This is a genomic window from Thalassobaculum fulvum (assembly GCF_014652915.1).
GTDB classification, from domain to species: domain Bacteria; phylum Pseudomonadota; class Alphaproteobacteria; order Thalassobaculales; family Thalassobaculaceae; genus Thalassobaculum_A; species Thalassobaculum_A fulvum.
Genome location: NZ_BMZS01000010.1, coordinates 225,152 through 334,437, shown reverse-complemented (window position 1 = coordinate 334,437; position 109,286 = coordinate 225,152). Strand labels below are relative to the sequence as shown.

The 109,286-nt window shown below is 69.5% G+C and carries 118 protein-coding genes, 4 tRNA genes and 1 pseudogene (1 of these 123 cut by a window edge); 25 read left to right on the top strand and 98 right to left on the bottom strand.

All coding sequences use genetic code 11. The annotated features are described in order from the left end of the window. Positions 1 to 428: 428 nt before the first annotated feature. Positions 429 to 1,007: a hypothetical protein gene (locus IE246_RS21385; RefSeq protein WP_189993461.1), complete on the top strand. Its 579-nt coding sequence runs from the start codon at positions 429 to 431 to the stop codon at positions 1,005 to 1,007. Positions 1,008 to 1,044: 37 nt separating this feature from the next. On the opposite strand, the gene IE246_RS21380 is transcribed toward IE246_RS21385, so the two are convergent. The 10 genes from IE246_RS21380 to IE246_RS21335 form a co-directional block, all read right to left on the bottom strand. Next, positions 1,045 to 1,488, bottom strand: coding sequence for a DUF1489 family protein (locus IE246_RS21380; protein WP_189993459.1), 444 nt, complete (start codon positions 1,486 to 1,488; stop codon positions 1,045 to 1,047). Between the two features lie 16 nt (positions 1,489 to 1,504). Then, a complete protein-coding gene (locus IE246_RS21375; RefSeq protein ID WP_189993457.1) occupies positions 1,505 to 2,896 on the bottom strand; it encodes an SLC13 family permease in 1,392 nt (463 codons plus the stop codon). Then, positions 2,893 to 4,908: an acetyl/propionyl/methylcrotonyl-CoA carboxylase subunit alpha gene (locus IE246_RS21370; RefSeq protein WP_189993455.1), complete on the bottom strand. Its 2,016-nt coding sequence runs from the start codon at positions 4,906 to 4,908 to the stop codon at positions 2,893 to 2,895. The genes IE246_RS21375 and IE246_RS21370 overlap by 4 nt, the downstream gene beginning before the upstream one ends. Next, a complete protein-coding gene (locus tag IE246_RS21365) occupies positions 4,905 to 5,708 on the bottom strand; it encodes an enoyl-CoA hydratase/isomerase family protein (RefSeq protein ID WP_189993453.1) in 804 nt (267 codons plus the stop codon). The genes IE246_RS21370 and IE246_RS21365 overlap by 4 nt, the downstream gene beginning before the upstream one ends. A 16-nt stretch (positions 5,709 to 5,724) precedes the next feature. Then, positions 5,725 to 7,332 carry a carboxyl transferase domain-containing protein gene (locus IE246_RS21360; protein WP_189993452.1) on the bottom strand — a complete coding sequence of 536 codons (1,608 nt, stop codon included), beginning with the start codon at positions 7,330 to 7,332 and terminating at the stop codon, positions 5,725 to 5,727. A 7-nt stretch (positions 7,333 to 7,339) separates the two neighbouring features. Then, positions 7,340 to 7,990, bottom strand: coding sequence for a 2-hydroxychromene-2-carboxylate isomerase (locus tag IE246_RS21355; protein ID WP_189993450.1), 651 nt, complete (start codon positions 7,988 to 7,990; stop codon positions 7,340 to 7,342). Between the two features lie 34 nt (positions 7,991 to 8,024). Beyond that, positions 8,025 to 8,702: an SDR family oxidoreductase gene (locus tag IE246_RS21350; protein WP_189993447.1), complete on the bottom strand. Its 678-nt coding sequence runs from the start codon at positions 8,700 to 8,702 to the stop codon at positions 8,025 to 8,027. 16 nt (positions 8,703 to 8,718) lie between these two features. Beyond that, positions 8,719 to 9,333 (bottom strand): DUF1989 domain-containing protein, encoded by a 615-nt coding sequence (locus IE246_RS21345; protein ID WP_189993445.1) that lies wholly within the window; start codon positions 9,331 to 9,333, stop codon positions 8,719 to 8,721. 144 nt (positions 9,334 to 9,477) lie between these two features. Beyond that, positions 9,478 to 9,879 carry a RidA family protein gene (locus IE246_RS21340; RefSeq protein WP_189993442.1) on the bottom strand — a complete coding sequence of 134 codons (402 nt, stop codon included), beginning with the start codon at positions 9,877 to 9,879 and terminating at the stop codon, positions 9,478 to 9,480. A gap of 13 nt (positions 9,880 to 9,892) precedes the next feature. Further along, complete coding sequence (locus IE246_RS21335) at positions 9,893 to 10,534, bottom strand: DNA-3-methyladenine glycosylase I (protein ID WP_189993440.1); 642 nt, start codon at positions 10,532 to 10,534, stop codon at positions 9,893 to 9,895. Positions 10,535 to 10,614: 80 nt separating this feature from the next. Here IE246_RS21335 and IE246_RS21330 point away from each other — a divergent pair, with 80 nt between their 5' ends. Both IE246_RS21330 and IE246_RS21325 read left to right on the top strand, forming a co-directional pair. Continuing rightward, a complete protein-coding gene (locus tag IE246_RS21330; RefSeq protein WP_189993438.1) occupies positions 10,615 to 11,139 on the top strand; it encodes a nuclear transport factor 2 family protein in 525 nt (174 codons plus the stop codon). 129 nt (positions 11,140 to 11,268) lie between these two features. After that, positions 11,269 to 13,305: a multicopper oxidase family protein gene (locus IE246_RS21325; protein ID WP_189993436.1), complete on the top strand. Its 2,037-nt coding sequence runs from the start codon at positions 11,269 to 11,271 to the stop codon at positions 13,303 to 13,305. Positions 13,306 to 13,423: 118 nt separating this feature from the next. Here IE246_RS21325 and IE246_RS21320 read toward each other — a convergent pair whose 3' ends face one another. The 6 genes from IE246_RS21320 to IE246_RS21295 form a co-directional block, all read right to left on the bottom strand. Continuing rightward, entirely contained in the window at positions 13,424 to 14,596 is a 1,173-nt protein-coding gene (locus tag IE246_RS21320; protein ID WP_189993434.1) for an isovaleryl-CoA dehydrogenase, read from the bottom strand. After that, entirely contained in the window at positions 14,593 to 15,099 is a 507-nt protein-coding gene (locus tag IE246_RS21315) for a PaaI family thioesterase (protein ID WP_189993432.1), read from the bottom strand. Before IE246_RS21315 ends, IE246_RS21320 begins: the two co-directional genes overlap by 4 nt. After that, the gene (locus IE246_RS21310; protein WP_189993430.1) at positions 15,092 to 15,484 is read right to left on the bottom strand and encodes a MerR family transcriptional regulator; all 393 of its coding nucleotides are present in this window, start codon (positions 15,482 to 15,484) and stop codon (positions 15,092 to 15,094) included. Before IE246_RS21310 ends, IE246_RS21315 begins: the two co-directional genes overlap by 8 nt. 388 nt (positions 15,485 to 15,872) lie before the next feature. Continuing rightward, a complete protein-coding gene (gene mgtE / locus IE246_RS21305; protein WP_189993428.1) occupies positions 15,873 to 17,459 on the bottom strand; it encodes a magnesium transporter in 1,587 nt (528 codons plus the stop codon). 3 nt (positions 17,460 to 17,462) lie between these two features. Beyond that, on the bottom strand, positions 17,463 to 19,751 hold the full coding sequence (locus tag IE246_RS21300) for an NADP-dependent malic enzyme (RefSeq protein WP_189993426.1): 2,289 nt from the start codon (positions 19,749 to 19,751) through the stop codon (positions 17,463 to 17,465). 323 nt (positions 19,752 to 20,074) lie between these two features. After that, positions 20,075 to 20,161: transfer RNA gene (locus IE246_RS21295), tRNA-Leu, on the bottom strand. A gap of 112 nt (positions 20,162 to 20,273) precedes the next feature. Between IE246_RS21295 and lipB the strand changes: the two genes are divergently transcribed. Further along, entirely contained in the window at positions 20,274 to 21,005 is a 732-nt protein-coding gene (gene lipB, locus IE246_RS21290; protein WP_189993423.1) for a lipoyl(octanoyl) transferase LipB, read from the top strand. 10 nt (positions 21,006 to 21,015) lie between these two features. Here the strand turns inward: lipB and IE246_RS21285 are convergent, their stop codons facing one another. The 12 genes from IE246_RS21285 to IE246_RS21230 all read right to left on the bottom strand — a co-directional run bounded on the left by IE246_RS21285 (position 21,016) and on the right by IE246_RS21230 (position 33,890). Next, complete coding sequence (locus tag IE246_RS21285; protein ID WP_189993421.1) at positions 21,016 to 21,447, bottom strand: hypothetical protein; 432 nt, start codon at positions 21,445 to 21,447, stop codon at positions 21,016 to 21,018. 320 nt (positions 21,448 to 21,767) lie between these two features. Beyond that, the gene (locus tag IE246_RS21280; protein WP_189993419.1) at positions 21,768 to 22,061 is read right to left on the bottom strand and encodes an acylphosphatase; all 294 of its coding nucleotides are present in this window, start codon (positions 22,059 to 22,061) and stop codon (positions 21,768 to 21,770) included. Then, the gene (locus IE246_RS21275) at positions 22,058 to 24,046 is read right to left on the bottom strand and encodes an acetyl-CoA carboxylase biotin carboxylase subunit (RefSeq protein ID WP_189993417.1); all 1,989 of its coding nucleotides are present in this window, start codon (positions 24,044 to 24,046) and stop codon (positions 22,058 to 22,060) included. The genes IE246_RS21280 and IE246_RS21275 overlap by 4 nt, the downstream gene beginning before the upstream one ends. Positions 24,047 to 24,072: 26 nt before the next feature. Continuing rightward, entirely contained in the window at positions 24,073 to 25,605 is a 1,533-nt protein-coding gene (locus IE246_RS21270) for an acyl-CoA carboxylase subunit beta (protein WP_189993415.1), read from the bottom strand. Positions 25,606 to 25,640: 35 nt separating this feature from the next. Continuing rightward, a complete protein-coding gene (locus IE246_RS21265; protein WP_229837426.1) occupies positions 25,641 to 26,345 on the bottom strand; it encodes an ATP12 family chaperone protein in 705 nt (234 codons plus the stop codon). Between the two features lie 2 nt (positions 26,346 to 26,347). Further along, entirely contained in the window at positions 26,348 to 28,201 is a 1,854-nt protein-coding gene (locus IE246_RS21260; protein ID WP_189993413.1) for an AsmA family protein, read from the bottom strand. Positions 28,202 to 28,221: 20 nt separating this feature from the next. After that, on the bottom strand, positions 28,222 to 28,893 hold the full coding sequence (locus IE246_RS21255) for an HAD-IA family hydrolase (protein ID WP_189993410.1): 672 nt from the start codon (positions 28,891 to 28,893) through the stop codon (positions 28,222 to 28,224). 4 nt (positions 28,894 to 28,897) lie between these two features. Then, positions 28,898 to 29,905 (bottom strand): RluA family pseudouridine synthase, encoded by a 1,008-nt coding sequence (locus IE246_RS21250; RefSeq protein ID WP_189993408.1) that lies wholly within the window; start codon positions 29,903 to 29,905, stop codon positions 28,898 to 28,900. Continuing rightward, complete coding sequence (gene crcB, locus IE246_RS21245) at positions 29,902 to 30,282, bottom strand: fluoride efflux transporter CrcB (protein ID WP_189993406.1); 381 nt, start codon at positions 30,280 to 30,282, stop codon at positions 29,902 to 29,904. The genes IE246_RS21250 and crcB overlap by 4 nt, the downstream gene beginning before the upstream one ends. After that, positions 30,279 to 31,166, bottom strand: a complete 888-nt coding sequence (locus IE246_RS21240) for a hypothetical protein (protein ID WP_189993404.1) — start codon at positions 31,164 to 31,166, stop codon at positions 30,279 to 30,281. The genes crcB and IE246_RS21240 overlap by 4 nt, the downstream gene beginning before the upstream one ends. Then, positions 31,163 to 32,455: a replication-associated recombination protein A gene (locus IE246_RS21235; protein WP_189993402.1), complete on the bottom strand. Its 1,293-nt coding sequence runs from the start codon at positions 32,453 to 32,455 to the stop codon at positions 31,163 to 31,165. Before IE246_RS21235 ends, IE246_RS21240 begins: the two co-directional genes overlap by 4 nt. Before the next feature lie 10 nt (positions 32,456 to 32,465). Continuing rightward, positions 32,466 to 33,890, bottom strand: coding sequence for a DegQ family serine endoprotease (locus IE246_RS21230; protein WP_189993400.1), 1,425 nt, complete (start codon positions 33,888 to 33,890; stop codon positions 32,466 to 32,468). A gap of 143 nt (positions 33,891 to 34,033) precedes the next feature. Between IE246_RS21230 and IE246_RS21225 the strand changes: the two genes are divergently transcribed. Continuing rightward, positions 34,034 to 35,152, top strand: a complete 1,119-nt coding sequence (locus IE246_RS21225; protein WP_189993398.1) for a hypothetical protein — start codon at positions 34,034 to 34,036, stop codon at positions 35,150 to 35,152. A 133-nt stretch (positions 35,153 to 35,285) separates the two neighbouring features. Here the strand turns inward: IE246_RS21225 and rplQ are convergent, their stop codons facing one another. From rplQ to IE246_RS21015, 42 genes and pseudogenes are all read right to left on the bottom strand, one after another. Next, positions 35,286 to 35,726 carry a 50S ribosomal protein L17 gene (rplQ, locus tag IE246_RS21220; protein ID WP_189993396.1) on the bottom strand — a complete coding sequence of 147 codons (441 nt, stop codon included), beginning with the start codon at positions 35,724 to 35,726 and terminating at the stop codon, positions 35,286 to 35,288. A gap of 31 nt (positions 35,727 to 35,757) precedes the next feature. After that, positions 35,758 to 36,774, bottom strand: a complete 1,017-nt coding sequence (locus tag IE246_RS21215; protein WP_189993394.1) for a DNA-directed RNA polymerase subunit alpha — start codon at positions 36,772 to 36,774, stop codon at positions 35,758 to 35,760. A 102-nt stretch (positions 36,775 to 36,876) separates the two neighbouring features. Then, positions 36,877 to 37,272, bottom strand: a complete 396-nt coding sequence (gene rpsK, locus IE246_RS21210; protein WP_189993392.1) for a 30S ribosomal protein S11 — start codon at positions 37,270 to 37,272, stop codon at positions 36,877 to 36,879. A gap of 97 nt (positions 37,273 to 37,369) precedes the next feature. After that, positions 37,370 to 37,738: a 30S ribosomal protein S13 gene (rpsM, locus tag IE246_RS21205; RefSeq protein ID WP_189993389.1), complete on the bottom strand. Its 369-nt coding sequence runs from the start codon at positions 37,736 to 37,738 to the stop codon at positions 37,370 to 37,372. A gap of 174 nt (positions 37,739 to 37,912) precedes the next feature. Further along, on the bottom strand, positions 37,913 to 38,473 hold the full coding sequence (locus tag IE246_RS21200; protein WP_189993387.1) for an adenylate kinase: 561 nt from the start codon (positions 38,471 to 38,473) through the stop codon (positions 37,913 to 37,915). After that, the gene (secY, locus tag IE246_RS21195; RefSeq protein ID WP_189993384.1) at positions 38,470 to 39,813 is read right to left on the bottom strand and encodes a preprotein translocase subunit SecY; all 1,344 of its coding nucleotides are present in this window, start codon (positions 39,811 to 39,813) and stop codon (positions 38,470 to 38,472) included. Before secY ends, IE246_RS21200 begins: the two co-directional genes overlap by 4 nt. A 52-nt stretch (positions 39,814 to 39,865) precedes the next feature. Beyond that, positions 39,866 to 40,342: a 50S ribosomal protein L15 gene (rplO, locus tag IE246_RS21190; protein ID WP_189993382.1), complete on the bottom strand. Its 477-nt coding sequence runs from the start codon at positions 40,340 to 40,342 to the stop codon at positions 39,866 to 39,868. 55 nt (positions 40,343 to 40,397) lie between these two features. After that, on the bottom strand, positions 40,398 to 40,592 hold the full coding sequence (gene rpmD / locus IE246_RS21185; RefSeq protein WP_189993380.1) for a 50S ribosomal protein L30: 195 nt from the start codon (positions 40,590 to 40,592) through the stop codon (positions 40,398 to 40,400). A gap of 27 nt (positions 40,593 to 40,619) precedes the next feature. Then, entirely contained in the window at positions 40,620 to 41,192 is a 573-nt protein-coding gene (gene rpsE, locus IE246_RS21180) for a 30S ribosomal protein S5 (RefSeq protein ID WP_189993378.1), read from the bottom strand. Positions 41,193 to 41,203: 11 nt separating this feature from the next. After that, positions 41,204 to 41,566, bottom strand: coding sequence for a 50S ribosomal protein L18 (gene rplR / locus IE246_RS21175; RefSeq protein WP_189993376.1), 363 nt, complete (start codon positions 41,564 to 41,566; stop codon positions 41,204 to 41,206). A gap of 12 nt (positions 41,567 to 41,578) precedes the next feature. Next, complete coding sequence (gene rplF / locus IE246_RS21170; protein ID WP_189993374.1) at positions 41,579 to 42,112, bottom strand: 50S ribosomal protein L6; 534 nt, start codon at positions 42,110 to 42,112, stop codon at positions 41,579 to 41,581. 12 nt (positions 42,113 to 42,124) lie between these two features. Beyond that, complete coding sequence (rpsH, locus tag IE246_RS21165) at positions 42,125 to 42,523, bottom strand: 30S ribosomal protein S8 (RefSeq protein ID WP_189993372.1); 399 nt, start codon at positions 42,521 to 42,523, stop codon at positions 42,125 to 42,127. Positions 42,524 to 42,539: 16 nt separating this feature from the next. Then, positions 42,540 to 42,845: a 30S ribosomal protein S14 gene (gene rpsN, locus IE246_RS21160; RefSeq protein ID WP_189993370.1), complete on the bottom strand. Its 306-nt coding sequence runs from the start codon at positions 42,843 to 42,845 to the stop codon at positions 42,540 to 42,542. Between the two features lie 17 nt (positions 42,846 to 42,862). Continuing rightward, entirely contained in the window at positions 42,863 to 43,402 is a 540-nt protein-coding gene (gene rplE, locus IE246_RS21155; RefSeq protein ID WP_189993368.1) for a 50S ribosomal protein L5, read from the bottom strand. A 22-nt stretch (positions 43,403 to 43,424) separates the two neighbouring features. Further along, the gene (rplX, locus tag IE246_RS21150; RefSeq protein WP_189993366.1) at positions 43,425 to 43,742 is read right to left on the bottom strand and encodes a 50S ribosomal protein L24; all 318 of its coding nucleotides are present in this window, start codon (positions 43,740 to 43,742) and stop codon (positions 43,425 to 43,427) included. Further along, positions 43,742 to 44,110: a 50S ribosomal protein L14 gene (rplN, locus tag IE246_RS21145; protein WP_007678316.1), complete on the bottom strand. Its 369-nt coding sequence runs from the start codon at positions 44,108 to 44,110 to the stop codon at positions 43,742 to 43,744. The genes rplX and rplN overlap by 1 nt, the downstream gene beginning before the upstream one ends. Positions 44,111 to 44,133: 23 nt before the next feature. Then, positions 44,134 to 44,388 carry a 30S ribosomal protein S17 gene (gene rpsQ, locus IE246_RS21140; RefSeq protein WP_189993364.1) on the bottom strand — a complete coding sequence of 85 codons (255 nt, stop codon included), beginning with the start codon at positions 44,386 to 44,388 and terminating at the stop codon, positions 44,134 to 44,136. A gap of 29 nt (positions 44,389 to 44,417) precedes the next feature. Then, complete coding sequence (rpmC, locus tag IE246_RS21135) at positions 44,418 to 44,630, bottom strand: 50S ribosomal protein L29 (protein ID WP_189993362.1); 213 nt, start codon at positions 44,628 to 44,630, stop codon at positions 44,418 to 44,420. 20 nt (positions 44,631 to 44,650) lie between these two features. After that, on the bottom strand, positions 44,651 to 45,064 hold the full coding sequence (rplP, locus tag IE246_RS21130; RefSeq protein ID WP_189993360.1) for a 50S ribosomal protein L16: 414 nt from the start codon (positions 45,062 to 45,064) through the stop codon (positions 44,651 to 44,653). 26 nt (positions 45,065 to 45,090) lie between these two features. Beyond that, positions 45,091 to 45,792 (bottom strand): 30S ribosomal protein S3, encoded by a 702-nt coding sequence (gene rpsC, locus IE246_RS21125; protein ID WP_189993358.1) that lies wholly within the window; start codon positions 45,790 to 45,792, stop codon positions 45,091 to 45,093. Next, positions 45,792 to 46,172, bottom strand: a complete 381-nt coding sequence (rplV, locus tag IE246_RS21120; protein WP_189993356.1) for a 50S ribosomal protein L22 — start codon at positions 46,170 to 46,172, stop codon at positions 45,792 to 45,794. Before rplV ends, rpsC begins: the two co-directional genes overlap by 1 nt. Positions 46,173 to 46,191: 19 nt before the next feature. Next, positions 46,192 to 46,467, bottom strand: a complete 276-nt coding sequence (gene rpsS, locus IE246_RS21115) for a 30S ribosomal protein S19 (RefSeq protein ID WP_189993354.1) — start codon at positions 46,465 to 46,467, stop codon at positions 46,192 to 46,194. 11 nt (positions 46,468 to 46,478) lie between these two features. Continuing rightward, positions 46,479 to 47,303 (bottom strand): 50S ribosomal protein L2, encoded by an 825-nt coding sequence (gene rplB, locus IE246_RS21110; RefSeq protein WP_189993352.1) that lies wholly within the window; start codon positions 47,301 to 47,303, stop codon positions 46,479 to 46,481. Positions 47,304 to 47,307: 4 nt separating this feature from the next. After that, on the bottom strand, positions 47,308 to 47,637 hold the full coding sequence (locus IE246_RS21105; protein ID WP_189993350.1) for a 50S ribosomal protein L23: 330 nt from the start codon (positions 47,635 to 47,637) through the stop codon (positions 47,308 to 47,310). Continuing rightward, positions 47,634 to 48,254, bottom strand: coding sequence for a 50S ribosomal protein L4 (rplD, locus tag IE246_RS21100; RefSeq protein WP_189993348.1), 621 nt, complete (start codon positions 48,252 to 48,254; stop codon positions 47,634 to 47,636). The genes IE246_RS21105 and rplD overlap by 4 nt, the downstream gene beginning before the upstream one ends. Before the next feature lie 4 nt (positions 48,255 to 48,258). Next, positions 48,259 to 49,002: a 50S ribosomal protein L3 gene (gene rplC / locus IE246_RS21095; protein WP_189993346.1), complete on the bottom strand. Its 744-nt coding sequence runs from the start codon at positions 49,000 to 49,002 to the stop codon at positions 48,259 to 48,261. 11 nt (positions 49,003 to 49,013) lie between these two features. Further along, positions 49,014 to 49,322: a 30S ribosomal protein S10 gene (gene rpsJ, locus IE246_RS21090; RefSeq protein WP_189993343.1), complete on the bottom strand. Its 309-nt coding sequence runs from the start codon at positions 49,320 to 49,322 to the stop codon at positions 49,014 to 49,016. A 76-nt stretch (positions 49,323 to 49,398) separates the two neighbouring features. Continuing rightward, positions 49,399 to 50,591 (bottom strand): annotated as a pseudogene (tuf, locus tag IE246_RS21085) (elongation factor Tu). A 70-nt stretch (positions 50,592 to 50,661) separates the two neighbouring features. Continuing rightward, positions 50,662 to 52,737 (bottom strand): elongation factor G, encoded by a 2,076-nt coding sequence (gene fusA / locus IE246_RS21080; RefSeq protein ID WP_189993341.1) that lies wholly within the window; start codon positions 52,735 to 52,737, stop codon positions 50,662 to 50,664. A 30-nt stretch (positions 52,738 to 52,767) separates the two neighbouring features. Further along, positions 52,768 to 53,238 carry a 30S ribosomal protein S7 gene (rpsG, locus tag IE246_RS21075; protein ID WP_189993339.1) on the bottom strand — a complete coding sequence of 157 codons (471 nt, stop codon included), beginning with the start codon at positions 53,236 to 53,238 and terminating at the stop codon, positions 52,768 to 52,770. 12 nt (positions 53,239 to 53,250) lie between these two features. Then, on the bottom strand, positions 53,251 to 53,622 hold the full coding sequence (rpsL, locus tag IE246_RS21070) for a 30S ribosomal protein S12 (RefSeq protein WP_007678359.1): 372 nt from the start codon (positions 53,620 to 53,622) through the stop codon (positions 53,251 to 53,253). Positions 53,623 to 54,060: 438 nt separating this feature from the next. Next, positions 54,061 to 58,236 (bottom strand): DNA-directed RNA polymerase subunit beta', encoded by a 4,176-nt coding sequence (rpoC, locus tag IE246_RS21065; RefSeq protein WP_189993337.1) that lies wholly within the window; start codon positions 58,234 to 58,236, stop codon positions 54,061 to 54,063. A 118-nt stretch (positions 58,237 to 58,354) separates the two neighbouring features. Beyond that, complete coding sequence (rpoB, locus tag IE246_RS21060) at positions 58,355 to 62,536, bottom strand: DNA-directed RNA polymerase subunit beta (protein ID WP_189993335.1); 4,182 nt, start codon at positions 62,534 to 62,536, stop codon at positions 58,355 to 58,357. Positions 62,537 to 62,742: 206 nt separating this feature from the next. Next, entirely contained in the window at positions 62,743 to 63,120 is a 378-nt protein-coding gene (gene rplL / locus IE246_RS21055) for a 50S ribosomal protein L7/L12 (RefSeq protein ID WP_189993333.1), read from the bottom strand. A 54-nt stretch (positions 63,121 to 63,174) separates the two neighbouring features. After that, on the bottom strand, positions 63,175 to 63,687 hold the full coding sequence (rplJ, locus tag IE246_RS21050) for a 50S ribosomal protein L10 (protein WP_189993331.1): 513 nt from the start codon (positions 63,685 to 63,687) through the stop codon (positions 63,175 to 63,177). Positions 63,688 to 63,980: 293 nt separating this feature from the next. Then, positions 63,981 to 64,688, bottom strand: a complete 708-nt coding sequence (gene rplA / locus IE246_RS21045; protein WP_189993328.1) for a 50S ribosomal protein L1 — start codon at positions 64,686 to 64,688, stop codon at positions 63,981 to 63,983. A gap of 5 nt (positions 64,689 to 64,693) precedes the next feature. After that, positions 64,694 to 65,122, bottom strand: coding sequence for a 50S ribosomal protein L11 (gene rplK, locus IE246_RS21040; protein ID WP_189993326.1), 429 nt, complete (start codon positions 65,120 to 65,122; stop codon positions 64,694 to 64,696). A 92-nt stretch (positions 65,123 to 65,214) separates the two neighbouring features. Continuing rightward, complete coding sequence (gene nusG, locus IE246_RS21035) at positions 65,215 to 65,745, bottom strand: transcription termination/antitermination protein NusG (RefSeq protein WP_189993324.1); 531 nt, start codon at positions 65,743 to 65,745, stop codon at positions 65,215 to 65,217. Between the two features lie 2 nt (positions 65,746 to 65,747). After that, positions 65,748 to 65,945, bottom strand: coding sequence for a preprotein translocase subunit SecE (gene secE, locus IE246_RS21030; protein ID WP_189993322.1), 198 nt, complete (start codon positions 65,943 to 65,945; stop codon positions 65,748 to 65,750). Positions 65,946 to 66,024: 79 nt separating this feature from the next. Continuing rightward, positions 66,025 to 66,100 (bottom strand) — tRNA-Trp (locus tag IE246_RS21025). A gap of 54 nt (positions 66,101 to 66,154) precedes the next feature. Beyond that, positions 66,155 to 67,345 (bottom strand): elongation factor Tu, encoded by a 1,191-nt coding sequence (gene tuf, locus IE246_RS21020; protein WP_189993320.1) that lies wholly within the window; start codon positions 67,343 to 67,345, stop codon positions 66,155 to 66,157. Between the two features lie 116 nt (positions 67,346 to 67,461). Next, positions 67,462 to 67,547, bottom strand: a tRNA-Tyr gene (locus IE246_RS21015). Between the two features lie 162 nt (positions 67,548 to 67,709). Between IE246_RS21015 and rlmB the strand changes: the two genes are divergently transcribed. The 3 genes from rlmB to IE246_RS21000 all read left to right on the top strand — a co-directional run bounded on the left by rlmB (position 67,710) and on the right by IE246_RS21000 (position 70,224). Beyond that, complete coding sequence (gene rlmB, locus IE246_RS21010) at positions 67,710 to 68,573, top strand: 23S rRNA (guanosine(2251)-2'-O)-methyltransferase RlmB (RefSeq protein ID WP_189993318.1); 864 nt, start codon at positions 67,710 to 67,712, stop codon at positions 68,571 to 68,573. Positions 68,574 to 68,611: 38 nt separating this feature from the next. Beyond that, positions 68,612 to 70,084, top strand: a complete 1,473-nt coding sequence (locus IE246_RS21005) for a hypothetical protein (RefSeq protein ID WP_189993316.1) — start codon at positions 68,612 to 68,614, stop codon at positions 70,082 to 70,084. 64 nt (positions 70,085 to 70,148) lie between these two features. Further along, positions 70,149 to 70,224, top strand: a tRNA-Thr gene (locus IE246_RS21000). Positions 70,225 to 70,251: 27 nt separating this feature from the next. Here IE246_RS21000 and IE246_RS20995 read toward each other — a convergent pair. From IE246_RS20995 to IE246_RS20975, 5 genes are read right to left on the bottom strand one after another with little or no spacing between them, the layout of a single operon-like run. Beyond that, positions 70,252 to 70,470: a hypothetical protein gene (locus IE246_RS20995; protein ID WP_189993314.1), complete on the bottom strand. Its 219-nt coding sequence runs from the start codon at positions 70,468 to 70,470 to the stop codon at positions 70,252 to 70,254. Next, entirely contained in the window at positions 70,467 to 71,231 is a 765-nt protein-coding gene (locus IE246_RS20990; RefSeq protein ID WP_189993312.1) for a hypothetical protein, read from the bottom strand. The genes IE246_RS20995 and IE246_RS20990 overlap by 4 nt, the downstream gene beginning before the upstream one ends. Continuing rightward, positions 71,228 to 72,277 carry a Rieske 2Fe-2S domain-containing protein gene (locus IE246_RS20985; protein ID WP_189993310.1) on the bottom strand — a complete coding sequence of 350 codons (1,050 nt, stop codon included), beginning with the start codon at positions 72,275 to 72,277 and terminating at the stop codon, positions 71,228 to 71,230. Before IE246_RS20985 ends, IE246_RS20990 begins: the two co-directional genes overlap by 4 nt. Next, the gene (locus IE246_RS20980) at positions 72,274 to 72,417 is read right to left on the bottom strand and encodes a hypothetical protein (protein ID WP_189993308.1); all 144 of its coding nucleotides are present in this window, start codon (positions 72,415 to 72,417) and stop codon (positions 72,274 to 72,276) included. Before IE246_RS20980 ends, IE246_RS20985 begins: the two co-directional genes overlap by 4 nt. Next, positions 72,407 to 72,643 carry a hypothetical protein gene (locus IE246_RS20975; protein ID WP_189993306.1) on the bottom strand — a complete coding sequence of 79 codons (237 nt, stop codon included), beginning with the start codon at positions 72,641 to 72,643 and terminating at the stop codon, positions 72,407 to 72,409. Before IE246_RS20975 ends, IE246_RS20980 begins: the two co-directional genes overlap by 11 nt. A 103-nt stretch (positions 72,644 to 72,746) precedes the next feature. Between IE246_RS20975 and IE246_RS20970 the strand changes: the two genes are divergently transcribed. The 3 genes from IE246_RS20970 to IE246_RS20960 all read left to right on the top strand — a co-directional run bounded on the left by IE246_RS20970 (position 72,747) and on the right by IE246_RS20960 (position 75,178). Next, complete coding sequence (locus tag IE246_RS20970) at positions 72,747 to 73,889, top strand: mandelate racemase/muconate lactonizing enzyme family protein (protein ID WP_189993304.1); 1,143 nt, start codon at positions 72,747 to 72,749, stop codon at positions 73,887 to 73,889. 93 nt (positions 73,890 to 73,982) lie between these two features. Beyond that, positions 73,983 to 74,507, top strand: a complete 525-nt coding sequence (locus IE246_RS20965) for a PAS domain-containing protein (protein WP_189993302.1) — start codon at positions 73,983 to 73,985, stop codon at positions 74,505 to 74,507. A 116-nt stretch (positions 74,508 to 74,623) separates the two neighbouring features. Beyond that, positions 74,624 to 75,178: a hypothetical protein gene (locus IE246_RS20960; protein ID WP_189993300.1), complete on the top strand. Its 555-nt coding sequence runs from the start codon at positions 74,624 to 74,626 to the stop codon at positions 75,176 to 75,178. A 7-nt stretch (positions 75,179 to 75,185) separates the two neighbouring features. Here the strand turns inward: IE246_RS20960 and mnmC are convergent, their stop codons facing one another. Further along, positions 75,186 to 77,072: a bifunctional tRNA (5-methylaminomethyl-2-thiouridine)(34)-methyltransferase MnmC2/FAD-dependent 5-carboxymethylaminomethyl-2-thiouridine(34) oxidoreductase MnmC1 gene (gene mnmC / locus IE246_RS20955; RefSeq protein ID WP_189993298.1), complete on the bottom strand. Its 1,887-nt coding sequence runs from the start codon at positions 77,070 to 77,072 to the stop codon at positions 75,186 to 75,188. A gap of 6 nt (positions 77,073 to 77,078) precedes the next feature. Continuing rightward, on the bottom strand, positions 77,079 to 77,474 hold the full coding sequence (locus IE246_RS20950; RefSeq protein ID WP_189993296.1) for a cupin domain-containing protein: 396 nt from the start codon (positions 77,472 to 77,474) through the stop codon (positions 77,079 to 77,081). 158 nt (positions 77,475 to 77,632) lie between these two features. On the opposite strand from IE246_RS20950, the gene IE246_RS20945 reads away from it, so the two are divergent. Together IE246_RS20945 and IE246_RS20940 are read left to right on the top strand one after the other, a co-directional pair. Further along, positions 77,633 to 77,884 (top strand): hypothetical protein, encoded by a 252-nt coding sequence (locus IE246_RS20945; protein WP_189993294.1) that lies wholly within the window; start codon positions 77,633 to 77,635, stop codon positions 77,882 to 77,884. A gap of 16 nt (positions 77,885 to 77,900) precedes the next feature. Further along, on the top strand, positions 77,901 to 78,653 hold the full coding sequence (locus IE246_RS20940) for an SDR family NAD(P)-dependent oxidoreductase (protein WP_189993292.1): 753 nt from the start codon (positions 77,901 to 77,903) through the stop codon (positions 78,651 to 78,653). Positions 78,654 to 78,665: 12 nt separating this feature from the next. On the opposite strand, the gene IE246_RS20935 is transcribed toward IE246_RS20940, so the two are convergent. The 3 genes from IE246_RS20935 to IE246_RS20925 are packed head-to-tail and all read right to left on the bottom strand — an operon-like array spanning position 78,666 to position 81,226. Then, on the bottom strand, positions 78,666 to 79,580 hold the full coding sequence (locus IE246_RS20935) for a nickel/cobalt transporter (protein ID WP_189993290.1): 915 nt from the start codon (positions 79,578 to 79,580) through the stop codon (positions 78,666 to 78,668). Further along, complete coding sequence (locus IE246_RS20930) at positions 79,577 to 80,227, bottom strand: DUF1007 family protein (RefSeq protein WP_189993288.1); 651 nt, start codon at positions 80,225 to 80,227, stop codon at positions 79,577 to 79,579. The genes IE246_RS20935 and IE246_RS20930 overlap by 4 nt, the downstream gene beginning before the upstream one ends. A 6-nt stretch (positions 80,228 to 80,233) precedes the next feature. After that, positions 80,234 to 81,226, bottom strand: coding sequence for an aldo/keto reductase (locus IE246_RS20925; protein WP_189993286.1), 993 nt, complete (start codon positions 81,224 to 81,226; stop codon positions 80,234 to 80,236). A 122-nt stretch (positions 81,227 to 81,348) separates the two neighbouring features. On the opposite strand from IE246_RS20925, the gene IE246_RS20920 reads away from it, so the two are divergent. From IE246_RS20920 to IE246_RS20895, 6 genes are all read left to right on the top strand, one after another. Beyond that, positions 81,349 to 82,599 (top strand): SAM-dependent methyltransferase, encoded by a 1,251-nt coding sequence (locus tag IE246_RS20920; RefSeq protein WP_189993284.1) that lies wholly within the window; start codon positions 81,349 to 81,351, stop codon positions 82,597 to 82,599. A 92-nt stretch (positions 82,600 to 82,691) separates the two neighbouring features. Beyond that, positions 82,692 to 83,360 carry a hypothetical protein gene (locus IE246_RS20915; RefSeq protein ID WP_189993283.1) on the top strand — a complete coding sequence of 223 codons (669 nt, stop codon included), beginning with the start codon at positions 82,692 to 82,694 and terminating at the stop codon, positions 83,358 to 83,360. A gap of 215 nt (positions 83,361 to 83,575) precedes the next feature. Next, positions 83,576 to 83,965, top strand: coding sequence for a hypothetical protein (locus tag IE246_RS20910; RefSeq protein ID WP_189993281.1), 390 nt, complete (start codon positions 83,576 to 83,578; stop codon positions 83,963 to 83,965). Positions 83,966 to 83,968: 3 nt separating this feature from the next. Then, entirely contained in the window at positions 83,969 to 84,820 is an 852-nt protein-coding gene (locus tag IE246_RS20905) for an alpha/beta fold hydrolase (protein ID WP_189993279.1), read from the top strand. A gap of 20 nt (positions 84,821 to 84,840) precedes the next feature. Further along, positions 84,841 to 85,629: a class II aldolase/adducin family protein gene (locus IE246_RS20900; protein WP_189993277.1), complete on the top strand. Its 789-nt coding sequence runs from the start codon at positions 84,841 to 84,843 to the stop codon at positions 85,627 to 85,629. 7 nt (positions 85,630 to 85,636) lie between these two features. Beyond that, the gene (locus tag IE246_RS20895; RefSeq protein WP_189993275.1) at positions 85,637 to 86,080 is read left to right on the top strand and encodes a YcgN family cysteine cluster protein; all 444 of its coding nucleotides are present in this window, start codon (positions 85,637 to 85,639) and stop codon (positions 86,078 to 86,080) included. A 20-nt stretch (positions 86,081 to 86,100) separates the two neighbouring features. Here the strand turns inward: IE246_RS20895 and IE246_RS20890 are convergent, their stop codons facing one another. Then, the gene (locus tag IE246_RS20890; protein WP_189993273.1) at positions 86,101 to 86,658 is read right to left on the bottom strand and encodes a PAS domain-containing protein; all 558 of its coding nucleotides are present in this window, start codon (positions 86,656 to 86,658) and stop codon (positions 86,101 to 86,103) included. Between the two features lie 196 nt (positions 86,659 to 86,854). Here IE246_RS20890 and IE246_RS20885 point away from each other — a divergent pair, with 196 nt between their 5' ends. Next, positions 86,855 to 87,124, top strand: coding sequence for a hypothetical protein (locus IE246_RS20885; protein ID WP_189993504.1), 270 nt, complete (start codon positions 86,855 to 86,857; stop codon positions 87,122 to 87,124). Here IE246_RS20885 and IE246_RS20880 read toward each other — a convergent pair whose 3' ends face one another. Continuing rightward, positions 87,125 to 87,601 (bottom strand): PAS domain-containing protein, encoded by a 477-nt coding sequence (locus tag IE246_RS20880; RefSeq protein WP_189993271.1) that lies wholly within the window; start codon positions 87,599 to 87,601, stop codon positions 87,125 to 87,127. 107 nt (positions 87,602 to 87,708) lie between these two features. On the opposite strand from IE246_RS20880, the gene IE246_RS20875 reads away from it, so the two are divergent. Further along, a complete protein-coding gene (locus IE246_RS20875) occupies positions 87,709 to 88,107 on the top strand; it encodes a VOC family protein (RefSeq protein ID WP_189993269.1) in 399 nt (132 codons plus the stop codon). A gap of 34 nt (positions 88,108 to 88,141) precedes the next feature. Beyond that, a complete protein-coding gene (locus tag IE246_RS20870) occupies positions 88,142 to 89,539 on the top strand; it encodes an amidase (protein ID WP_189993267.1) in 1,398 nt (465 codons plus the stop codon). Here the strand turns inward: IE246_RS20870 and IE246_RS20865 are convergent. From IE246_RS20865 to IE246_RS20830, 8 genes are all read right to left on the bottom strand, one after another. Then, positions 89,525 to 90,163, bottom strand: a complete 639-nt coding sequence (locus tag IE246_RS20865) for a DUF2459 domain-containing protein (protein WP_189993265.1) — start codon at positions 90,161 to 90,163, stop codon at positions 89,525 to 89,527. The two genes, IE246_RS20870 and IE246_RS20865, sit on opposite strands and share 15 nt — an antisense overlap. Positions 90,164 to 90,319: 156 nt before the next feature. After that, positions 90,320 to 91,768 carry an N-acyl-D-amino-acid deacylase family protein gene (locus IE246_RS20860; RefSeq protein ID WP_189993263.1) on the bottom strand — a complete coding sequence of 483 codons (1,449 nt, stop codon included), beginning with the start codon at positions 91,766 to 91,768 and terminating at the stop codon, positions 90,320 to 90,322. Positions 91,769 to 91,839: 71 nt separating this feature from the next. After that, positions 91,840 to 92,706 (bottom strand): N-formylglutamate amidohydrolase, encoded by an 867-nt coding sequence (locus IE246_RS20855; protein ID WP_229837425.1) that lies wholly within the window; start codon positions 92,704 to 92,706, stop codon positions 91,840 to 91,842. Positions 92,707 to 92,709: 3 nt separating this feature from the next. Beyond that, positions 92,710 to 93,741, bottom strand: a complete 1,032-nt coding sequence (locus IE246_RS20850; protein ID WP_189993260.1) for an ABC transporter ATP-binding protein — start codon at positions 93,739 to 93,741, stop codon at positions 92,710 to 92,712. After that, positions 93,738 to 94,736: an ABC transporter ATP-binding protein gene (locus IE246_RS20845; RefSeq protein WP_189993258.1), complete on the bottom strand. Its 999-nt coding sequence runs from the start codon at positions 94,734 to 94,736 to the stop codon at positions 93,738 to 93,740. The genes IE246_RS20850 and IE246_RS20845 overlap by 4 nt, the downstream gene beginning before the upstream one ends. 12 nt (positions 94,737 to 94,748) lie before the next feature. Then, positions 94,749 to 95,678: an ABC transporter permease gene (locus tag IE246_RS20840; protein ID WP_189993256.1), complete on the bottom strand. Its 930-nt coding sequence runs from the start codon at positions 95,676 to 95,678 to the stop codon at positions 94,749 to 94,751. Continuing rightward, complete coding sequence (locus tag IE246_RS20835) at positions 95,675 to 96,655, bottom strand: ABC transporter permease (RefSeq protein ID WP_189993254.1); 981 nt, start codon at positions 96,653 to 96,655, stop codon at positions 95,675 to 95,677. Before IE246_RS20835 ends, IE246_RS20840 begins: the two co-directional genes overlap by 4 nt. Before the next feature lie 98 nt (positions 96,656 to 96,753). Next, positions 96,754 to 98,370, bottom strand: coding sequence for an ABC transporter substrate-binding protein (locus tag IE246_RS20830; RefSeq protein WP_189993252.1), 1,617 nt, complete (start codon positions 98,368 to 98,370; stop codon positions 96,754 to 96,756). 311 nt (positions 98,371 to 98,681) lie between these two features. Between IE246_RS20830 and IE246_RS20825 the strand changes: the two genes are divergently transcribed. Further along, the gene (locus IE246_RS20825) at positions 98,682 to 99,650 is read left to right on the top strand and encodes a M14 family metallopeptidase (RefSeq protein WP_189993249.1); all 969 of its coding nucleotides are present in this window, start codon (positions 98,682 to 98,684) and stop codon (positions 99,648 to 99,650) included. Next, positions 99,643 to 100,761 carry an AbrB family transcriptional regulator gene (locus IE246_RS20820; RefSeq protein WP_189993247.1) on the top strand — a complete coding sequence of 373 codons (1,119 nt, stop codon included), beginning with the start codon at positions 99,643 to 99,645 and terminating at the stop codon, positions 100,759 to 100,761. Before IE246_RS20825 ends, IE246_RS20820 begins: the two co-directional genes overlap by 8 nt. 22 nt (positions 100,762 to 100,783) lie before the next feature. Here IE246_RS20820 and IE246_RS20815 read toward each other — a convergent pair whose 3' ends face one another. Then, entirely contained in the window at positions 100,784 to 101,827 is a 1,044-nt protein-coding gene (locus IE246_RS20815) for a hypothetical protein (RefSeq protein WP_189993245.1), read from the bottom strand. A 59-nt stretch (positions 101,828 to 101,886) separates the two neighbouring features. Then, the gene (locus IE246_RS20810) at positions 101,887 to 102,687 is read right to left on the bottom strand and encodes an SDR family NAD(P)-dependent oxidoreductase (protein WP_189993243.1); all 801 of its coding nucleotides are present in this window, start codon (positions 102,685 to 102,687) and stop codon (positions 101,887 to 101,889) included. Between the two features lie 151 nt (positions 102,688 to 102,838). On the opposite strand from IE246_RS20810, the gene chrA reads away from it, so the two are divergent. Next, a complete protein-coding gene (gene chrA / locus IE246_RS20805; RefSeq protein ID WP_189993241.1) occupies positions 102,839 to 104,074 on the top strand; it encodes a chromate efflux transporter in 1,236 nt (411 codons plus the stop codon). Positions 104,075 to 104,096: 22 nt separating this feature from the next. On the opposite strand, the gene IE246_RS20800 is transcribed toward chrA, so the two are convergent. The 6 genes from IE246_RS20800 to IE246_RS20775 form a co-directional block, all read right to left on the bottom strand. Continuing rightward, the gene (locus tag IE246_RS20800) at positions 104,097 to 104,267 is read right to left on the bottom strand and encodes a hypothetical protein (protein ID WP_189993239.1); all 171 of its coding nucleotides are present in this window, start codon (positions 104,265 to 104,267) and stop codon (positions 104,097 to 104,099) included. A 73-nt stretch (positions 104,268 to 104,340) separates the two neighbouring features. Next, the gene (locus IE246_RS20795) at positions 104,341 to 105,324 is read right to left on the bottom strand and encodes an alpha/beta fold hydrolase (protein ID WP_189993237.1); all 984 of its coding nucleotides are present in this window, start codon (positions 105,322 to 105,324) and stop codon (positions 104,341 to 104,343) included. Further along, entirely contained in the window at positions 105,321 to 106,454 is a 1,134-nt protein-coding gene (locus tag IE246_RS20790; protein ID WP_189993235.1) for an ABC transporter ATP-binding protein, read from the bottom strand. The genes IE246_RS20795 and IE246_RS20790 overlap by 4 nt, the downstream gene beginning before the upstream one ends. Beyond that, positions 106,451 to 107,290 carry an ABC transporter permease gene (locus IE246_RS20785; RefSeq protein WP_189993233.1) on the bottom strand — a complete coding sequence of 280 codons (840 nt, stop codon included), beginning with the start codon at positions 107,288 to 107,290 and terminating at the stop codon, positions 106,451 to 106,453. Before IE246_RS20785 ends, IE246_RS20790 begins: the two co-directional genes overlap by 4 nt. Then, a complete protein-coding gene (locus tag IE246_RS20780) occupies positions 107,290 to 108,210 on the bottom strand; it encodes an ABC transporter permease (protein WP_189993231.1) in 921 nt (306 codons plus the stop codon). Before IE246_RS20780 ends, IE246_RS20785 begins: the two co-directional genes overlap by 1 nt. Before the next feature lie 30 nt (positions 108,211 to 108,240). Beyond that, positions 108,241 to 109,286 carry the 3' portion of an ABC transporter substrate-binding protein gene (locus IE246_RS20775; protein WP_189993229.1) on the bottom strand. Its footprint extends 31 nt past the window's final position, so the window shows 1,046 of its 1,077 coding nt (coding positions 32-1,077); its start codon lies off the right edge, out of view; the stop codon is at positions 108,241 to 108,243.

Here is a 109,286-nt window from a genome sequence, read left to right as displayed (position 1 = left end):
ACCACAGCCACAGCCGAAACCGCAGCCACAGCGCCCTCAGACGCACAGTCAAGATGCACAGACAAGCTCATAAGCCAGGCCCCGAAAGACCCAGCAATGCCCAGCCAAAACCAAAGCCAGACCGCCGCCTGCGCATCCCTTCCTATTCACTTGTCCAAGAGCCGGGAGCCGGAGCTCCACTCTGCGGCGCGAAAGCGGCCGTGGCAGGTTCACTTTGTCCTGCCCGACCCCGTTCTCTGTCCGAGAGACCGGAGAGGGCGTCGCCCTCAGCGGTGAGGCGGTATATAGCCCCCTCTTTTCGGGCGTGCAAGCCCTCGTTTCATAAAATCGACATCCTCCATATGCTGACTTCGATTTCCCCCCATGGCACAATATCTGGCCGTGGCGGTGCCGACCGTCGACGCTTCCAACGAGGATCCGACGCGCCCATGACGCCGATCTCGCCATCGAGCCGCCGCCGGCCCCGCATTTTCGCCGCCCGACGGACCCTTCGCACCGTTTCCCTGACCCTCGCCCTGCCGGTCGCCCTGGCCCTCGCCGGATGCGACGCCAACCTGATGGACGTGTTCAAGAGCAAGGAGACCGTCGGCGGCAGCGACGGCACCCAGGCGGCCGGCCGCAACCCGGACAAGGGGGCGGCACCGGCCAGCACTTTCACGCAGTTCAACGACATCCCGATCCCGGCGGGTTCGGACCTGGACCTCGAGCAGTCGCTGGTGCTCGGCACCGAGGAAGGCTGGATCGGCCGGCTGTCGCTGACCGTGAAGTACGACATGACCGACATGTACTCGTTCTACGAACGGGAGATGCCGAAGTTCAGCTGGGAGCAGCTGACCACCGTGCGCGCGAAGATCTCGACCATGACCTACCGGCGCGGCGCCCGGGTCGCGACCATCACCCTGCAGCCGAACAGCGGGATCGCCGGAATCGGCAGCGGCACCGCGATCGACTTCACCGTGGCGCCGGCCAACCGCACGGTGCTGGACAGCGGCACCGTGCGCCGCTGACCGTCGCCCGGACGGGCGCCGGCGCCGGCAGCCCGCCTCAGATCAGGCCGAGGGCGCGCAGTTCGCGGCGCATCTCCTCGGGCATGTCCGCCGAGTCGTCGGCCGAATGGGCCGGCAGGTCGGCCGGGGCGTCCGCCGCCTCCAGGTAGCGCCAGCCCTGGAACGGCCGGTGGCTGCGCGGCATCACCCGGATCACCTCCGGCTCGAACACCAGCGCACAGCACGGCCGGCCGTTCTCGTCGACCGCCTCCTCGATGGCGTGGAGGCGCTGGCGCGCCCTGATCTCGCGGCGGATCACCCAGTACAGCGAGCCGCCGCCCTCCAGGATCTCGGCGGCCCGCCGCGGGAAGTTGCGGGTCAGGTGACGGGTATGGGGCGGCAGCCCGGCGGCGGTCAGCTCGGCCTGCCGGCGCTTGCGGTACGCCTCCAGCTGCTCGACGGTGTCGATGCCGACGCACAGCTTGATCAGGTGAAGCGTCACCGCCCCCTCCTTCCGGTCACGGCAGCAGCCCCAGCACGCGCCACCACAGGTAATCCAGCGGCAGCAGCAGGACCACGGTCGCCACCGCGGTCACCAGCGCGGTGCCCAGCGCGGCGCGGATCGGGATGTTGCCGAGCTGCAGCAGGACGATCAGCGGCGGCACCTGGTAGGGGAAGAACACCGTCGAGAACCCGACCACGAAGGTCATCAGCACGGTCTCGATCGGCAGCCCCGAGGCGGCCGCCATGTCGCCGGCGATCGGCGTGAGAATCGCCGGTACGCCGGGCATGGTGGACACCGTGCCGAGCCCGGTTCCGAGCAGCGCCAGCGCGAAGAAGCTGCGCCCCGGCGAGTCCGGGTCCAGGTGGATCGCGCCCAGCATGGCCTCGGCGAGCGCCGCCCCGAGCCCGCTGTCGGCCACCAGCGCACCGACCCCGAGGATCCCGGCCACGTAGATCAGCGGGTTCATCGGCACCTTGTCGCGAAACGCCTGCGGCGGCACCAGACCGACCGCCGGCAGCAGGCAGATCAGCCCGGCCCCGAGGCTGATCCAGGCCGGCGAGACATGGTGCACCGAGTCGGTCGCCCACAGGCCGAGCGCGATCGCCAGCAGCACCGCCAGCAGCCGCTCGTCCTTGCTCCAGTACACCGGGGCGGCTTCGTCGGCGGTTCCCGCCGATTCGCTCGGGGTGTCGCGGAACAGCCACCACACCACCACCACCAGCAGAACCGACTTCAGGAAGCCCAGCACCGGGAAATGGATCAGCAGCCAGTCGAAGTAGCGCAGCTGGACGCCATGGAACACCTGGGCCGCGCCCAGCAGCACGTTGTTCGGCACGTTCGCCGGCAGGATCGCGACCGGCCCGAGATAGGAGCCGAAGCCGGTGGCGATCACCAGGCCGGTCCGCCCGCGCGAGCCCTCGCGGTAGCCGAGCCGGTCCGCCAGCGCCATCACGATCGGCAGCAGCAGCACCAGCCGCCCCATGGTCGACGGCATCAGGAACCCGAGCGCCAGGCACACCGTCACCACCCCGGCGACGGTCGCCATGTAGCCGCCCGTGAAGCGCCCGACCAGCGCCCGGGCGATCCGCCGGCCGAGGCCGGTGCGCTCGACCGCGGCGCCGATCACCAACCCGCCGAACACCAGCCAGAACGCCGGGCTGGCGAAGCCGGAGAAGATCACCAGCGGCTTGCCGACATGCAGCACCATGGCGCCGAGGAAGAATCCCAGCGCCGCCAGGTGCTCGGGCACGATCATGGTGGCCCAGCAGCCGATCGACAGGACCACCAGCGCGGCCGCGTGCATCATCATCGGCGAGGCGCCGGCGGGCGGCGGCGTGAACCACAGCGCCAGCGCCGCGACCGCCAGGATCCCGGCGATCAGGGGCGTGCGGTAGCGGGCGGTCATCCGGCGTTCGCCTCCGGCTCCGCTGCGTCGAGCACCACCAGCTCGGCCCCCTCCTCGACCAGGTCGCCCTCGCCAACCGCCAACCGCGCGACCGTGCCGTCGGCCGGCGCCGCCACGCTGTGCTCCATCTTCATGGCTTCCAGCACCAGCAGCACGGCACCACGGGCGACCCGGTCGCCGACCGCCGCGGCGACCCGGATCACCTTGGCCGGCATCGGCGCGGTCAGGCGGCCCTCGGCCCCCTCCTCGGCCTCGCCGGCGGCGAACGGGTCCTCCAGCGCCAGCGGCCACGAACGGCCGGCGAGGAACACCACCCGGCGGTCGCCGTCGGCGACCACGGTGGCAGCCTGCCGCCGGCCGTCGACCGTCAGGTCGAGCCCGCCGTCGCCGTCCAGCACGCCGCGCAGCCGCAGCCGGGCCTCGCCGACCAGCGCCGTCCAGGCCCCGGCCTCGTGGGTCATCCGCACCGTGACGGTGCGGTCGCCGTCGTGGAACACCAGGTCGTGATGGGCGGTGTCGTTGAGCCGCCAGCCGTCGGCCCGGGCCCAGGGCGAATGCGGGTCGCCGCCGCGCGCCGCGGCGGCCTTGGCGGCGGCGTCGAGCGCCAGCATCTCGGCGAGGCCGGCGACCGCCAGCACCGACTCGGGCGCCGATTCGCCGGCCGGCGCCAGCGCCGCGATCTCGCGGCCGACGAAGCCGGTGTCGATCGGCCCGGCCACCACCTCGGGATGCTCGACCAGCCGCTTCAGGAAGCCGGCGTTGGTGGTCACCCCGACCACCTCGGTGCGGCCGAGCGCGGCCGCCAACCGGGCCAGCGCCTCGCGCCGGTCGCGGCCGTGGGCGATCAGCTTGGCGATCATCGGGTCGTAGTGGACGGTCACCGCGCCGCCCTCCTCGACGCCGGAATCGACCCGCACCCCCTCGCCTTCGGGCAGCCGCAGCCGGGTCAGCGGGCCGGTCTGCGGGAAGAAGTCGCGGGCCGGATCCTCGGCGTACAGCCGGACCTCGACCGCGTGGCCGCCGATCCGCAGGTCCTCCTGCCCGAACGGCAAGGGCTCGCCGGCCGCCACCCGGAGCTGCAGGGCGACCAGGTCGAGGCCGGTGATCAGCTCGGTCACCGGGTGCTCGACCTGCAGGCGGGTGTTCATCTCCATGAAGTGGAACGAGCCGGAGGCGTCGAGGATGAACTCGACGGTGCCGGCGCCGACGTAGCCGACCGCCTCGGCCGCCGCGACCGCCGCCCTGCCCATGGCCTCGCGGGTCGCCGGGTCGAGCTCGGGGGCCGGCGCCTCCTCCAGGATCTTCTGGTGCCGGCGCTGGGCCGAGCAGTCGCGCTCGAACAGGTGGACGGTGTTGCCGTGGCGGTCGGCGAACACCTGGACCTCCACGTGGCGCGGTCGCTCCAGGTACTTCTCGACGATCAGCCGGTCGTCGCCGAACGACGCCTTGCCCTCGCGCTTGGCCGAGTCGATGGCCGCCGTCAGCTCCGCCTCGGCGCGCACCACCCGCATGCCCTTGCCGCCGCCGCCGGCCGAGGCCTTCAGCAGCACCGGGAAGCCGATGCTCCGCGCCGCCTCGGCCAGCCGCTCCGGCGCCTGGTCGTCGCCGTGATAGCCGGGCACCAGCGGCACCCCGGCCTTCTCCATCAGCGCCTTGGCGCCGGCCTTCGAGCCCATGGCGTCGATCGCCGAGGCCGGCGGCCCGACGAACACGATGCCGGCGGCCTCGCAGGCCCGCGCGAAGCCGGCGTTCTCCGACAGGAAGCCGTAGCCCGGGTGCACGGCGTCGGCCCCGGCCCGGCGGGCGACGTCGAGGATCACGTCGGCCTTCAGGTAGGACTCGGCGGCGGCCGCCGGCCCGATCGGCCAGGCCTCGTCGCAGGCCCGGACGTGCGGCGCGCCGGCGTCGGCCTCGGAGAACACCGCGACGGTGCGGATACCCATGGCCCGCGCGGTGCGCGCGACCCGGCAGGCGATCTCGCCGCGATTGGCGATCAGAAGAGTGCGAATCACGCGATCCACCCCGGTTTGCGCTTTTCCAAGAATGCCCCCAATCCGTCCTTGGCCTCGTCGCCGGCCCGCTGGCCGGCGATCCGCTGGGCGGTGTCGCGGATCAGCAGGTCGTCGATCTCCCGGAACGCCACGTGGGCGATCAGGTCCTTGGCGGCCCGCACCGCCTTCGGTCCGGCCGCCAGCAGCTCGTCGACCAGGTCGTCGACCGCGGCGTCCAGGCGGCCGGCCGGCACCACCTCGTGCACCAGCCCGATGTCCCGGGCGGCGGCGGCGTCGAACCGCTCGCCGGTCAGGAAATAGCGCCGGGCGTTGCGCGGCCCGATGGCCCGCAGTACGTAGGGGCTGATCGCCCCGGGGATGATCCCGAGCTTGACCTCGCTGAGCGCGAACACCGCCGCCTCCGAGGCGATCGCCATGTCGCAGCAGGCGGTCAGCCCGACCCCGCCGCCCATGGCGGCGCCGTTGACCCGGGCGATCGTCGGCATCGGCATGTCGTCGAGCCGCTTCATCAGCCCGGCGAGCCGCAGGGCGTCCTGGAAGTTCTCGTGGTCGCCCTGCTCGGCCGAGGCCCGCATCCACCCGAGTTCGGCGCCGGCCGAGAACGCCGCCCCGGCGCCGGTCAGCACCAGCGCGCGGATGCCGTCGTCGGCCGCCAACCCCTCGAGCGTGGCGGTCAGGTCGCCGATCAGCGTGCCGTCGAAGGCATTGCGGATCTCCGGCCGGTTGATCGTCAGCCGGACCACGCCGCGGCCGTCCCTGTCGACCGTCAGGGTCTCGGGCCGCTGGATCGCATGCTTCATCGGCATCCCCGCCCCCTCACATCCGGAACACGCCGAACCGGGTCTCGGCGACCGGACGGTTCAGCGCCGCCGACAGCGACAGGGCCAGCACGGTCCGCGTGTCGGCCGGGTCGACGATGCCGTCGTCCCACAGCCGGGCGGTCGCGTAGTACGGGTGGCCCTGGGTCTCGTACTGCTCACGGATCGGCGCCTTGAAAGCCTCCTCCTCGTCGGCCGGCCAGGACTCGCCGCGGGCCTCGATGTTGTCGCGCCGGACCTGGGCCAGGACGTTGGCGGCCTGCTCGCCGCCCATCACCGAGATCCGCGCGGTCGGCCACGTGTACAGCATGCGCGGGCCGTAGGCGCGGCCGCACATGCCGTAGTTGCCGGCCCCGAATGAGCCGCCGACGATCACCGTGAACTTCGGCACCTCGGCGGTCGCCACCGCGGTCACCAGCTTGGCGCCGTCCTTGGCGATGCCGCCGGATTCGTACTTCCGGCCGACCATGAAGCCGGTGATGTTCTGCAGGAACAGCAGCGGGATCCCGCGCTGGGCGCACAGCTCGATGAAATGCGCGCCCTTCAGGGCCGATTCCGAGAACAGGATGCCGTTGTTGGCGACGATCCCGATCGGGTAGCCGTGGATGTGCGCGAAGCCGGTTACCAGCGACGGGCCGTACAGCGGCTTGAACTCGTCGAGCCGGGAATCGTCGACGATCCGGGCGATCACCTCGCGGATCTCGATCGGCTGCCGCAGGTCCGGCGGCATCAACCCGTAGATCTCTTCCGGGTCGTAGCGCGGGGGCGCGGGATCGCGCAGTTCGACGTTCGGGCGCTTCGGCCGGTTCAGATTGCCGACGATGCCGCGCGCCAGGGACAGTGCATGGTGATCGTTCTGGGCCATGTGGTCGGTCACGCCGGAGGTCCGGGAATGCACCTCGGCGCCGCCCAGATCCTCGGCCGACACCACCTCGCCGGTGGCCGCCTTCACCAGCGGCGGGCCGCCCAGGAAGATCGTGCCCTGGCCCTTCACGATGATGCTCTCGTCGGCCATCGCCGGAACGTAGGCGCCGCCGGCCGTGCAGCTGCCCATCACCACGGCGATCTGGGGGATCCGCTCCGACGACATGCGCGCCTGGTTGAAGAAGATCCGGCCGAAATGGTCGCGGTCGGGAAACACCTCGTCCTGGTTCGGCAGGTTGGCGCCGCCGGAATCGACCAGGTAGACGCAGGGCAGGTTGTTCTCGCGGGCGATGTCCTGGGCCCGCAGGTGCTTCTTCACGGTCAGCGGAAAATAGGTACCGCCCTTCACGGTGGCGTCGTTGCAAACCACCACGCACTCGCGGCCGGCGATCCGGCCGATGCCGGTGATGACCCCGGCCGACGGCACCTCGCCGCCATACATGCCGTGGGCCGCGAGCTGGCTGAACTCAAGGAACGGCGCGCCGGGGTCGAGCAGCGTGCGGACCCGGTCGCGCGGCAGCAGCTTGCCGCGCGCCAGATGCCGCTCGCGCGCCCGCTCGCCGCCGCCGTCCTTCACGGCCCGGACCTTGTCGCGCAGGTCGTCGACCACGCCTCGGGTGCGCTCGGCGTTCGCGCGGAAGACGTCCGACCGGGTGTCCAGCCGGGAATCGATGACGCTCATGCCTGTCTCACCAGCCGCCGGTCGCGAGCCAACGCTCGACGTGATCAAGTCGGTCGGCGCCCCAGAACGGCTCGCCGTCGACGACGAAGAACGGCGAGCCGCAGACGCCGGCCGCCATCGCCGCTTCGTTCTCGGACTTCAGGCGTTCCTTGACCGCCGGGTCCTGCAGGGCGGCCGCCAGTTCGTCCGCGTCGATCCCGACCTCGGCCGCGCATTCCAGCACGGCCGCCGGCTCGCGGATGTCGCCGCCCCGGGCGAACGCCCGGTCGTACAGGGCGAGGCACAGGTCGCGGGCCTGCTGCGGGTCCCGGTCCTGCACCCAGTAGACCGCGCGGGCCGCGGCGATCGACGGGAACGGCATGACCTGCGGGAACACCAGCGGCATGCCCAGGAACCGGGCCGTGCGCTCCATGTCGCGGCGGGCGTAGGCCCCCTTGATCGGCACGTCGAGCAGCGGCACCGCGCCGGTGGTCTTGAAGATCACGCCCAGCAGGATCGGCCGCCAGTTCATCGCCCGGCCGTACAGGCGGGCGATCGAGTCGATCTTGTGGGCCGCGAGATAGCCGTAGGGCGACGAGAAGTCGAAGTAGAAGTCGATCGGGGCACCGCCCGGCTCGGACGCCGGCGCCTCGTCGGTGTCGGAAGCACTCTCGGTCATGACCAGTTCCTCCCTCGGTCGTTCGCGCCGCGCCTCACCACGGCAGCGGCGTGCCGTCGAAATTCCGGAACGCCCCGTTGTCCTGCGGGGTCAGCCCGGCGATCACCCTGCGCATCCCGGCGGCACTGTCCGGCGCGGTCACCGGCGCCGACGGACCGCCCATGTCGGTGCGGACGTGGCCCGGATGGAACAACACCGCGATCGCGCCCCGGCCGGCCAGTTCCTTGGCCAGGCAGCTGACCGCCATGTTCAGCGCCGACTTGGACGACCGGTACATGATGCTGCCGCCGGTGTTCTCGGCGACCGACCCCATCTTGGAGCTGACGAAGGCCATGACCTTGCTGTCCGAGGCCAGAACATTGTCGCGCAGCGCCCAGGCCACCCGGATCGGGCCGAAGACGTTGGTCGTCATGGTCTCGGCCCAGGCGGCGTAGTCGATGTCGGCGATCGACGGCGCGCGCCGGTTGATGCCGGCGTTGTTGAACAGCACGTCGATCGGCCGTCCCTCCATCCGGGCGGCCAGGGCCTCCACACCCGCCGGGTCGTCGACGTCGAGGCGGTGCACCGCCACGTCGCCGGCGACGGCCTTCAGCTCCGCCGCCTTGCCGGGGTCGCGGCAGGTCGCCAGGACGTTCCAGCCGTCCGCGGCGTACTGGCGGGCCAGTTCGAGGCCGATACCGCGGTTGGCGCCGGTGATCAGGACGGTCGGCATGCGGACGCTCCTCCGTCTAGAACGCCGCGCCGTCGAGGACGACGAAGTGCGCCGCCTGCGGCGTGCAGCCGACGCCGTTGATCGGGATGATGTCCTGCGGGCAGGACGAGAACGCCACGATGCAGTCGCGCTCGGCCCGCAGGAGGATGTAAGAGCCCGGCTCGGACACCGGCGGCTTCCAGTCGATCCGCCCCGCCAGGTCCCAGGGGATGTTCATGAACAGGTTGAGCGGGCTCGGCGTCTCGGTCGCCGCCAGGCCCAGTTCCGCCAGTCCGGCGTGCAGGTTGTCCTGGCAGTTGTCGTGGTACCCGGTCACGCCGAGGCCCTCGTAGCGCCAGCGGTCGCAGGCGGCGATGAAGGTGTCGTGCACCTCGCCCGAGGTATCGTCGACCACCGTCAGGATCGGCCGCCGGCGGTTGGTCACCAGGGTGTCGCCGATCTTCGGCGTCAGCCGGTTCATGGCGGCCCGGCTGTGCTCCATCGACATGAACTCGGTCATGTCGCCGTCGACGAACGCCCAGGTGTCCACCACCTGGGTCCCCGGGGTGTTGATCACCTTGATCACATGGCCGGCGGGCAGGCGGGTCGCCTTGCCCTTGCGGGCCGGGATCGTGACGGTCTGTTCGGTCATCGTGCTTCCCCTGGCATCGGCCGCCTTGGCATCCGCGACCGGGCGGGCGCGTGGGAGCCGCGCCGCGATGTCGGTCGGACGATAGCAAGCGGCCGGGCGGGCATGCGAGTCCCCATGCTGCAACGCACCCTCACGAATGCACCCTCATGGCCGCCCCTGCTCGCTCGCGGTCAGGCGGGCGGTCGCCTCGACCTCGACCCGCATGTACGGCTCGACCAGTTCCGCCAGCACCGTGGTGTTGGCCGGCCGGGCCTGGTCGCAGTACCTCTTGATGATCGGCTTGATGCGCTCGAACTCCTCGCGGCTGGCCACGAACACCCGTACCCGCACCAGGTCGTTGAGGCTGGCGCCGGCCTGCGCCAGGGCCCGCGCGATGTTGGCGAAGCAGTTCTCGCACTGGCTCTCGACGTCGTCCGGGAACTGCAGGGTCTCCGGATCGAACCCAGTGGTGCCGGACACGAACACGTAGGGCGGATCGACCACCGCCCGGGCGTAGCCGGCCATCGCCTCGAACGGGGCGCCGGAATAGATGCGTCTGCCGGTCATGTCTTCCTCCCCCTCACCCCTCAGTGCCTCCCGGCCGCCGGAACGCCGCCCGCGCCTCCTCGCACAAGGTCCGGCTGTGACAGTCCGCGAAGTGGTCGTTGACGATCCCGACCGATTGCATGAAGGCGTACATCGTGGTCGGGCCGACGAAGCTCCAGCCTCGCTTCTTCAGCGCCTTGGACAGCGCGGTCGAGGCGTCCGACCTGGTGATCTTCATCAGGGTCTCGCGGTCGAAGCGGTCCGGCCGATCCGCCGGCTTCGGTTCGAACGACCAGATGAACGCCGCCAGCGAGCCGGCCTCCTCGACCAGCTCGATCGCCCGCCGGGCGTTGTTGATCGCCGACTCGATCTTGCCGCGGTGCCGGACGATCCCGGCATCGGCCAGCAGCCGCTGCACGTCGTCCTCGCCGAAGCCGGCGACCTTGCGGAAGTCGAACCCCGCGAATGCGGCCCGGAAGTTCTCGCGCTTGCGCAGGATGGTCAGCCAGGACAACCCGGACTGGAAACCCTCGAGGCAGATCTTCTCGTACAGCCGGACGTCGTCGGCGACCGGCCGGCCCCACTCGTCGTCGTGATAGGCGATGTAGTCGTCGTTTCCCGCGCACCAGGAACAGCGGGTCGGCTCGTCGCCCGCGACCGTTAAGGCTTCGTTCATTTCGCTCGACCTAGCGTTGTCTTCCGTGGGCAATCTGTATTGCCGAAGTATCCAGAACGCGATGGGGGGCGTGCAGGAAGATGTCTGATCTGGACGAACGACAACAGGCGCTCGTCGACCTGTTCCAGGAGCATGTGCAGGCCGAGCTCAGGGGCGACCTCGAGACGACGATGGCCACCATGACCGACAACCCGCATCTCACCAACGTCCCGTCGATGGTCGGTGGATACGGTCGCGACGGCGTCCGGGCGTTCTACGCCAACCATCTGGTCGGCAAGTTCTTTCCGCCCGACGTCGAGATGATTCCGGTGTCCAGCACCGTCGGGACCGACCAGATCGTCGACGAGCTGGTGATCAAGTTCACCCACACCGCGGAGATCGAGTGGATGCTGCCGGGCGTGCAGCCCACCGGCAAGCCGGTCGAGGCGGCCTTCTGCGTCGTCGTCGGCGTCAAGGACGGCAAGATCTCGCACGAGCATATCTACTGGGACCAGGCCAGCGTGCTGGTGCAGCTCGGCCTGCTCGACCCGACCGGCCTTCCGGTGTGCGGGCCGGAAGGCGCCCGCCGGATCCTTGACCCGACGCAGCCGTCGCGGGCGATGTGAGGCAACCGGCAGTGTCCGGCCCGGAATCGGCGGAGTATCGCGATACACAATCGCTGTTTGCATAGACCGTTCATAAAAACGCGTCGATAGTGCGCTCTCCTTGCCATCCTGACGAAGGGGAGAGTCGTCATGACGCACACAATTCGCGGAACCGCGCTGACCCGCCGCTCCGCCCTCAAGGGCATCGGCGCGATCGCGGGCTCCGCGGCCGCCGTTTCCGTCCTGCCGGTCGCCGCGCGAGCGGCGATCCCCGCCATCTCCAGCACCAGCCTGGCCGCCACCGACCCGCTGGCGAGCCCGCCGCTGGCGTCCGCGGTCGCCCGATCCAGCCAGCTCGCGGCCGACTATCTCTCGCAGCTCCAGGGGCTGCCCGGGCTGTCGTCCGCGCCCCTCCCGGACACGCTGTACGCGCTGAACTGCAGCACCCGCACCGACATCACGCTCGGCACCGTCACCCTGACGGCGACCTCCTACGTCGACGCCGCCAACCAGCCGCCCGCCGGCGCCGTGCAGGTCGGTCCGACCATGGTGTTCGAGCGCGGCCAGACCACCGGCGTGTGGTTCAACAACGCGATGAGCGTCTGCGGCCCGATCAACAACGTCTCGATGATGGCGCCCGATTCCGGCTGGCGGCCGCACGGCTTCACGATGACCAACCTGCACACCCACGGCCTGCACGTGACGCCGCAGACCCCCTCGGACAACGTGCTGTTGATGATCCGCTCGACCACCGACAGCGACCCGCACGTCATCGACCAGCCGACCAGCTTCCCGTACTTCTACACGGTGCCGGTCGACCACCCGGTCGGGACCTTCTGGTACCACCCGCACAAGCACGGCGCCGTCGCCAGCCAGGTCGGCCCGGGCATGTCGGGCGCGCTGATCGTCCGCGGCAAGGCCGGCGACGGCGACATCGACGACCTGCTGGCCAGCCAGTGCAACATCACGGCGGCCGACGAGATCGTCGCGGTGATGCAGACCATCGGCTACTACTATACGAACCCGACAAAGACCCAGGCGGTGTTCTACCCGGCCGGCTACTACATCGGCGGCGAGCCGGCGCCGAGCACCTGTCTCGACCAGACCCTGACCCCGGGCCCGTCGCACACCCCGACCTCGATCAACGGCCAGCTCAACCCGACCGTGTCGATGGACCTCGGGCAGATCGTGCGGCTGCGGCTGGTCAATGCCAGCAACGGCCAGACCTACATTCCCAAGTTCAAGTACACGGGGAGCGGCACGGCGCCCGCCCTGCCCGGCGTCTACGCCATCGCGGTCGACGGCATCGCCCTGCTGCCGCGCGACCCGGCCGGCACCGGCGCCTACTACGAGATCGACTACAGCCTGACCGCCAAGGACAGCGCCTACTACACCACCGCCGAGCTGATCACCCTGGCGCCGGGCCAGCGGGTCGACCTGCTGATCCAGGCCAACGCGGCCGGCACCTTCGAGCTGTACGGCGCCGGCCTCGGCGAGGCGCCGACCGTGGTCGAGAACAACACCCCGAACACCTCCAGCCTGATGACCTTCGTGGTGTCGTCCAACAAATCCACGAAGAACCAGAGCCTGCCGACCGAGGCGCTGTTCGCGACCGCCACCATCCAGCGTCCGGCGGTCCCGGACAGCCTGCCGGCCTCCGGCTCGACGCCCACCGTGCCGAGCACGATGCCGGTGGCGACCCAGACCCTGGAGTTCAAGACCGTCGACGCTGCGTTCAACGCCTCCGGCGTGCCGGTCGCGCCGGCGTTCCTGATCAACGACCAGCACTTCGACGGCGACCCGGGGGCCTCGCCGCAACTGCAGCTCTACCAGGGGGATTCCGACGTCTGGAACCTCTACAGCTCCAACGACGCCCACATCTTCCACATCCACATCAACTCGTTCGCGGCGTTCGCCCGCGTGCCCTACGACACCACCAACCGCGGCTACGAGGCGCCGGTCTGGTACCAGATGCCGATCTGGCGGGACACGATCTACTTCGACGCCGGCACGCCCGACGACAAGCCCAACTTCGTGCCCGGCACCATGGTGGTGGCGGCCAGCAAGCAGGTCGACTTCACCGGCGAGTTCGTCCTGCACTGCCACAACCTGTTCCACGAGGACAACGGCATGATGCTGTCGGTCGCGATCCTCGACCCCGAGACCGGCGGCTACGACAAGACCTGAGGCCGGGCGGCGTCGCACCGGCCACGGGCGGGCGGCCCCCTGCGGGCCGCCCGCTTCGTGTCCGGATCGCCAGCCGATCATCCCGCCGCCCCGATGCCGCCACCCCGAGGCCGCCGCCTCAGGCGGTCTCCTTGAACAGCTCGCGGCCGATCAGCATGCGCCGGATCTCGCTGGTGCCGGCGCCGATCTCGTAGAGCTTGGCGTCGCGCAGCAGGCGACCGGTCGCGTAGTCGTTGATGTAGCCGTTGCCGCCCAGGCACTGGATCGCCTCGAGCGCCATCCAGGTCGCCTTCTCGGCGGCGTACAGGATCGCGCCGGCGGCGTCCTTGCGGGTGACCTCGCCGCGGTCGCAGGCCTTGGCCACCGTGTACACGTAGGACTTCGCGGCGTTCATGATCACGTACATGTCGGCCAGCTTGGCCTGCATGATCTGGAACTCGCCGATCGCCTGGCCGAACTGCTTGCGCTCGTGGACGTAGGGGATCACCACGTCCATGCAGGCCTGCATGATGCCGGTCGGCCCGGCGGCCAGTACCGCACGCTCGTAGTCGAGCCCGCTCATCAGCACGTTGACGCCCTTGTTGACGGTGCCGAGCACGTTCTCCGCGGGGATCTCGACGTCCTCGAACACCAGCTCGCCGGTGTCGGAGCCGCGCATGCCCAGCTTGTCGAGCTTCTGGGCGATCGAGAATCCCTTCATGCCCTTCTCGACCAGGAACGCGGTGATTCCGCGCTGGTGGGCGTCGGGATCGGTCTTGGCGTAGACCACGATCACGTCGGCGGTCGGGCCGTTGGTGATCCACATCTTGCCGCCGTTCAGGATGTAGCGGTCGCCCTTCTTCTCGGCCCGGGTGCGCATCGACACCACGTCGGAGCCGGCCCCCGGCTCGCTCATCGCCAGCGCGCCGACGAACTCGCCGGAGATCAGCTTCGGCAGGAAACGCCGCTTCTGCTCGTCGTTGCCGTTCAGGCGGATCTGGTTGACGCAGAGATTGGAGTGGGCGCCGTAGCTCAAGCCGACCGCGGCCGACGCCCGGCTGATCTCCTCCATCGCCACGCAGTGCTCGAGATAGCCCATGCCGGCGCCGCCGTACTCCTCGCCGACGGTGACGCCGAGCACGCCCAGGTCGCCGAGCTTGCGCCACAGGTCGTGCGGGAAGGTGTTGTCGCGGTCGATGTCGGATGCCCGCGGCGCGATCTCGGTGGCGCAGAAGCTGCGCACGCTGTCGCGCATCATGTCGGCGGTCTCGCCGAGGTCGAAGTTCAGGGTCGGATACTCGTTGGGGATCATGACGTCGCGTCTCCCTTACCCGCAATGGCCGACGGTTCGTCCGCCATGCCCGCCATCAGCATGAGGGTGGCGAGCGCGGTCGCCACCGGTTTCTCGGATCCGTCGCCGCGCCGGACCGACACATCGGCCTGCGCCACGATCAGAGTACGCCCCGGGCGGATCACCCGGCCGCGGGCGACCAGGACACTGCCGGCCGCCGGCGCCATCAGGTTCAGCTTGTACTCGACCGTCAGGATCGAGGAATCGGCCGGGGCCAGGGTGAAGCTGGCATAGCCGCAGGCGTTGTCGGCCAGGGTGCCGACCACGCCGCCATGGAAGAAGCCGTGCTGCTGCGACAGCTCCGGGCGGAACGGCAGCTCGATCGTGCAGGCGCCCGGCTCGACCGCCGCCAGCCGGGCGTCGAGGAGCCCCATGAACGCCTGCCGGGCGAAGCTCCCGGCCACCCGCTCCGCGAAGGTCGGGTTCGGGGCGTTCAAGACCGCATTGACGCTTACGTCAACCATTTGCCGACCTCGCCACGGCCTCGAGCTGATCCAGGCAGGCCGCCTCCACCCGGTCGAGTTCCTCCAGGATCGCGTCGATGTCGCGTCGCTGGACCTCCAGGCTGGCACGCCGTTCGCGGATCTTGCGGATGAAGTGGGCGAGTTGCCCGCGCTCCCCGTCCCGGCTGTCGTACAGGTCCAGGATCTCCCGGATTTCCGCGATCGAGAACCCGAGCCGGCGCCCGCGATTGATCAGCCGGAGCCGGGTGCGGTCGCGCAGCGAGAACACCCGGGTACGGCCACGGCGCGAGGGCGCGATCAGCCCTTCCTGCTCATAGTAGCGGATCGCCCGGCTGGTCAGGTCGAACTCGCGGGCCAGCTGGGTCATGGAGAACGTGTCGGCCATGACTGGAACGCTACGCCTCGAATGACGTGCGCGTCAATACTGATCGATGCTCGTCGGGCCATGGATTCCGGCTCGACCGCACCGAGGACGGCGCGGCCGTCCGGAATGACGACAAAGGATTTCGGTGGGATTTCGGTGACAGTGCACTTATCTCGCGGATTTCGGTGACAGTGCACTTATCTCGATTTCGGTGACAGTGCACTTATCTCAACGTGACAACAGCGGCCCATGCCGCTGCCACCGGGCGGCACGGCGGAATTAAGTGCACTGTCACCGAAATAAAGGGGTAGTGGACGGTTCCCTCTCTCCTCGTCATTCCGGAGAAGGCGCGCAAGCGCCTGGCTCCGGAACCCACGGGGCGACGGGCATCAGCGACGGCAGGAAAGCCCTACAGCAGGACCAGGGTCGCCAGGCCGAGGAACACGAAGAACCCGACCACGTCGGTCACGGTGGTCAGGAACACGCCGGACGCCACCGCCGGGTCGACCTTGACGCGCTGCAGGCCGAGCGGGATCAGGGTGCCGACCAGGCCGGCGACCAGCAGGTTCAGGACCATCGCCACCGCGATGATCCAGGCGATCCGGGTGTCGCCGAACCACAGCACCGACGCCCCGGCCATCACCACCGCGAAGGCCAGGCCGTTGAGCGAGCCGGCCAGGGTCTCCTTGGCGATGAAGCGCATGGCGTTGCGGGTGTCGATGTCGCGCATCGCCAGCGCCCGCACCGCCACCGTCAGGGTCTGGGTGCCGGCGTTGCCGCCCATCGAGGCGACGATCGGCATCAGCACCGCCAGCGCCACCACCTTCTGGATGGTCGCCTCGAACAGCCCGATCACCAGCGAGGCGGCGATCGCGGTGCCGAGGTTGACCATCAGCCAGGGAAACCGGGACCGGGTGGTGTCCCAGAGCGTGCCGTACAGGTCGATCTCGGACACACCGCCCAATCGCATCAGGTCTTCCTCGGCCTCCTCGTCGATCACGTCGACCACGTCGTCGACGGTGATCACGCCGAGCAGCCGCTCGTCATCGGCCACCACCGGCGCCGCCACCAGCCCGTACTGGCGGAACAGCAGCGCCACCTCCTCCTGGTCCATCGCCGCCGGCACCCGCCGGAAATCCTTGCGCATGATGTCCGAGACCCGGACCGGCCGCTTGGAGCGCAGCAGGTGCGACAGCACCAGCTCGCCGACCGGCCGGTGCGCCGGGTCGACGACGTAGATGGCGTAGAAATCGTCCGGCAGGTCGCGGACCGTGCGCAGGAAGTCGATGGTCTGGCCGACCGTCCAGTGCGCCGGGACCACCACCATCTCGCGCTGCATCAGGCGGCCGGCGGAGGATTCCGGGAAGGTCAGGCCCTGCTCCAGGATCACCCGGTCCTTGGCCGGCACCGCCTGCAGGATTCGCGCCTGCTCGTCCTCGTCGAGCTCGCCGATCAGGTCGACCGCGTCGTCGGAGTCCAGCACCGACAGGAAGCGGGCGATCTGGGCCTCGTCGAGATGGGCGAGGATCTCCTCGCGCACGGTGTCGTCGAGATAGACCAGGACTTCCGGGTCGAAGGCCGCGCCCATGGCGCCGATCAGCACCTCGCGGTCGTCGCCGTCCAACCGCTCGATCAGGTCGGCCTGGTCGGCCGGGTGCAGCGGCCGCAGCAGCCGCGGGACCACCGGGAGCCGCTCCTGCTCCAGCGCCCGGATCACAGCGGCCTCGAGCTTCGGCGTCATGCCGTACAGCGGCTCGTCGAGGACCTGGTTGCGGGTCTCCTCGATCTCGGCCTCGAGCTGGCGGATCTTGGCCTTCAGGTCCTTCTTCTTGACCTTGCGCTTCTTGGCCGCCGCCTCGGCAGCGGCGACCGCCACCGCCTCCACGGTGTCGGCGCCGAGCCCGTCCGCGCCGGGGCCGCCGGGGCCGGTCGAGTCGCCCCCGCCCGCGGGACCCGTCCGGGCGTCCGGTCCCTCGATCGAGTCGTCGCCGGCCATCGGCTACCTCGGTTGCCTGCGCGCGCGCGCGTGTTCCTGGGCGTCGACCACCGCGACCGCGGTCATGTTGATGATGCCGCGGACCGTCACCGACTGGGTCAGGATGTGCATCGGCTTGGCCGTCCCGACAAGCATGGGCCCGACCGACAGGCCCTGCTGCGACGTCTTCAGCAGGTTGAAGGCGATGTTGGCGGCGTCGAGCGTCGGCATCACCAGCAGGTTCGCCGCCCCCTTCAGGCGGGAGTTCGGAAAGGTCCGTTCGCGCACGACCTCGGACAGCGCGGAATCGGCGTGCATCTCGCCCTCCACCTCCAGCTCCGGGTGCCGCTCGATCAGGCGCTGCACCGCCTCCCGCATCTTCAGGGCCGACGCCTCGGTTGACGAGCCGAAGTGCGAGTGCGAGACGAACGCGACCTTCGGCTCGAGCCCGAAGGCCCGGACCTCGTTGGCCGCGAGCGCCACGGTCTCGACCAGCTGGTCGGCGCTGGGGTCCGGTTTGACGTGGGTATCGGTGACGAAGAACGAGCCGGTCGGCAGGATCAGCAGGCTGACCGCCGACAGCTCCTTCACCCCGCGCCGCAGGCCGACCACCTCGCGGATGTGCCGCAGGTGGTCCCAGTAGCGGCCGACGGTGCCGCAGACCGCGGCGTCGGCGTCGCCCTGGTGCAGCATCAGCGCGGCAATCACCGTGTCGTTGGTGCGCACCACCTCGCGCGCCCGGTCCGGCGATACGCCGCGCCGCTCCATCAGGGCGTGGTAGCTGCGCCAGTAGCTGTCGTAGCGGGCGTCGTTCTCCGGGTTCACCACCTCGACGTCCCGGTCGATGCGCATGCGCAGGCCGAACCGTTCGATCCGGCGCTCGATCACGTCCGGCCGGCCGACCAGGATCGGTTGCGCCAGACGCTCGTCGAGCACGGTCTGCACGGCGCGCAGTACCCGTTCCTCCTCGCCCTCGGCGAACACCACGCGCTTCGGTTCCTCGCGGGCCCGCGAGAACACCGGCCGCATCACCTGCCCGGAGCGATAGACGAACTGCGAGAGTTTCTGGCGGTAGGCCTCGAAGTCCTCGATCGGATGCGAGGCGACGCCGGAATCCATGGCGGCCTGCGCGACCCGCGGCGCGATCTCCAGGATCAGCCTGGGATCGAACGGCTTCGGGATCACGTATTCCGGCCCGAAAGACAGCTCCTGCCCGCCATAGGCGCTGGCGACGATGTCCGAGGTTTCCTGGGTCGCCAGATCGGCGATCGCCTTGACCGCCGCCACCTTCATCTCCTCGTTGATGGTGGTGGCGCCGACGTCGAGCGCGCCGCGGAAGATGAACGGGAAGCACAGGACATTGTTGACCTGGTTCGGGTAGTCCGACCGGCCGGTTGCGATGATCGCGTCCGGCCGCGCCTCCTTGGCGATCTCCGGCATGATCTCCGGCGTCGGGTTGGCGAGCGCGAGGATCACCGGCCGCTCGGCCATCGCCTGTACCATCTGCGGGGTCAGCACGCCCGGCGCCGACAGGCCGAGGAACACGTCGGCCCCGGCGATTACGTCGGCCAGCCCGCGCGCCTCGGTCTCGACCGCGTAGCGCGCGATCACCGGGTTCATCTGTGGCCGGCCGCGCCACACCACGCCGTCGATGTCGGTGAGGACCACGTTCTCCTTGCGCAGCCCCATGGCGCACAGCAGGTCGACGCAGGCCATCGCCGCCGCCCCGGCGCCGGAGGTGACCAGTTTCACGTCCTCGAACTTCTTGCCGACCAGCCGCAGCGCGTTGAAGATCGCCGCACCGACGATGATCGCGGTGCCGTGCTGGTCGTCGTGGAACACCGGGATCTTCATGCGGGCGCGCAGTTTGCGCTCGATCTCGAAGCACTCCGGCGCCTTGATGTCCTCGAGGTTGATGCCGCCGAAGGTCGGCTCCAGCGCCGCCACGATGTCGACGAACCTGTCGACGTCGGTCTCCGCCACCTCGATGTCGAAAACGTCGATGTCGGCGAACTTCTTGAACAGCGCCGCCTTGCCCTCCATCACCGGCTTCGAGGCGAGCGGCCCGATGTTGCCGAGGCCGAGCACGGCGGTGCCGTTGGTGATCACCGCCACCAGGTTCTGCCGGCTCGTCAGCTGGGCGGCCGTGCCCGGGTCGTCGACGATGGCGTTGCAGGCGTAGGCGACGCCGGGCGAGTAGGCCAGCGCCAGGTCGCGCTGGGTCACCATCGGCTTGGTCGGCACCACCGCCAGCTTCCCGGCGATCGGGGTCCGGTGGTAGTAGAGCGCCGCTTCCTTGAGGTCGTCCGCCATGTGGTCGCCTGTTCCCTGCCCGAGGCCCGGCGCGGCGCCGGGCGGGCGCGGCGCGGGGCTTCCGGACCTTATACGAGCGGCCGGGTGCGCCCAAGACCTATCCCGGAAACGGTGTTTCGGGATCGACGCCGGGTGCGCGCCGAGCTTCCGGGGCGCCGCCCGTCGCCATGTGGGTTCCGGCTCGGCCGCGCCGGGATGGCGCGTCCGTCCGGACCGGAGGACCGCCGGAGGCGGGACGGATCCGGAACCCACGAAGCGACGAGCGCCCCAAAAAGCGAACGCCCCGGCACGAGGGCCGGGGCGTTTCGCATTCCGTTCCGTGATGGTGCGGTCGAGAAGACTCGAACTTCCACCCCATTTCTGGGACAGCGACCTCAACGCTGCGCGTCTACCAATTCCGCCACGACCGCACTATGTTCGCCACGGAGCGCCGGGGTGACCCCCGAGGCAGGCGTGAGGGATTATCAGAACCCTCACCCCCGATCAAGGCCGTTCCACCGCGCCCGAACGCCCGGAGAGCGTATGTCGACCGCCGTCCGCCAGCCCCCTGCCGAGACCAGCCCCGAACCCGACTCCGATACCGCCCCGGGCGGCGTCGAATGGCGGGTCGAGCCGGGGCTGCTCGACTACCAGACCGCGGTCGCGACCATGGAGGCGCGGGCCGAGGCGATCCGCGCCGGCACCGCGCCCGAGCTGGTCTGGCTGGTCGAGCATCCGCCGCTGTACACCGCCGGCACCAGCGCCCGGCCCGCCGACCTGCTGCAACCCGACCGGTTCCCGGTCTACAAGACCGGCCGCGGCGGCGAGTTCACCTATCACGGCCCCGGCCAGCGCGTGGCCTACGCCATGCTGGATCTCAAGCGCCGCAAGCCCGACGTGCGGGCCTATGTCACCGCGCTCGAGGGATGGCTGATCCGGGCGCTGGAACGGCTCGGCGTGACCGGCGAACGGCGCGACGGCCGGGTCGGCATCTGGGTCCGGCGCACCGACACCAACGAGCCGCTGCGCGAGGACAAGATCGCGGCGATCGGCGTGCGGGTGCGGCGCTGGGTGACGTTCCACGGGGTCGCCCTGAACGTCGAGCCGGACCTGTCGCACTTCCAGGGCATCGTGCCCTGCGGCATCAGCCAGCACGGCGTCACCAGCCTGGTCGACCTCGGCCACCCAGCGACCCTGGCGGACGCCGACATAGCGTTGCGCGAAGCGTTCGACGAGGTGTTCGGCCCCGGCGGGCCGATGGGGCCGCAGTGCTAGGGACTGAGGTTCACGCCCTGCCCGCCAGCGCGTCGGCCATCAGCTCGACGGCGCGGCGCGCCTCCTTCTCCAGCCGTGGCTGGTCGAGCGCCAGGTCGCGGGCCGTCACCGCCGGCAGCGGCCCCTCGTTGTGCAGGTAGGCGTTGCGGCGGTCGCGCAGCCAGACGTAGTCGCGCCCGAACCGGACCTCGTTGAGGTACAGCCCGTCGCCGACCGCCTGCTCGACCCGCTCGGACACCTCGCTGTCGATCGCGGTCTGGGCCAGCACCACCGCGGCGACCCAGGCGCCGGCGGCGAACACCCGGCGCAGCTCGGCCAGCACCGCCTCGGTCTGGCTGCCGACATGCAGGGGATTGTCGTCGGCGGCCTTGCGCAGCCGCTCGTCGAACCAGCGGACCCGATCGGTCCAGAGACGCGGTGACGGGGGTTCGATGTAGGTCATCGCCGGCCTCCACGGTCACCCGGACGGCCCAACCCGAACCGCCGGTGTCGCGGACAGTCTATCGCTGCAGCGCAGCAACCGCCACGCCGCGCCCGGTCGCGCACGCAAAGGCGCAGAAGGCCAGGGCGAGCGCGCCCTCGTCCGGATCGATCGACGCTAGCCGGACGCGGGAATCGGCTCCCCCTTAGCCCTCATCCCGGACCGGTTCGCCATCGGCGAAGCGGAGCCGGGACCCACGCCGGGATCGCGCCGATAGGTCTCGGATCACCCCCGGGTCAAGTCCGGGGTCGTCCGGGATGAGGGTCGGTGGACGGTTGCGGCTAAACCGTCGGCGCCTGGCTGAAGCCCGGGCCGCCGGCCTCGGACGGGTCGGCGTCGGATACCTGGACGCTGGTGACGGCGGCCCCGCGCGGGCCGTTGCGGCAGGCCTCGATCAGGTCGTCGACCGCGTCCTCCGAGCCGTGCGCCACCGCCTCGACGGAGCCGTCGGCGCGGTTGCGCACCCAGCCGTCGAGGCCCATATGGCCGGCCTGGCGGACGCACCACCAGCGATAGCCGACGCCCTGGACCCGGCCGGCGATGAGCAGCCGGACGCTGCGTGTCCCGTGACTCATTCGAACTCGACGATGGTCTGGTCGACGGCGAGGCTGTCGCCCGGGCTGGCGTGCAGCTTGGCGACCACGCCGTCGCGCTCGGCGCGCAGCACGTTCTCCATCTTCATGGCCTCGACCACGCACAGTTCCTGCCCGGCCTTGACCGCCTCGCCCTCGGCGACCGCCAGCGAGACCAGCAGTCCCGGCATCGGCGACACCAGCAGCTTGCCGGTGTCGGCGCTCTCCTTCGGCGGCATCTTGTCGAGCGCGCCGGCGATCCGCGGCGGCACCACCAGGGCGTTCAGCTCGCGGCCACCGTAGCTCAGCCGGTAGTAGATGCCGTCGCGGTCGATCTGGGCGGCGAACGGCTCGCCGTTGATCATGCCGTCGAACACCGCGATGGTCGCGTCGAGCGCGCCGCGCACGGCGTAGCGCTGGCCGTCGACAGTGACGTCGTAGCCGTCCTCGGCCTCGCGCACCTCGGCCCGGCGGTTCTCGCGGCCCTCGCGGACCGTCCACAGGGTCGGCAGGTCGGCCTTGCCGCGGTGGGCGATCTGGCCGCTGATCCGAGCCATGCGCTCGGCGTTGGCCCGCTCGAACGCCACCGCCAGCGCGCACAGCGCGCCCTCCTCGTAGCGGTCGAGCACGGCGCCCGAGAATCCGTCCGGAAACTCCTCGGCGATGAAACCGGTGGTCAGGCGTCCCTCGCGGAACCGCTTCATGGCGATGGTCGCGGCGAGGAACGGCAGGTTGTGGCCGAGGCCGCGGATCCGGTAGCGGCCGATCGCGTCGTACAGCCGGTCGGCCGCCTGGTCGCGGGTGTCGCCGTAGGCCACCAGCTTGGCGATCATCGGGTCGTAGAACATCGAGATCTCGGAGCCCTCGTCGACCCCGTCGTCGACCCGGATGCCCTCGGCATCGTGCGGCGGCTCGTAGCGGGTCAGCCGGCCGATCGACGGCAGGAAGCCCCGGTAGGGATCCTCGGCGTACACCCGGGCTTCGATCGCCCAGCCGTTCATCTTGATGTCGTCCTGGCCGAACGGCAGCTTCTCGCCGGCCGCGACCCGGATCATCAGCTCCACCAGGTCGAGGCCCGTGACCATCTCGGTCACCGGATGCTCGACCTGAAGACGCGTATTCATTTCAAGGAAATAGAAGTTTTTGTTCGCGTCGGCGATGAACTCGACCGTGCCGGCCGACCGGTAACCGACCTGCTTGGCCAGCGCGACCGCCTGGGCGCCCATGGCGGCCCGGGTCTCGGCGTCGATGAACGGGCTCGGCGCCTCCTCGATGACCTTCTGGTGGCGGCGCTGGATCGAACACTCGCGCTCGCCGAGATGCACCACGTTGCCGTGGCCGTCGGCCAGCACCTGGATCTCGATGTGGCGCGGCTGGGTGACGAACTTCTCGATGAACACCCGGTCGTCGCCGAACGACGAGCGCGCCTCGCTCATCGCACCGCGCACGCCGTCCTTCAGCTCGGCCTCGGAGTTGGCGATCCGCATGCCCTTGCCGCCGCCGCCGGCCGACGCCTTGATCATCACCGGATAGCCGATCTCGCCGGCGATCCTGGCGGCGTGCTCCGGGCCCTCGATGGTGCCGAGGAAGCCCGGCACCGTGGAGACCCCGGCCTCGTGGGCGATCTTCTTCGAGGTGATCTTGTCGCCCATCGCCTCGATCGCATTCACGCCGGGGCCGATGAACACTATCCCGGCCTTCTCCAGCGCCTCGCAGAACGCCGCCCGCTCGGACAGGAAGCCGAAGCCCGGGTGCACCGCCTGAGCGCCGGTCTGACGGCACGCCTCGACGATGCGGTCGATCTGCAGGTAGCTCTCGGCCGAGGGCGGCGGGCCGATCCGGACCGCCTCGTCGGCCATCCGCACGTGCTTGCCGTCGGCGTCGGCGTCCGAGTACACGGCCACCGTCTTGATGCCCATGCGCCGCGCGGTCTTGATGATCCGGCAGGCGATCTCGCCGCGGTTGGCGATCAGGATCTTGTCGAACATCTCGTCGTAACTCCCTGATCGGCCACTTAAAGCGGGATGTTGTCGTGCTTCTTCCACGGGTTCTCGAGCTGCTTGTCGCGCAGCATGGCGAGGGCCCGGCAGATGCGGCGGCGGGTGTTGCGCGGCTTGATGATGTCGTCGATGTAGCCGCGCGAGGCCGCCACGAACGGGTTGGCGAACTTCTGGCGGTATTCCTCGGTGCGCGCCTCGATCTTGGCCGGGTCGCCGGCGTCGCCGCGGAAGATGATCTCGACCGCGCCCTTCGGCCCCATGACCGCGATCTCGGCGGTCGGCCAGGCGTAGTTCACGTCGCCGCGCAGGTGCTTCGAGCTCATGACGTCGTAGGCGCCGCCATAGGCCTTGCGGGTGATCACCGTGACCTTCGGCACCGTCGCCTCGGCATAGGCGAACAGCAGCTTGGCCCCGTGCTTGATGATGCCGCCGTACTCCTGCTTGGTGCCCGGCAGGAAGCCCGGCACGTCGACGAAGGTGACGATCGGGATGTTGAAGCAGTCGCAGAACCGCACGAACCGGCCGGCCTTCTTGGCGCTCTCGATGTCGAGGCAGCCGGCCAGCACCATCGGCTGGTTGGCGACGATGCCGACGGTCGCGCCCTGCATGCGGGCGAAGCCGGTGATGATGTTGCCGGCGAAGCTGGGCTGGATCTCGAAGAAGTCGCCCTCGTCCACGACCTTCAGGATCAGCTCCTTCATGTCGTAGGGCTTGTTCGGGTTGGCCGGCACCAGGGTGTCGAGTGACGGCTCCGGCCGGTCGGCCTCGTCGGCGGTCGGCCGCACCGGCGGCTGCTCGCGGTTCGACGACGGCAGGAAGTCGATGAACCGGCGAAGCTGCAGCAGCGCCTCGACGTCGTTCTCGAACGCCAGGTCCGCCACCCCCGACTTGGTGGTGTGGGTGACGGCACCGCCGAGCTGCTCGTGGGTGACGGTCTCGTGGGTCACCGTCTTCACCACGTCGGGACCGGTGACGAACATGTAGGAACTGTCCTTCACCATGAAGATGAAGTCGGTCATGGCCGGCGAGTACACCGCACCGCCGGCGCACGGCCCCATGATCATCGAGATCTGCGGCACCACGCCGGAGGCCATCACGTTGCGCTGGAACACCTCCGCATAGCCGCCGAGCGAGGCCACGCCCTCCTGGATGCGGGCACCGCCGCTGTCGTTCAGGCCGATCACCGGGGCCCCGACCTTCATGGCCTGGTCCATGACCTTGCAGATCTTCTCGGCATGGGCCTCGGAGAGCGAGCCGCCGAACACCGTGAAGTCCTGGCTGAACACGAACACCAGCCGGCCGTTGACGGTGCCCCAGCCGATCACCACGCCGTCGCCCGGCACCTTCTGGTCGGCCATGCCGAAATCCGAGGAGCGGTGCTCGACGAACATGTCCCACTCCTCGAAGGAGCCGGCGTCGAGCAGCAGGTCGATGCGCTCGCGCGCCGAGAGCTTGCCCTTCTGATGCTGGGCCTCGATCCGCTTCTGGCCGCCGCCCATGCGGGCGCGGTTGCGCATGTCCTCGAGCCGCTCGACGATGTCCTGCATCAAAGCCCTCCCTGGGAAATCTTGTCGCGGGGATATCACCCCGCCCGCAAAAGCTCTACGAATTTTGCGGCTTCCGCCACCTCCGCGCGGCGCGCCCGGCGACGTTGCTCGGCCTCGCGGTCCATGCCCCACTTCTCGATCTGATAGGCCTCGTCGACCTCCGACGCGGCGTAGGCCGCCGCGGCGTCGAGCCGGCCGTGCAGCACCGCCAGGCCGAGCACCAGCGACCCGGTGACCGTGGTCAGGGTGTGCAGCGACGCCAGTTCCCAGTCGCCGACCGTCTCGACCTCCCGGCGCAGCGCCGCCAAGGCGTCTGCATCCTGGCTGACCGGCATGATGCCGGCGGTCGGCCGCAGGCGCGCCCCGAAGACGGCCTCGGCCCAGTCGCGCAACGGTGCCCAGACCGCCTCCTGCCGGGCCGTCAACTCGGCCGGATCGTCGGCCAGGTAGCACACCAGGTCGGACCCGCCGTAGCCGGCCAGCTCGGTCACCACGAAGTCGCGCTGCGGCGACACCCGGTCGATCACGGTGGCGGCGAAGCCGGTCAGCGGCATCGAGCGGGCGTCGACCTTCTCGACCTGGGCGTCCCACTCGCCAGCGATGGCGTCGGCCAGGGCACGGGCCGGCACGGCCATCGGCCGCTGCCCCGGCGAGCGCACCGGCCGGCCGTCGAGCAACACCGAGAACCCGGCTCCGTCATCGGTCGGGGCGACCGCTACCGTCTTGTAGATCCGCTTCATCTCTATTCGATCGCCTTGCGAATATCGTCGAACAAACCTTTGATACCACCCGGTTTATCCTGTTCTCTCGAACGCTTCCCGGAGGTCTTTCCGAGCCTGCCCTCGGCAGCGGCGATCGCCTCCGGGCATGGCTTGTCGGCACTGCCGGTGGACAGGAACGGGAGCAGCAGGCCGACCGGTCCGAGCGCGGTACCGACGAACATGCTGCCCAGTCCCTTGGCGACCGCCACCGGGTCGGGCGCCGGGCGCGGGTCGGCCAGCGGCCCGGTCAGCAGGATCGGGGTCGCCAGGCTGAACAGGCTCGGGTCCTTCGGGCGCGGCACCAGCCGCATGTCGACGGTCTGCGCCGCCAGGTCGACGGTCCCCTCGCCGGCCACCGTGACCCGCTCGCTGTCGACCATCAGGACGGTGGCGTCGGCGATGCCCTTCTGGATGTCGAACCGGCCGACCAGGCAGTTCAGCCGGCCGCGGTCCTCTTCCTTCACGAACGGCAGGAACCGGGTCGCCACGTCCTCGGCGATCAGCTCCCAGTAGCGGTTCAGGATCACCCCTTCGTGGACGATCAGCCGGGCGACACCCTGGCTGGTGCCGAGCAGCGCCTTCGGCGTGTTGCCGGAGCCGCGCAGGTCGAGCAGCGCGTCGCCGCGACCTTCGACCAGCGCCTCGTCCATCAGCGCGCGATAGACCGTGCCCATGTCCATGCCGCTGGCGGTCCCGGCGATCACCAGCCGGGCCGGGGCCTTGCGGGCGTCGAGTTCCAGCCGGCCGGACAGCGGGCCCTGGGCGACCGTGCCGGCGACCGGATCGGCCGTGAGCACGCCGCCGGCCAGCGTGGCGGTGGCGGCCAGGCCGTCGACCGCCAGGCCGCCGGCGATCAGCCGGTCGACCTTCAGGTCCAGCTTGCCGTCGGCGGCGGTCAGCAGGTCGAACGGCAGCGGCGTGTCGAGCGGGTCGGCGGCACTGCCGCCGCCGCCGGCATCCTTGCCGGCGCCAAGAACGCCCAGGTCGACCACGCCGGCCTGCAGTTCCCCGTCGATACGCGGCCGCTTGCCTCCGAGATCCGCCGACAGCCCGCCGGTCGCCGACAGCTCGCCGAACGACAGCTTGAGCTGTTCGGCAACGACCCGGCCGGGCGCACCGCCGGGGCCGGGCTCCACGCTCATAGCCGCCGCCACCGCGAACGCCCTGCCGCCGAGGGTTCCCTTGACGTCCAGCGGCAGGCCCGCGCCCGCCCGGGTCAGGTCGGCCGGCGACGGCAGAGTCCCGGTCAGTTCCAGCTTCTCGCCGTCCAGCTCGGCCTTGCCGGCGACGGCGAGACCGCCACCCTTGCCTGGCTCGAGCGACAGCCGGTCGAGGCGATAGGTCTTCTCCGGCGCCTTCGGCCCCGGCTTCCAGACCACGACCACCTCGCTGAGCTCGGCCTGCGCGATGTCGGGCGCGCCGCCGCTCCCGCCGGCCGACGATCCGCCGAGCGCCCAGTTCCCGGCGCCCTCGGCGTCACGCTCAAGCAGCACCCGGACGTCGGACAGCGCCAGCCGCCGGATCTCGACGCGGCCGCCGATCAGCGGCAGCAGCGCGACGTTCACCGTCAACTCGCCGACCGTCGCCATGGCGGGCTCGGAGCCCCAGTCGGCGTTGGCCACGGTAACGCCGGATGCGGCCAGGCTGGGGCCCGGCGTCCATTCGAGCGCCAGCGGTCCGGCGATCTCGACCTTGCGGCCGGTCGCCCCCTCCATCGCAGCCTGCACATCGCCCTTGTAGGCGTTCAGGTCCAGCGTTGCGACGAACACGACGGCACCGACGACCAGGACCGCGAGGGCGGCGGCCGCGACCGAGAGCCAGCGTAGACGGCGCATGGCGTCCTCCTTCGTGTCGTTCAGACCGGGACCAGCCGGTCCGCCGCTCCCAGGAGATCCTCGAAGCGGTCGATCACCGCGGCCGGGCGCTCGGTCTCCAGCAGCGCGAGGTCATGATAGCCCCAGGTGACCGCGATGCCCGCAACCCGGGCGCGGCGCGCCATGCCCATGTCGAACACGGTGTCGCCGACCATCACCGCCCGGCCGGGGCTGGACCCGGCCTCGCGGACAGCGTCCAGCAGCAGCGTCGGGTCCGGCTTGCCCGGACCGTCGTCGGCCGACTTCAGCACCACGAAACGCGCCAGCAGGCCGTGCGCGTCGAGCACGTCGTGCAGGCCGCGCCGGCCCTTGCCGGTGACCACCGCCAGCAGCCAGCCGGCCTCCTCCAGCGCGTCGAGCGCGGCCCGGGCGCCGGGCATCAGCGGCTCGGCGGCGCTGTCGGCCTCCTTGGCGTCGAAATAGGCGTCGCGATAGGCCTGCCCGACCCGCTCGAGCTGCAGCCCGCGGACCTGCGGCGCCAGCTGGCGGATCGCCTGGTCGAGCGGTAGGCCGACCACCTCGCGGACCTTCGCCGCACTCGCCGGCGGCAGGCCTTCGGCGCGGAACGCGCTGCTCATCGCCGCCACGATGTGGTGCTGGCTGTCGATCAGCGTCCCGTCCAGGTCCAGGGCGCAGAGCCTGAGGTCGCTCATCGACTCACTCCTCGAACGGCTCGAACGGGTCGCGGCCGGCCGCTTCGTCGAGACCGAAGAACTTCCAGGACCGTTTCATGTGGTCGTCCAGCGGTGCTGTGATCTCCAGCGGTCGGCCGCCCCCGCTGTTGCCATCCATGCCGGGGATCCGGATGGCGCGGGCGTGCAGGTGCAGCTTGCGGCTGACCCCCTCGCCCTGCAGGAACGCGTCCGCCCCGCCGTACTTGCCGTCGCCGAGGATCGGCGTGCCGAGCTCGGCCATGTGGACGCGCAGCTGGTGGGTGCGCCCGGTCACCGGGAACAGCGCCACCCAGGTGACCTTGCCGCCCAGCCGCTCGACGATGGCGTAGCGGGTCACGGCGCGCTTGCCGGTCTCCGGGTCGATCGCCATCTTCTCGCCGGCCCGTCCGGGCAGCTTGGCGATGGCGCCCTCGATGGTGCCGGCCGACGGCCGCGGCTCGCCGACCACCAGCGCCCAGTAGATCTTCATCGCCGACTTGGCGCGGAACGCCTCGGCGAGCCGCCGCGCCGCCTGCTGGCTGCGGCCCAGCAGCAGGACGCCGGAGGTGTCCTTGTCGAGCCGGTGCACCAGCCGCGGCCGCTCCCTGGCGTCGAACTTCAGCCCGTCCAGCGCGCCGTCGACATGGCTGGTAATGCCGGAGCCGCCCTGGGTCGCGAGCCCGGCCGGCTTGTTGATCGCCAGCACGTCGCGGTCGCGGTACAGCACCGCCCGCTTCAGGCGCTCGACCAGTTCGTCGTCGACCTTCGGCGCCGCCCGGGCCGGCCTGACCTCCGGTGCCGGCGCCTCGTCCATCGGCGGGATCCGGACCGACTGACCGGCCTCCAGGCGCTGGTTGGCCTTCGCGCGCTTGCCGTCGACCCGGACCTGGCCGGTGCGCAGCAGCTTGGCCAGGTGTCCGTGACCGACGCCCGGGAAATGCCGCTTGAACCAGCGGTCCAGCCGCTGGTCGGCGTCGTCGGGCTCGACCACCCGGGTCTCGACCGTCTTCATGCCAGCACCTGCCTGACCGCCCAGAGCCCGGCGAACAGCGCCAGGATCGACAACGCCGTGGACGCGGCCACGTAGACCGCCGTGGCCCCCGCCTCACCGCGCTCCCACAGCACTGCGACGTCGAGGGCGAAACTGGAGAAGGTGGTGAAGGCGCCGAGGGTTCCGACCGCCAGGAACGCCCGCATCTCGGGCGTCAGGAACTGCCGCAGCGCCCCGGCCTCGATCAGCGCGCCCATCAGGAACGAGCCACCCACGTTGACGGCCAACGTTCCCCACGGGAAGCCGTGGCCTGCGAGATGGCTGATCCAGCCGATTGACTTGTAGCGGGCAACGGCACCGATGGCACCGCCGAGCGCGACCGCGAGAAGCATCTTCATGGCGCGCCCGGATTAGCCGACTCCACGCCGAATATCCAGCCTTCCCGCCGCGACGCCGGCTCGGATGCCGGTGCCGACCACACGCCGGGCGCGCTCGCGAGATGCCGGAGCGCCGCCGCCGACAGTACGGCGTCGGCCTTGTCCTCGGTATCCAGCGGCGGGCCGGCATAGGCGGCGCTGCCATGGGCGGCGAGCACCGCGTCGACGTCGGCCGGCCGCTCGTACAGGCGGCCCGGGTTCACCCCGGCACGCCGCACGTACAGCCTGGGGAAGATCTCGACGACCGTCAGGGCGGCCGGAGCCTCGAACGGCCAGACCGCGGCCCGCTCGGCGAGACGGTGCAGCAGCCGCATCCCGGCCAGCGACCCGGTCCCGACATTGGCCGCCGAGAAGCACTTGAACACCGGGTGCGGCCAAGTGATCGCACCGCAGGCCAGCTCGGTCCGCCGGCGCCGCTCGACGAAGCCTTCGGGACGCGGCCCGGCCCGCCAGTAGTGGTGCGCCACCGGCGATCCGGCCTCGTACAGCGCGCCGCCGTACAGATCCTCGCGGCCGGCCGCGTGACGCTCGACGAAGGCCCACAGCTCGTCGGCCGTCGCCGGCCCGCCCTCCAGGCCCGGGAAATACGCTCCCGCGTCCTGGTGGGCGTAGGCGAAGGCGAAGTCGAAGCCGGCCAGCAGCCGCTCGCCGGTCCGCCGGCGGTCGAGGATGTGCTCGAGGACGTCGGCGCGGCACCACAGCCCGCCGGGCCGCGGCCCGTCGACCAGCCGCGGCGCCCGGCTCCCCGGCTCGCAACGGGCGACCCGGATCCCCTTCAGCGTGCGGCTCTTCGATCCCGACCAGTCGATCCCGAGAAAGGCGTCGAACCCGGGCGGAACGGTCATTCCTCGCCCCGGCGTTTCGCCCGCAGCCGATCGAAGTAGTCGAGCCGCTTGCGGATCTCGCGCTCGAACCCGCGCTCGACCGGGTTGTAGAACCGCTGCCGTGGCATGCCCTCGGGGAAGTAGTCCTGGCCCGAGAAGCCTTCCTCGGCATCGTGGTCGTAGGCGTAGCCGGCGCCGTAGCCGATGTCCTGCATCAGCCTGGTCGGGGCGTTCAGGATGTGGGCCGGCGGCATCAGCGAGCCGGTCTGGCGGGCCGCCCGCGCCGCCGCCCCGTGCGCCTTGTAGGCGGCGTTCGACTTCGGCGCGGTCGCCAGGAACACCACGAGCTGGCTGATCGCCAGGTCGCCCTCCGGCGAGCCGAGCCGGTCGTAGGTCTCCCAGCAGGCGATCGCCTGGGCCACCGCCTGCGGCTCGGCGAGGCCGACGTCCTCGACCGCGAACCGGGTCAGCCGGCGCAGGATGTAGGCCGGGTCCTCGCCGCCCGCCAGCATGCGGGCCAGCCAGTACAGTCCGGCATCCGGATCGGAGCCGCGCAGCGATTTGTGCAGCGCGCTGATCAGGTTGTAGTGCTCCTCGCGGTCCTTGTCGTAGACCGGTGCCCGGCGATGCACGTTGGCCGCCACCCCGGCGGCGTCGAGCGGCGCCTTCGGCTGCAACGCGAACACCTCTTCCGCCAGGTTCAGCAGGAACCGGCCGTCGCCGTCGGCCATCGCCCGCAGCGCCGCCCTTCCGTCCTCGGTGACCGGCAGCTTGCGACCCTCGGTCGCCTCGGCACGGGCCAGCAGCTTCTCCAGGGCGGCGTCGTCCAGCCGGCGCAGCACGAACACTTGGGCCCGCGACAGCAATGCGGCGTTCAGCTCGAAGGACGGGTTCTCGGTGGTCGCCCCGACCAGGGTGATGGTGCCGTCCTCGACCACCGGCAGGAAGCCGTCCTGCTGGGCCCGGTTGAAGCGGTGCACCTCGTCGACGAACAGCAGGGTGCCGCGGCCGCCGGCCCGCCGCCCGCGCGCCGCCTCGAACTGCTTCTTCAGGTCGGCGACGCCGGAGAACACCGCCGACAGCGGCACGAACTCCAGGTCGGTGTGCTCGGCCAGCAACCGGGCGATGGTGGTCTTGCCGCAGCCCGGCGGTCCCCACAGGATGCACGATGCCAGCCGGCCCTTGGCCAACATCCGGCCGATCGGCCCCTCGGGACCGAGCAGATGGTCCTGCCCGACCACTTCGTCGATGCGGTTGGGGCGAAGCCGGTCGGCGAGCGGCCGCGGCGCCTGGGTCTCGAACAGGCTCATGGACGGCAGTCTAGCCCTGCACGCGGGTCGTGAGCACGCGGTCGTCGCGACGGATCGACAGGGTCCACGAGCCCTGCGCGCTGTTGAGCGCCCGGTCCAGGGTGTTCACCCGGTCGATCGGCCGGTCGTTGACCGAGACCACCAGGTCGCCGCGCCGCAGCCCCAGCCGTTCCGCCGGCGAACCGCGGGCCGTGCCCAGCACCACCACGCCGCGGGCCAGTTCGTCGAAGCCCTCCTCGATCGCGAAGGCCGGCGACATGTTCGCCACCCTGGCCCCGGCCATCGGGCTTCGCCCCGTCAGGTCGCTGACGTTCGGCGACGGCTCCGCCTGCGGCGCCTCCATCGGCAGCCGGGCGGTGAACACCCGGCCGTTGCGCATCGCCTGGAGGGTGATGGTCTCCCCCGGCTTCCGGGTCCCGACCCGATAGCGCAGGGTCCCGGCGTCGCTGACCTCGCGCTCGTCGACCTCGAGGATGACGTCGCCGGTGCGCAGCCCGGCCCGGGCCGCCGGACCGCCCGGATAGACGTCGCCGATCAGCGCCCCGACCGGCCGGTCCAGGCCGAGCCCCTGCGCCAAGTCCGTGGTCACCGTCTGGGTGCGCGCCCCCAGCCACGGCCGCACGATCTTCCCGCTCTTGGCGGCGCGCAGCACCGTCGCCACCATGTTCGACGGGATCGCGAAGCCGATGCCGACCGACCCGGCCGCGCCGCCGCGCTGGTTCGAGAAGATCGCCGTGTTGACCCCGACCAGGCGCCCGTCCATCCCGATCAGCGCGCCGCCCGAGTTGCCCGGGTTGATCGACGCGTCGGTCTGGATGAAGAAGCTGTAGTCGGTGATGCCGACATTGGTGCGTGCCAGCGCAGAGACGATGCCCATGGTCACGGTCTGGCCGACGCCGAACGGGTTGCCGATCGCCAGGACGATGTCGCCCACCTCCAGGTCGTCGGAATCGCGCATGGCGACCGCCGGCAGGTCCTCGTCGCCGGCCTCGATCTTCAGCACCGCCAGGTCGGTCTTCGGGTCGGCGAGCAGCAGCCTGGCCGGGAACTCCCGCCGGTCGGCCAGCACGACGGTGATCTCGTCGGCCTTCTCCACCACGTGGTTGTTGGTCACCACGATGCCCGCGGGGTCAACGAGAACCCCCGAGCCGAGCGAGTTCGCCTCGCGCCGCCGCTCCGGCAGCTTCGGCATCATGTCGCCGAAGAACCGCTTGAAGAACGGATCCTCGAACAAAGGCGACAGGCCCGGCCGCTCGGTGACGGTGGCCCGGCTGTAGACGTTGACCACTGCCGGGCCGACCTTGCGCACCAGCGGCGCGAACGACAGGTCGATCTCGGACCGCGACTGCGGAACCCGGTCCGCCTGGACCGGCGCGGCGCCGGCGACCACCAGAGCGAGCAACAGACCGAACGTCGATAGCGCTCGAACGAGCATTGCCTTCATCCCTGCGAACTGAACGTCGGACGCCGGTTGATGCGGCGCCCCGCTGTGCTACCGTTTCCATCTAGGAAGAACGGTCGACATACCAAGGTGGGGCAGGACGCCTCACCGCGCGAGATCGGGGGGCCCAGGTGACGATGCCGGGGCGACACCACAATGCGATCGACGCGGCTCGCCGCGCCGCCCATATCATAGCGTCTCACGGCGGGCCGGAGGGAGACCTCGCCACGGCACAGGCCGCGTTCGAGACGCTTCGGACCATCACCGCGGAGCACCCGGACGAGCCCGAACTGACCCGCGTCGCGGTGTGCGGAGCCGTGCGGCTGGCAGCGGCCGGCCGTAGTGGAAACGACATCGCGACGGTACGGCGCGCCCACGCCTTCCTCGGCACGCTCGCCGAGTCCCGGCCGGACAACCCGCTGCCCCGGCGCGCTTACGCGGAGGCCTCCGTCGACCTGATCTCGGCCGAGGCGCAACGCCACGGGCTGAGCGCCGCGCTCGACGTCTATCGCCGTGTCACGCTGCTCGGCGAAGCCAACAGCGACGACGCCGAGTTGGCCGCGATCCGCGCCAAGGCGGCGGCCAACCTGGTCGCGCTGGCCCTGGAGGCCGATCGACCGCTCGACGCACGCCGAGCCCTGGCTGACCTCGCCCGCCTGGAAGCCGAGCAGCCGGCCGCCCTGATGGTGCGCCAGCAGCACGCCCGCGGCGTGTTCAACCGGCTGGCCCATGCCGCCCGCCGCGCCCCGCCGGGCGAAGCCCGCGCGGCGCTCGACGCGCTGATCGACGCCGTGCACCGGACACCCGGGCACCTGGAAATCGCCGAGTTCGCCGCCGAAGGCGCCTTCACCCTGGTGACCGGCCTCGGCACCCGCGGCCACCTGGCGGCGGCCCGCGAGGCCTACGATGCGCTCGGCGACCTGTCCCGGCTGCCGGAAAGCGGACGCGGCGCTACCGGCCGCCTGGCCGACGCGGCCTTCAACCTGATTACCGATCTCTGCCAGTCCGGCGATCTGGCCGCGGCCCAGCTGATCTACGACGAGCTCGCCGGCCTCTCGGTCGCCCATGACCAGGACCCTGCCATTCGGCTGGCGCAGGCGAAAGGCGCGGCCAACCTCGCGCTCAGCCACCAGCACGCCGGGGACAGCGCCGCCGCCGGCGTGATCGCCGACGACCTGCGGGCGCTGCTGCTCGCACACCCGGACGACGCCGGCCTGTTCCAGATCGCCGCCTTCCTGGACGAGGCCACCGACTGAACGGCGCACCGCAAGCCCACGCCCCGCAGGCCCACGCCCCGCAAGCCCACAACCTGCCCGCCGACGGTCCCCGAACGCGAAACGGGCGGCCCGAAAGCCGCCCGCCGTACTCTCGCCGGTAGCCACGCCGCGGTCAGATCGCCGCCGGCATCGCCCCCGAAACATCCTCGACCTCGGTCGCCTGGGTCGGCCCCGAGTCCTGGCCGCGCGCATCCTCGTCGCGATCGACCAGCTCGATCACCGCCATGGCCGCGGCGTCGCCGTAGCGGAACCCGGCCTTCAGCACCCGGGTGTAGCCGCCCTGGCGGTCCTTGTAGCGATCGGCCAGGACCTCGAACAGCTTCCTGGTCATCGCCTCGTCGCGCAGCCGGGCATAGGCCAGCCGGCGGGCGTGCAGGTCGCCCCGCTTCGCCAGGGTGATCATCTTCTCCACGATCGGCCGCAGTTCCTTGGCCTTCGGCAGCGTGGTGACGATCTGCTCGTGCTTGATCAGGGCCGCCGCCATGTTCTTGAACATGGCCTGGCGGTGGCTCGACGTGCGGTGCAGCTTGCGGCCGCTGTTGCCGTGACGCATCTCTCAGTCTCCTCGGTCTCGCGCCGCCGCCTCAGTACGGCTCTTCCAAACGCTTGGCCAGCTCTTCGATGTTCTCGGGCGGCCAGTTCGCAATCTCCATGCCCAGCGACAGCCCCATCGAGGCCAGAACCTCCTTGATCTCGTTGAGGCTCTTGCGCCCGAAGTTCGGGGTCCGCAGCATCTCGGGCTCGGTCTTCTGCACCAGATCGCCGATGTACACGATGTTGTCGTTCTTCAGGCAGTTCGCCGAACGGACCGACAGCTCGAGTTCGTCGACCTTGCGCAGCAGGTTCTTGTTGAACGGTAGGTCGTGGGCTTCCTCGGCCTCGGCGCGCTGGGTCGGCTCCTCGAAGTTCACGAACAGCTGCAGCTGGTCCTGCAGGATGCGCGCGGCGTACGCGACCGCATCCTCCGGGGTCAGCGAGCCGTCGGTCTCGACGGTCATCGACAGCTTGTCGTAGTCGGTGACCTGGCCGACGCGGGTGTTCTCGACCTTGTAGGCCACCTGGCGCACCGGGCTGAACACCGCGTCCACCGGGATCAGGCCGATCGGCGCGTCCTCCGGCCGGTTGGCGCTCGCCGGGACGTAGCCCTTGCCGGTCTCGACCGTCAGTTCCATCGACAGGGTCGCGTCCCGGTCCAGCGTGCAGATCACGTGGTTCGGGTTCATGACCTCGATGTCCGACACGGTCTCGATCATGCCGGCGGTCACCTCGCCCGGTCCCTCGGCCCGCAGCCGCATCTTCTTGGGGCCCTCGCCGTGCATCCGGATGGCGACCGACTTGATGTTCAGAACGATGTCGGTCACGTCCTCGCGGACGCCCGCCACGCTCGAGAACTCGTGCAGCACGCCGTCGATCTGGATGGCGGTGATCGCGGCCCCCTGCAGCGACGACAGCAGGATACGGCGCAGCGCGTTGCCAAGGGTCAGGCCGAAACCGCGCTCGAGCGGCTCGGCGACGACGGTCGCCGTCCGCTTCGGGTCGTAGCCCGGCTGGATGTCGAGCTTGCTCGGCTTGATCAGGGCCTGCCAGTTTTTCTGAATCACGGCTGGAACCTCATTCTCGAACGGCGATCCCCGCCGCGGCCAGAAGGCCGGTCGGCGGGGTCGGATACGGGGTCCGGGGATCCGGATCCCCGGAAGACTTCGTCAGACCCGGCGACGCTTGCGCGGGCGGCAGCCGTTGTGCGGGATCGGGGTGACGTCGCGGATCGCCGTGACATGGAAGCCGACGGCCTGCAGCGCCCGAAGCGCCGACTCGCGCCCCGAGCCCGGGCCCGACACCTCGACCTCGAGGGTTTTCATGCCGTGCTCCGCGGCCTTGCGCCCGGCGTCCTCGGCCGCCACCTGCGCGGCGTACGGGGTCGACTTGCGCGAACCCTTGAACCCCATGGTCCCGGCCGACGACCACGAAATGGCATTGCCCTGCGCGTCGGTGATGGTGATCATGGTGTTGTTGAAAGACGCATTCACGTGGGCGACGCCCGACGTGATGTTCTTCTTCTCGCGACGGCGCAGGCGGGCCTGGGTCGGTTGCTTCGCCATGGTCTTCGGTCCTCTTCACACACCCGGCGGCGTGACGCGCCGCGGGCGATATTCCCTGGATGCGCCGGCCCGGCGGGCCGGCTCGGCCTGGGGCCGCTTACTTCTTCTTGCCGGCGATCGCCTTCGCCGGGCCCTTGCGGGTCCGGGCGTTGGTGTGGGTTCGCTGGCCACGAACCGGCAGCCCCTTGCGGTGGCGCAGGCCGCGGTAGCAGCCCAGGTCCATCAGCCGCTTGATGCTCATGGCGGTCTGGCGGCGCAGGTCACCCTCGACCACCAGGTCGGCGTCGATGGTCTCGCGCAGCCGCGCCAACTCGTCCTCGGTCAGCTCGTGCACCCGGCGCTCCGCCGGAATACCGACGGCGCTGCAGATCCGGGCGGCCGTGGTCTGGCCGATGCCGTGAATGTAGGTCAATGCGATCACGACGCGCTTTTGCGTCGGGATGTTCACGCCAGAAATGCGCGCCACACCGTCTCTCCTCGTCCTCTACCGGAACCGCCGCACGCCGAACGCGGACCGTACGACCAGCCTCAGCCCGTCGCAGCAGCCCGCACTCCACACCCGCTTGTCCAGGGGCGCGGATTATAGGCGAGAGCGGTCCCAAGTCAACCGAACCGCAACACTATTTCGACGCCGTCGAACTCAGCCGAGAATGGCCTTCAACTGGCCAGTCACGTCGTCCATCGACGCCATTCCATCGACCGTCTTCAGGGCACCCTTCCCGCTGTAGTACGGGATGATCGGCGCCGTCTGCCGACGGTATACATCCATGCGCTTGCGCAGCGTCTCCTCGTTGTCGTCGCTGCGCCCTTCCTCGGCGGCGCGCTTCAGGATCCGCGCCACCATCGCATCTTCGTCGACCCGGAACTCGATCACGTGCTCGATCGCCAGGCCCTTGTCCGCAAGCATGGCATCGAGCGCCTCGGCCTGTGCCACCGTCCGCGGAAAACCGTCCAGGATGAAGCCGTTCTTGCAGTCCGGCTGGTCGACCCGCTCCGAGATCATCTGCACCATCACCGAATCGGGCACCAACTCGCCCGCATCCATGATGCGCTTCGCCTGCTGCCCCAGCTCGGACCCGGACGACACCGCCTCGCGCAGCATCTCGCCGGTCGACAGCTGGCGAATCCCGTAGGTCTCCTCGAGCCGCTTCGCCTGCGTGCCCTTGCCGGCCCCCGGCGGTCCCAGAAGGATCAGGTTCATCCGCGCCTCCCCCGGATTTTGGACTTCTTGATCAGCCCTTCGTACTGATGCGCGAGGAGGTGCGACTGGATCTGGGTCACGGTGTCCATCGTGACGGTGACCACGATCAGCAGGCTGGTGCCGCCGAAGTAGAACGGCACCGAGTACTGGCTGATCAGGATCTCCGGCAGGATGCACACCCCGGCCAGATACGCGGCACCCACCACCGTCAGTCGGGTCAGCACGAAGTCAAGGTAGTCGGCGGTGTTCTTGCCCGGCCGGATGCCCGGCACGAAGCCCCCGTACTTGCGCAGGTTCTCGGCCGTCTCCTGCGGGTTGAACACGATCGCCGTATAGAAGAAGGCGAAGAACACGATCAGCGCGATATACAGCGCGATGTACAGCGGCTGGCCATGACCGAGCAGCGCCGTGACGGTGCCCAGCCACTCCGGCCCACTGCCGGCCGACATCTGCGCGACCGTGATCGGCATCAGCAGCAGCGAGCTCGCGAAGATCGGCGGGATCACCCCCGACACGTTCAGCTTCAGCGGCAGGTGCGAACTCTCGCCGCCGAACATCCGGTTCCCCACCTGGCGCTTGGGATACTGCACCAGGATCCGGCGCTGCGACCGCTCGATGAAGCAGATGAACGCGATGACGCCGACCGCCATCACCAGCAGCAGCAGGATGAACAGCGTGGACAGCGCCCCGGTGCGCCCCAGCTCAAGGGTGCCGGCAAGCGCCGAGGGCAGATTGGCGACGATGCCCGAGAAGATGATCAGCGAAATCCCGTTGCCGACGCCGCGGGCCGTAATCTGCTCGCCGAGCCACATCAGGAAGATGGTGCCGCCGACCAGGGTAATCACCGTGGTCAGCCGGAAGAACAGCCCCGGGTCGATGACCGCCAGCCCGCGCGGGCCCTGCAGGCTCTCCATGCCGGTGGCGATGCCGTAGGCCTGGACCGCGGCCAGCAGCACCGTCAGGTAGCGGGTGTACTGGTTGATCTTCTTGCGCCCGACCTCGCCCTCCTTCTTGAGGGCCTCCAGGTTCGGACTGACCGCCGTCATCAGCTGCATGATGATGGCCGCCGAGATGTACGGCATGATGTTCAGCGCGAAGATCGACATCCGCCCGAGCGCGCCGCCCGAGAACATGTCGAACATGCCGATGATCCCGCCGGAGTTCTGGCGGAAGATCTCCTGCAGCGCCACCGGGTCGATGCCCGGCAGCGGGATGTAGGTGCCGAGGCGGTACACCACCAGCGCGGCCAGGGTGAACCAGATGCGCTTCTTGAGTTCGGTCGCCTTGCCGAAGGCACCGAGGCTCATCTGCGAGGCGAGCTGTTCGGCACTGGAGGCCATCGCTTGATCCTAGTTCCGGTGGCGCGGTCGCCCGGACGATCCGGGCGCCCGATCAGGACTCGGCCGTCGCTCCCGCCGGCAGCACGACACTGCCGCCCGCCTTCTCGACCGCCGCGACCGCCGCCTTGGAGGCGCCGGCCACATGGATCTCTACCTTGGACGTCAGGTCGCCCTTCGCAAGCAGCCGGACGCCGTCCTTGGCGTCCTTGACCACGCCGGCGGCGACCAGCGCCGCCCCGGTGATCGGCTGGCCGGCATCGACCTTACCCGCCTCGATGGCGGCCTGCAGGCGGCCGAGGTTGATCACCCCGTACTGCTTGCGGAACAGGTTGGTGAACCCGCGCTTCGGCAGGCGGCGGTAGATCGGCATCTGCCCGCCCTCGAAGCCGTTGATCGCCACGCCACGGCGGGCCTTCTGGCCCTTGTGGCCCTTGCCGCTGGTCTTGCCGAGACCGGAACCGGTACCGCGGCCCACGCGCTTGCGCGGGCTGGTCGCGCCCGGATTGTCGGACAGCTCGTTAAGTCGCATCGCTTCAGTCCTCAGCCTGGCACGCCGGCGTTCCGGCGCGCGTCATTCCTGGCGTTCAGCCCTGCTCCACGACCTGGACCAGGTGCTTCACCTTGTCGATCATGCCCCGCACCGCCGGCGTGTCCTCCAGCGTACGGGTACGGTTCAGCTTGCCCAGCCCAAGACCGACCAGGGTCGCCCGCTGGTCCTTCTTGCGGCCCAGGCCGCTGCGGATCTGCTGCACCGTCACGGTGCCCTTGCTCTCAGCCATCGTCCCGTCTCCGTCCGCCCGACGACCTTACTCGGTCGCCGCCGCCTCGGCGGCATCGCCCTGCGGCGCCCGCCCGAAAATCTCAGCGACCTTCTTGCCGCGCTTGCTGGCGATCGCGCGCGGCGACTGCACGTTGGTCAGGGCGTCGAACGTCGCCTTGATCATGTTGTGCGGGTTCGAGGTGCCGAGCGACTTGGCGACGACGTCGTGCACGCCGAGCGCCTCGAAGATCGCGCGCATCGGGCCGCCGGCGATGATGCCGGTACCAGCCGGCGCCGCCCGCAGGGTCACCCGACCGGCACCGAATCGACCGTTGATGTCGTGGTGCAGGGTGCGGCCCTCGCGCAGCGGCACGCGGATCATCGACCGCTTGGCGGCCTCGGTCGCCTTGCGGATCGCCTCAGGCACCTCGCGCGCCTTGCCGGCGCCATGCCCGACCCGGCCACGCTGGTCGCCGACCACGACGATCGCCGCAAAGCCGAACCGGCGCCCGCCCTTCACCACCTTGGCGACGCGGTTGATGCCGACCAGCTTCTCGACCAGCTCCGATTCCTCGCGATCGCGATCGCGGCCCCGGTCCTGCCTGTCGTTACGTGCCATCGTCCGGCCCCTTAAAACTTCAAACCAGCGTCACGCGCGGCGTCGGCCAGAGCCTTCACCCGCCCGTGATAGATGTAGCCGCCGCGGTCGAACACGACCTCGTCGAGACCCGCCGCCTTGGCGCGCTCGGCGACCAGCTTGCCGACCTCCTCCGCCGCCGACTTGTCGGCGCCGGTCTTGATCCGGCCCTTCAGGTCCTTGTCGAGCGAGCTCGCGGCGACCAGCGTGCGGCCCTCGGCGTCGTCGATGACCTGCGCGTAGATGTGCTTCGACGATCGGAACACCGACAGACGCGGCCGGCCGTTCGCCTTGCGACGCAGCTGCGCGCGGTTGCGCATCTGCCGACGCTTGAAGAGTTCTTTCGAGGAGAGCATGTCCCCCACTCCTTACTTCTTCTTGCCTTCCTTGCGCAGGATGGTCTCGGTGGCGTACTTAACGCCCTTGCCCTTGAACGGCTCCGGCGGACGGAAGGCACGGATCTCCGAGGCGATCTGACCGACGCGCTGCTTGTCCGCACCGCTGATCTCGATCGCCGTCGGGCGCTCGCACTTCATGGTGATCCCCTCGGGGATCGGGTAGCGAACCGGGTGGCTGAAGCCGAGCGACAGCACCAGGTCCTTGCCCTCGACGGCGGCACGATAGCCGACGCCGTTGATCTCGAGGTTCACCGTGAAGCCCGTGGAGACGCCGGTCACCAGGTTGTTCACCAGGGCCCGGGTCGTGCCCCACAGCGCACGCGCCTTCTTGGAGTCCTTCGTCGGCTTGACGGTGACGAGGTTGCCCTCGACCGTCACCTCGACGTCGGAGGTGATCGGCGCCGACAGCTGACCCAGCTTGCCCTTCGCCGTCACCGTGTCGTTCGCGATCTCGACGGACACGCCGTCCGGGATCGCGACAGGATACTTGCCTACCCGCGACATCGTCGCCTCCGATCAGAATACCTGGCAGAGGACTTCGCCGCCGACATTGGCCGCACGCGCCTCGTTGTCCGACATCACGCCGCGCGGCGTCGACAGGATCGCGATGCCCAGGCCGTTGTAGACCCGCGGCAGATCCTTGATCTTCGCATACACCCGACGCCCAGGCCGCGACACCCGGCGGATCTCGCGGATCACCGGCTCGCCTTCCTGGTACTTCAGTTCGATGGTCACCTCGGATACGCCCGGACGAACCTCGCCGGTCGAGTAGCCGCGAATGAACCCTTCGCGCTTCAGGACCTCGAGCACATTCGAACGCAGCTTCGAGGCAGGGCTAATCACGACCTGCTTCCGGGCGCTCTGCCCGTTGCGGATCCGAGTCAGCATGTCCCCGAGAGGATCGCTCAACGCCATGGACCGTCCTCCTTCCTCACCAGCTCGACTTGACCACGCCCGGGATCTGTCCGGTCGAGCCGAGGTCGCGCAACGCGATGCGCGAAATCTTGAACTTGCGATAGACGCCGCGCGGGCGGCCGGTCAGCTCGCAGCGATTGCGGACGCGGATCTTGGCACCGTTGCGCGGCAGCTTGGCCAGCTTGACGGTCGCCAGGAACCGCTCTTCGATCGGGACCGACTTGTCCTTGGCAACCGCCTTCAGCCGCTCACGCTTCGCAGCCTGCTGCGCCGCGAGCTTGGCCCGGCGGTTGTTCTTCTCGATCGAGCTCTTCTTCGCCATTCCGTCCTCCGGTCCCGTCAGTTGACGAACGGGAACTGGAAGCGCTTGAGCAGCTCGCGCGCCTCGTCGTCCGTCTTCGCCGTGGTGACCACGATGATGTCCATGCCCCGGATTGTATCGACCTTGTCGTAGTCGATTTCCGGGAACACGATCTGCTCCTTGACGCCCATCGCGTAGTTCCCGCGGCCGTCGAAGCTCTTCGGGTTCAGGCCGCGGAAGTCACGCACCCGCGGCAGGGCGATGTTCACCAGGCGATCCAGGAACTCGAACATCCGGTCCCGACGCAGGGTCACCTTCACGCCGATCGGCATGCCTTCGCGCAGCTTGAAGCCGGCGATCGACTTCTTGGCGCGGGTGACCACCGGCTTCTGGCCGGAAATCCGGGTCAGCTCCTCGACGGCGGCATTGATCCGCTTGGAATCCTGCACCGCCTCGCCGACGCCCATGTTGATGACGATCTTGTCGAGGCGCGGAACCTCGAAAAGATTCGAATATCCGAACTGGGACATCAGTTCCGGCCGGATCTTCGTGTCGTAAATCTCTCGCAACCGAGCCATGGTCCGTTCTCCGTCTCTCGGCTCAGGCGTCAATGACTTCGCCGGAACGCTTGGCGACGCGCACTTTGCGGCCGTCGTCCAGCACCTTGAAGCCGACGCGGGTGGGCTCGCCCGTCTTCGGGTCCGCGAGCATGACGTTGGACAGGTCGAGCGGCGCTTCGCGCTCGATGATGCCCCCCTGCTGGGTCTGCGACGGCCGGGTATGGCGCTTCACCAGGTTCACGCCCTGGACCAGCACGCGGCCCTCCTTCGGCAGAACGCCCAGCACCTCGCCGGACTTGCCCTTGTCGCGGCCGGTGGTCACCACCACACGGTCGCCCTTCTTGACGCGCGCGGCCATTACAGAACCTCCGGTGCGAGCGAGATGATCTTCATGAACTTCTTGGCCCGCAGCTCACGCGTCACCGGGCCGAAGATACGGGTCCCGATCGGCTCGCCCTGCTTGTTGATCAGCACGGCCGCGTTGCGGTCGAAGCGGATCGCCGAGCCGTCCTGACGGCGCAGTTCCTTCGCGGTGCGCACGATCACGGCGCGGTGCACGTCGCCCTTCTTGACGCGGCCCCGCGGGATCGCCTCCTTGACCGACACGACGATGACGTCGCCGATCGACGCGACCTTGCGCTTGGACCCGCCGAGCACCTTGATGCACTGCACCCTCCGTGCGCCGGAATTGTCGGCGACCTCGAGGTTCGTCTGCATCTGGATCATGGTCTTGGTCTCCTAAAACCGGCTCAGGCGTTGTCGGCCGTTGCCGTGTCCTCGTAGAGGACCTCGAAACGCTTCGACTTGGAAATCGGCCGGCACTCGACGATCCGGACCGTATCGCCCTGCTTGAAGCGGTTCTCGGGATCGTGTGCCGAAAACTTCTTCGAACGGGTGATGAACTTCTTGTACAGCGGGTGCATCACCCGCCGCTGGACGGTCACGACCACCGTCTTGTCGCCCTTGTCGCTGACGACGGTGCCCTGCAGAACTCGCCTCGGCATCGCTTTCTCCTAACCCTCGTCCGTCCGCCTCAGGCCGAGGCCGCGGCGCGCGTCTTCTCGCCCATGATGGTCTTCACCTTGGCGATCTCGCGCCGCACCTGCCGCATGCGGTCGGTGTTCTCGAGCTGCCCGTTCGCCCTCTGGAAGCGCAGATTGAAATGCTCCCGGCGCAGCTGCAGCAGCTGCTCCTTGAGCTGGTCCGGCGTCTTGGTACGCAGGTCCTGGGCCACTTTGTTCGCCATAACTCGATCCTCCAGCCCGCTCACTCGCCGAGACGCGTCACGAACCGGGTGTCGACCGGCAGCTTCATGGCGGCGAGGCGGAACGCCTCCTCGGCCAGGTCGCGCGGCACGCCATCCAGCTCGAACATGATCCGGCCCGGCTTCACGCGGCACACCCAGAACTCAGGCGAGCCCTTGCCCTTGCCCATGCGGACCTCGGCCGGCTTGCTCGACACCGGGACGTCCGGGAAGATCCGGATCCACACCCGGCCGACGCGGCGGATGTGACGGGTGATCGCCCGCCGGGCCGCCTCGATCTGCCGAGCGGTCACCCGCGCCGGCGTCGTCGCCTTCAGGCCGTACGCGCCGAAGTTCAGCGCGGTGCCGCCCTTGGCCAGGCCGTGGATGCGGCCCTTGAATGCCTTGCGGTACTTGGTGCGCTTCGGGGACAGCATGTCTCAGTCTCCTCTCGCTCCGACCGTCAGCGCCGGTCGCCGTGGCCGCCGTGGCCGCCCGGCTGCTGCTCGGCGAGCCGCTTGTCCTGCGCCATCGGGTCGTGCGCCATGATCTCGCCCTTGAACACCCAGACCTTGACGCCGCAGGTGCCGTAGGTGGTGAAGGCGGTCGCCTCGCCGTAGTCGATGTCGGCGCGCAGCGTGTGCAGCGGCACGCGACCCTCGCGGTACCACTCGGTCCGGGCGATCTCGGCGCCGCCGAGACGGCCGCCGCAGGTGATCCGGATGCCCTGGGCGCCGAGCCGCATGGCCGACTGCACGGCCCGCTTCATGGCACGGCGGAACGCCACCCGGCGCTCCAGCTGCTGGGCGATGTTCTCGGCCACCAGCTTGGCGTCGATCTCCGGCTTGCGGATCTCGACGATGTTCAGCGCCACGTCGGTGCCGGTCATCTTCGAGAGGTCCTGGCGGAGCTTCTCGATGTCCGAGCCCTTCTTGCCGATCACCACGCCCGGGCGGGCGGTGTAGATGGTGATGCGCGCCCGCTTGGCCGGCCGCTCGATCACGATCCGGCTGACGCCGGCCTGCCGCAGCCGCTTCTGCAGGTACTTCCGCAGCATCAGGTCCTCGTGCAGCAGGGCCGCATAGCCCTTCGCCGCGAACCAGCGCGAGTCCCACGTGCGGTTGATGCCGAGCCGCAGCCCGATCGGATTGACTTTGTGACCCATCAGCTCTGCTCCTCCCGCTCGCGCACCACCACGGTGAGGTGCGAGAACGGCTTCTCGATCCGACCGACACGACCGCGGGCCCGCGGACGGAAGCGCCGCATCCGCATGCTCTTGCCGACGTAGGCCTCCTTCACGTAGAGGCGGTCGACGTCGAGCTGGTGGTTGTTCTCGGCGTTGGCGATCGCCGACTCCAGGGCCTTCTTCACGGCACCGGCGATCCGGCGCTTCGAGAAGGTCAGGGAGGCGATCGCCTTCGACGCGTCCAGACCGCGGATGGTCTGAGCCACCAGGTTCAGCTTCTGAGCGCTGACCCGGAGATTGTGCACGACGGCCTGAGCCTCGTTGTCTCCGAGCCGCCGAGCGGTAGCCTGCTTACCCATAGCCTGTTCCTCTCCGCGCTCAGCGCCGCGACTTCTTGTCGGCGGCGTGCCCGTAGTAGGTGCGGGTCGGCGCGAACTCGCCGAACTTGTGACCGACCATGTTCTCGCTCACCAGCACCGGCACGAACTTCTGGCCGTTGTGCACCCCGAAGGTCAGGCCGACGAACTGCGGCATGATCGTCGAGCGGCGCGCCCAGATCTTGATGACCTCGTTGCGACCGGACGCACGCGCCTTGTCGGCCTTCTTCATGAGGTAACCGTCGACGAACGGTCCCTTCCATACGGATCGAGCCACCGTCGTTCTCCTTACTTCTTCCGACGCCGCACGATCAGGCGGTCGGTCGCCTTGTTGCTGCGCGTCTTCTTGCCCTTGGTCGGCTTGCCCCACGGGGTGACCGGATGACGGCCGCCCGAGGTCCGGCCCTCGCCACCGCCGTGCGGATGGTCGACCGGGTTCATGGCGACGCCGCGGACCGCCGGGCGCTTGCCCAGCCAGCGATTGCGGCCGGCCTTGCCGAGGTTGATGTTCTGCTGGTCCGGGTTCGACACCGCACCGATCGTCGCCATGCACTCGCTGCGAACCATCCGGACCTCGCCGGAAGCGAGGCGCAGCAGAGCGTAGCCCGCGTCGCGGCCGACGATCTGGACGTAGGTGCCGGCGGACCGCGCCATCTGGCCGCCCTTGCCCGGCTTCAGCTCGACGTTGTGCACGATCGTGCCGATCGGAATGCTGCGCAGCGGCATCGCGTTGCCCGGCTTCACGTCGACCCGCTCGCCCGCGACCACCTTGTCGCCGGCGCCGAGACGCTGCGGAGCCAGGATGTAGGCCTGCTCGCCGTCCTCGTAGGTCACCAGCGCGATGAACGCGGTCCGGTTCGGGTCGTACTCGAGCCGCTCGACCGTGCCGACCACGTCGAACTTGCGGCGCTTGAAGTCGACCAGCCGGTAGCTCTGCTTGTGCCCGCCGCCGCGACGGCGCGCGGTGACGCGCCCGGTGTTGTTGCGGCCGGCCTTCTTGGTCAGGCCCTCGGTCAGCTTCTTGACCGGCTTGCCCTTCCAGAGCTCGGACCGGTCGACGATGACCAGCTGACGCTGCGACGGCGTCGTCGGGTTGTAGCTCTTCAACGCCATGGCGTCAGACTCCCGCCACCAGGTCGATCGACTGGCCCTCGGCCAGGGTCACGACGGCCTTCTTGTAGTCCGACCGCTTGCCCGGACGGCCGCGGAAGCGCTTGGTCTTGCCCTTGACCAGGATGGTGTTAACCGCCCGGACCTGGACCTCGAACAGACGCTCGACCGCGAGCTTGATCTCCGGCTTGGTCGCGTTCACCGGGACCTCGAAGGTCACCTGGTTGAACTCCGACCCGCGGGTCGACTTCTCGGTGACGATCGGTGCGCGCAGGACCTCGTAGGCCCGCTCCGCGCTCACCGTCGTCGGCTTCGGCTTGTAGGGTCGGATACTCATTTCAGCCGCGCCTCCAGATGCTCCACGGCACCGCGGGTCAGGACCAGCGTGTCGCGCCGCAGGATGTCGTAGACGTTCGCGCCCTGCTGCGGCAGCACGTCCACCTTGGGGATGTTCCGCGCCGCCCGCGCGAAGCCCTCGTTCAGCTCCGGACCGTCGATCACCAGGACCGACTGCCAGCCGAGCTTCGCGAACTTGGCCGCCAGCGCCTTGGTCTTCGCCTCGTCGGTCGAGGCGCTGTCCAGCACGATCAGCTGACCGGCCTTGGCCTTCGCCGACAGCGCATTCTTCAGGCCGAGCTTGCGGAACTTCTTGGTCAGGTCGTGCGCATGGCTGCGCACCACCGGGCCGTGAACGGTCTGGCCGCCGCGGAACTGGGTCGCCCGCATCGAGCCCTGACGCGCCCGGCCGGTGCCCTTCTGCCGGTACGGCTTCTTGGTGGTCCCGCTGATCTCCGAGATGCCCTTGGTCTTGTGGTTACCGGCGCGCCGCTTGGCGAGCTGCCAGTTCACGACCCGGGCCAGGATGTCGCGGCGCGGATCCAGACCGAAGATCGAGTCATCGAGCTCGATCTCGCCGGTCTTCTCCGCCTCGAGGTTGGTGACCTCCAGCTTCATGGCCTCAGTCCTTCTGCTCCGTCTCGCCGGCCGGCTCGGCCGGGGCGTCCTCGACGGACGCGGTCTTCTCGGCGGCGGCCTTGATCGCGGCCGGGAACGGCACACCGTCCGGCAGCTTCGCCTTGACGGCATCCTGCACCAGCACCCAGCCGCCGTCGGATCCCGGCACCGCGCCGCGGACCAGGATCAGGCCGCGCTCGGCGTCGGTCGACACCACAACCAGGTTCTGGGTCGTGACGCGAACGTCGCCCATGTGCCCGGCCATCTTCTTGCCCTTCCAGACGCGGCCCGGGTCCTGGTTGTTACCGGTCGAGCCGTGGCTGCGGTGCGAGAGCGACACGCCGTGGGTGGCGCGCAGGCCGCCGAAGTTGTGGCGCTTCATGGCGCCGGCGAAGCCCTTGCCGATCGAGGTCCCGGTCACGTCGACCTTCTGGCCCGCGATGAAGTGGTCCACCGACAGCTCGGCACCGACGTCCAGCAGGGCGTCCTCGGACACCCGGAACTCCGCCAGCTTGCGCTTTGGCTCGACGCCCGCCTTGGCGAAGTGCCCGCGCATCGGCTTGGTGGTGTGCTTCGGCTTGCGCGCACCCACGCCGAGCTGAACGGCGGTGTAGCCGTCCCTGTCCTTGGTGCGGACCGAAACGACCTGGCAGCCGTCGACCTTAAGCACCGTGACCGGCACATGGTTCCCCTCGTCGGTGAAGACGCGGGTCATGCCGACCTTCTGAGCGATCAGTCCCGAACGCATCGCCGGTCCCCTTAGAGCTTGATCTCGACGTCGACACCGGCAGCCAAGTCGAGCTTCATCAGCGCGTCGACGGTCTGCGGCGTCGGATCGACGATGTCCAGCACCCGCTTGTGGGTGCGGACCTCGAACTGCTCGCGGCTCTTCTTGTCGATGTGCGGACCCCGCAGCACCGTGAACCGCTCGATCCGGGTCGGCAGCGGAATCGGGCCGCGCACGCGGGCTCCGGTACGCTTGGCCGTATTGACGATCTCCCCGGTCGACTGGTCGAGGACCCGGTGATCGAACGCCTTGAGGCGGATGCGGATATTCTGGCTGTCCATCGTCTTCAATCCCACGCCCTCGGAGGAGCGAAAAAGTGCCCCGGCTTGCCTTGCGACCGCCGGGGCCGTTTCATCCTCACTCGATGATCTTGGAGACGACGCCGGCGCCGACGGTGCGGCCGCCTTCGCGGATCGCGAAGCGCAGGCCCTCGTCCATGGCGATCGGCGCGATCAGCTCCACGTCCATCGCGATGTTGTCGCCCGGCATCACCATCTCGGTGCCCTCGGGCAGAGCAACGGTCCCCGTAACGTCCGTCGTCCGGAAGTAGAACTGCGGACGGTAGTTCGTGAAGAACGGCGTGTGACGGCCGCCCTCCTCCTTCGTCAGAATGTAGGCCTCGGCCTTGAACTTGGTGTGCGGCTTGATCGTCCCCGGCTTCGCCAGGACCTGGCCGCGCTCAACGTCCTCGCGCTTGGTCCCGCGCAGAAGAACGCCCACGTTGTCGCCCGCCTCGCCCTGGTCCAGCAGCTTGCGGAACATCTCGACGCCCGTGCAGGTCGTCTTCGTGGTGTCGCGCAGATTCCGACGATCTCGACTTCCTCGCCGACCTTCACCACACCCCGCTCGACGCGGCCGGTCACCACCGTCCCGCGGCCCGAGATCGAGAACACGTCCTCGATCGGCATCAGGAACGGCTGGTCCTTCGGACGGTCCGGCGTCGGGATGTACTCGTCCACCGCCGCCATCAGCTCGAGGATCGCCTTCTTGCCGATCTCCTCGTTGCTGTCCTCCATCGCGGCCAGCGCAGAGCCCTTCACGATCGGAATGTCGTCGCCCGGGAAGTCGTACGACGACAGAAGCTCGCGGATCTCGAGCTCGACCAGCTCGAGAAGCTCCTCGTCGTCCACCTGGTCGACCTTGTTCATGAAAACCACCAGCGCCGGAACGCCGACCTGGCGCGCCAGCAGGATGTGCTCGCGGGTCTGCGGCATCGGGCCGTCCGCCGCCGAGCACACAAGGATCGCCCCGTCCATCTGCGCCGCACCCGTGATCATGTTCTTCACGTAGTCGGCGTGACCCGGGCAGTCCACGTGCGCATAGTGACGGTTCGACGTCTCGTACTCGACGTGCGCCGTCGAGATCGTGATCCCGCGCGCCTTCTCCTCAGGAGCCTTGTCGATCGCGTCGTACGCCATGAACGTCGCGCCGCCGGTCTCCGCCAGAACCTTCGTGATCGCCGCCGTCAGCGTCGTCTTGCCATGGTCCACGTGACCAATCGTGCCGATGTTGCAGTGCGGCTTTGTACGCTCAAACTTTTCCTTGGCCATCCCGATCCGCTCCGTTCGGTAATTGGGGTGACTTGCGTCGCCTGGTTGGTTGATCCGGTGAAGACGGCCGTCAGGCCATCTTCGCCTTGACCTCGTCGGCGACCGCCTGCGGCACCGGCTCGTAGTGATCGAACTGCATGGTGTACTGCGCCCGGCCCTGGCTCATCGAGCGCAGGGTGTTGACGTAGCCGAACATGTTCGCCAGCGGCACCATCGCGTCCACGACCCGTGCGTTGCCGCGCTGGTCCATGCCGCTGACCTGGCCGCGCCGGCTGTTCAGGTCGCCGATGATGTCGCCCATGTACTCGTCCGGCGTCACCACCTCGACCTTCATCATCGGCTCGAGCAGCACCGGGCCGGCCTTCGCCATGCCCTCCTTGAACGCCGCCCGCGAGGCGATCTCGAACGCCAGAACGCTGGAGTCGACGTCGTGGAACGCGCCGTCGGTCAGGGTCGCCTTGAAGTCGATGACCGGGAAGCCGACCATGATGCCGTTGTCGAGGGCCGACTTCAGGCCCTTCTCGACGCCCGGCACGTACTCCTTCGGCACCGAGCCGCCGACCACGGCATTCTCGAACACGAAGCCCGAACCGCGCTCCAGCGGCTCGAAGGTCAGCTTGACGCGGGCGAACTGGCCCGAACCGCCGGTCTGCTTCTTGTGGGTGTAGTCGATCTCGGCCTTGCGAGTGATCGACTCGCGGTACGCCACCTGCGGCGCGCCCACATTGGCCTCGACCTTGAACTCGCGGCGCATGCGGTCGACGATGATCTCGAGGTGGAGCTCGCCCATCCCCTTGATCACGGTCTGGCCGCTCTCGTTGTCGGTCGACACCCGGAACGACGGGTCCTCGGCCGCGAGGCGGCTGAGCGCGATACCCATCTTCTCCTGGTCGCTCTTGGTCTTCGGCTCGACCGCGACCTCGATGACCGGATCCGGGAACTCCATGCGCTCCAGGATCACCGGCTTAAGCGGGTCGCACAGGGTGTCGCCGGTCGTGGTGTTCTTCAGCCCGGCGATCGCGACGATGTCGCCGGCGCGGGCTTCCTTGACGTCTTCCCGGCTGTTGGCATGCATCAGCAGCATGCGGCCGACGCGCTCGCGCTGGTCCTTCACGGTGTTCATCACCGAGCTGCCGGTCTCCAGCACGCCGGAGTAGACGCGCACGAAGGTCAGCGAGCCGACGAACGGATCGTTCATGATCTTGAACGCCAGCGCCGAGAACGGCTCGGCATCGTCGGTCTTGCGGACCACCGGGGTCTCGCCGTCGGTCAGCACGCCGCGCACGTTTGCGACGTCGGTCGGCGACGGCAGGTAGTCGACGACGGCGTCCAGCAGCGGCTGCACGCCCTTGTTCTTGAACGCCGAGCCCAGCAGCACCGGCACGAACGCCTCGGCGATCGCGCCCTTGCGGATGCACGCCTTGAGGACCTCGACGGACGGCTCCTCGCCCTCCAGGTAGGCCTCCATCGCGGCGTCGTCCTGCTCGACCGCCAGCTCGACCAGGGTCTTGCGGTACTCGGCGGCCTGCTCGGCGAGATCGGCCGGGATGGCCTCGTACTCGAACTGCGCGCCGAGCGACTCGTCGAGCCAGCGGATCGCCCGCATCTCGACCAGGTCCACCAGGCCCACGAAGTCGGCCTCGGTGCCGATCGGCAGCTGGGTGACCAGCGGGGTGGCGCCCAGGCGATCGACCATCATGTCGACGCAGCGGAAGAAGTCGGCGCCGATCCGGTCCATCTTGTTGACGAAGCAGATCCGCGGGACGTGGTACTTGTCGGCCTGCCGCCACACGGTCTCGGACTGCGGCTCGACGCCGGCGACCGAGTCGAACACCGCGACCGCACCGTCGAGCACGCGCAGCGACCGCTCGACCTCGATGGTGAAGTCGACGTGGCCCGGGGTGTCGATGATGTTGATGCGATGGTCGCGCCAGAAGCACGTGGTCGCAGCGGACGTGATCGTGATGCCACGCTCCTGCTCCTGCTCCATCCAGTCCATGGTGGCGTTGCCGTCATGGACCTCGCCGATCTTGTAGGACCGGCCGGTGTAGAACAGAACACGCTCGGTGGTCGTCGTCTTGCCGGCATCGATGTGGGCCATGATGCCGATGTTGCGATACATATCGAGCGGATGAGTGCGGGGCATGGCTCGCGTCCTTGTCGCTTGCGCTTGCGGTTACCAGCGGTAGTGCGAGAACGCCTTGTTGGCGTCCGCCATCCGGTGGGTATCCTCGCGTTTCTTCACGGCGGTGCCGCGGTTGTTGGCGGCGTCGACCAGCTCGCCCGACAGCCGCTCGGTCATAGTCTTCTCCGAGCGCTTGCGCGCGGCGTCGATCAGCCAGCGGATGGCCAGCGCCTGCGCCCGCTCCGGACGAACCTCGACCGGCACCTGGTAGGTCGCGCCGCCGACCCGCCGCGAACGCACCTCGAGGTGCGGCCGCACGTTGCCCAGCGCATCGTGGAACAGCCGGATCGGCTCGCCGCCGGTCCGCTTGGCGATGCGATCGAACGCCCCGTAGACGATGCCCTCGGCGACCGAGCGCTTGCCGTCGTACATGAGGCAGCTCATGAACTTGGAGACGACCTCGTCCCCGAACTTGGCGTCCGGAAGAACCGGGCGCTTCTCCGCACGATGCCGACGCGACATGCGAGGCCCTCCTTACTTCGGCCGCTTGGCGCCGTACTTCGAACGGCGCTGGCGGCGGTCCTTGACGCCCTGGGTGTCGAGGGTGCCGCGAATGATGTGATAGCGAACGCCCGGAAGGTCCTTAACGCGGCCGCCCCGGATCATGACGACCGAGTGCTCCTGCAGGTTATGGCCTTCGCCGGGGATGTAGCTGATGACCTCGAACCCGTTGGTGAGGCGCACGCGCGCCACCTTGCGAAGCGCCGAGTTCGGCTTCTTCGGCGTGGTCGTATAGACGCGGGTGCACACACCCCGCTTCTGCGGACACGCCTGCAGCGCCGGAACCTTGTTGCGCTTCACCGGCACCTTACGGCCGTGGTTGATCAACTGGTTGATCGTCGGCATCCGTCGATCCTTCTCGACCAAAAACGCGCGAACTCGCCACCAGCCGGGTCGTAGACCCGTGGCAAGCCCGCTCACCAGACCGGCCTCCGCGGCGCGAAGGCCCTCGATTTGTTTTCGTACCTTGCTGTCGGTTCTGTGTCTGAATGCCCGGGCGCGCTAGAAAGGGCGCCGCGGGGTTCACCACCAGCCCCGATTTAAGGTTCGCGGATACTATGGAGGCGGACCTGCCGGGTCAAGCGGAGATTCCGGAAAATTTCAGGGTTTCCGCAACACTCGGGAATCGCTCACGAACGACAGTTCGTGTCTGCGCCGGCCGCATGAAGGCAACAATCGGTCGGACCGCGCCTACGCTTCCCCAGAACGGACACGGCCCCCCGCCGCATCGCGCGGTGGGGGGCCGTATGCCCTTCGGTTCGGCCGGCAGCCCGGCCGACTCGCCTACTCGGCGGCCGTGACTTCCGACTCGGCCTCGAGCTGCGGCGTCGACTCGTCTTCCGGCTGCGGCGGGTTGAGCGCCCGATCCCTCTCGGCCGCGATGCGGCGCAGGCGGTTCATCACGCTGCCGGTGCCGGCCGGGATCAGGCGGCCGACGATGACGTTCTCCTTGAGGCCCTCGAGCCCGTCGACCTTGCCGGACACCGCCGCCTCGGTGAGCACGCGGGTGGTCTCCTGGAACGAGGCCGCCGAGATGAACGACTTGGTCTGCAGCGAGGCCTTGGTGATGCCCTGGAGCACCGGCTTGGCCTGGGCCGGACGCAGGTTCTCGGCGAGTGCCTTCTCGTTGGCCTCGTCGAACTCGTCCCGGTCCACCGTCTCGCCGATCAGCAGGGTGGTGTCGCCGGCGTCGATGACCTCCACCTTCTGCAGCATCTGGCGGACGATCACCTCGATGTGCTTGTCGTTGATCTTCACGCCCTGCAGCCGATAGACCTCCTGGATCTCGTAGATCAGGTAGTCGGCCAGCGCCTCGACGCCCATGATGTTCAGGATGTCGTGCGGCACCCGGGCGCCGTCCATCAGAAGGTCGCCCTTCTGGACGTAGTCGCCCTCGTGCACCGCCAGGTGCTTGCCCTTCGGGATCATGTACTCGACCGGCTCGGCACCCTCCTCGGTCGGGTTCACGATCACCCGGCGCTTGGTCTTGTAGTCCTTGCCGAACTCGACCCGGCCCTCGGACTCGCTGATGATCGCGAAGTCCTTCGGGCGCCGGGCCTCGAACAGCTCGGCCACGCGCGGCAGACCGCCGGTGATGTCGCGGGTCTTCGACGACTCGCGCGGGATACGCGCCAGCACGTCGCCCGCCTTCACCACCGCCCCGTTCTCGACCGACAGGATGGCGTCGACCGACATGAAGTAGCGGGCCTCGAGGCCGTTGGCGAGCTGGACGACCTCGCCGGCCGCATCACGCAGGGTGATGCGCGGCTTCAGGTCGTTGCCCCGCGGCTGCTGCTTCCAGTCGACCACGACGCGCGATGCGATACCGGTCGCCTCGTCGGTGACTTCGCGCATCGAGATGCCGTCGACCAGGTCGACGTAGTGCGCGATGCCCTCCTTCTCGGTGAGGATCGGGATGGTGTACGGGTCCCACTCGGCCATGCGCTGGCCGGCCTCGACCTTCGCGCCGTCATCGACCAGCAGCTTGGCGCCGTACGGCACGCGGTGCCGCGCCCGTTCCCGGCCCTGCTCGTCGGCCAACACCAGCTCGGTGTTCCGGCTCATCACCACCATCACGCCGTCGGAGTTCGTGACGACGTTGCGGTTCTGGACCTGGATCGTTGCGCCCAGCGAAGCCTCGATCGAGGACTGCTCGGCACCGCGCTGCGCGGCCCCGCCGATGTGGAAGGTCCGCATGGTCAGCTGGGTGCCGGGCTCGCCGATCGACTGCGCGGCGATGACGCCGACCGCCTCGCCGGCGTTGACCGGCGTGCCGCGAGCGAGGTCACGCCCGTAGCAGGCCGCACACACGCCGTTCTTGGTCTCGCAGGTCAGCACCGAGCGGATGCGCACCGCGTCGATGCCGGCCCGTTCGACCAGCTCGACCATCGCCTCGTCGATGATGTCCCCGGCCGAGACGATCTTCTCGCCCGACAGCGGGTCCAGCACGTCGTCGCACGAGGTCCGACCCAGGATCCGGTCGCCGAGCGGCTCGATCACCTCGCCGCCGTCGACCACCGCCCGCGCCGTCAGGCCACGCTCGGTGCCGCAGTCCCGCTCGTTGATGATGCAGTCCTGCGCCACGTCGACCAGACGGCGGGTCAGGTAGCCGGAGTTCGCGGTCTTCAGGGCGGTGTCGGCCAGGCCCTTACGGGCGCCGTGGGTCGAGTTGAAGTACTCGAGCACGGTCAGGCCTTCCTTGAAGTTCGAGATGATCGGCGTCTCGATGATCTCGCCCGACGGCTTGGCCATCAGGCCGCGCATGCCGGCGAGCTGCTTGATCTGGGCGGCCGAACCACGGGCACCGGAGTGCGCCATCATCCAGACCGAGTTGATCTGCTTGCCGGGCTCGTCCTTGGCGATGACGCCCATCATCTCCTCGGCGACCTGGTCGGTGCAGCGCGACCAGACGTCGACCACCTTGTTGTACTTCTCGCCCTGGGTGATCAGGCCGTCGAGGTACTGCTGCTCGAACTCCTTGACCTGCTCGTTGGCCTCGTCGACCAGGCCCTGCTTGGCCGACGGGATGACCAGGTCGTCCTTGCCGAACGAGATGCCGGCGCGGCAGGCGTGGCCGAAACCCAGCGCCATGACCCGGTCGGCGAAGATCACCGTCTCCTTCTGACCGCAGTGGCGGTAGACGAGATCGATGACGTTCGAGACCTCCTTCTTGGTCATCAGCTTGTTGATGTGCTCGAAGCGCATCAGCGGGTTGTCCGGCAGCAGCTCGAACAGCTTCAGGCGGCCCGGGGTGGTGTCGACCCGCTTGGTGACCTTCTCGCCGTTCTCGTCGTAGGTCGTGATCCGCGCCTTCACCTTGGTGTGCAGGGTGACGGCCTTGGTGGTGATCGCGTGATCGACCTCGGCCGGATCGGCGAACACCATGCCCTCGCCGGGCATGCCGTCACGCTCCATGGTGAGGTAGTACAGGCCCAGAATGATGTCCTGCGACGGCACGATGATCGGCTTGCCGTTGGCCGGGCTCAGGATGTTGTTGGTCGACATCATGAGCACGCGGGCCTCGAGCTGGGCCTCCAGCGACAGCGGCACGTGCACCGCCATCTGGTCGCCGTCGAAGTCGGCGTTGAACGCGGTGCAGACCAGCGGGTGCAGCTGGATCGCCTTGCCCTCGATCAGCTTCGGCTCGAACGCCTGGATGCCGAGGCGGTGCAGGGTCGGGGCGCGGTTCAGCAGGACCGGGTGCTCGCGGATCACCTCCTCGAGGATGTCCCAGACCTCCGGCCGCTCCTTCTCGACCATGCGCTTGGCGGCCTTGATGGTGCTGGCCATGCCGTACAACTCGAGCCGCGAGTAGATGAACGGCTTGAACAGCTCCAGCGCCATCTTCTTCGGCAGGCCGCACTGGTGCAGCTTCAGGTCCGGGCCGACCACGATGACCGACCGGCCGGAATAGTCGACGCGCTTGCCGAGCAGGTTCTGGCGGAACCGGCCCTGCTTGCCCTTCAGCATGTCGCTGAGCGACTTCAGCGGCCGCTTGTTGGCGCCGGTGATGACCCGGCCGCGGCGGCCGTTGTCGAACAGCGCGTCGACCGCCTCCTGCAGCATGCGCTTCTCGTTGCGCACGATGATGTCCGGCGCGCGCAGCTCGATCAGCCGCTTCAGGCGGTTGTTGCGGTTGATGACGCGGCGGTACAGGTCGTTCAGGTCCGAGGTCGCGAACCGGCCGCCGTCCAGCGGCACCAGCGGGCGCAGCTCGGGCGGAATCACCGGCACCACGTCGAGGATCATCCACTCCGGACGCGAGCCGGACTCCTGGAACGCCTCGATGATCTTCAGCCGCTTGACCAGCTTCTTGCGCTTGGCCTCGGAGCCGGTCTCGCGCAGCTCGTCGCGGACCTTGATCTTCTCCTCGTCCAGGTCGAGCTTGCCCAGCATGTCCTTGAGGGCCTCGGCGCCGATCAGCGCGACGAACGCGTCCTCGCCGTACTCGTCCTGGGCGTTGTAGTACTCCTCCTCGCTGAGGAGCTGCTTCTCCTTCAGCGGCGAGAGCAGCGGGTCGGTGACCACGAAGTTCTCGAAGTACAGGACCCGCTCCAGGTCCTTCAGGGTCATGTCGAGCAGCAGGCCGATCCGGCTCGGCAGCGACTTCAGGAACCAGATGTGCGCGACCGGCGACGCCAGCTCGATGTGACCCATGCGCTCGCGCCGGACCTTCGAGAGCGTGACCTCGACGCCGCACTTCTCACAGATGATGCCGCGGTACTTCATGCGCTTGTACTTGCCGCACAAGCACTCGTAATCCTTGATCGGACCGAAGATGCGGGCGCAGAACAGGCCGTCCCGCTCCGGCTTGAAGGTCCGGTAGTTGATGGTCTCCGGCTTCTTGATCTCGCCGTACGACCAGGAGCGGATCCGCTCCGGCGACGCGATCGCGATCTGGATACTGTCGAAGCTCTGAGGCCCGGTCGGCTGGCCGAAGATGTTCACCAACTCGTTCATCGAAGCACTCCTCGCGCCTAGGCGCCGTTGCGGGTCCTGGGATGGCTCCCAGGACCCATATCGGTCGTGGCGACCGACGATTACACCCCGGGGTTCGTCAGACGATCAACCGGGGGCGTCAGTACTCCTCCTGGTTCAGCTCGACGTTGAGGCCGAGCGAACGCAGCTCCTTGACCAGCACGTTGAACGACTCGGGGATGCCGGCCTCGAAGTTGTCGTCGCCGCGGACGATCGCCTCGTAGACCTTGGTCCGGCCGGAAACGTCGTCCGACTTCACCGTCAGCATCTCCTGGAGGGTGTACGCGGCACCGTACGCCTCGAGCGCCCAGACCTCCATCTCGCCGAAGCGCTGACCGCCGAACTGCGCCTTGCCGCCCAGCGGCTGCTGGGTGACCAGGCTGTACGGGCCGATCGACCGGGCGTGGATCTTGTCGTCCACCAAGTGGTGCAGCTTCAGCATGTAGATGTAGCCGACGGTGACCTGGCGGTCGAACTGCTCGCCGGTCCTGCCGTCCCACAGGTCGACCTGGCCCGAGGAGTTCAGGCCGGCCCGCTCCAGCATGCCGACGATGTCCTCCTCGCGGGCGCCGTCGAACACCGGGGTGGCCATCGGCACGCCGCGGGTCAGGTTCTTCGCCAGCTCGACCACCTCGCCGTCGCCGAGCGGCTTGACCCGCTCGTCGTACTGCCGGCCGGCGTAGATGTCCTGCAGCTTGCCGCGCAGGTCGTCGGCCTTCGGCTGGTCGCCCATCGACTCCAGCATGTGGCGGATCTGCCGGCCGAGACCGGCGGCCGCCCAGCCGAGGTGGGTCTCCAGGATCTGGCCGACGTTCATGCGCGACGGCACGCCCAGCGGGTTCAGGACGATGTCCACCGCGGTCCCGTCGTCCAGGTACGGCATGTCCTCGATCGGGTTGATCTTGGAGATGACGCCCTTGTTGCCGTGACGGCCGGCCATCTTGTCGCCCGGCTGCAGCTTGCGCTTCACCGCGACGAACACCTTGACCATCTTCATGACGCCCGGCGGCAGCTCGTCGCCGCGCTGCAGCTTCTCGACCTTGTTCTCGAAGCGGGCCTTGAGCATGTCGATCGAGCGGTCGAAGTGTTCCTTCAGCCCTTCCAGGTAGCTCATCAGCTTGTCGTCATCGACGGCGAACTGGCGCCACTGGCCCGGGGTGAACTGGGCGAACACCTCCGGCGTCAGGGCGGTCCCGGCCTTGAAGCCCTTCGGCCCCGCGGACGCGGTCTTGCCCATCAGCAGTTCCTTGAGGCGGTCGAAGAAGCCGCGCTCGAGGATCGCGCGCTCGTCGTCGCGGTCCTTGGCCAGCCGCTCGATTTCGGCCCGCTCGATCGCCTGGGAGCGCTCGTCCTTGTCGACGCCGCGGCGCGAGAACACCCGCACCTCGACGATCGTGCCGGTCACGCCCGGCGGAACGCGCAGCGAGGTGTCGCGGACGTCCGAGGCCTTCTCGCCGAAGATCGCCCGGAGCAGCTTCTCTTCCGGCGTCATCGGCGACTCGCCCTTCGGCGTCACCTTGCCGACCAGGATGTCGCCCGGGTTGACCTCGGCGCCGATGTAGACGATGCCCGCCTCGTCGAGGTTCTTCAGAGCCTCTTCGCCGACGTTCGGGATGTCGCGGGTGATCTCCTCCTGACCCAGCTTGGTGTCGCGGGCCATGATCTCGAATTCCTCGATGTGGATCGAGGTGAACACGTCGTCGCGGACGATGCGCTCGGAGATCAGGATCGAGTCCTCGAAATTGTAGCCGTTCCACGGCATGAACGCGACCAGCACGTTCCGGCCGAGGGCGAGCTCGCCGAGGTCGGTCGACGGGCCGTCGCCGATGATGTCGCCACGCGCCACCTGGTCGCCCACCTTCACCAGCGGCCGCTGGGTGATGCAGGTGTTCTGGTTGGAGCGCTGGAACTTCAGCAGACGGTAGATGTCGACGTTCGAGCCGGCGCCCTCCAGGTCCTCGTTGGCCCGGATCACGATGCGCTGGGCGTCGACCTGGTCGACCACGCCGGACCGGCGGGCGACGATGGTCACGCCGGAGTCGCGGGCGACCGTACCCTCCATGCCGGTGCCGACGTACGGCGCCTCCGCCTGCAGCAGCGGCACCGCCTGCCGCTGCATGTTCGAGCCCATCAGCGCGCGGTTGGCGTCGTCGTTCTCGAGGAACGGGATCAGCGCCGCGGCGACCGACACCAGCTGCTTCGGCGAGACGTCGATCAGGTCGATGTCCTCCGGGCGCGCCAGACCGAAGTCGCCGCGCTTCCGCACCGGCACCAGCTCCTCGACGAAGCGTCCCTCGGCGTCGACCGGGGCGTTCGCCTGGGCGACCGTGTAGCGGCCCTCCTCCATCGCCGAGATGTAGCGGACGTCGTCGGTCACCTTGCCGTCGGTGACCTTCCGGTACGGCGTCTCGATGAATCCGTACTGGTTGACGCGGGCGTAGGTCGCCAGCGAGTTGATCAGGCCGATGTTCGGGCCTTCGGGGGTCTCGATCGGGCAGATCCGGCCGTAGTGGGTCGGGTGCACGTCGCGGACCTCGAAGCCGGCCCGCTCACGGGTCAGACCGCCCGGGCCGAGGGCCGACAGGCGCCGCTTGTGGGTGATCTCGGACAGCGGGTTGGTCTGGTCCATGAACTGCGAGAGCTGCGACGATCCGAAGAACTCGCGCACCGCCGCCGCCGCCGGCTTGGCGTTGATCAGGTCGTGCGGCATCACGGTGTCGATCTCGACCGAGCTCATGCGCTCGCGGATCGCCCGCTCCATCCGCAGCAGGCCGACGCGGTACTGGTTCTCCATGAGCTCGCCGACCGACCGGACCCGGCGGTTGCCGAGATGGTCGATGTCGTCGATCTCGCCCTTGCCGTCCTTCAGCTCCATCAGGACCTTCAGGATCGCCAGGATGTCGTCCTTGCGCAGGACCCGGAGCTGGTCGTCGGTCTCCAGGCCGAGGCGGGCGTTCATCTTGACCCGGCCGACGGCCGACAGGTCGTAGCGCTCGGAATCGAAGAACAGGCCATCGAACAGCGCCTCGGCGGTCTCCAGGGTCGGCGGCTCGCCCGGGCGCATCACCCGGTAGATGTCGACCAGCGCCTCCTCACGGGTGGCGTTCTTGTCGAGCGCCAGGGTGTTGCGCATGTAGGCGCCGATGTTCATGTGGTCGATCGCCAGGACCGGCATCACGGTGATGCTGGCGCCGCCGATCTTCGCCAGCAGGTCGGGCGTGATCTCCTCGCCGGCGTCGCAGTGCACCAGACCGGTCGACTCGTCGATCAGGTCGGCACCGACATAGGCGCCGATCAGCTCCTCGTCCGGCACCCACATGTCCTTGAGGCCGGCCTCGATCAGCTTGCGCGACGTGCGCGGGGTGATCTTGTCGCCGGCCTTGGCCACGACCTCGCCGGTGTCGGCGTCGATCAGGTCGCGCACCAGCTTGGCGCCGCGCATCCGGTCGGCGTCGAACGGGGTCCGCCAGCCCTCGCCCTCGCGGGTGTAGGTCACGGTGCCGTAGAAGTTCGACAGGATCTCCTCGGCGCTCATGCCGACCACGCGATCGCGCTGCGGCTCCTCGCCGGTGCGGTGGCACTCGCGCAGGTACTCGATCGACGAGTCCGACATCAGGGCCAGCAGCAGCGTGGTCGCCGGCAGCTTACGACGACGGTCGATACGGACGTAGACGTTGTCCTTGGAGTCGAACTCGAAATCCAGCCACGAGCCGCGGTACGGGATGACCCGGGCGGCGAACAGGTACTTGCCCGAGCTGTGGGTCTTGCCCTTGTCGTGGTCGAAGAACACGCCCGGCGAGCGGTGCATCTGCGAGACGATGACGCGCTCGGTGCCGTTGATCACGAAGGTGCCGTGGGCCGTCATGAGCGGCATGTCGCCCATGTAGACGTCCTGCTCCTTGATGTCGCGGATCGACTTGGAGCCGGTCTCCTCGTCGACGTCCCAGACCACCAGGCGCAGGGTGACCTTCAGCGGCGCCGCGAAGGTCAGGCCGCGCTGCTGGCACTCCTCGACGTCGTACTTGGGCTCCTCGAGCTCGTAGCCGACGAACTCCAGCATCGCGCGTTCGGAGAAGTCGCGGATCGGGAACACCGACTTGAAGACCTCCTGGAGGCCCACGTCGGCGCGCTTCTCCGGTGCCACGCCCATCTGCAGGAAGGCGTCGTAGGAGCTCTTCTGAACCTCGATGAGGTTCGGCATCGGCGCCACTTCGGCGATCCGACCGAAGCTCTTGCGGACTCGCTTGCGACCGGTGAAGGACCCGACTGCGGAAACTGCCATGATATGACCTCGTCGACCTCGCGGGTGACCCGTGGAGCCTCAGATGGCTCCGACGGTTTGGTGGGAGACGCCCCTGCGGGCGGCCCCCGCCTCGGCAAGACGCCCGACCTGCGGACCGGCGTCTTGCTGAGACGGGAAAAGGGCGCGGGAGCGGCCGTGCCTCGGCACGCCGCTCCCCGCCCCGATCATCGTGCAGACGGTCAAGCTCACTTGAGCTCGACGGTCGCCCCAGCCTCTTCGAGCTGCTTCTTGATCTTGTCGGCCTCGTCCTTGGAAGCGCCTTCCTTGACCGGCTTCGGCGCGCCCTCGACCAGGTCCTTGGCCTCCTTCAGGCCGAGACCGGTGATCGCACGGACCTCCTTGATCACGTTGATCTTCTTCTCGCCGGCCGACGCCAGGATGACGTCGAACTCGGTCTTCTCCTCGGCCGCCGGAGCAGCCTCGCCGGCCGCCGGCATCGCCGCCATGGCGACCGGAGCGGCCGCGGAGACGCCCCACTTCTCCTCGAGCATCTTGGAGAGCTCGGCGGCCTCCAGGACGGTCAGGTTGGAAAGCTCGTCGACGAGCTTCGCGAGATCAGCCATTTCTACCTACTCCTAAGGGTTGGTACTTCCGAAGACAGAGCGGATCGACCGCCTTCACTCCGCCTGCTCGCCGCGCGCCGCAAAGATCCGGGCGAGACCGCCGGCCGGTGCCGAAAGCACACCGACCATGCGGGACGCCGGAGCCTGCAGCAGGCCGACCAGCTTGGCACGCGATTCGTCCAGCGACGGGGTCTTGGCCAGGGCCTTGACCTCGTCCGGGCTGAGCGCCCGCTCGCCAAGCCCACCACCGACGATGGTGAGCTTGTCGTTGGCATTGGCGAACTCCACGATCACCTTGGCCGCCGCCACCGGATCGACCGACGTCGTCACGGACGTCGGGCCGGTGAAGCGATCGGCCAGGTTCTCGTACGGCGTGCCCTGCAGAGCGAGACGGGCGAGCCGATTCTTGGTGACCTTGTAGCCGGCTCCCGCCTTCCGGACCTTCGAACGCAGGTTCTCCACCTCGGCGACCGTCAGACCCGTCTGATGGGTGATGACGACGACCTCGGAGGCCTGGAAGGTCTGGCGAAGGGAGTCGACGAGGTCGGCCTTCTGAGCTCGGTTCACCTCTGTTCTCCGCCACTTGGACCGGTCGTCTTCGGGCGGTTCGCCCTGGACGCACGGTCCGGTTTGCAGGTGGACCCGTCGGATCGCCCGGCGGGTCCGCTCGTTCGCCTGTCCCAGAAGTCCAACCGCTCCCGGCTTTCGCCGAAATCAGTTGGCGCTCCCGTCTGTACGGGCGGATTTTAAGGCTCGGTGGTCCGTCGACCGTGAGCCGCCCGTAGTCTCGGACAGGTCGACCCGGGCCTCGACCCGGGTCTCACGCCGACGGCCGGTCACCCGGCCGCCGGTGTTCAGCCTCAGGCCGCCGGAGCGGTCCCGAGATTCGCGGTGTCGACCTTGACGCCCGGCCCCATGGTCGAGCTGACCGACACGCGCTTGATGTAGGTGCCCTTGGCGCCGGTCGGCTTCGCCTTCTGGATGGCGTCGACGAACGCCGCGGCGTTCGCGAGCAGCGCCTCCTCGGAGAAGCTGGCCTTGCCGATGCCGGCGTGCACGAGGCCCGCCTTCTCGGCCCGGAACTCGACCTGGCCGGCCTTGCTGGCGGCCACCGCCTCGGCGACGTTGGCGGTCACCGTGCCGAGCTTCGGGTTCGGCATCAGGCCGCGCGGGCCCAGGATCTTACCGAGCCGGCCGACCACGCCCATCATGTCCGGGGTCGCGATCACCCGGTCGAAGTCGATCTGGCCGTTCTGGACCTGCTCCATGAGGTCCTCGGCCCCGACCACGTCGGCCCCGGCGGCGCGCGCCTCCTCGGCCTTCGCGTCCTTCGCGAACACCGCCACCCGGACGGTCTTGCCGGTGCCGTGCGGCAGCGACACGACGCCGCGGACCATCTGGTCGGAGTGCCGCGGATCGACGCCCAGGTTCATGGCGATCTCGACGGTCTCGTCGAACTTCGCCGACGCCTTCGACTTCACCAGCTTGATGGCCTCGGCCATCGCGTAGGTGCTGTTGCGGTCGATGCCGGTGTACGCGCCGGCCAGACGCTTGCCCTTCTTCGCCATCGTCGTCACTCCACCACTTCGATGCCCATGGACCGGGCCGAGCCCTTGATCATCTCCATCGCGCCGGCGAGGTCGACCGCGTTCAGGTCGGGCATCTTCGCCTCGGCGATCTCCTTGACCTGGGCCATGGTGACCTTGCCGACGGTGTTGCGGCTCGGGGTCGCGGTGCCCTTGGCCACGCCGGACGCCTTCTTGAGGAAGTACGCAACCGGCGGGGTCTTGGTGATGAAGGTGAAGGTACGGTCGCCGTAGGCGGTGATCACCACCGGCACCGGCATGCCCTTCTCCATGTTCCCGGTCGCTGCGTTGAAGGCCTTGCAGAACTCCATGATGTTGAGTCCGCGTTGGCCCAGCGCCGGACCGACCGGCGGGGACGGGTTCGCCGCCCCGGCCGGGATCTCCAGCTTGATGTAGCCGACGATCTTCTTAGCCATCGTGTCTTCGCCTTTCTGTCATCGGGCCGTGGTGCGGCGCCCCAGGGCTTCGGGGCAACCTCCCACAACCCGCATTACGAGCCGGAACCGGCTCAGACCTTCTCGACCTGGGTGAACTCCAGGTCGACCGGGGTCGATCGACCAAAGATCGACACCGCAACCTTCAGGCGCGCCTTCTCCTCGTCCACGTCCTCGACGTAGCCGTTGAAGGTCGCGAACGGGCCGTCCGCGACCCGCACCTGCTCGCCGATCTCGAAGGTGATGGACGGCTTCGGCCGGTCCACGCCCTCGGAGACCTGCTTGATGATCCGCGAAGCCTCGGCCTCGGTGATCGGGGTCGGCTTGCCCTTGCCGCCCAGGAATCCGGTGACCTTCGGCTGGCTCTGCACCAGGTGCCAGGTCTGGTCCGTCAGCTGCATCTTCACCAGGATGTAGCCGGGGAAGAACTTCCGCTCGGCGTTCACCTTGGTGCCGCGGCGCATCTCCACGACCTCCTCGGTCGGCACCAGGACCTCCTCGATGAGGTCCTCCATGCCCTGGGCGGCCGCCTGCTCGCGGATCGTCGTCGCCACCTTCTTCTCGAAGCCCGAATAGACGTGGACCACGTACCAGCGCATCGCCACTGTCAGCCTCCGAGTCCGAGGACCTGCTGCACGCCCCACGACAGGCCCAGGTCCACCACAAAGAAAAAGATCGAGGCCAGGAACACCATGATGAATACCATCAGGGTGGCCGTAGCCGTGTCCTTCCGGGATGCCCACGTCACGCGCGACACTTCCTGCCGCACTTGGCGCACGAACTGCGCGGGGCTCACCTTCGCCATCGACTTTCCCATTCCGACGCCCGAACGCGGGCGGCGCCCACCGGTTTCCCGGCGGCGCCCCCGCGCCCATCCGATACATTGGCAGGAGTGGAGGGGCTCGAACCCCCAACCCCCGGTTTTGGAGACCGGTGCTCTACCAGTTGAGCTACACTCCTGTAAACGCCCGTCGGATCCGGCCCGGACCCGATGGGCGCCTTATTCTCCCGACCTCACTCGATGATCTTGGAGACGACGCCGGCGCCGACGGTGCGGCCGCCTTCGCGGATCGCGAAGCGCAGGCCCTCGTCCATGGCGATCGGCGCGATCAGCTCCACGTCCATCGCGATGTTGTCGCCCGGCATCACCATCTCGGTGCCCTCGGGCAGAGCAACGGTCCCCGTAACGTCCGTCGTCCGGAAGTAGAACTGCGGACGGTAGTTCGTGAAGAACGGCGTGTGACGGCCGCCCTCCTCCTTCGTCAGAATGTAGGCCTCGGCCTTGAACTTGGTGTGCGGCTTGATCGTCCCCGGCTTCGCCAGGACCTGGCCGCGCTCAACGTCCTCGCGCTTGGTCCCGCGCAGAAGAACGCCCACGTTGTCGCCCGCCTCGCCCTGGTCCAGCAGCTTGCGGAACATCTCGACGCCCGTGCAGGTCGTCTTCGTGGTGTCGCGCAGACCGACGATCTCGACTTCCTCGCCGACCTTCACCACACCCCGCTCGACGCGGCCGGTCACCACCGTCCCGCGGCCCGAGATCGAGAACACGTCCTCGATCGGCATCAGGAACGGCTGGTCCTTCGGACGGTCCGGCGTCGGGATGTACTCGTCCACCGCCGCCATCAGCTCGAGGATCGCCTTCTTGCCGATCTCCTCGTTGCTGTCCTCCATCGCGGCCAGCGCAGAGCCCTTCACGATCGGAATGTCGTCGCCCGGGAAGTCGTACGACGACAGAAGCTCGCGGATCTCGAGCTCGACCAGCTCGAGAAGCTCCTCGTCGTCCACCTGGTCGACCTTGTTCATGAAAACCACCAGCGCCGGAACGCCGACCTGGCGCGCCAGCAGGATGTGCTCGCGGGTCTGCGGCATCGGGCCGTCCGCCGCCGAGCACACAAGGATCGCCCCGTCCATCTGCGCCGCACCCGTGATCATGTTCTTCACGTAGTCGGCGTGACCCGGGCAGTCCACGTGCGCATAGTGACGGTTCGACGTCTCGTACTCGACGTGCGCCGTCGAGATCGTGATCCCGCGCGCCTTCTCCTCAGGAGCCTTGTCGATCGCGTCGTACGCCATGAACGTCGCGCCGCCGGTCTCCGCCAGAACCTTCGTGATCGCCGCCGTCAGCGTCGTCTTGCCATGGTCCACGTGACCAATCGTGCCGATGTTGCAGTGCGGCTTTGTACGCTCAAACTTTTCCTTGGCCATCGCTCGTCGCTTTCCGTCGGCTTCCAGTTGCGGCGCCGTTGGGCGCCCGATCGAGGGTTTCTACAGTCTCCGCTCCTCAGGGTCCGCCGGCGCTGGGCCGCCGATCCATCGGAAGTTGGTGGTGGGGGTAGGATTCGAACCTACGTACGCATACGCGGGCAGATTTACAGTCTGCTGCCTTTAACCACTCGGCCACCCCACCGTCCGACTTTCCGTGACCATCGCCGTGACGACGACCCCGTTCCGGAGGGAACGCGAACTATGGTAATTCGCTCCTGTTTGTCAACGGCGAACACGACCATATCGAAAGGCGCGGCGACAGCCGTTTCGATGAGGTCGTGACAATCGAAAGGCTACCACACCCATGTCCCGACGCAAGCCCAGGCCTTCGCCGGTCTCCGGACGCCCGTCTCGGCACGCCGGCGGCGGGCCGAAGCCGGCCTACGCGGTCGACGACCCGACCCTGCTGTACGGCCGCCACGCCGTGCAGGCCGCCCTGGCCAACCCACGCCGGAAGGTCGTGGCAATCCGTCACACCCCGCAGACCGCCGACGCGCTGGCCGGGATACTGGCCGGCCTGCCCGAGGGCCGGCGGGCGGAGCTGCCGGCGCCGCAGGCGATGGAACGCGCCGATCTCGACGCCGGCCTGCCGGCCGACACGGTCCACCAGGGACTCGTCCTCAAGGTCGAGCCGCTGGACGACGCCGACCTCGGCGACCTGATCGCCGGCTGGCAGGGCCGGGACGACGTCCTGGTGGTGATTCTCGACCAGGTCACCGACCCGCACAACGTCGGCGCGGTCCTGCGCTCGGCCGCGGCGTTCGGCGCGTCCGCCCTGATCATGCAGGACCGGCACGGCCCGCCGGTAACCGGCACCCTGGCGAAGACCGCCTCCGGAGCGGTCGACGCGGTTCCGATGGCCCGCGTGGTCAACCTCGCCAGGGCGATCCGCGACCTGCAGGAGGCCGGGTTCTGGTGCACCGGTCTCGCCGAGGAGGGATCGACCGACCTCGCCGAGGTCGACCTGCGCGGCCGCTGCGGTTTGGTGCTGGGCGCCGAGGGGACCGGGCTGCGCCGCCTGACCCGCGAGACCTGCGACGCCCTGGCCCGGCTGCCGACCTGCCCGCCGATCGGCTCGTTGAACGTGTCGGCGGCCGCCGCGGTAGCGCTTTACCAGGCCCGGCTGGTTCGGGCAGCCCCAGGTGATTTACACTCCCTTAAGAGTTGACCACCATCCTGCCCGCCGGAAAATGGGGGTGCATATCGATGGGTCACGGGCCCCTGACGGATGTGGAGGCCGCCAAGGCGGCGGTTTGCGAGGAGACCGCGGATTTCTACACGCCGCAGGCCCGGCTCGCGCTCGGCCGGGCGGCCGCCGGGTTCCTCACGCCGCAGGGCTTCACGCCGCTGGAACTCCTGCATTCCCGGGACCTGCAGAGCAGGCTCGCAAACGCCGGCACCAACGCCATGCAGGCCGTCCAGAAGACCGCCAGCTGGCAGGTCCGGGGGCTCAGCGTTCCGGTCAGCGAGCGCATCCGCCGGCTCTGGGAGCTGACCGACGTCGTCCAGAAGGAGACCGCCGCGAAGCTCGAGGCCGAGCCGCCGCAGCCGGTCACCCTCACCTCCCTGCCGGAGCTGCTGGCACACCGCCCCGAGGAAAGCGACGACGACCGCAGTTTCCGGGTGTTCGCCGCCCTGACCCGCACGCTGGCCGACGAACAGGGCTGGGCCGCCAAGTTCGCCGCCCTGGCCGGGCTCGGGGTCGGCCTCGCCGGGCTCGAGACGTTCCGCTACTTCGATTCGCTGATCGCCGAGATCCTGCGGCCGCCGGCCGGCCTGGAGGCCGTGCTCGGGCGCGAGGAGACGATCGGCGACGAGATCCTTCGCCTGCTGGCGCTGGTCGACCGAACCGCCAAGCCGGAGAGTGCCCCGGGCAACCCGCCCACCGCCCGCTCGCTTTACGACCTGCTGGCCGTCGCCGCCATGCCGGAGACCCGGGCGGTCCTGACCGAGCACGCGATCGTTCTGGCCCGGTCGAACGAGAAGCTGACCCGCCGGCCGCTGATGGAGGAGGTCGCCTTCGTCGTCGACCTCAAGGACCGGATGACCCGGGACGGCGAGCTGCTCGGCGGCAGCGGGACCCGCGAGGCGCTCGAGCGCCGGCTGGCGCGGGCGCTGTCCGACCAGACCATCGACATGCTGATGGCCGGTACCCGCTGCGTCGGCGAGCGGGTCCTGCGGGCCGTCCAGCTGCACGGCAAGATCTTCGGCGAGGACGCCAGGCGCTATCTCGAGACCTACGTCACCGAGCTGATGGGCCAGCCGAAGCTCGAGAGCACGATCCTTCCCGAGGGGGAGAGCACCAGGCAGAACATCAAGCTGCTGGGCCGGCTGCACCGGGCGCTCGTCAAGTCGGAGCTGCCGGCCAAGACCAAGGAGCGGATCGCCAACCAGGTCGAGCGGTACCAGAGCGACGTGCTCGACCACTCCAAGATCCTGGAACGCCTCGGCACCGGCGGCGGCGCCACCGCCGAGCGGTTCCTGAAGGTCGTCGACCTGTGCCGCGAAGGCGCGTTCATCGCCGGCCCGAACGCCGACCGGGCACGCAAGACCGCCCAGGACCTGATGAAGCGCCCGGACTTTCTCGACAGCTACCTCGAGGGCGCGTCGCAGAAGGGCGAGCGGGCCAACCGCCTGAAGAACCTGCAGCGGCTGCTCGCCGAAGCCCGGATCGTCTGACGCCGCGGGCGCCGCCGGGCGCCGCTTGACGGGGCCGCCCCCGGCCCGTATCGAAGGCGCGTGTGCCGGCATAGCTCAGCTGGTAGAGCACCTGATTTGTAATCAGGGGGTCGCGGGTTCGAGCCCTGCTGCCGGCACCACTTCGGCGTCGACATAGGCGCCGGGCCCTATCGGCCCCTGAGCCGCTGCCCGATCCGCTCCGCCGCCCACAGCACCGCGACCACGTAGGCCGGCAGCAGCGGCCAGCGCAGGTCCCACAGCCAGGTCCCGCCGATCACCGCCCCGGCCCCGCGCCAACCGATCGGCCCCACCTGGAAGCCGGTCCAGGCGACGTACAGCGCGGCGCCGAGGATCGCGGTCGCCACCAGGGCGAGCGCCCGTCTCACAGCGGCCTCAGGCTGGCCGGATCGACCCGAAACACCAGCAGGTCGGCGCGGCGCTCGACGGTGCCCGAGAGTTCGACATAGCGCGCGGTGTCGTCGAGCAGTGCCGCCGTCACCGGCCCGCCGTCCGCATCCGCCAGCAGCAGCAGCTCGGGCGGACCGTCGGCCCGGTACACCACGAACAGCGGCGGGATGCCGCCGATCAGGCAAAGGTTGGCGCACAGCTTGTGGGTCTTGCCCTGGCCCGGCCGCATGGCGCCGAGGTAGCACTTGGAGTCGACGATCTCGCCGCGCAGGGTGCGCGGCCCGACCGGCTCGGACACCGGCCCCGCGAATCCCGCCAGCGCCGCGGCGTCCGCCGCCGCCCGCAGCCCGACCTCGCCGCCGACCTGGATCATCTCGCGGTCGCCGGCCCGCAGCAGGAAACCACCGACGTCGACCGGGCCGCCGTCCAGTCCGGCCGCCTTCTCGCGCACGCCGCGCTTGCCCTGACCGGACAGCGGGATCGCCCGGCCGCGCGGGTGCTCGGAATCCGGCGGCAGGTACAGCACCGGATACGGCTCGACCCGCAGGATTCCGGTCCGGGTCTGGTAGCCCTCGCCCCACCGGAACGCGGCATCACCCCAGTCGCCCTGCGCGGTCACCAGGGTCACCGCCAGCACCGCCGAGGCCCCGAGCACCGCACCGGCCAGGACCGCCAGGAAGCCGAGCAACGGCCGCGGCGTCTTCAGGTAGCCGACATAGAACGGCTCGCGTCCCCTCATGCCCCGCGCTCCCCGACCAGTACCGGCTCGGTGCGGGTGCCCGGCGGCAGTGCCCGCGGATCGATCAGCAGCCGGTCGCCGTCGCGGCAGAGCCGGTAGGTCGCGACCTTCTCGGTGAACGGCGGCGGCGCGCAGCCGGTCTCCGGGTCGTACTGGAAGCCGTGCCAGGGGCAGGTCACGCAGCCGCCGACGATCCGGCCCTCGCCGAGTGGGCCGTTCTGGTGGGCGCAGGCGTTCGACAGCGCCGACACCTTGTTGCCGTGCCGGAACACCGCCGCGCGCTCGCCGTCCGGCAGGGTCACGGTCCGGCCGATGCCGTCCTCCAGCTCGTCGAGGCGGGCGACGTAGACCCAGCCGCCGTCCGCAGGTTCCGGGACCGCATCGCGACGGGCCTCGACGGCTCCGGCGAGCAGATGCAGCCCGGCCACCGCCGCCAGGCTGACCGCGGTCGCGACCGCGTAGACCGCGCTGGTCTCGGCCTGCAGCACGCCCAGGGTCACGTGCATAACCACCAGGGCGTAGGCCAGGTAGACCAGCATGTGCAGCCGCTTCCAGAGCGGCGGCCCCAGGAACGCCAGCCAGAAGTCGTGGCTGGTCGCCGCCATCGCGAACAGGATCGCCAGCGCTGCCAGCCCCAGCCACTCGAACGGGAAGCCGAGGAAGCTGGTGTCGGTGTTGGCGGCCAGCAGCGCCACCCAGGGATCGGTCGGCGAGAACGCCACGTACCACCCCAGCACCGCGTACAGGTGGGCGACCGCGACGAAGAAGGTCAGCACGCCGAAATGCCGGCGATTGTACAGAACCGGCAGGAACCGCCGGTCCAGCCGCGCCAGCGGGCCGATGCACAGGATCAAGGTCAGCATCCAGAACGCACAGGTCCCGAACGCCCGCATCCGCAGCTCGGCCCCGCCGATCAGCGGCGACTCGACTAGGCCGGGCGCCCACCGCAGATAGACCAGGACGTACAGCGCCACGCCGGCCGCCAGGCACAAGTCATAGGCCAGCTTCGAGCGGGTCCACTGCACCGGCCGGTACTGCACGCTCACGGCCGCGTCTCCCCGGCCACGGATCCCTGGAGAACCGGCCGCTCGGACTTCAGGGCGAGGCCGAGCACGAAGCCGGCGACCAGCAGCACCGCCAGCGGCGGCCAGATCCGGCGGTGGGTGCGCCGCAGGTCAGCCCGCATCGGCCGCTTCCCCGCAGCAGCCGCGCCGTTCGCGGACCGCCCAGCGGGCGGCCACCAGCGGCCACAACCCGACCACGCCGGGCGCGACCAGGATCCGGAACAGGTAGGCGCCGCGCGCCGACCGGTCGATCCGGTCGACGCCCCAGCACAGGAACGCCACCGCGACGGCGACGCCGATCCACAGATAGACCCCGGCCAGGGTCAGGAGAGCTTCCGCGATCGCCATGGGCGAGCCTCTGCATGTCCGTCATCATGATACCCATGGCGAACGATGCTCGCGACCGCGCTTCGGTTACCGTTCGACGGGCACACTTGAGGGGGATACGCCGATGAAGATCACCGCGGTTCGCGCACACGTCCTGGAAGCCCCGATCGAGGACCGCTTCGCGTTCTCGCAGGCCTGGGTCGACCGCCGGGTCGGGCTGGTGGTGGAGATCGAGACCGATGCCGGGCTGGTCGGCTGGGGCGACGGCTACGGCCCGCCCTGGGCGCTCGCCACGGTGATCGAGCGCTACTACGCCCCCCGGCTGGTCGGCCGCTCGCCGCTGGCCGGCGACGCGATCTGGGAGGAGCTGTACAACGCGCTGCGCGACCACGGCCAACGCGGCATCGCGGTGCAGGCGCTGTCGGCGGTCGACATCGCGCTGTGGGACCTGCGCGGCAAGCACTTCGGCGCCCCGGTACATGTCCTGATGGGCGGGCCGGTGCGGACCGAGGTCCAGGCCTACGCCACCGGGCTGTACCGCCGGTCCGACGACCGCCAGACCAACCACCGCCTGCTGCGCGCCGAGGCCGAGGGCTACCTGCAGGCCGGGTTCCGGGCCATGAAGACCAAGGTCGGGTTCGGCTTCCAGGACGACGTCGCACTGGTCGCCATGCTGCGCGAGACCGTCGGCCCGGAGGTCGAGCTGTTCGTCGACGCCAACCACGGCTGCGACACGGTCCAGGCCAAGCGGCTGGCGCGCGCCATCGAGCCGCTCGGGATCGGCTGGTTCGAGGAGCCGGTCGAACCCGAGGACCTGGAGGGCTACCGCGAGGTCCGCGCCAGCACCTCGATCCCGATCGCCGGCGGCGAGTGCTCGTTCACCCGCCACGACTTCCGCCGGATCCTGGAGGCCGGGGCGATCGACATCATCCAGCCGGACACTGCGTCCTGCGGCGGCCTGACCGAGGCCAAGCGGATCGCCGACATGGCCTGGACCCATGGCGTCCGCTACAACCCTCACGTCTGGGGCACCGGGATCGGGCTGGCGGCGGCGATGCAGCTGCTGGCCGTGCTCCCCACCAGCGCGCCGGCGTTCGGCGCGCACCAGCCGCTGCTGGAGTACGACAGCACGCCGCACCCGTTCCGCCAGGGCCTGCTGGTCGAGCCGGTCCGGGTCGAGCGCGGCATCGCCCACGTCCCGAGCGGCCCCGGCCTCGGCATCGAGATCCGCCGCGACGTGCTGGAGCGCTGGCGGGTCGGACCGTAGGCGGCCGGTGTCGCCGCACCGCTGCGAGAGACGCCCGCGGCCGCATACGATAGAATGCCGTCAGGTTGCGCTCTGGGGAGGTGCGAAACCCGCATGACCGAGACGGCGAAACGTGGACGTCCGGACATCGACCTGCTCGGCAGGCCACGCTATCGCCCGGTTCCCGATCCGTCCGTAACCCTCGTCTCGCCCGTCCTCCAGCGCCTCTATGCCTACTGGCGCAGCAAGGCCGCGGTCCGGCCGCCGCGGCGCGCCGACCTTGACCCCCTCGAGATCGGCCCGGACATCCACAATGTGACCCTGCTGGACGTTCGTCACGAGCCTCTCAGGTTCCGCTGGCGGTTGCTCGGCGGCGAACTGGTCGAGGCGATCGGGCGCAACATGACCGGCCGGCGATTCGAGGATGTGTATGCGCATCCGATCCTCGCGGACGTCATGCGGGTATTCTCGCGGGCTGCGCTGACAGGGTTGCCGGTCCGGCATGTCGGGACGGCGCGCTTCGCCGAACGCAGCTACCTGCGCTACGAGTCGCTGCATTGCCCCCTGTTCGACGGCGCCGGCCGGGTCGTCATGCTGTTCGGCGGGCTGCATTTCGAGCCTCTCGCAAGTTTCGAGTGACGACCGGGCCGGTCCGACGGCAACAAGTGTTGCCGGACTGAAACACACGCCCCGTAGCAGCCGCGCATCGCCGGTGCGATAGTCGCCCCGACACCAAGAACCGCCGGGAGGCCGCCATGTTCGATCTCGACCGCTTCGTCCAGGACTGTACCGCCGCGCTCGACGAGTCCGCTCCCGAAATGGCGGTGCGCGAGATCGTCGCCGAGGCGGTGTCCGACCCGGCCGCGGTCATGCGGGCGATCGGCGAGCCGGAGCGTGGCGGCGTGTTCACCCTGCACCACAGCGACCGACTGACGGTGCTGAACCTGGTCTGGGGACCGGAGATGAACCTGATGCCGCACGACCACCGCATGTGGGCGTCGATCGGCATCTACACAGGCAAGGAGACCAACGTGTTCTGGCGTCGCAGCCCGGAAGGGCTGCAGCGCATGGGCGCCAAGGAGCTCGACGAGCGCGACGCGACCTGGCTTGGTGAGACCGCCATCCACTCGGTGACCAACCCGCTCGGCCGGCTGACCGGGGCACTGCACGTCTACGGCGGCGACTTCTTCGGCACCCCGCGCAGCGAATGGGACACCGAGACCCTGGCGGAAGAGCCGTACGACGTCGAGCGGGTCAAGCGCCTGTTCGAGGAGAGCAACCGGCGGCTCGACGAACTCCGGGCACACTGACCGGGGCTCAGCCGGCCCGCCGGTGCGCCGACCGTTCGCGGAAGCGACCGGGGCGGACCGCCGCGGCCAGGTCCCGCTCGACCGGCAGCGGCTCCCCCAGCATCTGCGACGCCAACAGCTCCGCCAGCAGCGGCGCCGTCACCAGCCCGCGCGAGCCGAGCCCGGTCAGCGCATGGACGCCCGCCCCGGCCCCGCCGGCGTCGGTCAGCTCCCCGGCGATCGGCAGCCGGTCGGGTGTGGTCGCGCGGATCGCGGCCCGACCGCCGGCCGGCATGGCCGCCTCGAACCAGGCGCCGACCAGCGGCGGCATGGCGCTGCGGATGCGCTCGTGGCCCTCCGCGGTCACCGGCTGCGGCCATGCGTCCGGATCGAATCCCTCGCGCTCGTAGGTGGCGCCGGCGACGTGACGGCCGCCGGTCGCCGGCGTCAGATAGCCGCCGAAGGTCAGCACCGCCCGCAGGCGCCGGCTCAGCGCCGTTTCCGGCAGCTCGCTCAACTGGCCGCGCACGGCGCGCAGCGGCAGCCCGCCGAACGGCAGGAGCGCTCCCGACGCCGCCCCGCCCGCCACGACAACGGCATCGGCTTCGTCGACGACCGCCCCGCCCGCGTCGACGAGGCGCCATGTCGGGCCACCGCGGTCCAACCGCTCGACCGGGCAGCCGGGGCGGAGGCCGGCCGGGCCGGCCAGCGCCCGGACCAGCGCCGGCGGCGACACATGGCCGGCCCGCCGGTACCAGATCGCCGGCCGGTCGAGCGCCACGCCGGCGATCCGGCTGGCCTCCGCCGGATCGACGATCCGCCCGTCCACCGCGGCGAGCGCCCCGATTGCGGCGAGCCGGCCGTGGCGCGCAATCACCGACGGCTCGCCCGCCAGTTCGAGCACCCCGTCGCCGCCGACCGGGATTCCGCGGTCGGCGCACTCGGCCAGGGCGTGCCGGAAGGCTGCGGACGACAGCCGTCCCGCCGGGCCGCCGTCCAGGGTCGGGCGCGGCATCAGCACGCCGACCGGATTGCCGCTGGCCTCCGCGGCCACCGCCGGCCGGCGCTCTACCCAGGCGACCTCGACCCCGCGCCGCACGAGCGCCCCGGCCAGGGCCGCGCCGGCGATGCCGGCGCCGACCACCGCCACCCGGCCCGGCGGGCGAAGGCCCTCGGCCGCGTTCCCGCGGTAGCTGCCCGCCAGGCACTCCCGCTTGCGGCCGAAGCCGGGGCGGCGCTGCATGGCGAATCCGCGCGCCTCCAGCCCGCGGCGCACCGCGCCGGCGGCGGTGAAGGTGGCCAGCCGGCAGCCGGGCGCCGCCAACCGGGCGACCTGGTCGAGCACCGCCGGCTCCCACATCGAGGGGTTGCGCGCCGGCGCGAAGCCGTCGAGGAACCAGGCGTCGACCGCGGCATCGACTTCCGGCAGGACAGCCGCCGCCTCGCCGACCGCCAAGGTCAGGCAGACCCGGTCCTCCGGGAACCAGATCCGGTGCAGGCCGGGCAGCGGCAGCGGATAGCGGGCGATCAGCCGGGCCGCCAGGTCGCCGACCCGCCGGAACGGCGCCAGGATCCCCGCCAGGGTGCCGCGCCGGATCGGGTAGCCTTCCACGGCGAGATAATGCAGCACGCCGCCCGCCGGTCGGGTCCGGCGCCACAGCTCCCAGGTCGCCAGAAAGTTCAGGCCGGTGCCGAACCCGGTCTCGGCGATCGTGAAGCGCCGCCGTCCGGTCCAGGCTTCCGGCAGGCCGACGCCGGCGAGGAACACGTGGGCGGTCTCCGCCAGCCCGCCCTCGCGCGAGAAGTAGACGTCGTCGAACCGCGTCGAGACCGGCACCCCTTCGCGGATCACCAGCCCGGGATCACGACCCTCGAGATCGGGTGCCTCGGGCCCGGGGGCACCGGTCTCGTGCATGCGTCGCTACTCGGCCGCCTCGGACGGGGCATCGGACAGCTGGGTCGCGAAGTCACCCGGCGAGGTGATCTCGACCAGCTCCAGGTCGTCGGAGTGCTCGATCTCGCGATGCCGGATCCCCGGCGGCTGCAGCACGCAGTCGCCCGCCCGCAGCGTGCGCCGCCCCTGGCCCTCGTACTCGAAGGTCGCCCAGCCCTTCAGGATGAACACCATCTGGAAGTCCAGGGTGTGGGTGTGCCATTGCGGGACCGCGTGCTTGCCCGGCACCGCGCGGATCACGTGGGCGTGGTACTTGCCGTCGGTCGCGTCCTTGATGCCCAGGTCCCGGTACACGAAGAACTCGCGCAGGCCGTCGGTTTCGAACTTGGCCCCCTCAGCGGGGTTGTGGACGAATTTCTGCATGGCGTTCCTCCGTTTCTGGACCTCTCGGACTCGGGTCGGCCGGCACTGTGCCACGGCCGGTCGAGCCCGGTCACGCCCGTAGCGGACCCGCGCTGCACGGGGCGGGGTGACACGGGCGTGCCGCCGCGCTATGGCTGCCGCAGTCAGGAGGAGCAACGATGGCCGACGACCGGGAACCGCCGATTTTGCCGGAGGACGAGCAGAAGCGGCTCGCGCTGAAGGTAATCCTGGAAGCCTGGGACGAGGCGATCGCCCAGGGCGCCTCGCCCGAGATCGTCGCTTCGTCGGCGATCTTCGCGGCGCTGACCGACATGATCGACATCTACGGCGAAAGCACGGTCGCCGACATGGTGCAGGACTGGCCCGACCGCATCCGCGACGGCGAATTCACCCTGAAGGACGGCGCCTGAGCCCGGAGCGCACGACATGACCTCGACAGCGTTGAGCGGACGGGCCGCGGTCGTCACCGGCGGCGCCCGGGGGATCGGGCTGGCGGTCGCCGAGCGCCTGCTGGCGGACGGCGCCAGGGTCGCCCTGTGGGACGCCGACGCTGCCGCCCTGGAGGCGGCGGTCGGACGGTTGAGCGCCGGCGAGCGGGCGGTTGCGGCCACGGTCGACGTGACCGACCCGGCCAGCGTCGAGGCGGCCCGCGAAGCCGCCGCCGCCGCCTTCGGCGGCCTCGACATCCTGGTGAACTCGGCCGGCATCGCCGGGCCGACGGTGGCGACCCTCGACTACCCCCTGGCCGACTGGCGACGGGTCGTCGAGGTGAACCTGACCGGCACCTTCCTGGTCTGCCAGATCGTGGCGCCGGTCCTGGTCGGCCGCGGCTGGGGCCGGATCGTCAACATCGCCAGCCTGGCCGGCAAGGAAGGCACGCCGAACGCTCCGGCCTACTCGGCCTCGAAGGCCGGCGTGATCGCCTTCACCAAGTCGCTGGCCAAGGAACTCGCCGGCACCGGCGTACTGGCCAACAGCGTGGCGCCGGCCGCGCTCGACACCGACATGGTGAAGAACATGAACCCGGAGCATGTCCGGATCATGGTCTCGAAGAGCCCGCTCGGCCGGCTCGGCACCGCCGACGAGTGCGCCGCGATGGTGGCGTGGCTGTGCTCGCCGGAGTGCAGCTTCTCGACCGGCGCCGCCTTCGATCTGTCGGGCGGTCGCGCCGTCTACTGAGCGGTCTGCTGATCACAGGAGCGGGTGCTTCGGCCCGCTCACGGCCACAAGCAATGCCGCCCCGAGCGCCGCCAGGGCGAGCCCGGCCAGGACCGAAAGGCCGCGGCGCAGTACCGCCACCCGGGCCTCGTCGCCACCCACCAGCCTGACCAGCCCCTCGCGCAGCCCGGCGACCGCCCCGGCGAGCCCGGCGACCGCGAGCGCGGTGCCGAGCGACATGGCGACGACCACCAGGATCGCCAGCCAGCGCAGGTCGAGGGTCTCGCCGAGAACCAGGACCAGAAGCGCCCCGCTGCACGGGCGGATCCCGATGCTGCCGAGGGCCGCCCACCAGGTCCGGCGGTCGCGCAGCTCCCCGTCGGCGACCGTGAACGACGACAGCCGGCCGGGCGCGCAGATCGCGCAGTCGTCGTGCGCCGGCGCCCTGCCGAACAGCGCGCGGCCGGCGATCCACAGCCCGAGTGCGGCCACCAGCACGTAGCTGCCGCGCTCGATCCAGGTCGCCGCATCGAAGGTGGCGCGGCGGGTCATGCCGAGCAGTTCCGACGCCCCGACCACCAGAACGACGGCGACCAGCCCCTGGACCAGCGCCGATGCGACCGCCAGGCCGATCGCGCGGCGCATCCTGCGCTCCGCGCCGAGCACGTAGGTCGACACCACCGCCTTGCCGTGGCCGGGTCCGACCGCGTGCAGCACCCCGTAGCCGAAGCCGATGCCGAGGGCCGCCAGGGCGCCGGCCGCGTCGACGCCGGAGCGTGCTCCCGCCATCGCGTCCGACAGGCGGTGCTGCAGCGCGAGGCGGCTGTCCTGCAGCCAACGCACGACCGCATCCGGATCGAAGCCGGCGCCCCACAGGCCGATCGCCAGCCCGGCACCGACCAGGAGCGCGACCGCCGGCCAGCGCCAGCGTTGCACCATGGCGGTCATCGGCAGGTCACCTTGACGTAGTCGGCGAACAGGCGGCCGAGCCCGGAAGGCGCGGTCTCGTCCTTGTCCAGGGCCGCGGCCGAGGCCACCACCTCGGGCGCCGGTTCGGACCGGCCGACCGTCGCCGTGCAGGCCGCCTGCCCCGGCCCCTCGACCGCGGCGAAGCCCGGGCCGTCGGGATGCCGCACGTCGATGTAGTACTGCGGGTCGTAGACCATGTAGCCGACCGCGACCTTGCGCGGGTCCGCCGGCGCGTCCGGCCGGATCACGAACGACATGAAGACCTGCCCGTCGACCCAGCGGCCGACCGGATCGGAGGCCCGGGTCGGCTGGTAGCTGCGGCCGTCGATCAGGAACTCGGCGAAATAGCCGACGGACGCGATGTTCCCGAACGCGGTTTCGGCCCACAGCTGGGCCTCGGCCGGGCTGACCGCCTTGTCCCGGTCGGTGTCCATGTCCTCTTCGGCGACCGCCGAATAGAACCGGTCCAGCAGCCACTCGACCCGGACTCCTTCGAGGCGGCCCTCGGCGTCCAGCAGGGCCACGGTGCGCAGGTCGATCCAGACATGCGGATGCGCCGCGGCAGGTGCCGCGGCGGCGAGCGTGATTCCGGCGGCCAGAGCCGCCACGAGCCGGGACGGAAACATCGGCAGCTACGCTCCCCGATCGAAATCGCTGTTCCAGACCTGGCGCAGCGCCGCCAGGGCCGGTTCCGGCAGCGGGCCCATCGCCGCGCCGGCCAGAGCCTCGTCCAGATGGGCGATCTCGGCAAGCCCGACCACCGCACACGACACCCGCGGTTCGGCCAGGACGAAGCGCAGCGCCCGCTGAGCGCGGGTTCCGTGCTCCGGCCCGACCGCCGCGAGGGCCGCGGCCGCCCGCTTCTCCTCGGCCGTGAGATCGCCGCCATCGGCGGTGACCGCGACCTCCCGGCCATGGCGTTCGTCGGTCGCCAGGACGCCGGCGGCGAACACCCGGATCGCCATCACCCCCAGATCGTTCCGCCGGCACGCGTCGAGCAGGCCGCAGAAGCTCTGGACGCTCAGCGCACCGGGTTCGGCCAGCGCCGCCGTCGGGTTCAGCATGTTGTAGTAGACCTGGGCGGTATCGAAGCGACCGCTCTCGACCACCCGGATGCAGCTCGCGGCGTCGCCGAGGGCGGTGAAGCCGATATGGTCGCACAGCCCCTCGGCGCGCAACCGGTCGAGCGCGTCGGCCACGCCGCCGGCGCCGAGCACCGCGTCGAGCGCGATCCGCCCGCCGCCGGTCGCCGGCGCGATCGGGTTGTGCAACTGGTACAGCTCGACTTTCGACATCCGCAGGCGCTCGAGGCTCTGCTCCAGGCTGCGGCGGATCTGCCGGTCGAGCGGCTCGCCGGCCTCCAGGTCGAGGCGCGCCTTGGTGGAAATTCGCGGCCGGCGGTCCGCCGGCAACTCCTGCACGAGCCGACCGATGGTGCGTTCGGATTCGCCGTCGCCGTAGCTGGCGGCCGTGTCGATCCAGTCGACGCCGGCGTCGAGGGCGCGACGGAAGGCGGCCCGCCGTGTGTCGTCGTCCGTGTGGATCAGCACGCCGCCGACCCAGCCGCCGCCGAATACCACCTCGGGAACCGCAAGTCCCGTACGTCCGAAGGGTCGTGTTCGCATGGCATCGCTCCCGTTCCGGTTAAGACCTTCTGGCATCATTGGCTGTTTTTGTTACCATACCCGTGATTGCGGGTGTTTCCCGCCCCCTGAACCGAATCGGATCGACTGTTGGGGGTTGGCCGATGCTTGCGGCACTCGGGTTTCGACAATTCGTACGGGAAGGGCGTCTGACGATCGTCGACGCCAACGGCAAACGGCACGTGTTCGAGGGTTCGCCCGGCCCCGAGGCCACCATCCGCCTTGTCGACCCGTCCCTGCACCACCGGTTGTTCTTCTCGCCGCAGATGGCGGTCGGCGAAGGCTACATGAACGGCGGGCTGGTGCTCGAGGACGGGACCGACCTGTACACCTTCCTCCACGTCTGCATGCTAAACGTGGCGCGCAGCGAGACCGAGAGCATCCAGTGGATGCTGCGCTGGTTCCGCAACGCCCGGGCCGCGTTCCGGCACTGGAACCCGATCGGCGCCGCCCAGCGCAAGGTCTCGCACCACTACGACCTGCGCGACGAACTGTTCGACCTGTTCCTGGACAGCGACCGGCAGTACAGCTGCGGCTACTTCCTGGATCCGTCCGACGACCTGGAGACCGCGCAGTTCAACAAGAAGGTCCACCTGGCCGCCAAGCTGCGCGCCAAGCCGGGCCACAAGGTGCTCGACATCGGCTCCGGCTGGGGCGGGCTCGGCCTGTTCCTCGCCGACCGTCATTCCTCCATCTCGGTCGACGGCGTGACGTTGTCGACCGAGCAGCACCGGGTGTCGAACCGGCGGGCCGAGCAGGCCGGCGTCGCCGACCGGGTGAAGTTCCACCTGCGCGACTACCGGACCCTCGAGGACAAGTACGACCGCATCGTGTCGGTCGGCATGCTGGAGCATGTCGGGCCGCGCCACTACGGCGAATACTACGGCAAGGTCTCCAGCCTGCTGAAGCCGGACGGCGTGGCGGTGATCCACAGCATCGGCGTGTTCCGTCCGGCGCAGCCGCAGAACCCGTGGATGGAGAAGTACATCTTCCCGGGCGCCTACACCCCGTCGCTGAGCCAGCAGACCGAGGCGATCGAGCGCCACACCGACCTGTACGTTACAGACATCGAGATCCTGCGCAGCCACTACGCCGACACCCTGCTGGCCTGGCGGCTGAACTGCGCCGCCAACCGCGACAAGATCGTCGCGATGTACGACGAGCGGTTCTACCGGATGTGGGAGTTCTACCTGACCGGCTGCGAGCTGGCGTTCCGGTACGGCTACCTGATGGTGTTCCAGATCCAGCTCGCCAAGTCGATCGACGCGGTGCCGGAGACCCGGGACTACATCGGCGCGTTCGAATCCCAGCACCTGAAGCGCGCCGCCCGGCGGCTGCAGCAGGCCGGGGACTAGATTTGGCTGTGGCCGCAGCGAGAGAGAGATGGGCCCGGCTCGCGTGTTGGACAGCTCTGACCATACTCATCACCTCGATGACGTTGCCGGCAATGGTGACAGCGGCGCTGGCCGAAAAGCCGACATGTATGCCGATCGAGCCTGTGCGAACTGACACAACACCGACCCCGATCAGGTCCCAGAAGCTTGAGTTCCCGCTTGAAGTGTCCGTCCGTGGCGTCGTCGTGCCTGAATTTGCCCAGGTTACGATCCGTCTTATCGAATCCATCAACCGCCAGCTATGTAGGCCCGCGTTTCATGTGCTGGAGGAAAAAACCTTCATAAAGGATTTCTACATCGATAAGAACGGGCGGATGACTGTAAAGCACATCGGCTCACCGAACTACATGGATCCAATTGACGACAAATCAGATGTTGTAATATTTGTGTCGCATGAGCTGTTCGGCGCCCAATACACAAACCTTTCCATGACATTCACACCATTTGTCAATCACCGCACCTCGATCAAAGCAATGGCTCCCACCCTCAACAAACTCCACAGCAGAAAAACCAAATGCCTCTATGCCGAGGAAAACGACAACCACAACAAGTTATTTTTCGTCATTGGAGCGGAACACAACCGCGGGGAAGACCAATTCATTTCCTGTCTTGCGTCGGGGCTCCTTGCGGCCTTGGGATACGGGGAGCCAGATGATATCGAGCGCTTCTTGAGTCCGGCCACCCTGAGTTTTGTCATGGCCCCGCTCCGCCCCCCCCTGTAGCCGGCGCGGTTGGTCGCGCGTTCGCGATCCTTGCGGCTCAAGGCCTCCCTTAGTGACGAGCCATCGCTTTGCTGCGCGCTTGTCCGAATGAGACCACCATTGCGGCCCCATCCGCCTGCAGTTCAATCGATCCACGGATTGTATACACCCCTTCACTGGACCGGTTGCCTGGCTTATCGTCCCGTCTGAGAACAAGACGCCGAGGGAGGAAGGGCGTGACGGGCGACGATGTGGCGGCCGTGCTGGCGCGGTTGCCGGAGTTGGTGAACGGGTGCGGGCCGCTGGTGAACCGCGGCCGGTTCTTCTCCGGCGAGTTCCTGGTCGAGGCCGATGCGGTGCCGGTGCACGTGAAGGTCCACGAGGGCCGGATCGCCGCCGTCGAGAAGGGCCCGTTCCGGATGCGCGCCTGGCGCTTCGCGGTGCGGGCCGAGGCCCAGGCCTGGGGGCGGTTCTGGGAGACGACGCCGGAGCCCGGCTATCACGACGTCATCGCGATGTGCCGGCTCGGCGTCGCCCGGCTGGAGGGCGACCTGCAGCCGCTGATGGCCAACCTGCGCTACGTCAAGGAGGTGCTGGAGGCACCCCGCGGCAAGGTGGGGGGCTGAGCCATGGCCATCGAGTTCGAGCCTATCGTCGGGCGCTACGCCACCCTGACCCTGTCGGGCCGGCCGTGCCGGATCTACATCGAGGAGGCCGGCCGGGGCATCCCCCTGCTGTGCCTGCACACTGCCGGCTCCGACGGCCGGCAGTACCGCCACCTGATGACCGATCCCGCCGTCACCGACCACTTCCGGGTCATCGCCTTCGACCTGCCGTGGCACGGCAAGTCGAACCCGCCGGTCGGGTTCCACGACGAGGAATACCGGCTGACCACCGCCACTTACACCGAGGCGATCCTGACGGTCGCCGACGCGCTCGAGCTCGACCGGCCGGCGCTGATCGGCTGCTCGATGGGCGGGCGCATCGTGCTGCACCTGGCGGCCCACCACGCCGACCGGTTCCGGGCACTGATCGGCGTCGAGTGCGCCGACCACCAGACCTCCTGGTACGACACCACCTGGCTGAACCGGCCGGACGTGCACGGCGGCGAGATCTGCGCCGCCATGGTGTCCGGGCTGGTCGCCCCGCAGTCGCCGGACGAGTACCGCTGGGAGACCCTGTGGGGCTACATGCAGAGCGGCCCCGGGGTGTTCAAGGGCGATTTGTACTTCTACCGCGAGGACTCCGACTTCCGCGACCGCACCCCGCTGATCGACACGTCGAAGTGCCCGCTCTACCTTCTGACCGGCGAGTATGACTATTCCTGCACGCCGGAGGACACCGAGCGCACCGCCGCCGCCATCCCGGGCGCCGAGGCGGTAATCATGAAGGAGCAGGGCCACTTCCCGATGAGCGAGAACCCGGCCAAGTTCCGCGAATACGTCCTGCCCGTGCTCGACAAGATCCGCAGCGCCGGCTGACCGACAAGAGGAGGATCCCCATGAACGATCTGAGCCCCGCCACTGTCCGCCTGTCGCGTCCGTCCGGCTGCTCCGACGCCGAATGGGATTTGCGGGTCAAGCTCGCCGCCGCCTACCGGATGGTCGACCACTTCGGCTGGTGCGAGCTGATCTACGGCCACCTGACCGCCAAGGTCCCGGGCCCCGACCTGCACTTCCTGATCAACCCCTACGGCCTGAACTACGACGAGGTGACGGCGTCGAACCTGGTGAAGATCGACGTCGAGGGGAACAAGATCGACAAGGACAACCCCTACCCGGTCAACCAGGCCGGCTTCGTGATCCACTCGGCCGTGCACATGGCGCACAGCGAGAACCACAAGGTGGTCATGCACACCCATTCGCGGTCGGGCATGGCGCTGGCCGCGGTCAAGGAAGGCGTGCTGCCGATCTCGATGGGCTCGACCGCCTTCGTCGACCGCATCAGCTACCACGACTACGAGGGCGTGAGCCTGTACCTCGACGAGCGCGAGCGGATCGTCGAGAACCTCGGCGACAACCACGCCATGGTGCTGCGCAACCACGGCCTGCTGACCACCGGCCGCACGGTCGGCGAGGCGTTCCTGTGGCTGTACCGGCTGGAGCGGGCGGCCCAGGTGCAGATCGACGCCGGCTCGGCCGGGACCCTGAACATCATCGGCGGCAACGTCGCCAAGAAATCCGGCGACGACGTCAATTCCTTCGCCGCCTGCGAGGACAGCTACGGGGAGCTCGAGTTCGCGGCGCTGATGCGCAAGATGGACAAGATCGACCCCAGCTTCCGCGAGTGACCACCTCGTGAACGACCGGCCGTTCTGGAAGCGCAAGACGCTGGCGGAGCTCTCCCGCGACGAGTGGGAGAGCCTCTGCGACGGCTGCGGCAAGTGCTGCCTGGTCAAGCTGCAGGACCCGGACACCGACGAGATCGCCTACACCGACGTCGCCTGCAAGCTGCTGGACGGCTCGACGTGCCGCTGCACCGACTACCCGAACCGCAAGAAGCGGGTGCCGGACTGCGTCGTGCTGAGCCCCGCGGTGGTCGCCGACCTGTCCTGGATGCCCTCGACCTGCGCCTACCGGCTGATCAAGGAAGGCAAGGACCTGGCGTGGTGGCACCCGCTGGTGTCGGGCGACCCGAACACGGTGCACGAGGCCGGAATGTCGGTGCGCGGGCGCGTAGTCTCGGAAGCCCTGGTCGAGGACGCCGAACTGCCCGAGCACGTCGTCGACTGGTCGGCCTGACGCCGGGAACCGCGGATCCGTTAGAGCACGGCGACGGGCGACATCGTGTCCGGCCGCAGGCCCGCCTCCACCGCCGCTGCAGCCTGCGGATCGTCGAGCAGTTTGTAGATGGTCGCGCCGAGTATCATCCGCGGATGGCCCTCGTCGTCGGCCAGCGGCAGATAGAGACGCTCGCCGCCGCCGACGCGGCCGATCGTGTGGCCGTAGATCCGGCCGCGCCCGTGCCCGATCGCCGGCGTGTCGAGGACCGCCCGATAGCGCTCCGAGACGACGGGATAGGCGGCCTGCGTCACCAGGTCCTCGACGTCGATGCCGACCACCGGGCAGTCGTAGGTCGAACGGACCGCCTCCCCCATAAGGCGGACCCGGAACCGCTCGCTTTCCGGGTCGTAGTCGTGGATCCAGAGGTAGGTCAGAAGGCCAGGGATCTCGATGGGGTCGATATCCCTGTACGCCGGAACCGATCTTCCGCGCCGCTTGGCACACCAGTACCGCAGAAGGTCGGACAGCCGAGGATCGCCGATCTCGGGCGCATGCTCCACGAGCGTGTAGGAGGTTGCCGACGCCGATGTCGCCAAGATCGTCCCCGTTTCGATCGTGCGATCCGCCCCCGCCACCGCGGAACCGCGGCCTTCAGGCGACGCACACTATCGTACTCGACCCTGCCGGACGGCACCAGAAGCGAGTTGCCGGACGCGCCTTACGGCCCGGGCGCACTTTCAATCGCGCCCCGGCATGCTCATATCGCCTCGAGCACACCAGGGAGAGAAGACCGTGGGCCGAGGCATGTGGATACTGGCGGGCCTGCTCGCCGCTTTCGCGATCGCGCTGATCTATCAGGAGTCGACGGGCGGCGTCGAGCAGCCCTGGGCGCAGTGCAAGGAGAGCCTCGTGCAGCAGATGTTCACCGGCGACTGCACGCCCCGGTCGGGCGGGATGCTGGCCCCCAGGCCCGAAGGCTCCGGTGCGCCCGCACCGGCTCCGGCACCGGCACCGGCACCGGATCCGGCGGACCGGCCGGTCGGCGAGATCAAGCTGAACTGATCACGCGTCCCGCCGGCGACGCCCGGGACCACGGGGCGTGAAGCGCGGGTAGATCGCGACCGCGACCTCGACGATGACCCCGTCGTCGCCGGCAAGCGGCAGCATCAGCCGTTCGTAGGTCGCGATCCACCAGTTGCGGACGAACCGGAACGACCCGTATGTGGCATCGCGGGTTGCCAGAACCTCGCGATAGGCCGGCTCGGCGAATCTCCGGAACAGCACCGGCATCTGATCCAGGTACCGGTCGGTGACGTCCCGGCCGTAGATCCGTGTCAGCTCGACGCCGACCTCGCGGTAGCGGAACCGCGGGCCGGAGTCGGACACCTCGACGAACAGCATGTTCGCCATGAACTCGGACACGTCGACCGGCGCGAACCGTACCTTCCGGGGCAGGTCCGCACCGTCGCGCCGCGCCTCCCAGATCGCCAGCAGGGCCCGGAGCTCGGGCCGGCCCATCGTCGACGGATCGACCGTCATTTCGGACTCGGTGCCTCCAAATCTTCGGTCGCGTCGATTGCCCGCGACGCTCGACACAGGGGGTCGCGGCTCCCTAAGCTGCCGCGATCCGAGCGAAGGGACCGACCGTGACGACGCGACCGCCGATCGCCCAGCAAGTTACCTTCATCTACACCCGCGACCTGGCCGGCGCCTCGGCGTTCCTGCGGGACAAGGTAGGGCTCAGGCTGGCGCTCAACCAGGGCGACCTGTGCCACATCTACGCGGTTGCCGGCGGCGCCTTCCTCGGCGTCTGCGTGAACCGCCCGCCGCCGGAGGATCCCGGCGTGACCTACAGTTTCGTGACGCCCGACGTCGACGGGATGTACGCCACCCTGAAAGCCCGGGGGGTCGAGTTCGAGGCGCCCCCGAAACTGTCCGAGCGTTTCAAGGTCTATTCCTGCTTCTTCCGGGGCATCGAGAACTACCGCTTCGAGATCCAGGAGTTCCGAGACCCCGCCTGGCCCGCCGCCGACCTCGCCCCCTGACCCGTCCACCGAAACCCGAAGCCTGAGGATTCCCATGCCTGATACCGACCTCGCCCTCTGGTCCGCCACCGAGCTGTTGCACGGCTACGCCAGTCGGACCGTGTCGCCGGTCGAGGCGACCAGGGCGGCGCTCGCCCGGATCGACGCGCACAACGACCGGCTGAACGCATTCTGCCTGGTCGACGCCGAGAGCGCCCTGGCGGCCGCCCGCGACTCGGAAGCCCGCTGGGCGAAGGGCGCGCCCAAGGGCCTGGTCGACGGCGTGCCGACCTCGATCAAGGACCTGTCGCTGACCAAGGGCTGGCCGACCATGCGCGGCTCCAAGGCGGTCGATCCGAAGGGACCGTGGGACGTCGACGCGCCGTTCGTGGCGCGGCTGCGCGAGCATGGCGCGGTACTGCTCGGCAAGACCACGACCCCGGAGTTCGGCTGGAAGGGCGTGACCGACAACGCCCTGACCGGCGTCACCCGCAACCCCTGGGACCCGAGCAAGACGCCCGGCGGCAGCTCCGGCGGCGCGGCGGTGGCGGCGGCGACCGGCATGGGCGCCCTGCACCAGGGATCCGACGGCGGCGGCTCGATCCGCATGCCGGCCGGCTATACCGGCGTGTACGGCATCAAGCCGACCTTCGGGCGGGTTCCGGCCTATCCGCTGTCGCCGTTCGGCACGGTCGCCCATGTCGGCCCAATGACCCGCACGGTCGCCGACTCCGCCCTGATGATGACGGTCATGCAGCAGCCCGATGCGCGCGACTGGTACGCCGCGCCGGCCGACACCAGCGACCTGCGGCGGGCCGCCGCGGCCTCGGTCAAGGGCTGGCGGATCGCGTTCTGCCCGACCCTCGGCAACAGCTGGGTAGATCCGGAGGTCGCCGCCCTGGTGAAGGCCGCGGCCGAGGCGTTCGTCGCGCTCGGTGCCATCGTCGAGGAGATCGACTCGCCGCTGGCCGACAGCCACGAGACCTTCCGCAAGCACTGGTACACCGGCGCCGCCAACCTGTTCACCGGCTTCAGCGCCGAGCAGAAGGCGCTGATCGACCCGGGGCTGCAGCAGATCGCCGCCGAGGGTGCCGAGATCGGCCTGCTCGACTACTTCGCGGCGGTGAAGGAGCGCGAGGCCATGGGCACCGCGATGAACCTGTTCCACGAGAAATACGACGTGCTGCTGACCCCGACCCTGCCGCAGCCGGCGTTCGAGGCCGGCCACGAGGTGCCGCCGGGCTCGACCCTGAAGCGCTGGACCGAGTGGACGCCGTACTCATACCCGTTCAACCTGACCCAGCAGCCGGCGGCCTCGATCCCGTGCGGCCTGACCAAGGCCGGGCTGCCGGTCGGCCTGCACATCGTCGGCCCGAAGCACCGCGACGACATGGTCCTGACCGCCTCGGCGGCCTACGAGACGGTGCGGCCGGTGGCGCTACCGAAGCTCTGAGGGCTCCGGGACCGGTTCCGGCCGGATACCCAGGGCCGCCCGGACCCGCGCCATCAGCGTGCCGGCCTGGACCACGCCGCCGGGATCGATCGGCAGCCCGGCGGCGGCCAGGGCCTCGGCGACCCAGGTGTTGCAGGTCCGCTCCAGCGAGAACTCGCCGAGCGCCGGGTAGAACCGGCTGACCGGGTACAGCCCCGGCCCCAGCGCGTCGGCGCGCGGCCGGCCGGCCCGGTCGACCTGGGCCGCGACGTAGGCGACCAGCCGCGCCAGCTGGGCGTCGTCGAGCGGGATCGCCAGCACCTCCGCCCCCGGCAGGTACTGCGCCGGATGGGCGGGCATTCCGACCAGATGGAGGACGGCGGGCGTCGGCACCAGGGCGGCCGCGAGGATGGTCCCGAGGCCCGGGTCCGGATCCCGGTAGAAGGCGGCGTCACCCCATCCGACCTCGATCCAGCGGGCATCCGGGAAGTCGGCCGCCTCGGGAAACGCCGCCGGGTCGAGATCCGCAGCCTCGAACGCCAGCCCGACATGCCAGCCGATGTTGACGGCGAGCACGGTGCGCTCGACCGCCGCGGCCGGAGACACACAGAAGAGCCAGCAAAGGAACACGAGGGCGGGCCGCATGCGCTCCCTCACCTCCTACCCTCATCCCGGCCGCAGCGACGCAGTCGCGGAGAGCCGGGACCCACATCACCGCAGGCGCGGCGGATCAAGTATAGGTCCCGGATCGACGCTGCGCGTCGTCCGGGATGAGGGTTGAGGGAAAGCGACTACTGCCCCTCACCCGCCGCGGCGCAGGGCCCGGCCCGGGCGATCGCCGGTCGGGCGGCCGTCGGTCCACACGACCCGGCCATTGACCAGCACCGCCTCGATACCCTCGGCCGGCTTCATCGGGTCCTCGAAGCTGTTGGCGTCGATGATGGTGCCGGCGTCGAACACGCAGAGATCGGCGAACTTGCCCGCGGCGACCACGCCGCGGTCCTTCAGCCCGAACTCGGAGGCCGACAGCGAGGTCATGCGGCGCACCCCCTCCTCCAGGCTGAACAGCCCGAGGTCGCGGGCGTAGTGCCCGAGGATGCGCGGGAACGTGCCCCACAGCCGCGGGTGCGGGAACTCGTCGTGCGGCAGGCCGTCGGAGCCGAACATGGCGTTCGGATACGACAGGATCCGCTGCACGTCGTCCTCGTCCATCGCGAAGTAGATGGCACCGGCCGGCTGCAGGCGGTCGGCCGCCTCGTAGACGCTGCAGCCCCAGTCCCTGGCGATGTCGGCGAGGTCGCGGCCGGACATCTCCGGATGCGCCTTCGACCAGGTGACCAGCACACGGGTGGAGTACTGGATCGAGTCGTTCTTCAGGACCGTCGAGGACGCGTGGTACGGGTACACGTCGAGGCCGATGTGCTGGCTCTTGATGTAGCGATCGAACAGCGCCAGCGTCTCCTTCGAGCGCCCGAAGTTCTCCTTGCCGTGCACCTTGTGGTGCGAGACCACCACCGGCACCCCGGCCTCGCGGCCGATCAGGAAGGTCTCCTCGAGGCTCTTGAGGACGTCGTCGCCCTCGTTGCGCATGTGGGTGACGTAGCGGCCGCCGAACGCCTTCAGCCCCTTGGCCAGCTCGATCACCTCCTCGGTCGGCGCCTGGGCGGCCGGGGCATAGAACAGGCCGGTCGACAGGCCGACCGCGCCGGCCGCCATCGAGGCCTCCAGCCTGCCGCGCATGGTCTTGATCTCGCCGGCATCGGCCGGGCGCAGCAGCGACTCCATGGCCCCGACCCTGAGCGTCGAGTGGCCGACCAGGAAGGCCGCGTTGACCGAGGCCGGCTCCTTGTCGACGGCGCCGAGGAACTCGTCGAAGGTGGCGAACTTCCACCACTCCTCCTCGCCCAGCAGGTCGAGCGGCGGCGGCGGCCGGCGGTCCAGCACCAGTGGCGCCAGCGAGATGCCGCAGTTGCCGACCACCACGCTGGTCACGCCCTGGCTGACCTTCATGTCCATGGTCGGCTTCGACAGCAGCGCCCGGTCGTCGTGGGTGTGCACGTCGATGAAGCCGGGGGCGACGATCTTGCCGGTGGCGTCGATCGTCTTGCCGGCGGAGGTGCCGGCGAGGTCGCCGACCGCGGCGATCCGGTCGTCGACGATCGCGACGTCGGCGCGTTGCCGCTTCGCTCCGGTTCCATCGATAACGGTGCCGCCGGTCAGCAGCAGGTCGCAGCGCTCGAGCGCGGTCATGGGAAGCCTCCGAGGTGGAACCCCGATCGCAGCGCGCACCGGCGCGGGTGTCAAGACCTCGGCGGAAACAGTCAGCCCGCCCGGGCCGCGGTCCAGTCCGCAAGGTCCGCCAGCAGCGTGTCCAGGTCGGCCTTCAGGCGCGCGAATCCCGTCGACCGGTCGAAGGTCTGCGGGTCGAGATAGAGCGCCCGGTTCAGCTCGAGCTGCAGGGAATGCCGGCCGCCGGCCGGGTCGGAATGCCGGCGCACCAGTTCGGCTCCCTTGTACGGGTCGTTGACCGACACCCGGTAGCCCAGGTCGCGCAGCACCTCGACCGCGCGGCCGATGAAGGCCGGGTCGCAGGTGGCGCCCTCGCGGTCGCTCAGCACGACGTCCGGGCGCGCCCGGCCGGCGTCCACGTTCATGGCGTTGCCGACCGGCTTCATCGAATGGACGTTCAGGTGGAACACCACGCCGTGGCGGGCGTGGGTCCGCGCGACCGCCTCGGCCAGCGCCGAATGGTAGGGCCGGTGAAAGGTCTCCAGCCGGTGCAGGATCCGCTCGGCCGGCAGCGGCCGGTCGTACAGCGGGCGGCCCTCCAGAATCAGCCGTCGGATCACCCCCATGCCGGCGGCGGTCTTCCGGGTCGGGTTCAGCGGGTGCGGCCAGTCGCCGTCGATCAGGCGGGCGTCCAGGTCGTCCTCGGCCCGGTTGGGGTCGACATAGGCGCGCGGGAACAGCGCCGCCAGCAGGGTCCCGCCGACCGCGGGCACCGCCCCGAACAGCTCGTCGACATAGGCGTCGACCGAGGTCATCAGCTCGGCCAGGGTGACCCGGTGCTCGAAGTCGGCCGGCCAGTCGACCCCGCTGTGCGGACTGTCGACCACCAACGGCACCGGATCGGCCACCGGGTCGCGGCGGTACAGCACGCCGGGAACGAGCAGGTCGGCGTCCCGCACCACCTAGGGTCCGTCGTTCAGATGGCAGGCCGACCAGCGCCCGGGCGCGATCTCCCGCAGCGCCGGCTGCTCGGCGGCACAGCGCGCCGTCGCGTGCGGGCAGCGCGGGTGGAAATGGCAGCCGGTCGGCGGGTCGATCGGCGACGGGATCTCGCCCTTGACCGGCACGAACCTGCGCTTGCGGGCCTCGAGCCGCGGGATCTCGTCGAGCAGGGCCCGGGTGTAGGGGTGGTTCGGCGCGTCGAACAGCGCCTCGGTCGGCGCGGTCTCGACCACCCGCCCGAGATACATGATCACCACCCGGTCCGAGAGGTGCTCGACCACCCCGAGGTCGTGGCTGATGAACAGGTAGGTGAGGCTCAACTCCTCGCGCAGCCGCATGAACAGGTTCAGGACCTGGGCCTGGATCGACACGTCGAGCGCGGCGACCGACTCGTCGCACACCAGGAACTCCGGCTGCACGGCGAGCGCCCGGGCGATACCGATCCGCTGGCGCTGGCCGCCGGAGAACTGGTGCGGGTAGCGCCGCATGTAGGTCGGGTCCAGGCCGACCCGCTGCAGGGTCTCGGCGACGTAGTCGTCGACCTCCTTCGCCCCGACCAGCCCATGCACGACCGCCGCCTCGCCGACGATGTCCCGGACCCTGAGGCGCGGGTTCAGCGAGCTCATCGGATCCTGGAAGATCATCTGGATCTTCAGCGCCGCGTCGCGCGCCGCCGGGCCCTTCAGCGCGGAGACCTCGCGGCCACGGAAATGCACCGTCCCGGAAGTCGCGGGGTGAACCCCGGCCACCACCCGCCCGAGGGTCGACTTGCCGCAGCCGGACTCGCCGACCAGGCCGACCACCTCGCCGTCGGCGACCGCGAGCGACACGTCGTCGACCGCCTGGACGACCTCGTCCCGCAGGCCGGCCCCCAGCAGGTTGGCAATCTTCGCCGCGGCGTCGAGGCGCTTCACGAAGCGCTTCGAGACGTGCCGCAGCTCCAGGATCGGCGTCGCCGCCGCCGGCTCGCTCCGGTCCGGGGCCGCGCTCACGCCGTCGCCTCCGCCGGCGCGCGACCGGTCGCCGGGTGGTGGCAGCGCACGTCGCGTCCCGCCACCGGCTGCGTCAGCTCCGGCGCGACGTCGCAGGCGGCGTCGGCATCCGGGCAGCGCGCCTTGAACGGGCAGCCCGGCCGCAGGTTCAGCAGCGACGGGGTCATGCCGGGGATCTGGGCCAGCGGCTGGCCGCGGCGGTTGCGGCTCGGCACCGACCCGATCAGGCCGCGGGTGTAGGGATGCGCCGGCCGGTCCAGCACCGCGTCGACCGTGCCGTGCTCGACCACCCGGCCGGCGTACATCACGCAGATCTCGTCGGCCAGGCCGGCCACCACCGACAGGTCGTGGGTGATCCAGATCAGCGCGGTGCCGGTCTCCTCGCAGAGCTTCTGCACCTCGTAGAGGATCTGGCCCTGGATGGTGACGTCGAGCGCCGTCGTCGGCTCGTCGGCGACGATCAGGTCGGGCCTGTTCAACAGCGCGATCGCGATCGCCACCCGCTGCCGCATGCCGCCGGAGAACTGGTGCGGGTAGGAGCGCAGCCGCTCCTCCGGCGACGGGATGCCGACCCGGCCGAGCGCATCGCGCGAGCGCCGCCAGGCCTCGTCGCGGGAGATGTCCTGGTGGGCGCGGATCGCCTCGACCATCTGGGTGTCGATCCGCAGCACCGGGTTCAGGGTCATCATCGGGTCCTGGAAGATCATCGCGATCCGGTTGCCGCGGAGCTGCCGCATGCGCTCCTCCGACGCTCCGGCGATGTTCTCGCCGCGGTAGCGGATCTCGCCGCCGACGATCCGCCCGGGCTCGTCGACCAGGCCGAGGATCGAGAAGCCGGTGACGGTCTTGCCGGAGCCGGACTCGCCGACCAGCCCCATCACCCGGCCCTGCCGCACGGTGAAGGACACGTCGTCGACCGCCTTTACGGTGCCGGCCTTGGTCAGGAAATGGGTCTGCAGGTTGCGGACCTCGAGGGTCGGTGCGCCGTCGCTCATGCCCCGCCCCCCCTACTTCTGCAGACGCGGGTTGAGGACGTCGCGCAGGCGGTCCCCGACCAGGTTGATACTGACGATGGTGACCAGCAGCGCGATCCCCGGGAAGGTGCTGATCCAGTACGACCCGCTCATGATGTACTCGAAGCCGTTGGAGATCAGCAGGCCGAGCGACGGCTCGGTCTGCGGCAGGCCGAGGCCGAGAAACGACAACGTCGCCTCCAGCGAGATGGCGTGGGCGGTCTGCACCGTGACCACCACGATGATCGGAGCCATGCAGTTCGGCAGCAGGTGGCGGAACAGCACACGGCGGTCGCCGAGCGCCAGGCTGGCCGCCGCCTCGACGTACTCCTTGCGGCGCTCGACCAGGGCCGACCCGCGGATCGTGCGGGCGTAGTACGCCCACTGCACCACCACCAGCGACACGATGATCTTGTCGATGCCCTTGCCGAGCACCGCCAGCAGGATCAGCGCCACCAGGATCGCCGGGAACGACAGCTGGATGTCGACGACCCGCATGATCAGCGTGTCGGCCCGGCCGCCGTAGTAGGCCGCGACCAGGCCCAGGCTGCAGCCGATCAGCATGGCGATCAGGCCGCTGCCGATGCCGACGCCGAGGCTGATCCTGAGCCCGTAGATCATCGCGCTCAGCATGTCGCGGCCGAGCCCGTCGGTGCCGAGCCAGGCCGTCGTGCCGCTCATCATCGCCTCGCCCGGCTCCAGACGGGAGTCGAGGATGCTGACGGTGGCGAGGTCGTAGGGGTCGGTCGGGGCGATCCACGGGCCGAGCAGCGCAATCAACGCGATCACGCCGACGGTCACGGCGCCGACCACCGCGACCGGGCTCTCCCGGTAGTCGGAGAGGAAGCGGCGGAACGGCGTCTCGACACCGGCGTCGGCGGAGACCGCCACTGCCCCGCTCCGGTCGTCCTGGATCGCGGTCATGACTTCATGTCCTGCAGCCGGACCCGCGGGTCGAGGAACGAATAGGCGATGTCGACCATCAGGTTCAGGAAGACGAAGATCAGCACGATGATCATCAGGTAGGCGACGATCACCGGCCGGTCGAGGAAGCCGATCGACTCGATCAGCAGCTTGCCGATGCCGGGCCAGGCGAACACCGTCTCGGTCACCACCGAGAACGCCACCAGCCCGCCGAACTCCAGCCCCAGCACGGTCACCACCGGGATCAGGATGTTCTTCATGACGTGCACCAGGATCACCCGGCTCTCGGACAGGCCCTTGGCGCGGGCGAACTTGATGTAGTCCTGGTGCACCACCTCGCGGGCCCCGGCGCGCGCCAGCCGGGTCACCAGCGACAGCTTGAACAGCGCCAGGTTGACCGCCGGCAGCAGGATGTGGGACCAGCCGTCGGCGCTCAGCAGCGTGGTCGGAAAGCCGAGCACGGTGGTGATCTCGTCGGAGCGTCCGGTCGACGGCAGCCAGCCCAGCACCACCGCGAACAGCAGGATCATCATGATGCCGACCCAGAAGGTCGGCAGGCTGAAGCCCAGGATCGACCCGGTCATGATGGTCTTCGAGACGATGGAATCCGGCCGCAGCCCGGCCCAGGTGCCGAGCGGGATCCCGAACAGCACGGCGATCGCCAGCGCCACCACCGCCAGTTCCAGCGTGGCGGGCAGGCGCTCCAGGATCAGGCCCAGCGCCGGCTCGTTGAACCGGAACGATTCGCCGAGATTGCCCGACAGTGCCCCGCCCAGAAACTTCAGGTACTGCTCGTGGAACGGCCGGTCGAGGCCGAGATCGGCGATCACGCGGGCGCGTTCCGCCTGGTCCGCGTCGTCGGCCACCAGGATCTGCGTGGGATCGCCGACCACGAACACGCCGGCGAACACCAGGAACGACATCACCAGGACCACCAGGATGGCCTGCATCAGCCGCCGGATGATGAAAACGGTCATCGCCGTGGAACCCCCACCGGGTGACAGTCGCCCCCGGCACCGGCCGGGAGCGTCGGGCGGGCGGCGCGGGACCGGTCAGCCGGCCCCGCGCCGGCTGCTCATTTCTCGACGATGACGTCGTAGGCGACCGTGCGCTCGTCGGTCCGGGCGTTGTAGGCCAGCCCCTTGCGCGTCGCCCAGGTGTTGACCTGGTAGTGCAGCGGGATGATGCCCTGGTCGCCGCCGATGCCGATGTCGGTGGCCTCCGCCAAGAGCTCGCCGCGCCGCTTGTCGTCCACCGTCGACAGGGCCTCGGCGAGGAGCGCGTCCATCTCCGGGCTGGAGTGCCGGCCGCGGTTCGACGCCCCCCAGCCCTTCTTCGGGTCGTGGGTCGCCAGCAGCGACTTCAGCGGCGACGACGCCTCGCCGGTGCCCGACCCCCAGCCGACCAGGATCAGGCTGAACTCAGGGGTGTTGTCCGGACCGCCCTTCGAGGCGCGCGAGAAGAACACGTTCTTCGTCATCGTCTCGACCTTGGTCGGGATGCCGTTGGCGGTGAACATCTGGCCGACCGCCTCGAGGATCTTGGCGTCGTTGATGTAGCGGTCGTTCGGGCCGTGCACCGTCAGGCCGAAGCCCTTGCCCCAGCCGGCCTCGGCCAGCAGCGACTTGGCGCCCTTCGGGTCGTAGGGATCGGCCGTCAGGTTCGGCGAGCGGCCGAAGAACCCGTCCGGCAGCAGCTGGCCGGCCGGGATCGCCACGCCTTCCATGACCCGGTCGACGATCGCCTTGCGGTTGATCAGCAGCGACAGCGCCTTGCGGACCTTGGCGTCCTTCAGCGGGTTCTTGTCGAGCGGCTGGCCGTCGACCGTCGTCACGAACGGCGACTGGTCGCGGAACTGGTCCATATGCAGGTAGATGACCCGGTTCGACACGCCCTGCGACAGGTTCAGCTTGGAGTCCTTCTTCAGGCGCGCGATGTCGACCGTGGGCACGTTGTCGATCATGTCGACGTCGCCGGCGATCAGCGCTGCCACCCGGGCCGGTGCCGCTGGGATGAACTTGAACGTGACCTTGTCGAACGGCTGGTGGAGGTTGCCGTTGTAGGCTTCGTTCTTGGCGAAGACGATACTCTCGCCCTTCTTCCACTCGACGAACGTGTACGGGCCGGTGCCGATCGCGGCGGTGCCGTCGTTGAAGTCCTTGGCCTCGATGCCCTTGTTCTTCGCCGCCTCGCCGGTGCCCTTGGCGTCCGACGACATGATCATCACGGTCGTCAGGTCGTTCGGCATCAGCGGATAGGGTGCGGCGGTCGAGATCCGGATCGTGTGGTCGTCGACCTTGGTGACGGTCTTGCCCTTGGTGTAGGTGCGGAACGACGAGTTGCCACCGGTGTACTGGTCGGCCCGCTCGAACGAGAACAGCACGTCGTCGGCCGTGAAATCGCTGCCGTCGTGGAACTTGGTGCCCTTGCGAAGCTTCAGTTCCCAGACCGTGTCGGAGACCGGCTTCCACTCGGTCGCGAGACCGGGCATGAGCTGCTGGTTGGAGTCGAATTCGATCAGGCGCTCGAAGGTGTGCCCGATCATCGAGTTGTTCGGACCCAGGTTGTGAAAATACGGGTCCATCGAGGACGGCTCGGCCGCAATCCCGATCGTGATGTCTTCGGCGAGAACCGGCGTTGTCAATGCGCCAAACGCAATTGCAACCGCTCCCAGCCGGTGCAGCATGGTCATGTTCGCCTCCGTCTGTTCCCTGTCCGCGACAGTCGCCTGTTCACGAATACTTTCTTGGTAGCTCGCCGTCGTTGCGGAGAGCCTTTGCGGTAACCGACCGAGCATGGCGGAATTGAAACCGGCACACAACCACGGGCGGCCACGGAGGCGCCCCGTCCACCAGGTCCGACCTCTGGTCAAGGCCGGCTGCATCACCTAGTTTGAGGTGACGAAGCCAAGCGTTCGTCATCCGCCCGAACGAGCCTCCCGCCAATCGTCCGCCGAGCCCCGTACCCGGCCGAGCCCGTCGCCGCGCAAACGGACCCCGATCGATGAGCACCGCCTCCACCTCCCGAACGGCCTGGCCGGTCGAGCTGCAAGCCCCGGACATCGAGCCGTACCGGGCCGGCAACACCGGCGTTCCGTTCTTCTGGACGTTCGTGGCCGGGCAACCCGGTCCGCACGTCATGGTCACGGCGGTCGTCCATGGCAACGAGCTCTGCGGTGCGCTGGTCCTGGACCGGCTGCTGAAGGCCGGCCTGCGGCCGGCGCGCGGGCGGCTCACCCTCGGCTTCTGCAACGTCTCGGCCTACCTGGCGTTCGACCCCGCCTATCCGACCCTGTCCCGGTTCGTCGACGAGGACTTCAACCGCCTGTGGGACAAGCCGAAGCTGAACGGCAGCCGATCCAGCGTCGAGCTCGCCCGCGCCAGGGCGATCCAGCCGCTGATCGACACCGTCGACCTGCTGCTCGACATCCACTCCATGCAGAACCCGACGGAGCCGCTGGTGCTGGCCGGCGCCTGCCAGAAGGGCCTCGACCTCGCCCGGCGGGTCGGCTGCCCGGCCACCGTCGTCGTCGATGCCGGGCACGCCGCCGGCGCCCGGATGCGCGACTACGGCTTCTTCCAGGACCCCGGCGACCCGCGGGCGTCGCTTCTGGTCGAGTGCGGCCAGCACTGGGAGCGCGGGTCCGAAGCCGTGGCGCTCGAGACCACGCTGCGTTTCCTGCTGGCGACCGGCTGCGTCGACCGGCCCGCCGTCGCCCACTGGCTCGGTCCGGAGCCCGGGCCGCAGCGGGTCGTCCAGGTGACCCAGCCGGTGACCGTCCGGACCGGCGACTTCGCCTTCGTCGAGCCGTTCGTCGGCATGGAGACGATCCCTCGGGCCGGCACCGTGATCGCCCATGACGGCGACGCCGCGGTGACCACGCCGTACGACGACTGCATCCTGATCATGCCGTCGCGCCGGCTCGCCGTCGGCCAGACGGCGGTCCGCCTCGGCCGGGTCGTCGATGGCTGAGGCCGCGGCGTCGTCGCCGACGCCGCCAGCCCCGGAGAAGCCCGGCGGCGACCGCATGACCGCCGGCCGCCCGCGCGGCTCGATGGCGCTGGCCCTGGCGATCGGCGCCGGCGGCGGCCTGCTGTTCGCCTGGGCCCGGCTGCCGCTGCCGTGGATGATGGGCGCGATGGTGGCGACCACCGCCGCCTCGGTCTGGGGGGCGAACATCCGCGTCGACCACCGCCTGCGCGTGGTGATGATCTGCGTCCTGGGGGTCATGCTCGGCAGCGCCTTCAAGCCGCAGCTGCTCGACCAGCTCGGCGAGTGGGCGGTGTCGATCGCCGGCCTGTTGGTCTATGCGATCGTCGCCGGCGGGCTGGTTACCTGGTACTTCCGCAAGGCGGCCGGCTACGACGCCGTCACCTCCTACTTCGCGTCGGCGCCGGGCGGCCTGAACGAGATGGTGATCGTCGGCCGCGAGATGGGCGGCGACGACCGGGTGATCGCGCTCACCCATTCGGCGCGCATCCTGCTGGTGGTGATGACGCTGCCGTTCCTGTTCCGGCTGTTCACCGACTACGCGCCGCCCGCCGGGCTGCTGCCGGGCGGCGGCGGATCGTTCGACATGCCGGCATGGGACTGGGCGATCCTGACCGGCTGCGCCGTGATCGGGCCGCTGGTCGCCCGCCGCCTGAAGGTGCCGGCCGCGTTCCTGATCGGCCCGATGCTGCTGTCGGCGACCGTCCACGTCGGCGGCGTGACCCAGGCGACGCCGCCGGGCCTGCTGGTCGCCATCGCCCAGGTGGTGATGGGCACCGGGATCGGCTGCCGGTTCGCCGGCACTCCGTTCCGCGACATCGCCCGGATCGTCGGCGTGTCGATCGGCTCCACCGTCATCCTGCTGGTACTGGGCGTGCTGTTCGGGCTGGCCGTGCAGCAGCTCACCGACGTGCCGTGGTTCGTGCTGGTCCTGGCCTACGCTCCCGGCGGGCTGGCGGAGATGAGCCTGGTGGCCCTGGCGCTCGGCCGCGACGTCGCCCTCGTCGCCACCCACCACATCTTCCGGATCGGCTTCATCGTGATCCTGGCCCCGCTGGCGTTCCGCCTGATGCGGCGGACCGGCCGGGTCTGACCCCGGCCGGCGCACGCGGGGCCTACTTGGCGCCGAGGATCGCGGTCACCCGCCGGGCGAACTCGATGTCGGCTTCGATCGCCACGTCCCGGTCGTTGGAGATGTGCGAGATCACCAGGAGCTGGCCCGACAGGTGCGGATAGAACGAGAACACCTCGGTCACGCCCTTGCCGTCGCCGATGTCGGAGCAGCGGATCTCGACCCGCTTCACCTGGATCGCGGTCGCCGGCAGCGTCCGGACGTCGGACGACGACGCCATGTCACCCTTGCAGCGCGGCTGCTTCTGGCGGACCAGGTCGGTCCGCAGGGTCTCGATGTCGGGGTTCGAGCCGACCCCGGTCGAGAGACCGACTCCGTCCCCGTTGTTGATGTTCCAGATCAGTGCCGCGTTCCACTTGCGCATCGACTCCGGCACCTGCTGCGGCACCGTGAAGTACGGCGACTTCTCGCTGGTCACGACCTGGCCGGCGAAATCCCGAGGCGGCAGCGCCAGCAGGTCCATGCCCTTGGCGCGCTTGGCCGGCCCCGAAGACGGTGCCTGCGCCCGCGGTGCCTGGGCAGCGGCGGCGGCCCGCGTCGACTGCGACCAGCACTGCTCGAGTTCGCCGATCGCCTTGAAGGTACCGGTCAGCTTGAACGTCATCGAGCCGAACGCGGACTCCACGTGCAGGACGTTGCCCTTCTTCAGCGAGGCCACCAGGTCGGTGTCGCCGACGAACTGCGCCGCCATGGCCCCCTTCGAGACCGACTGGAAGTTGCCGGTCCGCCGGCGCAGGTCGTCCACCCACAGGGTGACCGGCTGCGGCTGGCCGGCTTCAAGAGACCAGCCCTTGTTCATGAGCCAGATCTCGAACGTGCCCTCCAGCGACTTCCCGAAGCCGAGGCGCATGCCGTCGGGGTGCTCCGAGGTGATGACGCACCGCTCGAACTTGCCGTCCTTCTGGGCATAGGCGTTGCCGGTCCAGGGCCCGCTCTTGAATTCAGCGAGCGCGGGCGCCGCCCCGCTCGCCGCGAGGACGGCCACGAGCAACGCAAATGCCGCCGTCCATCGTGTCACCGATGCCATGAACCCGTTTCTCCGTTCCTCGGGATGCGCGCGCACGCCGGATATCAGCCACGCAATTGTTACGCAAATTTGGCAGTGATCCCGCCGTCCACCACCAATTCGGTCGCCGTCACGTACTTGGCCTCGTCCGAGGCCAGGAACAAGGCGGCATGGGCGACGTCCCAGGCGTCCCCCATCTTGCCGGTCGGGCACTGGGCGTCGCGCAACCGCACCATTTCCTGCGCGTCGCCCTTGGCGTAGGCGTCCGGCAGGCCGGCGAAGATCAGCGGGGTGTTCATCAGCCCGGGCAGGATGCAGTTCGAGCGGATGCCCTGGCGCGCATACTGCAGCGCGATCGCCCGGCTGAACGGGATCAACGCGCCCTTGGTGGTCGAATAGGTGATGTAGTCGACGCCGGTGTGGCGGATGCCGGCGATCGAGGAGATGTTCACGATCGCGCCGCCGCCGCGCTTCAGCATCTCCGGGATCACCGCCTTGCAGACTAGGTAGGCGCTCTTCAGGTTGACGTCGAGCACCCGGTCCCAGTCGCCTTCCTCGATCTCGACCGGCCCGCCGACCCGGACGATCCCGACGTTGTTGTCCAGGATGTCGATGCCGCCGAACGCCGCCACGGTGGCGTGCACCATGGCGTCGACCTGGTCCTTGCGGGACACGTCGCAGGTCACGGCGATGGCCTCGTTGCCCTCCGATTCGACGATCGACCGCGTCTCCTCCGCGGCCTCGGGATTGATGTCGACGCACACCACCTTCGCGCCCTCGCGGGCGAACAGGACCGAGGTCGCCTTGCCGTTGCCCCAGCCGGGCCCGATCGACCCGGCCCCGGTCACGACCGCCACCTTGCCGGCCAAACGCCCCGCCATGCTCGTCTCCTCGTTTCGGTTCACAGGCATCCCGCGCCGGCCGCATAATGCCTCGCCGGAGATCGGAACGCGATGCCGCCGAAATCCGGGTACTCCGGCCGGCCTCCCCGGTTGCGAGCGACGATCGACGCCGAACGGGGAGACCGCCTTCATGCCGGATACCAGCGACCGTGCGCCGGCTACGCAACCCGGCAGCGCCGGCGAAGTATTCCTCGCCTTCCTTAAGCTCGGGCTGAGCGCGTTCGGCGGGCCGGTCGCCCATATCGGCTACTTCCGCACCGAGTTCGTCGAGCGCCGTCGCTGGCTGGACGACACCGCCTATGCCGACACCGTCGCACTGTGCCAGTTCCTGCCCGGCCCGGCCTCGTCGCAGGTCGGGCTGGCGCTCGGGGCCCGGCGCGCCGGGCCGGTCGGCGCGGTCGCCGCCTGGCTCGGCTTCACCCTGCCGTCGGCCATCCTGATGATCCTGGCCGGGCTCGGCGCGGTGGCGTTCGGGACCGGCGACCCGGCGACGGCTGCCGCGATCCACGGCCTGAAGCTGGTGGCGGTCGCGGTGGTGGCGCAGGCGGTGCATCAGATGGCGAGCCGGCTGGCGGCCGATCCGACCCATGCCTCGATCCTGGTCGCCGGAGCGACGACCGCCCTGGTCCTGCCGGGTCTCTCCGGACAGCTCGGCGCGATCGCGCTCGGTGGCGTCGCCGGCCTGCTGGTCGGTCGGCGACGGGGCGCGGCCGCGGCGACCGGCGGTCCGGCCTCCGCTGCCGGCGTCCCGGTGTCCGTGGGCCTGGCCCTGCTGGCGATCATGGCGGCCCTCCTAGCCGCTCCGCTGGTGTTCGCCGTGCCGGAGGGCCTGCGGATGGCCGAGGCGGCGTTCCGCGCCGGCTCACTCGTGTTCGGCGGCGGCCATGTGGTCCTGCCGCTGCTGGAGGCGGACACCGTGAAGACCGGCCTGGTGGCCCGCGACACCTTCCTGGCGGGGTACGGGCTGGCCCAGGCGGTGCCCGGGCCGCTGTTCACTTTCGCCGCCTTTCTTGGAACCGCCGCCCCGGCCCCGGGCGGCCCTCTTGGTGGCGCCCTAGGGGGTGCGCTGGCGCTGGTCGGGATCTTCCTGCCGTCGGCGCTGATCCTGTTCGGGGCACTGCCGTTCTGGGATCGGCTTCGCGCCTGGGCGCCGGCCCGGGCCGGCCTCGACGGCATCAACGCCGCCGTCGTCGGCCTGCTGGTGGCGGTGCTGTACGACCCGGTCGCCAGCGCCGCGATCGCGGGACCGCGGGACGTCGCCGCCGTGCTGGTCGCCTACCTGCTGCTGGAAGTCTGGAAGGCCCCGCCTTGGATGGTGGTGATCGGCTACGGGCTCGCCGGCGCGGCGATCGGCGCCTGGGCCTGACCGGCGCGGCCGCCGATCCCCGTCAACGCCCGAACCGGACGATCACCTGGCGGCGCTCGCGCGGCGCCGGCGGCGGCGTGCCCGGCCCGAACTGCCGGTCCCGCGCGCGCTCGACGTCGCGGCTGTCCAGCCCGAACAGGTCGCAGGCGATGAACTCCACGACCCGGGCCATCATCCGTTCGATCAGCAGCACCCCGCCCTCCTTCGCCGCCCGGCCGTCCAATGCGCCACCCGATGGTACGGGTCGCCGGCGCGTTTGCAACGCCTCAGCGGATCGCCGGCTGTGCTGCCGTATCGGCAAGGAACCGGTCGACCGCCTCCCAGAAGGCCCGGCGGACCGGCGCGCGCTCCCGCAGGATCTCGTGCCTGGCATCCGGGAACCGGACGAGCCTGGCATCCGGCAACCGCGCCACGGCGCACTCGATCGCCGCGTTCTCGACGATGGTCTCCTGCCCGGCGAGAGCGACCATCAGCGGCGTGCGGACCGCCTCCAGCGCGCCCGGCGCCATGACCGCGTCGATCGAGCGGAACGCCGCCCGCACCCAGGCGAAGGTCGGATCGCCGAGCGCCAGGTCGGGATTCGCGTCGAGCATCCGGTGCAGCGCCTCGAACTGCTCGCGGTCGCTGGTCAGCGGATTGCCCTCGAACCGCCGGCGGCGCTCGCCGTAGCCGGCACCGCCGAGAATGTAGCTGTCGACCATCGGGGTCAGGCAGAACCCCTCGACCAGAAGCCGTGCCAGCCCGACCGGCATTCCGGTCCGTCCGATCCCCAGCATCGGGGCGATCAGCACCGCCCGCGCCACCCGCTCCGGAGCCGCCATGCAATAGCGCAGGGCGAGGTGCGCCCCCATCGAATGCGCGACCACGCTAGGCGGCGGGCCGCCCGCGAACCCGGCGATCGCGTCGAGGACTGCCGCGAGGTCCTCGAGATGGGTCTCCATCCGGTCGATGTGCCCCTTGTGGCGGTCCGGCAGCAGCCGGTCCGACAGGCCCTGGCCGCGCCAGTCCAGGGTCGCGACCTCGAACCCGCGGGCGGTCAGTTCGGCGATCGAGTCCAGGTTCTTCTCGATGAACTCGGTATAGCCGGGCAGGAACACGCAGCGCCCGCGCTCGCTGCCCGCCGAGTCGCCGCGTCCCGGGTCGCCGCCCCCGGGGAAGTGCGCCGCCCGCAGCTCGATCCCGCCCGGCCGCGGCACGCGCAGGACGCGGCCGCCGGCCGCCTCGATGGCGACGGACGGTGCCGACGTCATTGCGCCAGGACGACCCCGCAGGTCGGCGCCCAGGACAGGTGAACCCGGTCGCCCCAGGTGAACGGCCGGCGGGTCACCCGGTCGAGGTTGGCGATCGTCACCTTGATCAGCGGCTGGTCCGCGGTCAGGCGGACGTGGAAGATCGACACGTCGCCGAGATAGGTGATCTCCTCGACGGTCCCGGCCACCGTGTTGCGGCCGGCGTCATCCGGCGGTTCGCGCGAGATGTCGACCTTCTCGGGCCGCAGCGCCAGCCAGCCGGTCGATCCGGCCGGCAGCCCGCTCGCCTGCTCGATCTCCACCGGCACCTGCAGGGCCGGCGCCGACAGCCTGACCAGACCGTCGTCGCTGGCCTCGACGGTTCCCTCGATCAGGTTGACCGAGCCGATGAAGTCGGCGACGAACTTGGTGCGGGGGAACTCGTACAGCTCGGCCGGCGGTGCCGTCTGCTGGACCCGGCCGTGGTCCATGACGGCGATCCGGCTGGCCATCGACAGCGCCTCGTCCTGGTCGTGGGTCACCACCACGAAGGTGATGCCGACGCTCTCCTGCAGGTTCACCAGCTCGAACCGCATCTGCTCGCGCAGCTTGGCGTCCAGCGCCGACAGCGGCTCGTCCAGCAGCAGCACCTTCGGGCGCTTCACCAGCGCCCGGGCCAGGGCCACCCGCTGGCGCTGGCCGCCGGACAGCTGGTCGGGACGCCGCGGCCCGTAGCCGCCGAGCTTCACCAGTTCCAGCGCCTCCTCGGCCCGGCGATACGCCTCCTGCCGCGGCACGCCGTCGACCTTCAGGCCGTAGGCCACGTTGTCCCGGACGGTCATGTGCGGGAACACTGCATAGGACTGGAACACCATGTTCACCGGCCGCCGGTTGGCCGGCACCGCGGACATGTCCTGGCCGTCGATCCGGATGGTGCCGGCGGTCGGCAACTCGAGCCCTGCCAGCATCCGCAGCAGGGTGGTCTTGCCGCAGCCGGAGGGGCCCAGCAGGGCGAAGAACTCGCCGCGCCGGATCGTCAGGTCGACGTCGTCGACGGCGGTCACCGACCCGTAGTGCTTGCTCAGGCCCGCGATCTCGATGATCGGGGTTTCGCCGACCGGAGTCTCGCCGACCTCCTGCTCAGTGCTCATCCCGCCGCCTCCTCGGCCTTCATCCCGGCCCGGTGCTGCATCCAGAGGGCCGCCGCCGTCATCACCACCGTCACCACGATCAGCACGGTCGAGGCGGCGTTGACCTCCGGCGTCACCGAGAACCGGACCATCGAATAGACCTTCACCGGGAAGGTCACGGTGTTCGGGCCGGAGGTGAAGAAGGTGATCACGAAGTCGTCGAGCGACAGGGTGAACGCCAGCATGCCGCCGGCCACAAGGCCCGGCCGCAGGAACGGGATCATCACGTCCCGGAACACCTGCCACTCGGTGGCGCCCAGGTCCTGGGCCGCCTCGGCCAGCTCGCGGTTGAATCCCTCGAGCCGGGCGCGCACGACCACCGCCACGAACGGGAAGCTGAACGAGACGTGGGCGATGATGATGGCCGACAGGTTGAACGGCCACACCATGTCGCTCGGCCAGCCGATCCGCGAGAAGAACGCCAGCATCGCCACGCCCATGCAGATCTCGGGAATGACGATGGGCAGCGCCACCACCCCCTCGTAGCCGGCCTTGCCGGGGAACCGGAACCGCCACAGCAGCACCGCGACCAGCGCCCCCAACACGATCGAGACCAGGGTCGAGAGCACCGCGATGGTCAGCGAGTTGGCGAACGCCTCGATCAGCCCCTCGTTGCCGAGCGCCTTCTCGTAGTATTTCAGCGTGAAGCCGTTCCAGACGATGTTGCGGCGGCTGTCGTTGAAGCTGAACGCGATCAGCGTGGCGATCGGCGCGTACAGGAACACGAACACCACCAGCAGGGTCAGCCGGACCCACAGCCGCCGGGTGTAGTCGAGCGGGCCGATCGGGGTCGCCATCAGGCCCGTCCCTGGCCGGCGGTCCGACGGGTGTACAGCGCCCGCAGCGCCAGCGCCCCGAACGTCAGGTACATAAGCAGGAACGACAGGGCCGAGCCGAACGGCCAGTCGTTGGCGCTCTTGAACTGCCGCTCGATCACGTTGGCGATCATCTGGCTGTCGGTGCCGCCCAGCAGGTCCGGCGTCAGGAACGACCCGAGGGCCGGGATGAACACCAGGATCGCGCCCGAGATGATGCCCGGCAGGGCCAGCGGCACCACCACCGTCGCGAAGGCGCGGAACTGGGACGCCCCGAGGTCCAGGGCCGCCTCGATCAGCGACCGGTCGAGCTTCTCCAGCGAGGCGTAGAGCGGCAGCACCATGAACGGCAGGTGAACGTAGACCAGCCCGATCACCACCGCGGTGTTGTTGTACAGCAGTTCCAGCGGCTCGAACCGCTCCCCCAGCAGCTGGAAGGAGCCGAGGCCGAGCAGCGACAGCACTGCGTTCGCCTTCTCCCAGAACCACTCCAGGGTGAAGTTGACGAAGCCGCGGGTCCGCAGCACCGCGATCAGCGCGTAGGTGCGGATCAGCAGGTTGGTCCAGAACGGCAGGATCACCAGCAGCAGCAGCACCGCCCGCCAGCGCCGCGGCGCGAACACGATGGCGAGCGCCACCGGAAACCCGAACACCAGGGAAACCAGGGTGGTCAGCCCGGCGAACACGAACGACTTGCCGAAGATCTGCAGGTACAGGGGGTCAAGGGCCCGCACGTAGTTGGCGAACGTGCCCGTGACCTCCATTTCCACTACGCCGCGCAGCTCGGCGAAGCTGAGCACCCAGACCAGCGCAAGCGGGACCAGGAAGAACAGCAGAAGCCATGCCGTCGGCGGCAGGCCGGTCACCCAGAACACCAGCGGGTTCCGCCGCCAGCTCTCCATGTCTCCCGCCCCCCGGCCGGACCCGCGAGGTCAGGCGGCGCCGATCCGCGTCCAGAGCCGGTCGACCAGCTGGGTGTATTCGGGGCCCTGGTAGATCGCGGTCTCGCACCGCTCGATCACGTCGTCCGGCGGGAAGATCGCGGGGTTGCCGGTGTACTCGGGCTTCATCAGCGCCTTGGCCGCGGCGTTCGGGGTCGCGTACTGGATGAAGTCGGCGATCGCCGCGCCGGTCTCGGCGCCCAGCAGGAAGTTGATGAAGGCATGGGCGTTCTCCGGGTGCGGTGCGCCGGTCGGGATCGCCAGGGTGTCCTCCCACAGCAGCCCGCCCTCCTTCGGGACCACGTAGGAGATGTCGGGGTCCTCGGCCATCACCTGCAGGATGTCGCCGTTCCACTCCATGGTCAGGTCGACCTCGCCGGACAGCAGCAGGTCCTGGCCGTTGTCCTCGGCGAACACCTTGATGTGCGGCTTCTGCTTGATCAGCAGCTCGGCGACCTTCTCCAGCTTCGCCGGATCCTTCTCGTTGAGCGGCCAGCCCATGTACTTGCAGCCGACCTGCAGCACCGTGCCCGGCGCGCCGAGCAGGGCGATCTTGCCGGCATACTTGCTGGAATCGTAGAGCCACTTCCAGCTGTCCGGCACGCCGTCCACCCGGCTCTTGCGGTAGCCGATGCCGACCGTGCCCCACATGTACGGCAGCGAGTACTTCCGCCCCGGGTCGAAGGCCGGGTTCAGGAACGCCTTTCCGATGTTCTTGATGTTCGGGATCTTGGCGTGATCGAGCGGCACGAGCATGTTCGCCGCGATCATCCGCTCGGTGTAGTCGTTGGTCGGCACGATCACGTCGTAGCCGGGGTTGCCTTCCTTCAGCTTGGCGAACAGCTCGTCGTTGTCGGCGAACAGGTCCATGGTGACCTCGACGCCGCTCGCCTTCTTGAAGTCGTCGAGCGTGGTCTCGCCGATGTAGGTGTCCCAGTTGTAGAAGTTGAGCTTCTTCTCCTCCGCCGCCCAGCCGAACTTCGGCAGCAGGGTAACGCCGGCAGCCACGGCCCCGGTGCCGGCGAGGAAGGAGCGGC

Bases quoted from the DNA above. Each gene is read 5' to 3' on its own strand.
- IE246_RS21285 (WP_189993421.1), bottom strand. From the start codon at position 21,447: ATGACCTACATCGAACCCCCGTCACCGCGTCTCTGGACCGATCGGGTC.
- lipB (WP_189993423.1), top strand. From the start codon at position 20,274: ATGTCGACCGCCGTCCGCCAGCCCCCTGCCGAGACCAGCCCCGAACCC.
- rpmD (WP_189993380.1), bottom strand. From the start codon at position 40,592: ATGGCTGAGAGCAAGGGCACCGTGACGGTGCAGCAGATCCGCAGCGGC.
- rplR (WP_189993376.1), bottom strand. From the start codon at position 41,566: ATGCTCTCCTCGAAAGAACTCTTCAAGCGTCGGCAGATGCGCAACCGC.
- IE246_RS21255 (WP_189993410.1), bottom strand. From the start codon at position 28,893: ATGAGCGACCTCAGGCTCTGCGCCCTGGACCTGGACGGGACGCTGATC.
- IE246_RS21360 (WP_189993452.1), bottom strand. From the start codon at position 7,332: ATGAGCGTCATCGATTCCCGGCTGGACACCCGGTCGGACGTCTTCCGC.
- IE246_RS20865 (WP_189993265.1), bottom strand. From the start codon at position 90,163: ATGCGGCCCGCCCTCGTGTTCCTTTGCTGGCTCTTCTGTGTGTCTCCG.
- IE246_RS21310 (WP_189993430.1), bottom strand. From the start codon at position 15,484: ATGGCCGACACGTTCTCCATGACCCAGCTGGCCCGCGAGTTCGACCTG.
- IE246_RS21320 (WP_189993434.1), bottom strand. From the start codon at position 14,596: ATGATCCCCAACGAGTATCCGACCCTGAACTTCGACCTCGGCGAGACC.
- rplD (WP_189993348.1), bottom strand. From the start codon at position 48,254: ATGAAGCTGGAGGTCACCAACCTCGAGGCGGAGAAGACCGGCGAGATC.
- rplK (WP_189993326.1), bottom strand. From the start codon at position 65,122: ATGGCTAAGAAGATCGTCGGCTACATCAAGCTGGAGATCCCGGCCGGG.
- rplF (WP_189993374.1), bottom strand. From the start codon at position 42,112: ATGTCGCGGGTAGGCAAGTATCCTGTCGCGATCCCGGACGGCGTGTCC.
- IE246_RS21375 (WP_189993457.1), bottom strand. From the start codon at position 2,896: ATGACCGCCCGCTACCGCACGCCCCTGATCGCCGGGATCCTGGCGGTC.
- IE246_RS20915 (WP_189993283.1), top strand. From the start codon at position 82,692: ATGGTGACAGCGGCGCTGGCCGAAAAGCCGACATGTATGCCGATCGAG.
- IE246_RS20795 (WP_189993237.1), bottom strand. From the start codon at position 105,324: ATGACGTCGGCACCGTCCGTCGCCATCGAGGCGGCCGGCGGCCGCGTC.
- IE246_RS20830 (WP_189993252.1), bottom strand. From the start codon at position 98,370: ATGACCATGCTGCACCGGCTGGGAGCGGTTGCAATTGCGTTTGGCGCA.
- IE246_RS21315 (WP_189993432.1), bottom strand. From the start codon at position 15,099: ATGGTTGACGTAAGCGTCAATGCGGTCTTGAACGCCCCGAACCCGACC.
- IE246_RS20925 (WP_189993286.1), bottom strand. From the start codon at position 81,226: ATGCGAACACGACCCTTCGGACGTACGGGACTTGCGGTTCCCGAGGTG.
- IE246_RS20980 (WP_189993308.1), bottom strand. From the start codon at position 72,417: ATGCGGGCTGACCTGCGGCGCACCCACCGCCGGATCTGGCCGCCGCTG.
- rpsG (WP_189993339.1), bottom strand. From the start codon at position 53,238: ATGTCGCGTCGGCATCGTGCGGAGAAGCGCCCGGTTCTTCCGGACGCC.
- rplA (WP_189993328.1), bottom strand. From the start codon at position 64,688: ATGGCGAAGAAGGGCAAGCGTCTGGCCGGCGCGTACACCGGCATCGAC.
- IE246_RS20825 (WP_189993249.1), top strand. From the start codon at position 98,682: ATGAGCACCGCCTCCACCTCCCGAACGGCCTGGCCGGTCGAGCTGCAA.
- rpsE (WP_189993378.1), bottom strand. From the start codon at position 41,192: ATGGCACGTAACGACAGGCAGGACCGGGGCCGCGATCGCGATCGCGAG.
- IE246_RS21105 (WP_189993350.1), bottom strand. From the start codon at position 47,637: ATGAGTATCCGACCCTACAAGCCGAAGCCGACGACGGTGAGCGCGGAG.
- IE246_RS20870 (WP_189993267.1), top strand. From the start codon at position 88,142: ATGCCTGATACCGACCTCGCCCTCTGGTCCGCCACCGAGCTGTTGCAC.
- crcB (WP_189993406.1), bottom strand. From the start codon at position 30,282: ATGAAGATGCTTCTCGCGGTCGCGCTCGGCGGTGCCATCGGTGCCGTT.
- IE246_RS21235 (WP_189993402.1), bottom strand. From the start codon at position 32,455: ATGAGCCTGTTCGAGACCCAGGCGCCGCGGCCGCTCGCCGACCGGCTT.
- rplL (WP_189993333.1), bottom strand. From the start codon at position 63,120: ATGGCTGATCTCGCGAAGCTCGTCGACGAGCTTTCCAACCTGACCGTC.
- IE246_RS21260 (WP_189993413.1), bottom strand. From the start codon at position 28,201: ATGCGCCGTCTACGCTGGCTCTCGGTCGCGGCCGCCGCCCTCGCGGTC.
- IE246_RS21250 (WP_189993408.1), bottom strand. From the start codon at position 29,905: ATGAAGACGGTCGAGACCCGGGTGGTCGAGCCCGACGACGCCGACCAG.
- IE246_RS20945 (WP_189993294.1), top strand. From the start codon at position 77,633: ATGGCCGACGACCGGGAACCGCCGATTTTGCCGGAGGACGAGCAGAAG.
- IE246_RS20815 (WP_189993245.1), bottom strand. From the start codon at position 101,827: ATGGCATCGGTGACACGATGGACGGCGGCATTTGCGTTGCTCGTGGCC.
- IE246_RS20780 (WP_189993231.1), bottom strand. From the start codon at position 108,210: ATGGAGAGCTGGCGGCGGAACCCGCTGGTGTTCTGGGTGACCGGCCTG.
- rplO (WP_189993382.1), bottom strand. From the start codon at position 40,342: ATGCGACTTAACGAGCTGTCCGACAATCCGGGCGCGACCAGCCCGCGC.
- IE246_RS20970 (WP_189993304.1), top strand. From the start codon at position 72,747: ATGAAGATCACCGCGGTTCGCGCACACGTCCTGGAAGCCCCGATCGAG.
- IE246_RS20845 (WP_189993258.1), bottom strand. From the start codon at position 94,736: ATGAGCGACGGCGCACCGACCCTCGAGGTCCGCAACCTGCAGACCCAT.
- IE246_RS20785 (WP_189993233.1), bottom strand. From the start codon at position 107,290: ATGGCGACCCCGATCGGCCCGCTCGACTACACCCGGCGGCTGTGGGTC.
- IE246_RS20900 (WP_189993277.1), top strand. From the start codon at position 84,841: ATGAACGATCTGAGCCCCGCCACTGTCCGCCTGTCGCGTCCGTCCGGC.
- rpsC (WP_189993358.1), bottom strand. From the start codon at position 45,792: ATGGGTCACAAAGTCAATCCGATCGGGCTGCGGCTCGGCATCAACCGC.
- rplQ (WP_189993396.1), bottom strand. From the start codon at position 35,726: ATGCGTCACGGCAACAGCGGCCGCAAGCTGCACCGCACGTCGAGCCAC.
- rplN (WP_007678316.1), bottom strand. From the start codon at position 44,110: ATGATCCAGATGCAGACGAACCTCGAGGTCGCCGACAATTCCGGCGCA.
- IE246_RS20860 (WP_189993263.1), bottom strand. From the start codon at position 91,768: ATGACCGCGCTCGAGCGCTGCGACCTGCTGCTGACCGGCGGCACCGTT.
- IE246_RS20810 (WP_189993243.1), bottom strand. From the start codon at position 102,687: ATGGCGGGGCGTTTGGCCGGCAAGGTGGCGGTCGTGACCGGGGCCGGG.
- rplB (WP_189993352.1), bottom strand. From the start codon at position 47,303: ATGGCGTTGAAGAGCTACAACCCGACGACGCCGTCGCAGCGTCAGCTG.
- fusA (WP_189993341.1), bottom strand. From the start codon at position 52,737: ATGCCCCGCACTCATCCGCTCGATATGTATCGCAACATCGGCATCATG.
- IE246_RS21225 (WP_189993398.1), top strand. From the start codon at position 34,034: ATGCCGGGGCGACACCACAATGCGATCGACGCGGCTCGCCGCGCCGCC.
- rplX (WP_189993366.1), bottom strand. From the start codon at position 43,742: ATGGCCGCGCGCGTCAAGAAGGGCGACCGTGTGGTGGTGACCACCGGC.
- IE246_RS20930 (WP_189993288.1), bottom strand. From the start codon at position 80,227: ATGTTTCCGTCCCGGCTCGTGGCGGCTCTGGCCGCCGGAATCACGCTC.
- chrA (WP_189993241.1), top strand. From the start codon at position 102,839: ATGCCGGATACCAGCGACCGTGCGCCGGCTACGCAACCCGGCAGCGCC.
- mgtE (WP_189993428.1), bottom strand. From the start codon at position 17,459: ATGGCCGGCGACGACTCGATCGAGGGACCGGACGCCCGGACGGGTCCC.
- IE246_RS20920 (WP_189993284.1), top strand. From the start codon at position 81,349: ATGCTTGCGGCACTCGGGTTTCGACAATTCGTACGGGAAGGGCGTCTG.
- IE246_RS20965 (WP_189993302.1), top strand. From the start codon at position 73,983: ATGACCGAGACGGCGAAACGTGGACGTCCGGACATCGACCTGCTCGGC.
- rpsH (WP_189993372.1), bottom strand. From the start codon at position 42,523: ATGGCGTTGAGCGATCCTCTCGGGGACATGCTGACTCGGATCCGCAAC.
- IE246_RS21270 (WP_189993415.1), bottom strand. From the start codon at position 25,605: ATGCAGGACATCGTCGAGCGGCTCGAGGACATGCGCAACCGCGCCCGC.
- IE246_RS20990 (WP_189993312.1), bottom strand. From the start codon at position 71,231: ATGAGGGGACGCGAGCCGTTCTATGTCGGCTACCTGAAGACGCCGCGG.
- secE (WP_189993322.1), bottom strand. From the start codon at position 65,945: ATGGCGAAGGTGAGCCCCGCGCAGTTCGTGCGCCAAGTGCGGCAGGAA.
- IE246_RS21340 (WP_189993442.1), bottom strand. From the start codon at position 9,879: ATGACCGGCAGACGCATCTATTCCGGCGCCCCGTTCGAGGCGATGGCC.
- IE246_RS20835 (WP_189993254.1), bottom strand. From the start codon at position 96,655: ATGACCGTTTTCATCATCCGGCGGCTGATGCAGGCCATCCTGGTGGTC.
- IE246_RS20880 (WP_189993271.1), bottom strand. From the start codon at position 87,601: ATGACGGTCGATCCGTCGACGATGGGCCGGCCCGAGCTCCGGGCCCTG.
- rplP (WP_189993360.1), bottom strand. From the start codon at position 45,064: ATGCTGTCCCCGAAGCGCACCAAGTACCGCAAGGCATTCAAGGGCCGC.
- IE246_RS21330 (WP_189993438.1), top strand. From the start codon at position 10,615: ATGTCTGATCTGGACGAACGACAACAGGCGCTCGTCGACCTGTTCCAG.
- IE246_RS21325 (WP_189993436.1), top strand. From the start codon at position 11,269: ATGACGCACACAATTCGCGGAACCGCGCTGACCCGCCGCTCCGCCCTC.
- IE246_RS20905 (WP_189993279.1), top strand. From the start codon at position 83,969: ATGGCCATCGAGTTCGAGCCTATCGTCGGGCGCTACGCCACCCTGACC.
- IE246_RS20840 (WP_189993256.1), bottom strand. From the start codon at position 95,678: ATGACCGCGATCCAGGACGACCGGAGCGGGGCAGTGGCGGTCTCCGCC.
- rpsN (WP_189993370.1), bottom strand. From the start codon at position 42,845: ATGGCGAAGAAGAGCTCGATCGAGAAGAACAACCGCCGGGCCAAGCTC.
- IE246_RS21275 (WP_189993417.1), bottom strand. From the start codon at position 24,046: ATGTTCGACAAGATCCTGATCGCCAACCGCGGCGAGATCGCCTGCCGG.
- IE246_RS21230 (WP_189993400.1), bottom strand. From the start codon at position 33,890: ATGCTCGTTCGAGCGCTATCGACGTTCGGTCTGTTGCTCGCTCTGGTG.
- IE246_RS21365 (WP_189993453.1), bottom strand. From the start codon at position 5,708: ATGAAGCATGCGATCCAGCGGCCCGAGACCCTGACGGTCGACAGGGAC.
- IE246_RS20935 (WP_189993290.1), bottom strand. From the start codon at position 79,580: ATGACCGCCATGGTGCAACGCTGGCGCTGGCCGGCGGTCGCGCTCCTG.
- IE246_RS21265 (WP_229837426.1), bottom strand. From the start codon at position 26,345: ATGAAGCGGATCTACAAGACGGTAGCGGTCGCCCCGACCGATGACGGA.
- rlmB (WP_189993318.1), top strand. From the start codon at position 67,710: ATGTCCCGACGCAAGCCCAGGCCTTCGCCGGTCTCCGGACGCCCGTCT.
- IE246_RS21240 (WP_189993404.1), bottom strand. From the start codon at position 31,166: ATGACCGTTCCGCCCGGGTTCGACGCCTTTCTCGGGATCGACTGGTCG.
- secY (WP_189993384.1), bottom strand. From the start codon at position 39,813: ATGGCCTCCAGTGCCGAACAGCTCGCCTCGCAGATGAGCCTCGGTGCC.
- IE246_RS20940 (WP_189993292.1), top strand. From the start codon at position 77,901: ATGACCTCGACAGCGTTGAGCGGACGGGCCGCGGTCGTCACCGGCGGC.
- IE246_RS21300 (WP_189993426.1), bottom strand. From the start codon at position 19,751: ATGGCGGACGACCTCAAGGAAGCGGCGCTCTACTACCACCGGACCCCG.
- rpoB (WP_189993335.1), bottom strand. From the start codon at position 62,536: ATGGCAGTTTCCGCAGTCGGGTCCTTCACCGGTCGCAAGCGAGTCCGC.
- IE246_RS20960 (WP_189993300.1), top strand. From the start codon at position 74,624: ATGTTCGATCTCGACCGCTTCGTCCAGGACTGTACCGCCGCGCTCGAC.
- tuf (WP_189993320.1), bottom strand. From the start codon at position 67,345: ATGGCCAAGGAAAAGTTTGAGCGTACAAAGCCGCACTGCAACATCGGC.
- IE246_RS20820 (WP_189993247.1), top strand. From the start codon at position 99,643: ATGGCTGAGGCCGCGGCGTCGTCGCCGACGCCGCCAGCCCCGGAGAAG.
- rpsQ (WP_189993364.1), bottom strand. From the start codon at position 44,388: ATGCCGAGGCGAGTTCTGCAGGGCACCGTCGTCAGCGACAAGGGCGAC.
- rpoC (WP_189993337.1), bottom strand. From the start codon at position 58,236: ATGAACGAGTTGGTGAACATCTTCGGCCAGCCGACCGGGCCTCAGAGC.
- IE246_RS21335 (WP_189993440.1), bottom strand. From the start codon at position 10,534: ATGAACGAAGCCTTAACGGTCGCGGGCGACGAGCCGACCCGCTGTTCC.
- rpsK (WP_189993392.1), bottom strand. From the start codon at position 37,272: ATGGCGAAGCAACCGACCCAGGCCCGCCTGCGCCGTCGCGAGAAGAAG.
- rpmC (WP_189993362.1), bottom strand. From the start codon at position 44,630: ATGGCGAACAAAGTGGCCCAGGACCTGCGTACCAAGACGCCGGACCAG.
- rplC (WP_189993346.1), bottom strand. From the start codon at position 49,002: ATGCGTTCGGGACTGATCGCTCAGAAGGTCGGCATGACCCGCGTCTTC.
- IE246_RS20975 (WP_189993306.1), bottom strand. From the start codon at position 72,643: ATGGCGATCGCGGAAGCTCTCCTGACCCTGGCCGGGGTCTATCTGTGG.
- rpsL (WP_007678359.1), bottom strand. From the start codon at position 53,622: ATGCCGACGATCAACCAGTTGATCAACCACGGCCGTAAGGTGCCGGTG.
- IE246_RS21005 (WP_189993316.1), top strand. From the start codon at position 68,612: ATGGGTCACGGGCCCCTGACGGATGTGGAGGCCGCCAAGGCGGCGGTT.
- IE246_RS21345 (WP_189993445.1), bottom strand. From the start codon at position 9,333: ATGACCGAACAGACCGTCACGATCCCGGCCCGCAAGGGCAAGGCGACC.
- IE246_RS20790 (WP_189993235.1), bottom strand. From the start codon at position 106,454: ATGAGCACTGAGCAGGAGGTCGGCGAGACTCCGGTCGGCGAAACCCCG.
- IE246_RS21200 (WP_189993387.1), bottom strand. From the start codon at position 38,473: ATGAACCTGATCCTTCTGGGACCGCCGGGGGCCGGCAAGGGCACGCAG.
- IE246_RS21280 (WP_189993419.1), bottom strand. From the start codon at position 22,061: ATGAGTCACGGGACACGCAGCGTCCGGCTGCTCATCGCCGGCCGGGTC.
- rplV (WP_189993356.1), bottom strand. From the start codon at position 46,172: ATGGGTAAGCAGGCTACCGCTCGGCGGCTCGGAGACAACGAGGCTCAG.
- rpsJ (WP_189993343.1), bottom strand. From the start codon at position 49,322: ATGGACAGCCAGAATATCCGCATCCGCCTCAAGGCGTTCGATCACCGG.
- rplE (WP_189993368.1), bottom strand. From the start codon at position 43,402: ATGGCTCGGTTGCGAGAGATTTACGACACGAAGATCCGGCCGGAACTG.
- IE246_RS20950 (WP_189993296.1), bottom strand. From the start codon at position 77,474: ATGCAGAAATTCGTCCACAACCCCGCTGAGGGGGCCAAGTTCGAAACC.
- IE246_RS21355 (WP_189993450.1), bottom strand. From the start codon at position 7,990: ATGACCGAGAGTGCTTCCGACACCGACGAGGCGCCGGCGTCCGAGCCG.
- mnmC (WP_189993298.1), bottom strand. From the start codon at position 77,072: ATGCACGAGACCGGTGCCCCCGGGCCCGAGGCACCCGATCTCGAGGGT.
- IE246_RS21385 (WP_189993461.1), top strand. From the start codon at position 429: ATGACGCCGATCTCGCCATCGAGCCGCCGCCGGCCCCGCATTTTCGCC.
- IE246_RS21350 (WP_189993447.1), bottom strand. From the start codon at position 8,702: ATGCCGACCGTCCTGATCACCGGCGCCAACCGCGGTATCGGCCTCGAA.